Source organism: Novosphingobium sp. TK71 (assembly GCF_055361505.1).
Window position 1 is genome coordinate 1,269,770 of sequence record NZ_JBSZKA010000001.1, and the last position, 114,433, is coordinate 1,384,202.

Consider the following 114,433-nt stretch of genomic DNA (forward strand, 5'->3'; position numbering starts at 1 on the left):
ATCCGTCCGGTTCACTTCCCAAAGGACAGATTCATGGCCCCGCCTCCTTCCCCCCTCGCCTTCATTCCCTTCGTCAGCGTCGAGAACATGATGCGCCTGGTGCATCATTTAGGGATCGAGACCATGCTGCGTGAACTCGCCGACGCGATCGAGGCGGACTATCTGCGCTGGCCCATGTTCGAAAAAACCGCCCGGCTGGCCTCCCATTCGGACGAAGGCGTGATCGAACTGATGCCGACTTCGGATGGAGAGGCTTTCGCCTTCAAGTACGTGAACGGTCACCCGAGCAACATCGCCAGGGGCCTGCAGACGGTTGCCGCGTTCGGCCTGCTGGCGCGCGTCGACACCGGCTACCCATTGCTCCTGGCCGAGATGACCCTGCTGACGGCCCTGCGCACCGCCGCAACTTCGGCGATGGTCGCGCGCAAGCTCGCCCCGGCGGACTCGCGCGTCATGGCAATGATCGGCAACGGCGCGCAGGCGGAATTCCAGGCGCTGGCGATGAAGGCCATCGTCGGCATCGAGGAAGTGCGCCTCTTCGATATCGACCCCGCCGCCACCCGCAAGGTCGCGCTCAATCTGGAAGGGTCCGGTCTCGGCGTAGTCTCCTGCGAAACCTCGCAGGAGGCGATCGAGGGCGCGCAGATCGTGACGACCTGCACCGCCGACAAGGCCTATGCCACGATCCTTTCCGACAACATGGTCGGCGCCGGCATCCACATCAACGCCATCGGCGGAGACTGCCCCGGCAAGACCGAACTGCACAAGGACATCCTGTCGCGCGCCTCGACTTTCGTCGAATTCGAGCCCCAGACCCGCATCGAAGGCGAGATCCAGCAGATGGAAGCGGCCTATCCCGTGACCGAGTTCTGGAAGGTCCTGAACGGCGAGGCGCCGGGACGTGCCGATGCCCGGCAGATCACCCTGTTCGACAGCGTCGGTTTCGCGGTGGAGGACTTTTCGGCGCTGCGCTATGTACTGGGCAAGCTGGAAGGCACGCAATTCTTCCAGCAGTTGGACATCCTTGCCGATCCCGACGATCCCCGTGACCTGTTCGGCATGCTTCAGCGCGCCGCCGCCTGACGGGGAAAGCACGCGCCTGGACCCGCACTTCAATGTGATATTGGACCTTTACGGCTCCAATATCACGGCGAAGAAGCGGCCGCGTTCGATACTGGAGAATGAGAATGGGCGATACGATCCTCGAACGCGTGACCATGGACCGCAGGACGGTTCTGGCAGCGACCCCCGTGGTGCTTGCCGCCGGCACCGCGCCCGCTCTCGCCGGAGCGCGGCCGAACGGCTCGGGTCCGGGCGATATCGTCACGATGACCGCAACCGACCTTTCCGCCGCGATCCATCGGCGCGATCTCTCCAGCCGTGAAGTGATGGCCGCGCATCTGGCCCATATCGACAAGCTGAACCCGCGTTTCAATGCCATCGTCTCGCGCGTGGATGGCGATGTGCTGCTGCGACAGGCGGCAGCGATGGACGAGGATGCCGCCGCCGGCCGCTTCCACGGTCCTCTCCACGGGTTTCCCCATGCCGTGAAGGACACCGCCCCGGTCAAGGGCGTACGCACGACGCAAGGATCGCCGCTCCTGCGCGGCAATATCCCGACCGCCGACAGCCTGGTGGTGGCGCGGATGCGCCAGGCCGGCGCCGTGTTCATCGGCAAGACCAACGTTCCCGAATTCGCCTTGGGCTCGCACAGTTTCAACCCCGTGTTCGGGACCACCCACAATGCCTATGCCTACGGCCGTGCGGCCGGTGGCAGCACCGGCGGCGGCGCGGTCGCGCTGGCACTGCGGATGGTGCCTGTGACCGATGGCAGCGACTTCGGCGGCTCGCTGCGGAACCCGCCCGGCTGGAACAATGTCTTCGGCCTGCGCCCCTCGTTCGGCCGCGTCCCCTCAGTCCCCAACACCGACTTTTTCTGGCAGAACTTCGCGACATCGGGGCCGCTTGGCCGCACGGTGGCGGATCTCTCCATGCTGCTTTCGGTCCAGGCGGGTGGCGACAGGAGCTCACCGTTCTCGCTTGGCGACGATCCCGCCATGTTCGCGCGGCCGCTTGACCGGGACTGGAAGGGCGGCAGGATCGGCTGGCTGGGCGATCTCGACGGCGCCTTGCCGATGGAAGCGGGCATCCTCGACACATGCGCCAGGGCGCTCAAGGCCTTCGAGGCGATCGGCATGAAGGTAGAGGCGGCCAGGCTTGCCGAACCGGCGGCAGATATGTGGCGCACGGCGAAGATACTACGTCAGTGGTCGGTCGGTGCCGATCTCCAGGCGTTCTACGACGATCCGGCCAAGCGCGCACAGATGAAGCCCGAGGCGATCTGGGAAGTAGAGGGCGGCATGAAGCTGACAGGCCCGCAACTGGCCGAGGCATCTGCCGGGCGAACCCGCATCTATCAGGCCTTCGACGCCGCCTTCGAACATTTCGACTTCCTTGTCCTGCCCACCGCGCAAGTCTTCCCTTTCGACGTCAAGGAGCGCTGGCCCACGCAGATCGCGGGGAAGCCAATGGACAGCTACCACCGCTGGATGGAAGTCACCCTGCCCGCGACGATGGCCGGATTGCCTGCACTCGCCGTTCCCGCGGGCTTCGGCGGCGCACTGAAGCTTCCCATCGGCCTCCAGATCATCGGGAAGCGACACGACGACCTGGGCGTTCTTCAGGTGGGTCACGCTTACGAGAAGGCATCCCCCTGGATCGCCTCCACGCCGCCGCCGGCACTGCACGGCAGAGGCTGATAATCCCGGGCCATCATCGAAGTCGTGGACACGTTCGCTGCCAGCGGTGGCAGCAAGCTCAGCGGCGCTGGTGACACGCGGCGCTGATGACTTCCGAGCACCTGCATGATGAGCGGGCGAATGCGGCTTCGAACGCCCTCTCCCGCTCATCATGTTTACGGATGCTTATCTCGCGGATCGCGCAGGTTTGCGGAAACGCGTGCGAAAATCGGTGAGGTCGATCGTGAAATCGTCCGCCTTCATATATTCCTCATCTGTCAACTTGGGCTTTTCCTCGGCCTTGTACCACTTGGCATAGTCAGACGCGTCCACGCTATTGACCTTGTAATGCGTCGAATAGGTTCGCACTTTCACCTGCGGCACCTTCAGGGCGAGGTCGAAAGTCATCAGGCGCAACCAGCCGTCGCCGATTCCCATGCCTGGCTCCAGCTTTGCTCCGGCATCCTTGGCAGTCTGCGCACGGTCCTGATAGTCTGCCAGCACCTGGTAGACCGGATGGCCGAATTTATTGAAGTCCGTGCGGAAGGCCTGCGCGTGTTCGTGTCCGCAGAGCACCATGAATATCTGATCATGCTGACTGAGGAGCTTGTCCCAGATCATCTGGGGGCTGTTATCCTCCGGATCGGCGGCTGCGTTGTCGATGATCGGATTGGCCAGACGTTCGCCGGCGGTGTTCAGGAAGTCATGCATCGAAACGATGGTCGGCAGGCCGGGATATCTGGCGATCACATCCGCCGCCCACTTCAGCGAGGCATTGGGTGCATCGAACTGCAGGCCGATGTGCAGGAAGCGATAGCCGCCGGCCGTGAAAATCTGCGCGCTGTCGGCACCGTCGTCATGGCTGGCGACATACCACGACTGGTCCTTGAAGTACTGCGACTGGTTCGAGAAGACCTTCTTCCAGTTCGACAGGCCACCCGAATGCAGCATGCCTACATCCGCCGCGCTGCGGACCTGCGCGGCCGGCGGATGGTTCCAATCCGTCCACATCGCATCATAGTCGTGATTGCCGGGCACGACCGAGAACGGCACTTTGCCTGCAATCATGTCCCAGCCCTGGCGGACTGTCGGCATTTCGACAGTGTGGACCTTCTCGGTCGGCGCGAAGTGGGCATCCATCATAGGGTTGGGGGCGCGCTTGAAGCCACGGGCCGCGTGGGCCGGATCGATCATGAGCGACTGGTGCTGCCAGTTGTCGCCCAGACCGTCCACGAAAGCGATATCGCCGCCGGCGCTCTTCAGGTTGGCGGCGACAAAGGCCATCTGGTCGAGGAACATCTTGCTGGCGTCGAATGCAAAGCCCTCACCGGTCTGGTGGGTGTAGTCGACATAGTTCTGCGTATCGGGGATTACCGCGATGGTGAAGCTGTCGTCGGCCTTGTCTGCGGCTGTCGCAGGCGCGCAAGCAAGCGCCACACCGGTAAGGCAAGTGCAAAGGGCGAGCAGGCGGGAAAGCGTTTTCATGATTCCATGGCTCCGAGAGATGTCAGGAAAGGTCAGAACGAGAAGCGCAGCGTCGCGCCGTAAGTCGCCGGATCGCCGAAGAAGGCAACGTAAGTGCCCGGCAGGACCGAGCCGTAGTTGAAGTAATTGGTGGCGTACTTCTTATCCGTGACGTTGCGGCCCCAGACCGAAAGATCCCAGTTGTCGTCGATGCGCACGCCCGCACGCAGGTTCAGCAGCCCGTAACCGCCAGTGCGGGTGAGCGCGGAATCGTCCAGCGAACCGAAGTATCTGGAACGATAGGAGAATTCGGCGCTGGCATAGCCGATGAGGCGGGAGGCGATTTCATGCTCGTAGGAGCCGTTGATACCGGCCGTCCACTTCGGAGCACCCGCAATCGCGCGGCCCGAGAGGTCGCAGGTAGCCTGTCCGGTCGTTTCGACAGGGCATGGGCCTTCGGTGTACTCGCGGTACTTGGCGTCATTGTAGGCGACGAAGCCATGGAGCGTGAATCCCCGTATCGGGCGCAACGTCGCTTCGGCTTCCACACCCTGCGTGCGGGCACTGCCGGCGTTCGTCAGAAGCTGCACGACCTGATCGTTCACCTCCATCAGGACGTTGGCCTGATAATTGCGGATATCGGTGCGGAACACATCAAGGTTGACGGTTAGCGCATGGTTGAGGAAGTCGCCCTTGATGCCGGCTTCATAACTGGTCGCCGTTTCCGGCTTCACTTTAAGCGCGTCGGCGCCAAGCCCTGAAGGCGGCAGCGTGGTGTTGAGACCGCCCGCCTTCTGCCCGCGCGAAACCAGCGCATAGACCATCACTTCAGGGTTGAAGCGGTAGTCGGTGCTGAACAGGAACGAAGGCGCCGTATTGGAAATGCGCGCATGGATCGGTCCTGCCGCCTGCGAGGCGAGCGCAGCGACAGGATCGCCGGTCGCGGTGCTGACCGGCACCGGGCGGGTCACGTCTTCCTGCTTGGTTTCGTAAGTGACACGCAGGCCGCCAGTCACGTTCCAGTTCGGCGTCACATGCCAGTTGACCTGACCGAAGCCGGCGATGCTGTTGGTTTCCGGCGCGGCATGCGTATCCCAGCGCGTGCCGTTATAGGCCAGCAGGGTCGCCAGCGCCGCCGAGTAAGGAGCATAGGCCTTGATCGTCGCGGTGGGCAGGCCCGCCAGCCACGCCGCCGCATCCTCGCCATAGGAGACGTACTGCGTCGTATCGACCTTCTGATAGAAGTAATAGATACCCGCCACCGCATCGACGTTGCCCATGCGCGGGAAGGCCAGACGGACTTCCTGCGTAAACTGGTCGTTCTTGATGTGATAACCGCCGTACATGACATCGGCGCTGCTGCCTTCGGTGTCCGAGGCGCTGTCGTATTGCCAATAGCGATAGGCGGTGAGCGAAGTCAGCGTGAAGCCACTGCCGAAGTTCCAGTTGATTTCGGCGGAGCCCGCTCCCTGACGGGTGCCAGTGCTGTACGGGCCGGCGGCAGCGGTGGTAAGACCATCCGGATCAATCGCGAGCGTGGCGCCGGTGGCGTCCAGCTTGGTCTGGATAGCGGATGGGGTAAGACCCCAGCTCGGGATCACAGTGACCGCCCCCGAACTTTGCTGCTCGCGCGCATATTCACCGATCAGCCGGATGCTGAGATCGGCGGAAGGTTTGTAGAGAAGCTGCAAACGCGCACCGCGCCGCCCAAGATCGCTGACCTTGTCGCCGTTGGTGATGTTCTTGACGATACCGTTGCGCGTGGTGTCATAGCCGGTCAGGCGGAAAGCGAGATTGTCGCTGATCGGGCCGGTGACGGTGCCCTGGTACTGCTGGTAGTTGAAGCGCCCGTTCGTCACTGCCCCTCGGCCACCCCAATCGAACTGCGGCAGTTCGGTGGTGATGTTGACAGCGCCTGCGGTCGTATTCTTGCCGAACAGCGTCCCCTGGGGACCGCGCAGCACTTCGACTTGCGCAATGTCGATCAAGTCGCTCGCCGCCATGCCCGGACGGCCCAGGTAGATGCCGTCGATGAAGACACCCGCGCTGTTCTCCAGCCCGTCGCTGCCCGGATTGTTGCCGATGCCGCGGATCGAGATGCTGGTCTGGTGACCGTTGGTGACGACGACATTGGTGCTGGGGACGAGCTGGTTGAGGTCCTCCAACCGGATATGGTCATTGCGGCGCAGGTCCTCCGCGCCAATGGCGGTAATGGCGAGCGGAACGTCCCCGATCTTTTCCTTCACCTTGCGGGCGGTGACGACGATGGCGTCGCCGGACCCATCTTCCGCCGGGAGGGACTGTGCAGGAACCTCCCCGGCATGGGCCTGCCCGGCGCTGAGCGCCAGAACGCTTGAGAACAAGGCGAATTTTCCGATCACGACCCGAATCCCTTATTTACAATTCCGAAATACGATACGGCCGTGTATCGTTATTATGTGACAGATTTGTGAGACTGAATTTGGTAGAAGGGCTGTCGATGAAGGACGAAACGGAAGCGCCGACACGCGGTCGAGGAAGGCCGCGCGATGAAGAAAAGGACGTGGCCATTGCCGAGGCTACCTGGCGGATTCTCGCCGAAAAAGGGTATGAAGGGCTGACCTTTGAAGGCGTGGCGGAACTGGCTGGTTGCAGCCGTTCCACGCTCTATCGGCGCTTTGCCCACAAGGCCGAACTGGTCGAGGCGATACTTGGTCAGACATCGCGCCGGATCGAACCGAAGATCGACGAAACGATGAGCCCGCGCGAAATCCTGCTGGCCCACGCCCGCGCGCTATGCGTTTACATGGCCGGTCCGCGCGGCCCAGCGATGCTGATGATGTCGGTGAGTGCCGAACACCATGCCGACCTCTCCGCCGCCATCGCTCGCCACGGTACAAACGAGCAGGCATTCTACCTGCGCGAGCTGGAACGTGCCCGCCCCGGCACCAGCGAACAGGTGCGCGACTTCGCTTTCAATACGCTGATCGGAAACATCATCTTCCATGTCGCCGTGCTGCGCACCACACTGACCGAACGGCAGATCGTCAGGCTGGTTGACGGCGCGTTGGCACTGCTGGAAATGGAACCGGGCTGATCGATGCCCCCGCCGATAAACGCTGTTCCATCGAACATGGCATACAGCCTAGGGGCACGACCTGCCATCCCTGCCCAAGGAACCGTGTTCGAGACTTGCGAACCGCGTGACGGAAAACCCCACAGGCAGGGTCGTCGTGCAGTTCGCAGTTCCAGATCTTGATCCACCGGCATCGGACCCCACAGCTTATCCGCCGCGCAACCCCCGCAATAGCGTCTGGCGGGCATGCGCCACGCGCGGATTGCGTAGAGCCGTAGGCAGCCAGACCAGCGAGTAGGGATTGGTCAATGGCGTAGAAGTCGGCGCGATCTTCACCAGACGCCCTTCGGCGATATATTCACGGCACATATAGTCGGGCAGAACCGACCAGCCCACGTTGGCCTGCAACATCTGACGTAGCACTCGCAAATCCGGGCTCGTCAAACCCGGCGATGTATCGACATGTCCAAGGCGCTGATGCCGCAGCCACGTGTCGATCAGTGGACGGTCCAGATTATAGGCCACCATAACCTCTCTCCTGAGCCCCGCTTCCAGCGATGATGCCGCCTTTATGCGGGCGGCAACCTGCGGTGCGGCTACGGCATGAACCGGCTCGTCACGGATGATTTCACTGTGCAGACGAGCGTCGACGATGGGATAGGCCGAAACACCCAGATCGAAATGCCCCTCCAACAACATCTGCTGCACCAGATCACGATGCGCCGGTTGCAGCCGCACCCGCATCCCAGCCGCAATCAACGAGGGCAGATGCTGCACGATCTCTTCCGCGATAAAATCGGCATGACCGATGATGCGGATCACCCCGGCCAGATCGGAAGAGCGTGCCCGCGCCTTGCCCATCGCCTCTTCCGCCCGGTCGAGCAGGTCGCCCAGGTCCTGCGCGAGTTCGTCAGCGGCCATGGTAGGCTCCACCCCGCGCGACCGGCGCTCGAACAGGGAGCGGCCGAATGCCACTTCCAATCCGGCGATGTGCTGCGAAACGTTGGATTGGGTGAGAGCCAGGCTGCGCGCCGCGCCGGAAATAGAGCGCAAACGGTAGACTTCGACAAAGGTGCGCAGGCGAACAAGGGACATGGGTAAAGTTCCATCAGATTTCTGATGGCTGCTTGCACTAGCCTTGTGAGTCAATGCCTGCAACTCCGTCTAGAAGGGCGGCAACGGAAACGACCCGGCGCTTCGAAGGAGCCCCCATGCTGACCAAGACACTCTACACCACCGCCGCGACCTCCTCGGGGGGCCGGGATGGCCGCGCCCGCAATGCGGATGGCTCTCTGAATGTCTGGCTCGACATGCCGGTCGAACTGGGCGGGCGCGGCCATGGCAACAACCCCGAACAGCTCTTCGCTGCCGGCTACTCCGCCTGCTTCCTCTCCGCGATGAAGAGCATCGCCGGATCACTCGACATGAAGGTGCCCGCAGAAACCACGGTGACCGCCACTGTCGGCATCGGCCCGCTGGCGACGCAGGGCTTTGGCCTGTCGATCGCGCTGACCGCAGACCTGCCTGGCGTGGAGCGCGCCGCCGCCCAGCGGCTCATCGAGGCTGCCCATGAGGTCTGCCCCTATTCCAACGCCGTGCGCGGCAACATCGACATCGCCCTGACGCTGGCCTGAAATCTGCGAGACACACCATGACCGACCATTTCAACGATCTGAGCAACATCCTGCGGGCCATGAAGAAAGCGCATCTCGCCGCCGGCCCCGCCAGCCCCACCCTGCGCCGCGATCGCCTGCAACGCGCCGCGCGCCTCATCACCGACCACCGCGCCGCTCTGGTCAGCGCCATCAGCGCCGATTTTGGCAACCGCGCCGCCTACCACACGCTGGCCGCCGATATCGCGACCACCGCGGCCGGGCTGCACCACAGCGCCGCCCATGTTGACCAGTGGATGGAACGCGAAAGCGCACAGGTCACCGACCCTGCCGTGGCCGCATGGATCGAACCGCAACCGCTGGGGGTGGTGGGCATTGTCAGCCCATGGAACTTCCCGATCAATCTGGCCTTTGCTCCGCTGGCCGGCGTGTTCGCCGCCGGCAATACGGCTCTGATCAAGCCCTCCGAGTTCACGCCGCACACCTCGGACCTGATTGCGCGTCTGGTTGGCGATGCGTTCGACGCCGATGAGTTAGGCGTGGTGATCGGCGGACCTGATGTGGCGCAGGCCTTCACATCGCTGCCCTTCGACCATCTGGTGTTCACGGGCAGCACGTCGGTCGGTCGCCATGTGATGCGCGCCGCGGCGGAAAATCTGGTGCCGGTGACGCTGGAACTGGGTGGGAAATGCCCGGTGGTGGTGGACGATGGTTTCGACATCGCTACGGCGGCAGAGCGCACCCTGACGGTCAAAACCTTCAATGCCGGGCAGATCTGCCTCTCGCCTGATTATGTGATGATGCCACAGGATGCCGTGGAGGGGTTCGTGGCATCGGCCAAGGCATTCATGACGCGCGCCTTCCCGGCCATTCAGGCCAATGACGAGTACACCTCGATCATCGCCCCGCGTCATTTCGACCGGCTCCTCGACCTTATCGCCGATGCGCAAGCCAAGGGCGCGACCATCGTGCCGCTCAACGCCGTCGGAGAGCCCGTGCATGACGCCGCCACGCGCAAGATAGCCCCCGTGCTGATCCTGAACGCGACCGAAGACATGCGCGTGATGCAGGAGGAGATCTTCGGCCCGCTGCTGCCGGTCGTCGCCGTGGACGTGGACCAGGCCATCGCCCGCATCAACGCCCATGACCGACCGCTGGCCGCCTACCTGTTCAGCGACCGCGAGCCCGTGCAGGAACGCTTCGCCGCCTCGGTCACCTCTGGCGCCCTGGTCATCAACGACATCATGTCGCATGCATCCATCGAAAGCCTGCCCTTTGGCGGCGTGGGAGCCTCAGGCATCGGCGCTTACCACGGGGTGCATGGCTTCCGCCGGTTCAGCCATTTCCGCCCCACCGTGCGGCAGTCTGCCGAAGGGCTGAGCGGACTGCGGTTGCGCGCTCCTTACGCCGACAAAAAGGCTGCGCTGGAAACTATACTGAGCCCGAAGAACTGAAACACATCCCATTCATTCCTTCCGCATCCGGTGCGATGAAGCGCCGGGCGGACAAGAGAGGTGAACACACATGAAAATCCTTATGGTTCTGACCAGCCATGACGCGCTGGGCGATACGGGCAAGAAGACCGGCTTCTGGCTGGAGGAATTCGCTGCCCCCTATTACACCTTCCTCGACGCCGGGGCCGATATCACCGTCGCCTCGCCCGCTGGCGGCCAGCCCCCGCTCGATCCCAAGAGCGATCTGCCCGATTTCCAGACGCCGTTGACCACGCGCTTCAAGGCCGACCCGGCAGCGCAGGCGGTTCTGGCGTCCACCGTGAAGCTGGAAACGGTGAAGGAAGAGGATTTCGACACGGTGTTCTACCCCGGCGGCCATGGGCCCCTGTGGGATCTGGCCGAGAGCGAACTCTCGATCGCCCTGATCCAGAGCTTCGCCAAGGCCGGCAAGCCACTCGGTCTGGTGTGTCATGCGCCGGGCGTCTTGAAGAATGTTAAGGCCGCCAACGGCGAACCCTTCGTGAAGGGCCGCACCGTTACAGGCTTCACCAATGGCGAGGAAGAAGCCGTGGAACTGACCGATGTGGTGCCCTTTCTCATCGAGGACACCTTCATCGCGCAGGGCGCCGATTACCGCAAAGGCCCTGACTGGGCGCCCTTCGTGGTGCAGGACGGCACGCTGGTCACCGGCCAGAACCCGGCCAGCAGCGAGGATGTGGCCAAGGCCCTGATCGCCATGGTCGCCTGACCCGCGCCTGACGCCGCCCACGCAAGTGGCGGCGTCAGGCCCATCTCTCTATGCGATAGAATTCTTCGGCCACAGCAATGTCTCGTGACTGGAGATTCCAGCTGGCGATCAGGAAAAACGCTTCGCGCCGGCGACGCAGAGGATGACGATGACGGTCGACGCGATCATCGTCCATGCAACCGGCTCTCCGAGAACAACACCCGCAAGGAGCAGCCCGAAGAAGGGCTGTAGGAGTTGAAGCTGGCCAACGCCGGCAATGCCGCCGATGGCAAGACCGCGATACCAGAACACGAAACCCAGCATCATCGAGAAGACCGAGACATAAGCAAAGCCGGACCAGGCACGCCAGCCAATGTCGCCCCAACTAATTGGCATGGTAGCGAAAGCTATGATGGCCATGACCGGCAACGAGAGGAGCAAAGCCCAGCTTATGACCTGCCATCCCCCAAGGCGCCGTGAAAGTGACGCACCTTCGGCATAGCCCAGCCCGCACAGCACGATCGATGCTAACATCAGCATGTCTCCGGTCAGCGAACCGCCTGCGCTGTAGTACAGGGCGAAACCGGCCACCGAAGCAGCTCCGATCGTCGAGAAAAACCAGAAGGCGGTTTTTGGGCGTTCGCCACCGCGCAGCACGCCGAAGATGGCCGTGGACAGTGGAAGCAGCCCCACGAAAACCACCGAATGCGCAGCCGTGATGTGCTGGAGGGCAAGACCGGTCAGAAGCGGAAAGCCGAGCACCACGCCGATCGAGACGATGGCGAGGGGCAGCAGGTCGGAGCGCGCAGGCCGCTCCTGCCGGAGTGCCATGAGGAAGACAGCGCCGAGCAGCGCCGCGATGACGGCACGTCCCGATGTCACGAACAGGGGGGTGAAATCCGCGACGGCGAGACGCGTCGCCGGCAGAGACCCGCTGAAGATGATGACGCCCAGGATGCCGCTGCCCCAACCGGCTGTAGTCCGTTCCATGATTCCTCGCTTTCGCGATCGGACTATCCGGAAAGGTCTGGCCAAGGCAGGGACAATTCCATACAAAACTCGGTAACTGTATGTCCAAAAACTACCGTACAATCAAAAGGGCATGATAATGGTCCGGCTGCGTCGCGGAACCCGAACCGAAGCACTCATGGATGCAATCCGTGCGAAGATCGCAAGCCGCGCGATCGGCCCCGGGGATCGGCTGCCCTCTGTCCGCGGGTTTGCCGAGACGATGTCCGCGTCTCCATCCACCGTGGTCGAGGCCTATGACCGATTGGCGGCCGAGGGGGTTATCACCGCGCGTCGAGGCTCAGGCTTTTACGTGACGGGAGGCAGTATCCCACCGATGTCGGTCAGCGAGATGGGGCCACGCCGCGACCGGGCCGTTGACCCATTCTGGATTTCCCGCCAATCGCTCGACGCCGATACTTCCATGGTCAAGCCGGGCTGCGGATGGCTGCCAACGGACTGGATGCCCAATGCAGCACTCCGCAAGGCGTTGCGATCGCTGGCACGCGGCGAGGATGCGAAGCTGACCGAATATGGCAGCGCGCGTGGTTCCCCGGCGCTGCGCCGTCTGCTTCTCGGTCGTTTCGCCGAAGAGGGAATAGAAGCGAGCGCTGACCAGGTTCTGCTGACCGGATCCGGCACGCAGGCCATTGATCTGATCTGCCGCTTTCTGCTGCATCCCGGCGACACAGTGCTGGTCGACGACCCCGGCTATTTCAATTTCCAGGCGCTGCTCCGCGCTCACCGTGTGAAGCTGGTCGGCATTCCATACACGCCCACCGGTCCCGACATAGCGGCATTCGAGGCGGCGCTGATTGCACATACGCCAAGGCTCTATATTACCAACTCCGCGCTCCACAATCCAACCGGGGCCAGTATCTCCCACCAGTCGGCGCACCGACTGCTGAGCGCTGCCGAAGCCCATAACCTCACGATCGTGGAAGACGATATCTTCGCCGATTTCGAACCATCGCCGTCGCCGCGTCTTGCCGTTCTGGACGGGCTCGACCGGGTCATCCGCATAGGAAGCTTCTCCAAGACCCTCTCCGCATCCGTGCGCTGCGGCTATATCGCTGCGCGTCGCGACTGGATCGAGGGGTTGATTGATCTTCAGGTTGCGACGAGCTTCGGCGGGCCCAGTCCGGTGGCAACAGAGTTGATCGCCGATGTGCTGGCGGGTGGAAGCTACCGAAAGCATATGGCCGAACTCCGACAGCGATTGGCACAGGCGCGGGACCGCACCGCTGCACGTTTGGCGAAGCTGGGAATCGTGCCATGGCTCATGCCGCGAGGTGGCTTCTATCTATGGTGCCGGCTGCCTGGAGACCTTGATTCTGCGGATATCGCCCGGCACTGTCTGGAGGCTGGCGTAGTGCTGGCCCCGGGCAACGTATTCAGCGTATCGCAGTCTGCGGCGCCGTTCATGCGTTTCAACGTGGCGCAGTCTGACGACCAACGGGTAGAGGACGCCCTCATTCAGGCATTGGATCAATCCGGCCGACAAGGGTGAAACTGCGGCATACGTCATTCGCAAGCTGAAATTGCCGGGACCGTTCCGAGAGATACAGGGACTGGTTCGAGACCTTCCGGTATTCCAGAATACTTGCCATCCACGCTGACGGGACGCTGGCGCCCGCGCGCGTGGATGCCTCCGAGATTGCAAGGTAATTTTCTGACTTTGCTCGGCAGAGCGCTTCATCGGTCGTGTGTCAGGCCTCCGATGTGGCTTGCTAACGCCAAGGGCCGTTATGCAGTTCGAACGATCCGGGCCACATCGGTTCAGCGAGCTTGGTTTGCTCTGGCACTGTGACTGGTTAGCCGTATCGTGAACATTGAAGTCCTTGCCGCATAGTATCAGTCGATCTCCTTGTCGGGACCGAGGCCCCGAGCGCTATGGCAGTTACGCCATCACGCCAAACGGTAGTCTTCCTCGCGGGTCATCATCGCCCAGATTGTCCGCGCCATTTTGTTTGCCAGTGCTACGGCGAACACCATCCTGGGCCGGCGAGCCATCATGCGGCCCAGCCAGTTGTCGGGGAGAATGCCTTTGCGCGCGATCCATCGTATCCTGCTCATCGCACCGACGACGAGAAGTTTTCGAATGTCGCTTTGACCCATTTTGCTCATGGACCCGAGGCGGGATTTTCCGCCCGTTGATCGCTGCTTCGGCACGAGGCCGAGCCATGCCGCAAAGTTCCTGCCGCTGGCGAACGTCCGCAGATCTGGTGCAAACGCCATGATCGCACCGGCGGTCACCGGGCCAACGCCCGGCACCGTGCAAAGGCGGCGAAGCTCGGCGCTGACCGCCATGGCTTCCCGTAGTCTGCGTGAAAGCTCGTCGATCTTCGCGGACAGGGTGTCGATATGCTCGAGGTAGAGGCCTGCGATCTCCCGGATACTGGAAGGCACGTCGACATCCTCGTCGTCCATGGCTGCGCGGATTTCCTTCAGATGAGGAATCCCTTGGGGGAACACCAGGCCGAACTCGGCCAAGTGTCCTCGTAGCGCGTTGATAGTCTGCGTTCGCTGGCTCACAAAACATTGATGGGTGCGATAGGCCACAGCCCTCGCCTGATGTTCCGCGCTTTTGACCGCAACGAAATGCAGGTTCGGGCGTACAGCGGCTTCGGCAATGGCCGCCGCGTCTGCAGCGTCGTTCTTCTGCCGCTTCACGAAAGGCTTCACGTAGATTGGCGGGATCAGCCGAACCTCATGACCTTCTGGGTGTCAGATACGAAGTCGAGGCTCCAGCGCTGGTTTGGCCCTGTGGCATCGTCATGGATGCTCGCGTGCCTAAGGCCCTCTTGCGGCCACCGCGCCGGCGCACCTGTAGGCGTTCCTCTCGATACAGCCGCCGAAACTTCTTGTGGTTCATTGTCCATCCTTCTCGGCACAGCAGCCAGTGCAAGCGGCTATAGCCAAACCGGCGAGGCAGCCCGGCCAACTCGCGGATGCGTGCCCGTGCCGCAGCATCGTCCGGTCGGCGGCTGTCGTAGCGCACGCTCGTTCGATCTACGCCCAGAGTCTCGCAAGCCCTGCGCCGGCTCACCTCGGAAACCTCCTGGAGATGACCCACCGCCTGACGCTTCGCTCCAGGCGTCAGAACTTTTTCAGGCTGATCTCCTTGAGCATGGCGTTATCCTGCATCGCATCAGACAGAAGACGCTTCAGCCGAGCGTTCTCCTCTTCCAGCGAACGCAGCCGCCGGGCTTCGGAGACATCCAGGCCGCCATTCCGGCCTCCTGCTCCTTCAACACCGCGATGATCTGTTCCTCGCTGAACCTGCTCCGCTTCATAGCCATCCGACTCCAAGGGCAGGACTCTACTCAAATCTGGAGGAAATCCACGGGCTCAGACCAGCTGGAGCTTTGCGCGCCATCGAGTTGACGCCACCCCATTTTTCAACGCTGCCCAGTGTCTGATCCGAGCAAATGAGGTGATGCTTGGGCGCTATGCCGAGATGACGAAATCATGCTTGCCAGATGGGGCTAATGGCGGCTTGATCCGGCGATGACCAATCGCCCTACAAAGTCGGTGCGCCCTGTCGATCAGGTTGCAGCCGGGAAGGCCTATTTTGCCGATCTGGGGCTTGATGTGAGCCACTTCGGCGCGATCTGGCACTTGTTCAAGGTGGGCCAGCTCATGGGGATCGACCTCAACCAGATAAGCGGGCAACATGGCCTGAGCATTGCCGACTTCCACCTGCTCAGCGCCCTGATGATGAACGATCCAGTGCCGATGCGGGCAACCGATCTCGCCAGCGCTCTCAACGTCACGAACGCTGCGCTGTCGGGTCGGGTCGCCAGGCTGGCGGAGCGGGGGCTGCTGACTTGCACGGAAGCGGCCGCCGATCGTCGCACGAAGATGTTGCTGCATACCAGCGAAGGGGCCGAGAAGGTGCGCTGCATCGGCAGCGACCTCGAGCATGCCGGACGGTTCGTGCATCACTATCGGCAGTTGCCGCAGGGCGATCGCGACGCACTGGAGCGGATCATCGCACAGTTGCACACGATGATGGACCGTGATTTTCTGCCGGTCACGCGGGGGGATAGTTAAGGGGTTGAACAATCCGGGATTGATACCGGCCGAGGGCATCGGCCAGGAAGCGGCCATCTTGCCGCAACACTGGATCACGCCCCATGGCCTGCAATGCCGACGTTCTTTTCCGCCCCCTGCGCATCGGGTCGATGACCCTGAAAAACCGCATTGTCATGGCGCCGATGACGCGCGGTTTCGCCATCGATGGAGCTGTCGGCGCTGCGCATGCCAACTATTATCGCAAGCGCGCTGAAGGCGGCGTGGGGCTAGTCGTGACCGAAGGCGTCGTGGTGGACCGGCCGGCCTCTCGGAACGAGCCCAATGTGCCCAGGTTCTACGGCGACGATCTGGAAGGATGGGGTGATGTCGTCGGCGCGGTCCATGGTGCCGGCGGTGCGATAGCGCCGCAGATCTGGCACACTGGCGCGGTCCGGAGCAGCAGTATGGATTGGGAACCTGACTTCACGGTGGAAAGCCCTTCGGGCCTTATCGCACCGGATCAGGCACGCGGCGACACCATGAGCGAGGAAGCCATTGCCGATACCGTCACCGCCTTTGCCCGGGCGGCAGCGGATGCCAAGCGTCTCGGCTTCGATTGCGTGGAAGTCCATGGCGCCCATGGTTACCTGGTCGACCAGTTCTTCTGGGCAGGTACCAATCTGCGCGATGACCGCTATGGCGGCCCCACACTGAAGGAGCGGTCGCGCTTCGCGGCTGAGATCATTGCCACGATCCGCGCCGAGGTCGGGCCCGATTACCCGCTGATCCTGCGCGTCAGCCAGTGGAAGCAGCAGGACTACAGCGCACGCCTGACACAGACCCTCGAAGCGATGGCGGACTGGCTCGTACCGCTGGTCGAAGCCGGTGTGGATGTGCTGCACTGTTCGCAGCGCCGGTTCTGGGAGCCCGAGTTTCCGGAAGCGGACGGCGCGCAGGGCCTCAACTTCGCAGGATGGGCGAAGAAGCTGACCGGTGCACTGACGATAAGCGTCGGATCGGTTGGGCTGGACGGCGATTTCCTTCAGGTATTCAAGGGCCAGCATTCTGAGCCTGCAAGCATCGACAGTCTGGTCGAACGCATGGAGCGTGACGAGTTCGACATGATCGCGATCGGCCGCGCGCTGATCACCAATCCCGACTGGGCCCACAAGGCACAGACCGGCCGGTTTGACGAAATGGTTCCCTTTTCAACGGATGCCCTCGCGCAATTCGTCTGACGCGCAGGCGGGTGATCGAGCTGCCGTTAGACCGCAATCGGAGAGAGATGATGAAATTCGAAACCGCAGACCTGACCCCGCGCATCGGCACGGAGATCAAGGCCAGCAAGCAGGATCTGCTCCAAGGGGGCCTGGGCGAGGATATACGGGAACTGCTGGAACAGCGCGGGGTTCTGCTGTTTCGCGAACTGAACCTGACCGATGACGAGCAACTCGCTTTCGCCCGGACCCTCGGCGAGGTGATCGACCAGGGCATGAAGGGCATCTACAAGATTTCGCTCGATCCCGCGCTGAATGACACCGCCGATTACCTCCATGCCACTGTCCACTGGCATGTCGACGGTGCTCAGGACATGGTGCCAACACGGGCTTCGCTGCTGACCGCGCGCGTATTGTCCAGAATCGGCGGCCAGACCGAATTCGCCAACACTTACGCCGCCTATGACGATCTCCCGGCAGATCGAAAGGCAGAGGCGGACAGCCTGCGCGTGGTCCACTCGCAGGAATACATCCAGCGCGCGATGCATCCCGATCCGAGCGAGGCGCAACTGGCTCGCTGGCGCGAGCACCCTGAACAGGTTCATCCGATGGTCTGGACGCATCGATCGGGGCGCAAGTCCTTGCTGCTGGGCCTCACCGCTGGCCGCATCGACGGGATGAGCGAGGAGGAAGGCCGCAGGATCATCGATGACATGCAGGCATGGGCCACCCAGCCGCAATTCGTCTATCGCCACGAATGGACATCGGGTGACCTGATCATTTGGGACAATACCGGCGTGATGCACCGCGTCGAGGCCTATCCGGCCGACAGTGGCCGCCTGCTCAGCCGGACGACCCTTGTCGGTGAAGAACCCATCGCCTGAACACGGGAGACCCTACCGATGCCTGCCTATATCATTGTCTATCGCGAAAGCCCTGTGCAGGACGAGACTGCGATCGCGGAATACTCCCGGCGCAATCGGGAGAGCGCGGCAGCCTTCCAGCAGCAATTCGGAATCCGTCCTCTGGTGGTCTACGGCACCTCTCAGGCACTGGAAGGCGACAATCCCGACGGCGTCGTCATGCTGCAGTTCCCCTCAATCGAAAAGGCAAGGGCCTGGTACGCAAGCCCTGCCTACCAGGAGGCGCTAGCCTTCCGGAAAAATGCAGCCGAGTGGCGCGTCGTCATCGTCGAAGGCCTTCCGGAATGATGAGCGCCAGCGCACTTCAGAACGGCCAGCGGATATCGAACTTGCCGGAAGAGCAGTGGACGCCGGAAGTCGAGGCGCTATTTCCGCTCATGCTTCCGCCCGGTTCGACCACCACGGGTTCGGACTTCAACTCGATCCTGCTCTTGGCGCACCGGGGCTCGCTGATCCCTGGCTCCGCTTCAACGCCAAGGTCGCGGAAGGCTTCGTACTTTGTGCGTGGTATAGGGAAATCGCGATCTCGCGCGTCGCGTGGCGGCGGGCCTCCGATTACGAATGGATCCATCACACGCTTTCGGCAGCGCGCGCCGGCTTGACCAAGGCGAATCTCGATGCGCTGCAGAACGACGATGCCGATGACCAATGGTCCGGCCTGGAAATCCTGCTGATACGCGCCACCGACGAGATCTACGCGGAGGGTGGCATAGCGCCACAGACGCTCGCCCAACTCGTGGAGCATTTCACAACGCAGCAGGTCATCGAACTGGTCTTCGTCATCGGGGCCTACATTGCGCTCGCCGCCATTCTCAACACGGCTGGCGCCGAAATCGAGCCTCGGATCATGCAGCAAGCAAAGGCTGCCGGCTTCCCACGGCTCGTGCTTATCTGAGGCGTCACCTCGGGAACCGGGCAATGACGCAAGGCGAACAGCGCCATGGCCGCGCAGGCATCTGCTCGCTGGAACGGCGCTCTGGCCCTGATAAACCAAGACGGCAGCAACGCGCCCAAGTCGGTCATACCGCAAGACAGGGCCATCTCCTGAAACCAGTCGTAGCCAGACTTTCGGAAAGCGGGAAAAATACAGTGTCAGTTGAGACTCGCGCAGGGGGCGCATCCAACGCTAGTACGCAACGCCCAACGACGGCGGTCAGACAGCGATTGTCCAAGACGAAACTGACCCTGCTCCTCTCTGAGCTTCCGCGATCCAGCAAAGCAACATCAATCCGTTCTGACTGACATAAGAACTGCCGGGAGGCATGACTTCAATGCCAGCCCGCGCCGGCGCGGGTGCGGCGGTGGATCGGGAGCGTCGATACGGTCATGCAATGGTCCCCGTCAGGTTATGAGGAACTCAACTGGCACGACCAGTTCTATAGCTTCGCCCTTCACATCCTCTGGCGGCTTGGGCAGCGGCTGCGCCCGCTTCGGAAGCGCCAAAGCCTCGTTGTCCAGCGAGCGGACACCTGACGAGCGCTCCAACCTGACCGACAGTACCTTGCCCTGCCGGTCCATGGCGAAGCGGATGTACGGAACGCCCTGCTGCCGTGCGAAATGGGCGTCTCGCGGATAGCGCTTCACCTTGTCGAGGGCGCCGAGGACGAGGCCCTGCCATGTCGGCCTGCCGCTCGAAACTTGCGGGGCGGGCGGCACGGGCTTGCTGGCTGGCGCCGTAGTATCCTTCACCGGAGGGCCGGGATCGGGCGGCACGAGTTTGGCAGGCGGCGTTGCTGCCACGACATTGGCGGTCGGAATGACGATCTTCGGCGCTTCGATCTCGGGTACTTGAGGCTTCGGGACGGGCTTGTCCTTCTTCACCTGCTCCGGCCCTGGCGGCACTTCGCGAACGGGTTCGGGCGGAGCAGCCGGGCGTGCGACATTGAACGCCGTCAGCGTCGCAGGCGGCGGCATGGCCGTATAAGTCTGCCAGGTCAGGAACAGCCCAGCAAGAATGGCCAGGCCGATCGCGCTTGTCCCGCCCAATCCGACCAGACGCGTGGTCAGCGAATCCGTTTGGTCCGCGTAGCGAAAGGTTCTTGAATCGCTCGCAAATCGCCAGCCGACAGTGTCATCTCGCGCAGGGTCACACTCCTCGGGTAGCGCAGGGCTGTCCGAGGAGGGTGACAGTATAATCGGCTTGTTGGATGGCACTTAGAAACGTCCGCGCACCGTTGCCATCACGCTGCGCGGATCGCCGTAGAACAATCCGCCGAAGTTGTTCGAGGTCGGGATCGACTGGTAGTAGGTCTTGTCCAGCAGATTGTTGACGTTGAGACCCAGTTCGACCGCTTCACTGACATCATAGCGCGCGTGCAGTCCAACCAGCGCGTAACCGCCCTGCTTGATCGTATAGCTTGCGGTCTGGGTATACATCTTGCTCTGGACATAAAGGTCGCCGCCCAGCCGCATGCGGTTGAAGCTGCCCGGCAGGCGGTAGTCGGTCGAGAACTTGAACAGCTTGCGCGGAATGCGGGTGTTGTAGTCCGTCCCCTTGTTGACGCCTGCGACATATTCGGGATCGCTATAGGTGAAGCCAAGCGTCGCGTTCCAGTCCGGCAGCGGAGAGCCGGAAACCTCGACTTCAAAGCCGCGGTTGCGTACGCGCCCGCCTTCGACGTAGCAGGTGGACGTACCGGTGACGCCGCACGTCTTGTCCGCCGTCGTGGCCTCGGGCATGTTGAGCAGGCTGGATTGGAACACCGCCAACGATGCATTCAGGCGCCCGTCGAAGTATTCGCCCTTTACCCCGGCTTCGTAGTTCTGTCCCTGGATCGGATCAAGCAGCGTATTGCCCGCGCTGTAGTAGCTCTGCGTCTTGTAGACTTCCGTGTAGCTGACGTAGAGCGAATGGTGGTTGTCGAGATCGTAGACAACCCCGGCGTAGGGCAGGAACCGGGCTTTCGAGCTGTATTCGTCGTTCACGTAAGGGCTCAGGACGGTGTAGCTCGACCAGCTCAGGCGTGCGCCGAGAATGGCATGAAGCCCATCGGCCAGAGCCAGACGGGTCGAACCGTAAAGGCCGCCTTCCTTGCGGTTGTAATTGTAATAAGTGCTGGCGGTGTTGAGCACCGGGGCTGTGATCGACGCATAGTCATAGTCGGTGATGTCGACGGTCGGCGTATTGGATGCGGTGTGGATCGTGAAATCGAACTTGTCGCGCCGCAGGCTGCCGCCAAGGACTAGCTGATGCTCGCCGCCCAGCAGCCGGTAATGGCCGGTGGCATAGACGTCGAGCCCCACCTGCCGGTCCCGGTAATCCACGTCGGAGACCACCAGCCGGTAGATGTCGCCAGAGGAACGTGCCGGATAGGACGAGCGAAAGTCCGCGTCCGACCAGATCGCGCTGGGGGCGACCACGATCTTCCAGTCGCTGCCGATCTGCTGTTGCAGTTCGCCGAAGGCCGAATAGTTGCGGCGCTTGAGATAGGCCCACTTGCCCGCCAGCGAGGCCGAACGCGGCAGATCGTAGAACGCACCGCTGACGTCGGTGTTGAGCCCGCCCCAGTCGTAGCCGTGGTTGTAATCGCGCTGCGCGGTGCCGCCGACGCGCAGCAACGTGCCGGGGGTAAGATCGGCTTCCGCCGTCAGGTACAGCAGGCGATTGTCCCTGCTGGCGCCGTCACGGTAACTGCCCGCGTTGTTGTAGAAAGCCACGGCGCGCGCGCACGTCGCCGCCCTTGGTGATCGGCCCGGAAACGTCCACCTGCCCGCGATAGTTGGACCATGATCCAATGCCTGCCTCGACACCCAGTTGAAAGTCGCGCGTCGCCCGCTTGCGCACGAGATTGATCGCTGCGGAAGGATTGCCGGTGCCTTGCAACAGCCCGTTGGCACCGCGCACCACCTCGACCCGGTCGTAGATCGCCATGTTCGCGGTGGACATCACGTCCATCGAGTAGTTCTCGGAAATGTTGCTCGGAATTCCGTCGAACTGGATATCGGTGATCTCCGATCCGCGCGCGTAATAGGTCGAGCGGTCGGTCCCGAGCTTGGTATAGGTAATCCCCGTCGTGGTGCGGGCAATATCGTCGAGCGACTGAACGTTCTGGTCGTCCATCTTCTGGCGCGTGACGACCGAGACCGACTGGGGCGTCTCCCGCGGGGAGAGAGCCAGCTTGGTGGCGGTCGAGGTGCTGCGTACGGTGTAGGAACGGGTTCCCTCGCTCACGGCAGGATCGCTGGTCCGTCCAGCCAGGCTGCCGCCGTTTCCGCCATCACTGCCCTGAACCTGCACCGGCCCAAGCTGGATGGTGCCATCCGCGGTTCGAGGTGCAGCCTCCAGCGTGAAGGCGCGCGGCCCGGTCTGGCGGAAGGTCACCCCGCTACCGGCAAGAATGCGCGAAAGGCCTTCCGCCGGGGCAAAGCTGCCCTTGAGACCGGGACTTGAAACGCCCGCTGTCAATTCGGCGCGATAGGCCAGTTCGACACCGGCCTGCCGGGCATAGCTGTTGAGAACATCGGCCAGCGCGCCGGCGGGAATATCGTAGCTCCGGGCTTCTTGCGCCAGCGCCGGAGCGGCGATCCCGGCCGAAAGCCCCATCGTCGTACCGGCAAGGAGTACGGCGGCCATCAGCCTGCCGCTCGCGCGCTGCCCGCCGCGCGCCTTTGTCGAAATCTTCACTCTGGATAATCCCCGAACGTCGTTGAACTCGAGGCGTTATTGCTAATGCGAACGCCTTGCATCTATGACGATCATGGTTTGCGAAACGAGAGCTCAGGTTGAAAATTTTTTCGCCTGACCGGAAAATCAGCTGAAAATCAAGATCATGCGGTCAGTGAGCTGGGCCGAACGCAGCCCCAGAGAGCTGCGGAGTTGAGCGATGGCCGCAACCGGATCGTCGATGTGGAACACCCCGCTGACGCGCAAGTCACGCGCCGCACCGACTACCCCCAGATAGCCTCGATGGTAGCGCCCGATCTCGGCGACGACCTCGCTGAGCGGCGCATCCTTGAACACCAGCGCTCCTTCGGTCCACGCCATGGCATCGTCCGGGTTGACCGTGAATGCAGGGCCGATCCCTGCTGCGGGCCCATAGGAAAGGCTCTTGCCTTCGTGCAGGACGGCAGAGGTGCCGTCCTCGGCCGGATAGCGAATGCGCACCTTGTGTTCGGTGACGGTTACACGCGTTTCGGCGCCGTCGCGCCGGACGAGGAAACGGGTGCCGAGCGCCGTCGTCGATCCCGCGCCCGCCTGCACGCGGAACGGGCGCGATGGATCGGGTGCCACGGTGAATGCAGCCTCGCCGGTCAGTAGCCGGACCACGCGGCGGTTGCCTGCAAATTCGAAAGCCACTGCGCTGTGTGTCCCCAACTGCATCGTGGAACCATCGGCAAGTCGCATCGTGCGCCTCTCGCCGGTTCCGGTCATCGCGTCAGCCTGGAGCATCGTCATCCAGCCCTGCGCCGACCAGACCAACGCAAAAATGAGGCTTGCGGCGATCGCGGAAATTGCCCAGCGCCGCCGCACGCGTGCCCCTGGCCGAGCGAGCCTTCGGGTCTTGCGAACGGGCTCTTGCGGCAGGGATGCGCGCAGCGCCGGAGTCTCGGGCACGGCGCCCATCTGCATCCAGAGGTCCTGCATCCGCGCATAGGCGCGCGCGTGTTCTGGATCTCGGGCCAGCCAGGCATCGCGCTCGGCTCGCTTTTTGGCAGGCAGTTCGCCGTCGAAATCGGCGGAAACCCAATAGGCCGCTTCATCGGCAAGCGAATTCGGCAAAGGCGCCTCGGTATCACGCGGCATACAGTCATTTCCCATGCGAAATTGCCGCCAATCTGCATTCCGCTTTCATCCCATGACGTTCGGCGCAAGCAAAACGATAGGGTGTCATCGCAGGATCGCTCATGCTTCGGCCGCGTCCGACAAAGCCCGATGGCACAGCACCAGGGCATGACGGATATGCTTGCGCACCATGTCCTGGCTGATCGACAACCGCTCCGCTGCTTCCGAGACGCTCAATTCGTCGATCTTGACCAGCACGAAGACCTGTCGGCAGCGGAGCGGCATCGTATCGACTACCGCAGCAATCTGGCGAACTTTTTCCTGATCGAGCAGGCGCGTTTCAGCATTGGGATCCGGCGAAGCGACGCCGTGACCATCGGCTTCCTCGACAAACAGGGCTGCCTGTCGCCGCGCGGCGCGTAGATGATCCAGCGCCAGGTTCGAGGCGAGGCGGAACAGGAAGGAGCGCTTGTTGATGATCGGCGGATCGTCTTTCACGCTCTGCACGCGCAAATATAGGTTCTGCGCGACATCCTCTGCTGCCGCGACGCTGCCCACCATCCTCGCCAGCCAGCGCACCAGGGCGGCGCGCTCGGTGGTCAGCAGACGGGATAGCAAGGCGGAGTTGCTCGACATGGCGAAATGCGCCCTATCGATGTTGCGAATGAATCGCAACTGCGTGGGTACAGCGACACTTTTGACAGCGCCAAGAGCATAACATTCAGCAATGTGACCACGCTCAAGCACTAATTTGATAGCGTTATACTCTGAGCGAAGCTTTATCGCACATTCTGCCCTGCCTTTTAGCGACCGGCAGCTATCTCACTTTCACTTCTCCAAACGCGACAGTACTCTGTCGGCCAAAAAAAGTCATTCGAATGCTCTCTGCAACATTTCTAGCGCCGTTCAGATATTATCGGGACGCTGGTACAAATGCATCCAAGGTCCAGTTTGAAGAGCTATATCAGGGATACTTAGGTCTCGCCGCGCACCATAAAATCTACTCCCAATCGGTCGCAAGACAATGCCTGAACTTCGGAATGCAGGTAATCTACACGCCCCGCAATCCAAGCCAGCTCGTCTTCAGAGATCCGATATTGGCGATCGTATCGCGACTTCACGTAGGAGTCGTGCAGCCGCTTGAAGCAGCGTTTTTCCGACTTCGTTTCGCTAGGCCACGCCCTCGCCAACGCAGGCACGATGTCCTCGCTTCGGTCACGAAGCCAGGTAACGTTTTGCGATCGCGGACTGTCTCCCGTCAGCATATACAGTACGGTGTGGTACAGGACCTCCGTCACCTGATAAAATTGGAAGACCGCCCGATTGAGCCACTTGCGGGCGAGCGAAATCTGGGCAAACTCCAGGAATTCGCTCGCGCTGGAGAACCAGTAATCGAAATCCGCGCGACGCTCCTGAAGCACGGCAGCGTGGTCCGGCACCATTGGCAATGACAGGGGATGGCCTGGTAGTTCGTAGAGTACTGTGCCGTCAGCCACCGCCCCACACACAAACGATTTACCGTGCGACAGATCGCGGTGGACCGACTTGATACCGCGGATCGACAGGCTGACCGGTACGGCAAGTTGCCGCGTGATGGCATGTTCACGCATGAGTCGATCTTCTGCATGCAATGGAAAGTCGGATTTTTGCGCAAGCCGGTCATCGCTAACCACCACAAGGATCGAGTACTTTGGCGTACGCCCGCCCGGTAACTCCCGCGTTCCAGTACCGCGTGCATAGGCGCCGAACAGGATGACTTTCAAAATGCGTCCCTGTCGTTTCCATTCCTGCGTGGATAGGACCAGCGAGTTCGCGAGTTCGAAAAAGAGAAATTCTAGTACGAGCTGGAGATCGGGTCGAATTTCCTGTGGGAGATTATCGAGATCAGTCAGCATGTTTCACCAATCGCTATGCGCATCCGCCCGCCATGAGACCATAGCGACGACCTGGACGAAAGGGAGTTAACACTCGTCAATTCGTGCCGAACCGCGCTCTCATCTTTTTCGAGACCGAGAGCGCGTAATCTCGGCCCCTCCAATCGGTCGGGCTGTGATACGCGCCGATTGCCCTCCAATAGTCGCGATTTGCGCTGAGCTCTGCCAGAAATATCCAGCGCGCGATTTGGACATTGAAGCAAGCATCCTGGATGAGCCAGGCCCTGACTGTCTCTGGAGGCTTGTGGATGAGAGCAGAGAGCTTTGGGATCCACCAGGTGTTGATCTGCATCGGCCCAAGGTCATGCGTCCCGTTGGTGTTTGGAACCTCGGCGCCAATCCAGCCAGCTTCCTGATCCCGCAGCCCCCACAAAGTGCGCTCCAGCCATTCTCGCCCAGAGGCAGCCTCGCGAATGCACCGGCCGATCAGGGCTTTCTGCTCCAGGTTCCGAGTGGGACGCGCACCCGCTCCATTTGGAACCAGTGCCGCGACAAGGACGGCAACGCCCAAGCTTAGCATAACGGGTTTACCGATCACGGCCGTCTCCATTGTGAGGTGCCGCACTTTCGCTCGGGCCGGTTGATCGGACCTGTATTTCGGGTGCAACATCGCCCGAACGACCATGGGTGAAGATCGACTGGATCCATGCATCGAGAATTGCCGCTGCGGAACGCCCCCGCTCGGTGAGACTTGCGGCAAGCCCCTCGCGCCCTCCCCACCCGGCTGAACTCCGTTGTGCAGCAAGCCGAAGTTTGCGCTGGTACCGCTCGTTCGCTTGTTCCTCCCTCATGCGCGCCCATCGCTCCGAATGGCGCGGTGACCTGCCCCTCAGGCTGTCGCGCTCGACGCGGCCCAGCCCCTCCAGGGCGGAGGTCTTTTCGCCCGACCTCACGGTCAGGAATTCGGCAAGCTTGTCCCGATCCTGGGTCCATAGCTTTACCCCGAAGCGGGCCCGGGTGATCGCGGTGTAGTAGTTCTTGCCGTTTACCAGCGGCGAACCAAGTGGCGCCAGCACATAGACCCTGTCGTACGTCTTCGACTGAGCCGCGTAGATCGTCTCCGCGTACCCGTGGTCCCAGGTCTTGTGATGATCCAGATCGATTGATTGCCGCCGGCCATCGCGGTCCCATCGAATGGTTGCGCGGCTGCCTTCGAGCGCCTCGACCGTTCCCCGCTCGGCATTCTTGATGTCGAGATCGTGGTTCACCAGGCGCCACTGGATGCGATCGCCACGCGTCAGTTCCCGGTCCTCCACATTGAAGACGTTGACCCGCTGCGGGCGCCCCAGTCGCGGATTCCAGCGGACCGTCCGACCGTGTTCATCGGCAAGCTCGAGCACCTGCCGCTCGGCATCATCCGTAACCATGCGCACGACACGGTATTCACCCTCGCGCACGATCCCGGACCGGTGATCTCCGCGCGAAAAGGTCAAGACCTGCCCACGGCTGTAGAACCTAGCATAGCGCTTCTCGGCATCGGATAGTCCCGCCGGCGTCAGCACCGAGAGACTTGCATCCTCGGCACCAATCGCTTCCTCGGTTCGGAGCGCCTCGCGCACTTTCGTGTTCACGATGAGCCGCGTAGCGTTGTCCAGCACCAGGATGTTGGTTGTGGTTCGGGTTTCGGGTTTGAGCCTCGTCCATTCCCGAACCAGGCTTTGCGCGAGTTCCTCGGGTTTCTCCTGCGTCAGGACCTTGTCGAGATTGGCAAGCGAACCGGCATAGTCTCCGCTACGAGCGAGCGCGACCGCAGCTTTCATCGCCCTGGTTTCCTGACGGACGGACACCATGAGGTCGACCCGCGACAAGCCCAACTGCTGCATCAGCCAGAAAGGTTTCCCCTGCTCGATGGCACCTGTCTGACGGTTGTCGCCAAGCATGATGAGCCGCGCACCCGAGAGCCGGCTCAGCTCCAACAGCCGTATGGCTTGCCGGTTGCCAAGCTGCCCGGCCTCATCGAGGATCAGCACCGAGTTCTCGTCCAGGCCCCGCCCTCCCCGCGCGAGAAGACTGGCGACGGTACGGCTCTCGATGCCGGCCCGCCCACCAAGTTCGGCAGCGGCGGACGAGGTAGGGGCCAGGGCGATCATGGTGAAACGCTCGTCGCTGGCACGGCGGAGAGCTCCCACGAGTGTCGATTTACCGGCGCCGGCGACGCCATGGACACCGACGAGGCGATCCGGGCTTGTTCCCAGATGCCGAAGGCCTCCCTGCTGCGCCGCGGTAAGTCCGTGTTCGGCGCTCGCTTCGACCAGCCGGGCGTCCACCGCAAGCGGGGCGGCATCGTTCAAGGCCAGAGCCAGGTGGTCGGACAAGGCCAGTTCAAGGCGGGCGGTCCTGCGCGTAGTGCGCCCGCGGGTGAGTACCAGATCTCCTGTGGGCTGCTGCGCCTTCAGCAGCTTACGCCGCCCCTCGTGCTCCTCTGCAAGAGGCCGGATATCGGAAAGGCGAACTTCCCCCAGGTGCGAAGCGAGCCCCGCCCGCAAGAGCTGTCCGAGGTTATTGACCGCTTCCCTGCCTTCGGAATGGCGCAGACCGAACAACATGGCGCGCGCCGAGACAGCATGGGATGGCTCAAGCATCCGTGGGCCACGCTCTTCGGCTGTCTCCCTCGCCCCTTCGAGCGCCTCCCGGTGCGGCCCGAGGCGAGCCTTCCATTGGCCTCGAAGATCCTCGAGGGTTGCGCGCGCCTTGGGGCCCCGGGTTTCGTAGAACGATTTGCGCCGTGCAGCCTGGCCTTCGAGCCCATGCTCCTTCGCATGGGCGTCGATCTGTTCGGCGCGCTGCGACATCTCGCTCACCAGATCCTGGGGGAATCCGCGGATCTCGAAGAGACCCCGCCTGGGATCGAAATCGACTTCATAGCCAAGCTCTCGGATCCGGTGAGCGAGCTCATTACGATAGACCTGCCCGGCAACCATCTGCTCGGCGTACATGGCCCGGGTTTCGAGGCTCACGAACTGCTCCCCTTCCCCTCGGTTGGTTACGTTCATGATGACCACGTGAGTATGGAGATGAGGGTCAAGCTCGCGCGAGGCATGCTCCGTAAAGCGGGCGTAGACGAGGCGCCCCGTGGTCTCGTGGACCACTTCGCCGTCGCAACGGCGGCGCAGGGTCGCGTGTTCCTCGAGATAACCCAGAGCTTCGGTTACCGCCGTCTCGTGAGCGGCAACGATCCTCTCGTCCCCCATTACAAGCGCCATGATCGAAACCGACTTCGGCGCATTGACCGCAAAGTCCCAGCCGGGATGATGCTCGATGGTCCCGTCGCCTTTTCGAAGCCCCAGTTGCTGATCGCCGATCTTGCCTGCCAGCAGATCGCGCATCACGGCAGGGTCCACTTTGCCGCAGAGACCAAGCTCATCGGCGATCAGCCCGCCCCACTGCGAATGCTCACCCTCCCCTTTCGTGTAGTAATCCCCGACGGCGTAATAACGCGCGAGGTTCTTCGGCGTACCCTTGAGGCGGCGGGGATGGATCATGCCGGCCTCGACGCATCACGCGCGCCGGTGCGGCGACCGTGCTGATGAAGACGGAAGTCTGCCGGCTTGCCGAGAAGCATGAGGGGCTGCGTCGCGCTCGCCGACGGTGCCGCCTCGACTTCCCGCCTGTCACCTTGGAGGCTCTCCTCGGAACGTGTCACTGCGACCGCATCGAGAGGCAGCATCAGTGAGGAAGCGGCATCGGCGGTCGGAGTCTGACGACGTTTCGCTGAGCCACGCTTCGGAGGGGATGCCACTTCAGCAGCGACAAGGTCGGGAGCCGAAGGCTCCTCATGAACCGCCAGCCGAACCGGCGGATCGAGCTTCTCCTCGAAGGCAAAGGCGACGGACGGAACGTTGTGGAAGCTGTCCTCGAAGCGCACCACCGGAAGATCGCGCCCAAAGCGCAGATAACCCACCAGGTTGGGCAGGTTCGTCACTTCGGTATGCATGACCAATGGGCGGGTTACCTGCATGCGCGACAGGTTCACGCCGTCACGCATATCGTTGACGCCGTAGGACATGCCCTCGTTCGCCTCGACCTGTTCCACCTGTCCAAGGTTCTCGCTGACATGCTTGGCGGTCAGCGTGTCGTTTGCCCTCAGCGCGACCCACGTCGAACAGTATCCGGTAATCGCAGCAGCATCCTGTATCCCGTAGGTAGCCTCCAGCTGCGGGTAGCTCTGGTACCCCAGCACCCCGCAGCCTCCGTACTTCCGCGCGCGCGCCAGGAAGTCAGAAAGCGACGGCAGCTTGTGAAGCGACGGCAGCTCGTCGATGACGCAGTAGAGCCGACGATTACGGTCTGGGGTAAGGCTCATGATCGCGCTGATCGCAATGTCGAGCCAGACCGTGATCAGAGGGCGCAGCGAGGGCAGCTGATCCGCCTTCACGCTGATGAAGAGCCAGCTGTCGTCCTTCTCGTTTGCCACCCAATCGCGGATCGAGAGGCCATCGGCGGTATCGTCGAGGTAGGAGAAACTGCGCAACACCGAGGCCAGCTCGGCCTGGATGCCCGCCGAGGTTCGCTCTCCTTCCATGGAAATGAAGGCCGCGGCATCGGTGCCAGCGGCGAAGGCTGCAAGATCCTTCAGCTTTGAGCGCAGGAGAGTGTCGAGAAGGATCGAAACGAGCGTCCGTTCCTGGCGCGCGAGCTTGCGCATGACCGCAACCAGAGAGCCGCGCGCGGCCTTGGCCCAGAACGGATCACCCGACTTATCAGGGATCGTGGACTCGGCGATCTGGTCGTAGTGGTAGTCCCGCGGGACATCGACCCAAGGCGACCAGCGATCCGAACGAAGGTCTAGCGGGTTCAGCAGGACATCGATCCCAGGCCGATAGAACTTCTCCACGAAGGTCCCAGCAGTGTCGTAGACAATCGCGCGGCGCCCCGCGGAACGGATCCCTGCCAGCATCTTGACGATGATGTTGGTCTTTCCTGTCCCGGGCGCCCCACAGATCAGGATATGCTCCGGCTCGAAGGCATCGGGCACTCGTACTCCGCCGATTTCGAAGCTGCCACGCGCCTGCGCCCAGAGCGCCCGGCGCACTTGCCTGATGGTGCCGAAGCGGGCCCCTCGCAGGAACTGGTTGGACCCTAGTCCCCTCCCCATCCGGGTGAAGTAGAACCATGCCCAGAGCAGCGTGCCGAGGGCAAAGACGCCGGAGATGGCAGCCCCATGGAGGAGATACCCTTCGAACGCCCGCAAGGTGTCCTTGGCGACCTCGGCGTCCATAAGCCGCGCTGGTGTCGTCCAGTAGGGCTCACCGCTTTCGGTGTGGAACAGAATAGGCGTGGCATTACCCGGAACCGTGTCTCCCATCACGAGAGCCTGGCCGACCTTGGCAAGGACGAAGCGCTCGTACGCGCTGGAGCGCTCGAGCGCATACCAGACGATCCCGCCGATCCAGACCACCAGCCCGGCAAGGCAGGTCTGATAAAAGACCTGCGTGGTCATTCGGACATTGTGGACAGTGGCCTGCCCACCACGGGTCCAGGACCCGAGCGTGTCGTGGCGGAAGATGCTCACGTGCGGTCCTGCTCGGGATCGAGCAGCCCCCTGTCACGCAAGAGACGGCGCGCATCGCCCAGCCCTTCCTCGAGGAGGCTTGGTGCGCGGGCACCGACGGACTTCGCCAGGATCGCCAGCGTCTGGATTGCGGTTGCGTGAATTTCGTCGAAACGAGCGTGGTAGCCGGTGGGATCGTTGCCCTCAAAGCGCTCGAGGACATCGCGAACGTAGCCCGATGGAGTAGTGCCGAGAGTGGCCGCCTGATCGAGCAAGCGCTCGAACAGGTCGTCGGAGAGACGGATGGTAATCCTTGCCATGCGCAGGTCCATGCTGCGCCGGCACGTGGTGAAGCCTCACCTTGGTAGCAGAAAACCACGGATTTCTCAAGGTTTTGACGTGTCCGACACGTGCGACGATCGGTGCCAAGCCAGATCAATCACTTGGACCGCATCGGCTACCGCCGTGTCCGACACACCCGACATTCTGTGACCCACCGTCAGACCATAGGCGACGGTGCAAACCCCCGGAAACTTGAGCGATTCGCGCCGCAGCACCCGTGCGTACGGTGCATTACAAACGCCCCTGTGGCGTGCGTCGCTTCTACGCAGCGGCCTGCCCGCTGCGCTGCCACGTGCCGGAAGGCGCGGGGCTCCCCGGGAGGGGATCACTTGTTCTTCGCGGGCGGCAAGCCCGCAGCAAATCCCTCTTGCACGGCGTGCTCCGACGCGAGATGCTCACAGCGGCGGGCAGGCCTCCTCATTCGAGGAGATTACCAATGCCCAAGATGTCGACGCGCGAACGCCTCACCAAGATCGAAAGCGACCAGAAGAAGCTCGCCGAAGAGGCCGAGAATGTGCGCCGCACGCTCCGGCAAAGCTATGGTCTGATCTGCGCTGACCTTCCCGTCGAGCACTTGTCGGAGCGTGAGTTCAGGGATGTCGTGACGCATGCCATCAGGCTGGGCGGTCCGTCTGCGATCGCCGCGCTCAAATCGCAGACCTCTGTCACCGCCAAACTGCAAACTGCGCCGGAACGGCGTCCCGGCGACGAGCACGTCGGAGCCGCGCGCAGGAGGCCGCCGCCGGACCAGGGCGCCGCATCGCCGGGCGACGGACCCGTCTTCTGACGGGTCCCTGAGCCCGGCGATCTTCTCCCTCGCCGCACAAAAAAGGGCAGCCGGCAAAGGCCATGCCCTTGCCGGCTGCCCTGCATTCGAGGTCAGGCGTGATGCCGCGTCCGAACTGGGTCGCAGGCGATGAAGTGTGCGGGCACGCCGCCGCTACGCACCAGCCTTGCCAGATGCGACTGGAGCCCCGAGCCTTCGCAGACCACCGCTTCAACGGGCTTCAAGCGCATCATCGCCTCATTGCGCGCAAAGCCTGCGCGCTTGCCGTGCCGCCGGTCCAGCGTGAACGCCACCAGCTTGACGCCGGAGCGCGCCGCCCATGCCGCGGCTATCGCATCGCAGCCCTTGACCTGCGCGCTGGTGGCCAGAACCATCCCCGGAATGCGCGCCTTGATGCTATCGAGTTCGCGCCAGATCCGGGCGTGGTCCTCCCAGACCTGTCCTCCCGAAAAGAGGACGATCGGTCCACTCGGCGCGTTCACCTCGATGCGCTTTGCGCGCCGGGCGGCGAGGAAGTCGGCAGCGGCTATGACCGACGCCGTACGCTTGCCCGAGGTAAGCGTGGCGCGCGGGGAAGACCACGGATGGCCGGTTTCGGCGCGGAACATCTGCGCGGCGTGGTCCCGCATGCAGGCAAGCGCTTCGCAGGCTTCATCGAGCCCGTTGCAGAGCGCTTGCCCGTCCTCGATCCCCCCTGTCGCGATCTCGCTTCCGTCGTTTTCACGCACCTGCTCCCCGAGCTTGCGCGCCGCATGATCCGCCTCGCGCCCCAGCCCTTCGGCCACCTTGTGAAAACTGTGCACGACGCCCCAAGCGATGCGCTCGGCAAGGGGCTCGAGGCGTGTGTCGCGCAGCACGTCGAAGAGCGTCGTCACCATCATCTCGACGGCCAGTTGCACCTCGCGGGCCTCGGGCATGTCTGCCGTCACCGCGTCCTCGGCCACCGTGAGCCGCACCTCGTATGCCGTCTCAGCAAACGCGGCGGCGAAGGCGTCTGCGGGCTCGCGCCGTTCCTCGGCGAGCAGATCGGCAATCTCGGCAAAGCTGCGGGAAATCCGGTAAGCATCAGTCATCGTGACCTCCTTTTCTTGAAGAGGTCTTTTCATCGGCACGGGCTCCGAGCTGCGGGGTCAAGGATCGCGGGGCGCAGCCCCGTGACCGCGCCAGCGGCGATGGGGGCAACGATTTTGCGAAGCAAAATGGTGGGGCCCCGTCGTCCTTGAGGCCGCAGCGGCCCCGTGCCAGTCTTGGACGACCAGAGAGAGATGGGAGAGCTGGCCCGAAGGGGGTTCAATGCCCCCTGAGGGCCATTTCGGCAGGGCGCGAGTCCCGGACTAGGACAACAATAGGCAGTGCGCCCGCTTCCATTCGGAAACGGGCGCACTAGGTCTCGCGAACGATGCCAGCAGATCAGGCCCCAGGCGGGATATAGGCCTCGAAAGGATTGCCCTCGTGCAGGTGCCCGAAGGGCGTGAAGACGAAACCCTTCTCGTCATGACCTACCGCGCAGATGACATAGCGACGTTCGCCGGTCTGCGCGCAGGTGCATTCAAGGAGTGCGAGATGACCGTCTTGGGCGGCGCGGCGCATGGTTTCGAAATTGCGGCGAAATGTGCGTGGGATTGCCATAGTCGTTACCCTTCAAGCCGCCGCGCGCGGCGATGCGCCGCGCATCACCGGCCGTGCCAGAGGGATCGCCAACTCTGGCTTGCGGAAAGCATGAATCGGGATACCGGCCTCCCTCAGCAGTTGATAGAGGTTGGCTTGAAGCCCTGAACCTTCGCAGAGGACGGCCTCGACGGGTTTCAGGTCTACGAGCTTGCGATTGCGGGTAAAGGCGACCTTGCGACCCGATCCGTAGAGCCCATAAGTGACCAGCGGCACCCCGGTTTCCGGGCGGGATGCCCATGCCGCGGCGATGGCATCGGCACCCTTACGCTGACCCGTCGTTACCAGCGTCATGGTGGGCACGCGGGCATGGATCTGGTCGAGCCGGTCCCAGATCGGCCGCCAATCCGCCCACTGCGCAGGGCCGGAGAAAACCACGATCGGTCCCTGCGGCAAGTGGCGTTCACGCGCGGCAAGCGCACGCTGGCGCAGAAAATCCTGCGCAGCGATTTGACTTGCCGAGGACGCCCGCGAGACCCTGCTGCCGCGCGCGGGGGACCACGGCCAACCCGACAGGGCCCGGTACATCTCGGCGGCATAATCCCGCATGCATTCGAGCGCTTCGCGCTGTTCGGCGGTAGATCGACACAGGAGTTGCTTGTCCTCAAGTCTGCAGGTGAAGACCTCGCTCATGTCGGGAGAACGGGCCATTTCGCCGATCTCGTCGGCCAGTGCGTCCTCGCGCCGTTCAAGTTTCCCGGCAACGAAGTGGAACGAGTTGACGAAGCCCCACGCGAGTTCGGCTGCCAGCGGTTCGAGCCGGGTATCAGTGAAGAGATCGAAGATCGTAGCGACAATCCCCGCGCAGTCGGCCTGCGCTGCGAGCGGATCCGGCATCTCGTGCTCGGCGGCGGCCTCTCCCGGTTCGGAAATCGAGAGCGGCATGGGATCGCCGAAAGCGGCCCTGAATTCGGGCGTGGCTGTCATTTCAGCATAGAGTGTCTTCAGGTCTGCAAAACGGTCAATGGTCGAGGTACGGGACATGATGCGTCTCCCGCATGCGAGTGGAAAAAGCCGGGGGGTGCGCGCTGCGCGCCCCCCGGTGACGGTGTCGGCCTTCAGAAGGCGATCTCGTCATCGAGATCGTCCCCGAGTCCGCCCGGCAGCTCGTTCGTGAGCGAACCGGCCCCATCAGCGGTGCTATCGCCGAAACCGTTCCCGGTTCCGGCGCTCATGCGGTCCGCACCACCGGCTTCATAGTCACTCCGTCCACTGCGCGTTGCGGGACCGAAGTCGTCGCGGCGCTGCGGCCGCCGCCAGGCGACCCGCAGCCCTTCCTCCTCGCTGCCGAACAGCGCGATCGGCAGTGGCTCGGGAAGGCTGGGATCGTCGATCGAGCCCTGGAGGAATGCCTCGCCAGTGGTGTTGCGAGCGACAGCTTCCCACAGCGCACCGATCTGGACCCAGCGATTGCCGACATTGAGCGCGACGATCTCGAAGACCGGGGCGCGATCGTTGCCGCTCTCGACGGGACGCAAACCAAGGTGGGGCAGATCGATGGTGCGGGTGGCAATCGAGCCCATCAGACGGCCGTTGCGCAGCTGGAATTCACCAATGTTCATCTCAATTCTCCTTTGACGTACGCCGCTTCGAGCAATCCGAAACGACACCCTCAAAGGTCCCTCTCTTCTCCCGGCCCGTTCCCCTGCGGAACACTCTCCATCCATGTGCAGAGCGCCCCATTCGCACCCCGCCTGTGTTCATGCCTGCGACGGCTCCCTTTCGTTCGCGAGGTCGTTCAGAGACCGCGTTCAGCCGCCAGCCTATCGTTCGGCGATAAGCCGCTCGATTCTTCCCTGTAAGCATCATCGACAATCCAGCCCCCGCTGTTGGTGACATGAAAGGCGAGCAGTTCCGGCCCGCCGGACGTTTCTCGCCAAACCGGCCCGCCACTGTTCGACTTGAATGTCGCGATGTCGTAGAAGGCGAGGCCGGGTTCGAACCGCGTTACTCTGCCTTGCGCCGAGAGCAACTCCCACCCGCTGGGAAAGCCCGCGAAGCGAACCTTTTCGCCGACTTGACCAGGAAGGGTTGCGAGACGGAAGGGCTGCTGCACTTCGATTGTCTTGTTCAGACGTATAACCCCGAAATCGCGCGAGAAAGGCTTACCCGAGTATCCCGATGCATCGATCGTCTGCCAGGGTTCGATTACTTCGTCGATGCCTGCGGTTCTTGCCTGAGCGTTACCACAACGGACTTCGATGTCTCGAACGCGCGATTGGTCCTGATAGACATCATGCCCTGCCGTAAGCAGATATCGACCGCGGTACAGCACCGCGGATCCCGTGAAACAGGGTTTGAGGATCAATGCGGCCTTTCGGCTGATCCACAAGTGGCACAGGCTAGGGTCAGGACCCATTAATCACGCCTGCGAGGCACCGGAATGGCGAACATATCGGGCCAAAGCGGCTGCCGGGCGGGCTGGTTGCCCATCCAAAGCCGCTTTGGTTCGAGATGGAAGCCATTCCGGTGTCGCGGAGGGATTTGATCAAAATGGCCCAGTGCAGCTTCAGAAATGGCAGCCATGAAGCATTATGCCGGACTGGACCTGTCGATGGAAACCACGCAGATCTGCATCGTTGACGAAAATGGCCAGAGGCTGGTCTCGGAGAAGGTAGAGAGTTCCCCCGAGGCGATCGCCATGATGCTGGAGCGATATGGTCCTATCGAGCGAGCGGTTATCGAAACAGGACGCATGTCTCCGGCGATTTGCCTTGGACTGCGTGAACTGGGCGTCGCGGTCGTGTGTATCGATGCCCGCCAAGCGCACCAGAGCCTAAAGGCAATGAAGGCGAACAAGACCGATCCGCATGATGCCGCTCGCCCAGTTGGCACGTACCGGATTCTACAAGGAGGTGCACGTCAAATCCCCAGCAGCGCATGGTGTGCGCAGCGTCATCACCGCGCGGAGCCATCTGGTGGAAGCCCGCGTCCGGCTCGACAACATGATCCGTAGCCTTTGCGCCACGTTTGGCTATCGCCCGGGCGCCGGGTAAGGAAAGGCATTCCTCGAACGGATCATGCAGGCCGCCCACATTCCTGGTCTGGGAGACGCCATCGCCTCCTTGTTGTCGGTGCGTGCCGAGTTGATGGAGCAGATCAAGGAAATGGATCGGCGGTTGCGCGTTATCGCCAGTCAGTCACAAGCGTGTGAAATCCTCATGACCATTCCAGGCGTCGGAGTGCAGACATCGGCTGCCTTTGCAGCTGCGGTCGACGAGGCGGGCCGCTTCCGACAATCGCGCGATGCCGGCGCCTACTTCGGCCTGGTGCCCAGACGCCATCAATCGGGCGAACTCGACTGGACGGGCCGGATCACCAAACAAGGCGACGGGACCGTGCGCAAGTTGTTGTACGAAGCTGCCAACTCAATCCTGACCCGAAGCCGGGAAACCATCGCACTCAAGACGTGGGCCACGAAGATCGCCAAGCGGCGCGGCCTGAAGAAGGCCCGTGTCGCCCTAGCTCGGCGCCTCGCGGTCATCACGCACGCCATGTTGCGCGATGGCACTTTGTTCCAGGCGTGAGATGCAATAAAAGCGGTTTGCCAGCGGTGAAGCGTCAAAGCTGATCCGAGGACGGTGTCCCGAGAGGGAACGCAGGGACGAACGATCTGCGAAGGTAGTCAGATGGGCTGCAAAGCTCGCATCGAGTCAATGCAACGTTCGCCTCTGTGAGACCCGATACAGCACGACCAGGCCTCGCCTCGGCCAGTGCGGACAGATCCATGAAACCCTCAAGGGATCACACCGCCTAGCTTCTGCAATTACAGATCCTGACCCTAGCTAGGCATGCCTCGAAATGACTTTCGAAGCCGAGAGATGGGATGCAGCCTGCAGCGCAGAGCGACGCTTTCAGCCACGCTCCAAGCGTCGCTCTTCTATTTGACGAACCTCCGAATGGAACAGTTCGATGCGTCCCGCGACGTGATAGAGAACTTCGGTCGCTTGGTGATACTGAAATACTGCGCGATTGAGCCACCCTCGCCCAAGAGCGATCCGCGCAAGCTCGAGAAACTCGCACGCGCTGGCGTACCAGTATTCGGAGTGCTCTTGCCGAACAACTGCCCGATCCCCGGTTCTGGGATATTCCAATGGGTGCCCCGGAAGCTCGTATAGCATGATCCCTTCCAGCAGCGCGTCGCACAGGAAGGATCTGTTGCCCTTGAGATCGGCGTGGACCGCCTTGATCCTCTGCACCGTGAGGCTGACCGGAGCCGCGAGGCGCCCCAGGAGATCATACTCTCGCTGCATGCGCTCGGCGGCGACCGCCCAGTAAGCGGGCTGGTTTGCAAATCGGTCGTCGCTGACGACGACAAGAATCGAGTATTTCGGGCTGCGACCGCCGGGGAGCGGCACCGATCCCTCTACACGGGCATGTGCGCCGAACAATAAGACCTTCAGGATACGGCCATTGCGCTTCCAGTGTTGAGTGGCGAGCGCAATGGCGTCGTCGAATTCGGAAAAGAGAATGGCGAGAACTCGTTCGAGATCTTCACGCGCGCTCGCTGAAACATTTTTCTTCCCATCAGTATTGTCACTGAGATTTGCACACGCCCGGATCGCTAGCAATCACATCGCTCCCCCGAAAGATAGAAGAATACTCCTTCAAGACGCTCTACATGCCGCATCACAGCTGCTTTTCCAAAGCCGCACGTGAGAGGCAATGCATCTGCGACCCCCGCAGAGGCTCTGGTTGAGCAACATCCGGATGATAGCCAAATTCATCCTGACGTTGAGGTAGCTGGCCCGGAGGGATGTCAGCGGCGAGCAACGATACCTTTTCCTGATCGGTCGCCGTCACCAATCGCGTACCGGTAGCGCAAGTCACGGATGCAGATCGCGCTGCGCCGGCGGCCGCGAAAGTACGCTGGTGCAACGTCGATGCGAAGTGTCGGAAACAAGAAAATCCTCGATTATCCGATGTGATATGTTTGCGGTCGACCAACAACCGGCGAAGGTGCCGAGCAGATATCGGAACGGGTATTGGGACAGAAAACGATCGAAGAGCGCCAGAGCCAGGAACGAGCGCACCTGACCGCAAACTATTGGGTAGCGACATTGCTTCGTCGCGAACTATGCAGACAACCTGTCACGCCGCGCCACCCCCGTTCTGTCCAATAGCGCCGTTGGAACCACATATCGACATTGTGCTTTACTCGTTTGCCAATTGGTACAAGAACAGCTCCACTCAAAAGCGCCCAGAAGAGGGGATCCCCATGTCTGATACTGAGCAGTCCGAGCTCGCCCGCCTGACCGTCGAATTGCTCAGCGCATTCGTCGCCAACAACACAATCTCGAGCGAGGCTCTGCCAGGTCTGATCGAAGCCACCCGTTCGGCACTTGCAGGGGAATCGGGCGAAGCACCGATGCCGGCTCCGGAATTCAAGCCGGCGGTGACGATCGAGGAAAGCCTTGCTTCGCGTGACCACATCGTAAGCTTGATCGACGGAAAGCCTTACCGGGCGTTGAAGCGTCATCTTACCAACAATGGCCTGACGCCGGAACAATACCGTGAGCGCTACAATCTTCCAGCGAGTTACCCGATGGTTTCTCCCAGCTATTCCGAACAGCGTCGTGCTTTTGCGAAGGCTGCCGGACTGGGTGGAAGCGCTGGTAAGCCAGTATCGAGCGCCGCGCCGACTGCCAACGTCGCAAAGCCGGCCGCGAAGGCTGAAACCTCGCCGGCGAAAGCAACCCGCAAGACGAGTACAAAATCGGCCACCAAGTCAGCGTCCAAGCCTGTTGTCACCAAGACGGCACCGGCTTCAGCAGCAAGCGCGCCTGAACCGGTAACACCGGCAGCGAAGAACGAAAAGGCTGCTGCGGTCAAGGCTGCTGCGGTCAAGGCTGCAGCTGGAAAGGCCGCTTCCAAGGCGAAGGCAACGCTGGCTATGAAGAAGCCGGTTGCCGCATCGGCGGAGCCTGCGGCAAAGACCGGCGGGAACACTTCAACCAAGACGCCCGCCGCTCCTGAAAGCAAGTCGGAGGCAAAACTCGCATCGCGGCCACGATCGTCTGCCAAGGCCTCAGCCAAGTCCGCCGGAAATTCGGCTCGCAAGATGGCGCGCCCGCCGGCAAGTGCTCCGGCGACGATCCCGGCTGGCGTATCGGGCGTGCCCGCTGTTGCCCAATCCGCTCCAAAATCCGCAGCCAAGAAAGCGGCAGCCGGGAAGCCCAAGACCGCAAAGCCTGCGACCGCCAAAGTCACGAAAGCGAAGACCAGCCCCCCCGTAGCAACCGAGGCAACTGCTGGCGATCTGCGTGCCAAGAGCGTGCCCGCAAAAGCCAAGGCGGCGGGCGCCAAGAAGACCAAGCTGACGCCGAAATACGGCTCGGTCACCGTACCGCAAGCCGCCACCCCTGAGGCTACGGCTCGCGTCCCCGAAACTCAGGGCACGGTGTCCGCGCCGAGTGACGCGCCGGCATAAGTGCAATCTCCTGGGCGGCGCACGATCGTCTGCCTGGATTAAAAAGAGCGGCCATCTTCCTGGGATGGCCGCTCTTTTTTTAGCGATCCAGATTGCCGGAGTAGATGGCAATGTTGGTCAATGGATCTCGGCTAGAAGGATCTCGCCGTCTCGGGGCCACTGACTTGTCACCATCACGGGGTGAAGCGGATTTTCGGTTCTGACGATGTACTGCGCCGCGCCGGTCTGCGCCCGCAGGCGCAACGCAACAACATAGGCATTCTGAAACGACGCCAGCCTGGCGCGTATTGCAGAGGATCGCATGAAGTGAGCTCCTCACAAGCGGGCCCCAACACGAGAAAGCGGCCAGAACGGTCGGTCCCGCAGCTGTACCCGCTATCAGGGGTAATCAGCAAGGTGCCAACGACCCCGGGCAGTGATCGCAGTCGTCCTACGGTACTGGAACGGACAACGGCCGGCGATGATCACCGGCCACGCCCCTCCTGACCCCCAGAATGTGCCCACGCAGTGCATCACAATCGCTACAGGTCGTCTCCGATGGCTCGTGCGCACAAAATCTGATCCGCACCCGACAAGACCCTCTCGTCGTAATAGGGGCTCTGCTCGACCCGCAGCAGGGCCAGGGAGACGGCGGCGTCTGGATCGACGATGGTCATTGCGAATTCTTCAGCCGCGTAACAGGGGCTGCCGCTGTAAAAGTCGATCCGCACGCGCATCAGTTCCGTCCAGGCAACCTGATCGGTCATTTTCGGTACTCCCGGATAGGACGTACGGGGGGATTGCGGCCATCAAGGCCGCAATCCCCCAGCCATCAACTCGCGCGCTCAAGAAGCCTGCGAGCCTTGCCTTCCAATTCAAGCCGGTCGTCCTGATGAACCTTGCTACGGGCCGTGGCAGTAATGCCCTGGACAAAGTCATAGAGCGAGCTTGGGGGATGACCTTCCTCGTCGAGGACAGTCGCTATGATGCGGCCCGTGTCCCCCTTCGAAAAACCGCGACCGCGCAGAAAGGAGATGCGGTCCTCATCGTTTCTGGCAACGATACGCTCGCGCGCGGTGCGTATGCCCTCGATGAAACTGCGAGGCGAAGAGCCCGCGAAGCGTGAAAGCGCAGGGGCTGCATGTTCAGCGAAGCGATTGGCAGCAAACTTCGAGTGCCGGATATTGATTTCCTCGAAGTTCTCTACCCCCCACAGGTTGCGGTTCATGCAAACGGCGCGCAGGAAGAAGGTGGCGATACCGAGGGTTTTCGAACCGACCTCGGAATTCCAGCAATAGAAGCCTTTGAAAAAGAGGTCCGGCTCGCCGCTCGGCAGCTTGCCCGCCTCGATCGGATTGGTGTCATCGACGAGGAACAGGAAGACGTCGCGATCGGATGCATAGAGCGTGGTCGTATCGCTCGTGACATCGACATGGGGGTTGTAGGTCATCGTCGACCAGTCGAGCACACCCGGTACCTTCCAGCGCGTATCACCGGTGCCGTTGCCAGCGATTCTCATCACTGCCGCCACGAGCTCATGGTCCCAGATACGGCCGTAATCGGGACCGGTCACGGCCCGCAGTTCCGTCCGGCCATCGCGGGTTTCCAGCATTTTCACATGCTCACCGCGGTGCGAGAGCAGGCCGTGCTGCAGGTTGATCCCGGCGAGCGTCGCCGGAAGCCCTCTGAGGTAGGCACTGGGAGCGCCGACGAGGCTGCAAAGCTGCCCGAACGACCAGTTGGTCGGCGCAACGGGCTCTGCGCAGCCCGGGGTTAGCAAAGTCAGGCGATCGGCATCGCCGGGTTCTGCGCGGACTTCGATAGCGCGGCTCTCGACTATCCGGGTGGTTGCAGCCTCAGCCCGTGCGAGCATCATTGCGTGAAGGTCGCCGAGCGAAAGGAAGCGTTCGTCGGCCGGGCGGGCAAACCATTCCGAGGACACGCGCGAAACATTCTCGCCCCGGCTGACGTCGACGCGGTACGGTGCCAGAGGCTGCACTTGCGGGAGGCTGGATGAATTGGTCATGTTCGTGATCTCCGTACGAGGTTCCAGGCCGCGGACTGCCAATCATCCGCGCCCCTTTCCCTCCCCCCTTCCCTTTGCGCGACTGGAGAGCGGCAATGGCGGTTAGGGGGCGGTCGCCCCCGTGGAGGAATTGATACGGCTCGACACGTCATCGCCCTTGCCGGCTGCGCCAGGCCATGTTGACAAAAGGGATTGCCACCCCGGTCGAGTTCTTGTTCAAGCCTACCTTTTGGAAGGACAGGCATGGATCGCGGCGACCTGAGCGACGCAGAATGGGAATTGATCGGGCCGCTGCTTCCGCCCGAGCGTGGCAGGCATGCCCGTCCCTGCCGGAGATAATCGGCGCTATTTCAACGGAATGCTTCATGTCCTGCGGGTTGGCTGCCCTTGGCGGGACATGCATGAGCGATACGGGAAGTGGGACTCGGTCTACGTCCGCTTCCGCCGTTGGGCCGAGCAGGGCGTCTGGGATGCCATGCTGCAAACACTGGTCGACCTTGGCCTGACCGACGACTGGCAACACATGATCGACAGCACCACGATCCGGGGGCACGTATCGGCCGCTGGCGCTAAAGGGGGACGTGTAAGGAGGCTCTTGGTCGATCACGCGGCGGTTTTACGTGCAAGATCCACGCCCGCTGCGACAATCAAGGACTTCCTCTCGGCTTCCACCTGACCGGCGGCGAAGCGTCCGATTACAGCAGTGTCGATGACCTTATGGCCATGCCGGTGCCGAAACCCAGGGCCTTGCTTGCGGACAAAGGCGATGACGGCGACCGCTTTCGCGAGAACCTGCCGCTGAGCAATATCCTGCCCGTCATCCCGCCGCGCTCGAACCGCAAGGCACCGGAGCATCCCGACTATCGCCGCTACGCGATCGCAACCGGATCGAGCGCATGTTCGGCTTCCTCAAGCATCAGCGACACATCGCCACGCGCTTCGAAAAAACCCCGCTTTCCTATATCAGCTTCCTCAACCTTGCTGCCACCAGGCTATGGCTCAAGCATTCTATCAACGCGACCTAGCCGTGCCGCTCACATCACCAAGACCGCGCCAACGTGACAGGCAATTTCAATTTTACAATGAAATTAGCCGCGTCCTCGCCCCGCACCTTGGAAATCGGGGCGGTGGCGATCACTGCCGCGCCTTTTTCCGCAACCTGTTAATAAAATTCTGGCCGAACATGCTTCAAACTGGAGGCAATTGATGGTCAATATCTGGATATAGCCGCAAAACCCGATCAATACTGGTTTATTCTCAGTGATATAAGTATGTTTGCTTATTGCGAGATTCTCAGCCTCAGCGAAGTCTTCCCTGACTTTTTGAAATCGTTCAGGGTGTTTGGCGATGCAGGAGCCGAGACGCGATACGGAAGTATTGTTAGACGAAAGCACTCATCATAGTATCGCGGCTCAAGTTTCTGCCCTGGCCGGAGCAATGGCCCTTCAAGCCTGCGGTGGCGACGATTCCGGGCCGTCGCCGGCGGCAACGCCGACGCCTGAGGTTCCCGCCCTTCCCATCGGTCTTCCACAGCAACGGGCAAGTCGGTTCCTCAATCAGGCGACGAACGGCGCAACCAGAACCGAGATCGACGCTGTGGTAAACGGCGGGATCGATGTTTGGCTCGATGATCAGTTCCTTATTGCCCGAGGGCAAAGCCACTGGGACTGGTTGGTATCGCAAGGATATAATGGATCGCAATACAAGAGCAACACATCTGCATGGGACTATAGCGTCTGGAGGCAAATAATTTCATATCCAGATCAGCTCAGGCAAAAGGTTTCCTTGAGCCTGATGGATATATTTGTCGTAAGCTTGGTCGATATACCTGGAAACTGGAAGCCATTCTCTATCGCAAGCTACATGGACACACTTCTCGAAAATGCATTTGGTAATTTTCGTTCGCTACTAAGTGCCATCACGATTTCCCCCGCGATGGGCGAGTTCTTGACCTACATCGGAAGCAAGAAACAGAGTTCATCAGGGAAAATCCCGGACGAGAACTATGCCCGAGAACTGATGCAGCTGTTCACGATAGGACTCTATGAGCTGAACCTAGATGGTTCATATCGCCTTGATAGCGATGGCAACCCGGTCGAGACCTATACGCAAGACGATGTTTCGCAACTCGCGCGCGTTTTCACCGGGTTCTCCTATGCGTCAAGCGACCGGAGCAGTCCTGAGTACCGGCGGATGCATCTCATTATTTCTCCTGGCAGCAATGAAACGGGAAGCGCGACATTCCTGGGCTTCAGAGTGAACGGCGGAGGCATGGCTGCGGTGGAGGCCGCGCTGGACGTCATATTCCAGCATTCCAATGTGGGCCCCTTTTTTGCAAAAGGTCTGATCCAGCGTCTTGTTACGAGCAATCCTACGCCAGGATTCATAAGTAGAGTAGCGACTGTATTCAACAATAACGGAAATGGTGTGCGAGGCGACATGAAGGCTGTCGTCAGGGCGATACTGAAAGACAACGAAGCACGCAGTGACAGCCTTGTCACGAATGATCTGGCCGGCATGCTCAAGCCGCCCGTGCAGCGACTGGCAAACTGGGCGCGGGCCTTTCGGGTCAATTCAGTTTCGGGTGCGTGGAAAGTTGCAAGCACCGCAGATGCCAGAACAGCGATCGGACAATCGCCGGGCCGCAGCCCGTCGGTCTTCAATTTCTTCCAGCCCGACTATTCACCTTCACATACCGAGCTTGAAGCGCATGGTCTGGTCTCGCCGGAGTTTCAGATAGCCGACGATCTGTCGATCATTGGTTACGTCAATTTCATGAGCAAGGCCGTAAACACGGGACTGGTGAAGAACGATGTGGTGGCGGACTACTCCGACCTCACTCCTCTCGCGCCCGATGCCAAGGCGTTGGTGGCTGAAGTGAACTTGCGATTGGCCGCAGGTCAACTCCCGCTCTCGACATGCCTGACCATAGAGCAGGCGGTGAGCACCATTTCCATCAACAAGACGAGTGGCCCGCTGGACAGGGCGAAGGTTGCCGTTCTTCTTGTCATCTCGTCATCCGACTACTTGACGCAAAGGTAAGATGGCAATGTTTATCCATACCGACCAATCTCGCCGTGCGTTCCTTCATCGGATGAGCCAGGCGGCTCTGGCTGGAAGTGCATCCGCGCTCACAGGCAGCCTTAGCTTGATCGGAGAGGCCGCAGCCGCAACCGCTTCGGACTACAAGGCCCTGGTCTGCGTCTTTCTTGTTGGAGGGAACGATCACGCAAACACGCTTCCTCCCTATGATGCTCCGAATTATGCGCTCTATCGTACGCCTCGAGACGAAATCGCGATCGAACGTGAGCTTCTTGCAGCGACAGTGCTTCAGCCCGACAATGACCTCGGCGGGCGACAGTTCGCACTGAATCCGGCGTTGATGCCCTTGCTGCCTGTTTTCAATCAAGGCAGTTTGGCCGTTCTGTTGAATGTGGGCACGCTAATTCGGCCACTGGTGAAATCGCAGTACAATCTCTGGTCAAAGAACGTTCCGCCCAGACTATTCAGTCACCGCGATCAGCAGGAATTTTTCAGGACCTGCAACGTCAATGACCCAACTACAGGATGGGCTGGGCGAATTGGCGACCTTTTGCAATCAAGCAACAGCAACAAGGCAATGACGTGCATAAGTACAAATGGCCGAACGGTTTTTCTGTTCGGGAGCCAAACCGTACCCTACTCTATTGGAACCGCCGGCGCAAATGAGCTGCTTGCAGGGGATGAAGCCCTCTACAAGTCCGAGGCGCTCTACGGTTCCCTTGTGAGGGTGATGACCGAGGCAGGCGGCGGGATGTTTTCGCGGGATCATGCCTCAGCGGCTTCGCGTGCCATCAATCTGAGCGCGCGCTTCAACTCAGCTCTGGACGGCATGCCTGCTTCGAGTTTTCCGCTGTTTCCCGCCGAAAACGACTTGGCATCCCGACTTCAGGCCGTCGCCCGGACAATCGCGGTCTCTTCTGAACTTGGTACGAACAGGCAGGTCTTCTACGTAACAATGGGTGGGTTCGATACTCACAATGGAATTCCCGACAAGCATCCAGTCCTGCTGGCAGCCCTCGCCAACGCGCTTAAGGCATTTTTCGACACGACAGTGCAATTGGGCGTGTCCGACAAGGTTACCACCTTCACGGCTTCCGACTTCGGGCGAACGCTGTCGTCTAATGGCGATGGGTCGGATCATGGTTGGGGCGGCACCCATTTCATCATGGGCGGGGCCGTCAAGGGACGCAGAACCTACGGAACACCGCCAGCTATCGGGATTGGCACGAACGACGATGTCGGAGGAGGTCGTTTGCTGCCGACAACCTCTGTCGATCAGTATGCTGCAACGCTGGCAAGCTGGTTCGGAGTGGCCGCTAACGATTTGCCGCTCGTTCTGCCTAATCTGGTCAACTTCGATCCATCTACTTGGAATATCGGATTTGTATAAGTCCATCGCTCTGTGCGATGAACTGTTTCCACCGGGGTATTCGAATGAGCGGGAGAAAGCAGTGCGTTCCGGCTTGAATAGGTGTCTAAATCTGTCGATCCTTGCGTTCGGTCTTGCACCGGCAATCGCCCATGCACAGGCGGGCACGCGCGCCGATCCGGCCGGTTCCGGCCCGATCGTGGCCGCGCTCGGCTGGCTTCAGGGGACGCTGCTTGGCAATGTCGCCACGGCGGTTGCGGTCATGGCGGTTGCCGCGGTCGGCTTCATGATGCTGACAGGCCGCATGAACTGGCGGTTCGGTGCCACGGTCATCATCGGCTGCTTCGTGCTGTTCGGCGCGGGCGCGATCGTGACCGGCATCCAATCGGCCGCGGGCTGAGGACGGCTGATGAGCCTCGCCCGCTATCCGGTGCACCGCGCGCTTACCCGCCCGCAGATGTTCGGGGGCGTGACGTACAGCTTCTTCATCATCAGCGCTGCGGTGACGACGGAGATATTCCTCATCACCAAGAGCTTCTGGGCGGTGCCGGCGGCGATCGCGATCCATGGCGCGGGATACCTCGCCTGTCTTCGCGAGCCCCGGGTGTTCGACCTGTGGATCGCCAAGGTCAGCAAATGCCCGCGCGTGCCGAACTGGCAGCGCTGGGGCTGCAACAGTTACGCGCCCTGATCCTGGCCCGGGTACGGGTCTGGATGCGGGGAAGCGGGGGAAATGACGATGGCCGGAAACAGGAAATCGGTTCTCAAGGGTTGGGGAGCCAGGGAAACGCTGGTCGGAGACCGGCTGCCTTACCAGGCGCTGGTGGACGAGAATGTCGTGCTGCTGCGCGACGGCTCGGTCATGCTCTCGCTGATGGTGCCGGGGCTCGCGTTCGAGACTGCCGACAGCGATGAGCTCAACGCGCACGTCGCCACGCGCGAAGTGCTGCTGCGTTCCTCGCTGGATGCCCGCTTCGTGCTTTACCACCACGTGATCCGCCGCCGTGTGCAGATCGCGATGGGCGGCCAGTTCGAGGACCCGCTCGCCGCGCATATCGACGCGCGCTGGCGGGCCCGCACCGGATCCGGTGCGCTCTTCGTCAACGACCAGTTCATCACCCTGGTCCGCCGCCCCGCACGCGGCAAGGCGGGTTGGCCGGACAAGCTCTCGCGCATGCTGAGGAACAAGGGGTCCGCGCCGGTCGAGGCCGATCTCGCCGACGTGCGGGCCTTGCGCGCGGCCGCCTCGGCCATGGTCGCCTCGCTGGGTGCCTATGGCGCGCGGCTGCTGGGCGACTACGAAGGGCAGGCCGGTGCGTGCTCCGAAGTGCTCGAACTGCTTTCCGCGCTTTACAACGGCGAGATGCGCCCCGTGCGCCGCCCGGCCGAGGGCACCGACATCGGCCACATGCTGCCCTACCGGCGCATCAATTTCGGCATGGATGCGCTGGAGCTGCGCGGCGCGGCCAGCGCCTCGTTCGCCTCGGTCGTCAGCCTCAAGGATTATCCCGACAGCACTGCGCCCGGGCTCACCGATGCGCTGCTGCGCCTGCCTTGCGAACTGGTCTTGACCGAGAGCTACGCGCCTTCGGACCGCCAGATCGCCCGCGAGCGCATCGACCTTGCCATCCGCCGTCTGCGCTCGGCGGACGAGGAAGCCATGGCCGAGCGCCGCGAGATGTCGGCCGCGCGCGATGCGCTGGGAACCGGCGCGGTCGGTTTCGGCGACCATCACCTTTCGGTGCTCGTGCGTGCGGATACGCTGGACGCGCTTGACGAGGCGACCGCGCTTTGCGCCGCCTCGCTCGCCGATGCCGGCGCGGTGGCGGTGCGCGAGGACGTCAACATGGAGCCCGCATTCTGGGGCCAGCTTCCCGGCAACGAGGCATTCATCGTGCGCCGCGCGCTGATCTCCAGCGCCAACATGGCCTGTTTCGGCTCGCTTCACGGCTTTGCTATGGGGCAGGCGAGCGGCAATCACTGGGGCGATGCGGTGACATTGCTCTCCACCACCAGTTCGACGCCGTTCTTCTTCAATTTCCATCAGGGCGATCTCGGCAACTTCACCGTCATCGGTCCGTCGGGTTCCGGCAAGACGGTGGTCATGAACTTCCTGGCCGCGCAGGCGCAGAAGTTCGGGCCCCGCACGGTGCTGTTCGACAAGGATCGCGGCGCCGAGGTGTTCCTGCGGGGCATCGGCGGCATGTACAGCCGCGTTGCCGCCGGCCATCCGACCGGGTTCAACCCGCTCTCGCTGCCCGACACCGCCGCTAACCGCGCCTTCCTGCGCGACTGGCTGGGCGTGCTGCTCGAAGCGCGCGGCCCCGAGGAACTGGCGACGATCGCGGGCGCGGTGGACGCGGCCTATCACAACGATCCCTCGCTGCGCCGGCTCTCGCACTTCCGCGAACTGCTGGCCGGTGCGCGGCGCCCGCAGCCGGGCGATCTCGCATCGCGCCTAGATGCATGGATAAGCCATGGGCCAAACGGGGGAGGCGAGCACGGCTGGCTGTTCGACAACCAGCATGACCGTCTCGACCTTTCCGCCCGCGTGCTCGGTTTCGACATGACGGCGCTGCTGGAAAGCCCGCGCCTGCGCACGCCGGTCATGATGTACCTGTTCCACCGCATCGACGAGCGTCTCGACGGCGAGCCGACGATGATCCTCATCGACGAGGGCTGGAAGGCGCTTGACGACGAAGTCTTCGCCGCCCGCATCCGCGACTGGCTGAAAACGCTGCGCAAGCGTAACGCGCTGGTGGGCTTCGCCACCCAGTCGGCGCGCGATGCGCTGGACAGCAGGATCGCCACCGCGCTGGTCGAGCAGACCGCGACGATGGTGTTCATGCCCAACGCCCGCGCCCGGCATGAGGATTACTGCGAGGGCTTCGGCCTGTCGCAGCACGAGTTGGACGTCATCAAGACGCTGCCCGCGCAGTCCCGCTGCTTCCTGGTCCGCCAGTCCGATGCCTCGGCGGTGGTCAGGCTCGACCTGTCAGGGATGCCCGAAGTGCTCACCGTGCTTTCCGGCCGCGAGAGCACGGTGCGCAAGCTCGACCAGCTTCGCGAGCGTTATGGCGACGATCCGGCGGCATGGTATCCGCGCCTGACCGGTTTCCCGTGGCCCGGCGAACCCGAAGAGGTCGAGGACGAGGACGCCTGGATCGAGGCGGCGGAGTAACCCGGCCATGAGCACCGCCTGCGAACAGCTCACCGAAGTCGCATCCGCCGGGGTCGCCCCGGCGCTGCGCGCGGTCGATTGCGTGGCCAACGAGATGGCCTCGGCAGCGTTCGGCCGCCTGTTCGGCGCCGAGGGGGCGATGGCCCCGGTGCTGAATTTCGCGACCAACTGGATTGCCTATCAAGGCGTGGTCTGGAAGCATGCGGTAGGAGGACACCGTTGCCTTCAGACAGCCTGAAGACAAAGCCGACGGAAAAAAACTTACAACGTCCTTACAAATCTTTCACAACCACCCCAGTAATAAGCTGCTATCGAGGTTTTCGAAGGATGGAGTGCAAAGGAAGACCGCATTCAGATGGTCGAATTGCCCGACTGTGCCTCATTGTCATCGATACCGGCACTATGCCGGAGGTGATCGATTGCCATGGAAACGTGGGATGCTGCGATGCTTTGGTGCGCGGCATCGAGATTAGCCAGCGCAGCCTCTAGCTCCGTGACCAATTCTCTGACTTTCTCGATCGTAATGGGTGCAGCCATTGCCCTACCTCTCACATGGGGGATAGGGACTAGCACGTATAAACTGCGCTTTCGAGCGGATATGCGTTAGGAAGCGACCCGAAGCTTCAGATATTTTTTTATTAGCGAGCAAAGAATTCCAGGCATTCGGCAACCGCCGCATCGCCCGTGTCAGTCAGTTCGATGAAAAACCGGCGACCGTCCCGTTCGTCGCATTTGCGCTCAATCAGGGCCCGCTCTTCCAGCAAAGCCAGCCAACGAAGTGCAGTTGTTGCAGGAACGCCCGACGCTATACCAGCAGACGTGACGCTGACTTTGCGCCTCAGATGTCGATTGACGAAAAGATCCAGCAGGATGTCCCACGCAGGTTCGCCGAACAGCGCTTGATCCAGAACCGACCCGCGCTGCCTGCGCATCCGATAAAGAGACTGCGCCAGATCGACGAGTGCCTCTTTCGAGCGTGCCGGCGCGGTCGGACGGAAATCCCCTTCCAGCACCGAATCAATGCCGCAAATCAATTCACTTAGAGTAATACGTATCTCATTAAGATCAGGAGATTTTCCTGAAGTCATTCGTCCAAACAATTGCGTCATTTCACACCCCTCAACATGAGAGGGGGAAGCTGAATGAATTTCCGAGCCGCAACAACCAAAGAACAGCAAAAACAGTCCCGGAATTTCATAAATTTAATCAATTAGGCTTTCATTCTCCAAAATTCTCCTCGAACCTAACAAAAATCAGTCATGTCAATTTGTTAACAACCAAATAATCTAAATATGGATAACTCTCTTGTTAAATCACGAGGAGGACTGCGTGAAAAAAGAGAACGATGGATCGCTGCAGACCCGCCGCTTGAATCTTGGGGTCATCCTAGGCGGGAACGGTATACTTTGGCTTGTTTTGGCAGGCTTCATCATGGGCGTATTGTGGTGAATCTCGCAAAACGTCTGTCAGCTACTCAGCCGTCAGGCACTCTACCTAACGGCGCTCACCCAAAGTTTCGGGAGAAACTTGCAGGTCACGTCACAATCTCTAAGCTGTCAACATATCCCTAGGCTCAGGACCCTGTGCCGATACCCTTCCGCAGTCGACGATTGGCGGCGCTGGATAGACGATACACTCAAGGCGGCATTCCAACTCTGCGGCGCTTGCTGCGCGCTGCCGCATGTGGATCGCACGCACAGGCGATCGTTGACGGTATGGGACCGGTTCTCCGCGATTCAGGCGAATTTTGACAGGCCCTCTTGATACCATTCCAGGTGGACTACGGCTGATGGGTGACGAGGGGACTTCGGTTTCAACACGGTTCGATTTAGGACCTATCTGAATGCATCAATCGAGGATGGCAATTGACGCTGCGCGCCTGCTAGCGCAATTCCTTAGGACCCAGAATAAGGGTGGAGGGGACGCAACATGAGTATAATCGTGCAAGCAGCACGAGCTTTGGCAAAGTCCGAAAGTGGATTTGACGATTGGGACGGACTTGGCGCCGACCTGCAAGAGGAACTTCAAGAAAACGTCCGCGCTGTGATCGAGGCAATCCGGGAACCTTCGGCCGAAATGGACAGGGCCGGTGAGGCGATTTTACGCGCTTGCAGGAGCTCCGGCGGAGATAGCGAAGCACGTGAAGCGTGGGGCGTGATGATTGAGACGATGTTAACCGAAATGATCCCGCCAACGCCTTGATCATGAAAGACAATAAGTTGTAGATTTGTCCGTCGCAGAGTGGTCCCCGAAATATCGAGTAGATAGCGAGAGAGGTAGGTTTTTGACCGGAGCTTCGTGATTCTCACTGCGATGGACGAATTTTTCTCGAATGCGCAGAAGTCCGGACACTATCCAGCCATTGGACGCTCGGGCTGTCGGACTGGTTGGTAATAGAAAACTGATGGGGTCGTCTAATCGCCACTCCTATTGCAAGCAGATTTTGAGCTGACCGTATGCCGGGTTCAGGGTCGTCTTCGCGGTCGGCATGGGCCGCCGCACGGTGGGTCTTCGGTGGACGGAACCTTCCTATGTGGACGGCGCACTCGGCAGAAGCCGGTGCATCCCATCAAGCGGAATGGTTCAGCCCACGTCCCGGCAGGGACGGATCCGTTAGCCGACTGCTCGCCGGCGAAGTTGCTAGGCTGGCGCGCCAGCGGTCTTGTCGAATAGCTCCCCTGACTTGAGCATGGCATGCATCACTACCGAGAGCTTCCGCGCCACCGCAACTGCAGCGCGCTTGAAGCCGACGCGTTCTCGGAGCTTGAGGCCCCATTCTCGTAAGGTACTTTCAGCCGAGCTGCGGGTAAGGATGACGCAGGCCGCTTCGTATAGGAGGTTTCGCACCTGGTGATCGCCGCGCCGGGAGATGTGCCCATTGTAGTCCACCTGGCCTGATTGGTATCGTCGTGTGGTCAGGCCGAGCCAGGCGCCGACGGATCGCGAGGTTCGGAAGTTGGCTGGATCTTCCACGGCCGTCGCAAAGGCGGTCGCAGTGACGACGCCAACGCCTGGGATAGACATCAGCAACTGGCAGGCCTCGCTCTGACGCGCATCGCCAATCAGGCGCCGCGTAAGTTCGGCGGCGCGCATACGCACGCTGCGCCAAGCTTCGAGCAGCGGTAAGATGATACCCGCCAGGTCCGAACTCTCGCTCAACTTGGTGCATACGTTTGCGTCGAATGTACTGCCCTTGCCTGCAGGTACGACGAGGCCGAACGTCTTCATCAGGCCGCGGATTTGGTTTGAGATCTCGGTCTTGATCCTGACCAATTTCGTTCGAGCTGCCACCAGCGCTCGGGTCAGCATGCTGTCGCAGCCCTTTACCCGAACCTCTCGATAGAAGCCGACTTCGGCCAGATGCGCTAAGCCGTCTGCGTCGTTGGCATCGGTCTTATTGGCTGCCATGTCCAACGCCGCTTTGGCGTGACGCGCATCGACGCAAATAGCTGGTAACCCCTCAGCCTGGAGAGCGTGGAAAAACCAGACCGACAAAGGACCAGTCTCGAAGATAACTCGCTCTGGTTCTTGGGCATGCTTGCGGACCATTCGGGCAATGGACTCTGGATCTGAGGCGCACTTGCCTCGCCAGACCCGCTTGCCGTCGCGCCGAACCGAGATCGCAGTATCTTTCATCGATACGTCGAGGCCGATATATTCTCCCATGGCTGTTCTCCATCAGATGCTTGGGCCCGGCATCGCGTCGTGAGCCCGTACTTCCATCTTATCGGGGAACAGCCACCCCTTTCCATGTCTAGCTGACCAGGGCCGACTCGCTTCCCGCGATCACCCCATGTGGACGCCCCCCGACAGCCTTTATGGCAAAGTGGAGGTGTTGAAGCACCACTGAGGAGGCGTCCGTGTCACAGGTTACCACAATCGGTCTGGATATCGCCAAGAACGTTTTCCATGCGCATGGTGCTGACGAGCGGGGTGCGATGGTTTTCAGTCGGAGGCTGACGAGAGGCAAACTGCTCGAATTCTTCGCCGGTCAGCCAGCCTGTGTGGTGGCGCTCGAAGCGTGCGGTGGCGCCCATCATTGGGCGCTTCAGCTGCAGACAATGGGGCACGATGTGCGGCTGATCCCGCCATCTTACGTGAAGCCATTCGTGAAGCGGAACAAGAACGATGCGATTGATGCTGAAGCGATTGCCGAGGCTGCGCAGCGCCCAGGCATGCGCTTCGTGGCGGTGAAGAGCGAAGAGCAACAGGCCGCAGGGCTCGTGTTCCGCACACGTGACCTAGCGGTGCGGCAGCGCACTCAGCTGATCAACGCCATCCGCGGGCACCTGGCGGAGTATGGTTGGGTAGCACCGCGCGGCACAGCGCATATGACAATGCTCGCCGACCTGCTCGAGGATGAGGAAATGACTTCAAGTCTGCCTGCAGCGGCACGGTCCATGTTCAAGCTGATGGTCGACATGCTGGCCGATCTCGACAAGCAGGTTGCCGTGCTGGACCGTGAGATCGCACGGTGTGCTAAGGAAGATGAAGCAGCCAGGCGGCTAATGACCATTCCGGGGATCGGTCCTATCGCGGTGACCGCCATCATCGCACTGGCCCCGCCGGTCGAGACGTTCCGTAAGGGCCGCGACTTCGCGGCTTGGCTTGGCCTCGCCCCCCGTCAGCACTCGACCGGCGGCAAACAGCGGCTTGGCAGCATATCGAAGATGGGCGAGCGGACGATCAGACGACTACTGATCATCGGCGGCAGCTCAATGGTACGCCAGGCATGCCGGTTTGGCGCGCATGGTCTGGGCGCTGCTCACCAGAAAGGAAGATTACAGAGCTCCGACAGCTGTCGCGGCGTAAGCCAAGACTGCGGTCAGAGGCGTCGGGGACGTAGGCGGTCGAAGGAGGGTATGGCACAACAGTCAGCGAGACCGGGCTGGAAGAACCAGGGAATGGCAGAGCGCTAGCCAAGCGCGTAAAACTGTAATGGATCCAGTCCGCGAACTCCCATACTGGCCCGCAGCTTATGGCGCTGCTCATCGAGGCCGGACAGATGACAGCATCCGACTACGTGCCAACATACCCCGATTTACTGCTTGCATCCGAAGGGGCGTCCACAGTTGCTGTTTCGACGGGTCGCTGCCCTATCACGAGCGGATCGGGTTAGGCACACACAAAAAGTTATCGATATATCTCGGTACGGTTGACGCTGGTGGGATTGCAGCCCTTCCCTGCTGCAAAGGCGATAAGTTGCTGATGCATGTACGTTGCTTCTGCGGTACCTTCAGGCCCTCGCGCCGCCAGATACGCTCGACGCGCTTGCGGTTCACCGCCCACCCCGCATCGCGCAGCAGCGCCGTCACCCGGCGATAGCCGTAGCGACCATATTGCCGGGCCAAGGCCACGATATCGGCGGTGAGCGCTTCCTCGTCGTCCGCCCCACGCGGTATCTTGCGCTGCGTCGATCTATGCTGGCAAGCACCCGACATATCCTGCGTTCGGACACTGCCATGATGCTGCGCACATGATCGATGCACTGCCGTCGGCGCGCAGGGCTCAGAAGTTTCCCCGAGCTGCCTCCTGCAAGATCAACTTGTCCAGCGTCAGATCTGACACCGCCCGCCGCAACCGAGCGTTTTCCTTCTCAAGCTCTTTCATGCGCCGAGCCTGGTCCATCTTCAGGCCGCCATACTCCTTGCGCCAGCGGTAGTGGCTCTGCTCGGTGACGCTGATCCGGCGACACGCATCCGCCACCGTTCCGCCCTGCGCCAGCACGATCTCCGCTTCACGCAGCTTTCCGATGATCTCTTCCGGCTTGTGCTTCCTCGCCATTCCATTCCTCCCTCGTGGCCAAATCTAAAACAGAATTTGGGCCACTCAGAAGGGGGCAGATCAGTCAAGCTCCTCATGGATAAGGTTGTGAGCACATTTCTCACGAAAGGCTCTCACCACAAGTATCGGAAGGGAAGCCAGACAGTGATCGTTCCGCACCCCAAGAAAGACATTCCCGGCGGGACCTCCCGGAACATAGCGAAGACGGTGGGCTGGCTCTGCCCAGCCCCACCACTCCGGGCTTGAAAGGAATGACCGTGAAATACTTCTACGCAATCATGGAGCAGGACGGCCACAGCGCTTATAGCGTGACGTTCCCGGACCTTCCCGGCTGCTTCTCGGCCGCGGACACCGCCGAAAAGGTTCTGCCGAACGCCTGCGAGGCGCTGGACCTCTGGTTCGACGATCAGGATGAGGTTGAGCCGAGCCGTCTTGACCAGATCAAGGCGGCAGCGGCCGAAGCGCTGGCGGCCGGCGCGACGATCATCGCCGTTCCCCGCATCGTGAACGACCACCGCGTCGCACGCGTGAATCTTTCGCTCGAGCGCGGCATTCTGGACGCGATCGACAAGGCGGCCGCCGAGCGCCGCCTGACGCGCAGCGCATTCGTCGCTCAAGCCGCGCGGAACGAAATCCAGGGCGCTCACCGCTGATCGCACAAATTGGCCGTATTTCCCGGATCATGCCTCCGAATCGGAGCGGTTCGACGTCGTGAACGTGCCTTTTCGGTTTGGCGCTTACCGCAGGGCTCTGATCCGAATTCAGGAGCCTAACCCTTACCTCACCTGAGTGAGCAGTGCTCCACCTTTGCGGAAAGAAAGGGCCACAGCCCCCTCGGCGTCAACTGGGCCGAGATTGATCGGCAAATCCCGATAAGTGCCGCGTCCGAACCGCTCGCGATTGGGCAGCGACTTGTCGTAATAGCAGTTAACTATTCTCAGCCAGTCCGAAAGCCTGAGTGTCCAATGTTCTGGATCATGCCCGGACTTTTTTACGTTCGCGAGCAGTTCTTCCATCGCAGTGAGAATCACGACAGTCTTGTCCAAAACAGCCTCTCTCATTGGCTAATAAGTACCCAATCGATATACTGTTATGAGTGATTGTTCAAACCATAGATTTCAATTTCTTGAGCTCGAGAAGTGCCATTTTCATACAAAATCACAGGATACAGAGGTTCCGCAATAGAATGGAGTTGAAGCAGATTCCTCGCCCGCGCCTATTAAATCGCAGTCATGCGAACGTGACGTCAAAGGAGTGTATTTGAAGCAGCGCTCGAAACGGGAAGCGCTGGTTGCGCGCCAGCTTTCTTGACCCGCGGCTCTGCCGTCCGATCCAAAATCAGCGGCGAGCTATCAACGCGGCAGAGCTCGAATGCCTCCTCCGGCGTGCCTTCTGTCCTGCACCGCCAATCTTTGCTTGCCAGGATCGTAGGCATCCGCTCATACGCGTCGGCCATCTGCTCGCACCCGTCGACCATGACCATGGAATAGGCATCACCTGACCTGCCCCCCCGGCGGTCCCTCGCTCCTCCCAGCCTAGGAAGATTACGGCGAAAAACTCTAAATTCAAGCGATCCAGTTTTCCGGGCTCAGATCAGCCCTGCGCCACGTTCAGTTGGCCCCGCTGCTAGCACTACTTTGGCAGAATTTGGTTAGATGGTTTAAACAGCGCCCCTCCGCAATGAGGGCAATGTCTTGGCGGTGAGCGCGACAAGCGGTCAAGGATGGCTTGGCGAACTGCTGGCAAACTGGGCTGAGGTGGCGGCCCGGAGACTCTTTTTTTTCCGGCCCGCCTGAGCGAGCCTTTGTGTTTGTAGAAACGCGTATGCCATCATTGTCATGAGCGCGTGTCGATGCAGCCCCGTCCATGACCTTCCCTCGAAGTGATCGAGGCCAAGTTCTTCCTTGAGTTGCTGATGAGCCTGTTCGCAAACCCAGCGGGCCTTGATCGCGCCTGCTAGCTCGCGGATCGAGGTTCCTGCGGGCAGATTGGAGAGGTAGTATTTGCGCTCGCCGTTCGAGCGATGCTCGCCCACCAGCCAAACCTCTTCGCCGGGCATATGCTGGGCTCCTGCAGAGCCAATCCGCTGGGGCGCGCCATCGGCGATGCGCACGCGCATGGCGGCAAAGCGGGCGCTCAGCATCCCCTTCGTTCCCCGCCTCCAACTGACCTGTCGCCATTTCGCATCCTCGAGCATGGCATGGGCCGCTCGGGATTTGACATCAGGCACGTGCCGGACACGTGGCCGGCCCCGTGTCGCTACCGGGAAAATCAATTGCACATCGGCTGGATAGACCTTCTGGTGCCGGGGAATACCGACCGCCCAGCATAGATCCCGGGCGGTGAGTGCCTGTCGGAACGACGCCGAGAGCCCATAGCCGGCATCGGCCAAGACGCAGCCGAAGCGAACGCCGGCAGCGATTGCGCGGTCGATTTCCTCCACTGCGATCTCGGGCTTTGTGCGGTAGCTCTGCAAAGGCTCAGGCACGCCAGCTTTGGTCATCCGCGCCGCATCGTCGGTCCAGCTTTCCGGCAGGAACAGGCGCAGGCTCAGCATGATGGGTACTTCGCCTGATGCGAGCGTTACCGAAACCATCGTCTGACAATTCGCATTCTTGCCGAGCACCGTTGCATATTGCGGGGCGACACCGACCGAAGCTTTGCCCTTCTTGGGCAAGGCCGTATCGTCGATGATCAGCCAGGCCTTGTTGCCGCCGACCAATTGATCTGCCTGGCTCCACAAGATCGCTTCCAGCGGGGCGCTGTCCCACAGGCCGGCACCGATGAAATGATGCAGCCGGTCATAAGGGATGGCATCAGTTCGAGCTGCCATGGGCTGAATGCTCTTGCGATCGCCAGGCCCAATCAAGCCGGCAATATAGGCCGGGCACATCCGCCGCCGCGTCTTGTTCGCCAGACTTCCCAGATATGGCTCAAGCCAACGCTCCAGATCTGCTTGCCAGTCCTCGTCCATCGCCAGCCTCCATAAAAGCTGGCTCCTCATGAATCACGCATTCAACGCCAAGGGAATCCTAAAAATCAACGTTCTGCCAAAGTAGTGCTAGGCGGCGTGGACAAATTTGAGCCAGTATCTGGTCGTGGCGATATGAACCATTCCGAGGAAGCTGTTGGCAAGCTGGTCGTATCGGGGAGCGATCGCACGGTTAATCTTGAGATGGCTCGATCCGGTTGCGATCGCGGTAGCGGCGATAGTCGGGATGCTCCGGTGCCTTGCGGTTCGAGCGCGGCGGGATGACGGGCAGGATATTGCTCAGCGGCAGGTTCTCGCGAAAGCGGTCGCCGTCATCGCCTTTGTCCGCAAGCAAGGCCCTGGGTTTCGGCACCGGCATGGCCATAAGGTCATCGACACTGCTGTAATCGGACGCTTCGCCGCCGGTCAGGTGGAAGCCGAGAGGAAGTCCTTGATTGTCGCAGCGGGCGTGGATCTTGCACGTAAAACCGCCGCGTGATCGACCAAGAGCCTCCTTACACGTCCCCCTTTAGCGCCAGCGGCCGATACGTGCCCCCGGATCGTGGTGCTGTCGATCATGTGTTGCCAGTCGTCGGTCAGGCCAAGGTCGACCAGTGTTTGCAGCATGGCATCCCAGACGCCCTGCTCGGCCCAACGGCGGAAGCGGACGTAGACCGAGTCCCACTTCCCGTATCGCTCATGCATGTCCCGCCAAGGGCAGCCAACCCGCAGGACATGAAGCATTCCGTTGAAATAGCGCCGATTATCTCCGGCAGGGACGGGCATGCCTGCCACGCTCGGGCGGAAGCAGCGGCCCGATCAATTCCCATTCTGCGTCGCTCAGGTCGCCGCGATCCATGCCTGTCCTTCCAAAAGGTAGGCTTGAACAAGAACTCGACCGGGGTGGCAATCCCTTTTGTCAACATGGCCTGGTCCTTGCGGAAAGACATACTGCGTATCGACGCGATCTCATATCCGTTTGGGTGTTTGCGACGGCGCCGCACCAATCAGGCTGCGCAGCGATGCCCAGGCGTGGTTCTCGCCGGCGCGGCGACCTTCGTTGTAACCTTCGTCGTAGAGCCGGCATGCGATGGCCGCCATCACAGGCTCCGTATCTGCCGGAATGAGGTCGAGCAGTTCACCATCGCCGCGGCGTAGTTCGAGCGTATCTGGATGTTTGTCGGGATCGGGCAAAGTTACCCGTGCCAATGACCCGAGTTCGGCCAGATCCGCATTGTAGGTTGCCACGAACAGCATGGCAATATCGGTTGGAAGGGGCATGGGATTTCTCCAGGGTCGCAATCAAGGCACCTGCCTCAGCGTACCCCCAATCCTCCCCCTTTCCTCCTGACGCGCAGGCCTGGTCGGCGTCGCCCCACGTCGTTCCCACCGGGACACGACAGAAGCTCGAGCGATTGTCGGGGCTTACGGATTTTTGCTCGGCTCTTCGCCGGACACCGAGATCGAAATCCGCTTTTATGGTGCCAGGGATGCGAGCGATCACAACTGTCTCTACCGCCACGATCGGAAGCGCAAACACGGTCTCAGGACGCAATAAGCGGGCGGTACCCGGAGTTTTGCCGGTTCTCGTCATGGAATACCACCCAGTCGAACTCGTCGAGACTGACCCCGCATTCCATCAGCAGACGCGCTGCCACAGACGGGTTCCTTGCTACAGTCTCGGAAAAATCTTCCAGTTCACCGGGATATCTCAACGCACTGTCCCAATGGTCTTCATTCGAGCGCATGGGATCGCGCTCGATCAGCAGAGCGGATGGATCAAGTTCCAGCATTGCTGCCAGGAGCCGTTCGCAGTGCCCAACATCGAGGGTCTCTCTCGGCCCATGCTGGCCATGGTAGCCTACCGAGAGATTGGTGCATTCCGGAATGATGCCGGCATATTCGTTTGTGTCGGTAAAGATGCCCGTGTTGTCAGGCCTGTATCGAAAGTTTCGGTTGAGGCTATTGAGCGCTGAAGCCAGGCTCGACGCAAAGGCCTCGGAGCAAGTCCTGCCGAAGCTCTGGTGGGTAATGACATCATCCATCCCTGCGCGATCGAATGCGATTGCGGCATCCAGTCCTCCAAGGAATTCGGGATTGCAACGCCTGATCCAACCCGAACCGAGGCAGCCCAATTCCTCACCTCGATGGAAAACATAAAGTCCGGGGCGACGCGCGTCGATCATGGCGAGCATGATCCATATTCCGGCGCCGTCGTCGGCGCCCAGCGACATACCCGGTTTGCCTCGTGCCAAGCGGGCTATACCGTGTTCGTCGATGGTAACTTCCTGCGGCCCGCCGTGTGCCGCCACGGTATCGACATGACAACTCCACATGACGCGGGGCTTCTCGCCGATTGAAAGGAACCTGTTCCCGAAACCATCTGCGGCCATGCCGGGCACTGTATCGAGGAATTCGCGGCAAAAGGCGCGCTCGACACTGCTGTCGTGCGGCCGCGCCCAGGAAAGGATTTCGAGCAGGCCCTGCCTGCCCATCAAAGCATGGGTCATGGATCAGGCTCCCGTCTGTGGGGAATTTGCGGCGGCGGCAGGCGCCTGCCCGGCAATCTCCAGTGGGATCGGCGCGGGAAATCCGGCGCGACAGCCCGCAAGGTCTGATAATCGGGCCGCCGCGAGTGTCGCGGCTACTTCCACGCTTGCCACATCGCGGCCCTGCCCGCCCATGACACGGACAAACCCGTGATAGGCGAGAACGTGGGCGTTCAGGGCATCCGCATCGTCATCGTCGAGTGGCTCGGGCAGATAATCGCAGGACAGCCATTCCCCGTGATATTCGGTAAGGTCTTCGCCATGGAAGATCTCACCGGATGCATCGCACTTGCGGCAGCATGAGGCAGTCCACCATTCCCCGCGATCGTCGATGTAGACGGCTTCGAAATTTTCGGCCTCCTTCTCGAGAATGCTGCAGGATGTGCCATCGCCGAATACCGTGATGAAGGCTTCCTGGTCACTGTACGTGCGCTCGTTGTGAGCGCAAAACTGGGTGCAATTGTGGAAGCAGTCGTAGCACCATTCCTCGCATGAGCCGTCACCGAACCAGACTTCCTCATACGGTCTTGCCGAGTTGTCGCATCGCGGACAGTACCACGGCACTCGACTGATGCCGGTGGTATTCCCGGAAGGAATTGCGCCTCGCCCGATGACAAGGAACTCGCCGTCATCGCCAAGGCCGTCTTCGGTATCGATATATGGGACGACAAAGTATTCGTCATCCTCGATACGCTGGATCCTGGCACCGTCCAACGCCCCTTCTGAATAGCCGTTCGCTTCCAGAAGCAGCTTGAGGCGGGAGACGTCCCCATAGATCGTGGTGTAGATCTTCCGGGCCGGCCAGACCACGCTCCGGGCCCGCGCATCGTCACGCGGCCCGATGTAGGCAATTGCGGTGTCCGGTCCGGCATAGACCCGAACTGGATGGCAGCAGCCCTCGAAGTCCTCCTCGGGGTGAGCCATGCAACTGGCAGGACCGCCTACATAGACGTCCTCGATCTCGTCTGCATCCTGGGTGATCTTCAGCGCATGCTCTGCAAGCAGAACGGAAAGGCGCGCGCACCATGTTTCGATCGCGTTGTTGTCGAGCGTGCCAGAAAAATAGCGATGGAGGTAGCGTCCCGGCGACATCACCAGTTGGCGATCGAGCCGTCCCTTCGCTGCATTCTCGGTGAAGGCGATCTTGCCTGGTTGCTCGGTAGAGAGATGGCAGAAATGTTCTTCGTGACTGGCCTGATACCATGGCTCGTCGTGCCAGGGCGTTTCGGAATAAGTGCCGTCGGTGAAACGCAGCTTTTCGCGGGTCTGCCAGTCGATCTCTCCTACTTCGGGGCTCTCGATGGCGATACGCAGCGAAGCACCCGGATACCGGCCGAGCAGGCGCTTGCGCACTGCCTCGGCTTCTTCGAAGGAAGGCCAGAAAGATTGCTGGTCATCGACGGGGGCGAAGCAGAACTCGGTGGTGATCGCCCGCCACTCGGCTTCTGAGGGCGAAAAGAGGATCTGGAATTGTGCCATGGACGTGACTCCACACGGCAGCAGGACAAGGGCCCCGCGACCGGAAAGTTGGATGGTATCGGGAAGGGGTCAGCGAGAGCCGGGCGCCTGCGGTGGCGGAAGTGCCGGCAGGGCCCCGAGCAAACCAGTCATCACGAGAGCGTGCAGCCCTGCAGGCCCACCAGCGCGCGTTCGCGACCTGGTAGCAAAAGTGGTTGGCCGTGCTTCACTGAATTAGACTGGCCGGGCGCGCACGCAACGGGCGCATCCCGGCCTGGCTCATGCAGCTTGTGACAGGCCCTCGTCTCCGCCTTGATCGACGGCGCCGATTTGCCCGGTGTCGTGATCGCAGACATCGACGGGCGAAGCCGAAATGCCTGCGAACTTCATCGGAGCGGGAAGCCACGACATCGCCCGCTCCTTGATTTCGGCCTCGGTTACGGTTTCGCCGGCAAAGATGCGTTCCGCCGAAACCGCGAGATCGAACTTGCGCGCCGCCGCATGGCGAGCACGCAGTTCCGGCCCACCGATTGCCTCGAAGAGATCGAGGATCTTCGGTTTCGTGAGACGATCGAAGAAGTTGCGGGCGGTCGGACGCCACCAGGTGGAAACATCGATTTCAAGCGCGCGTCCAAGATGATCGAGGAAATCGCTGCCGGCCTGACCGTAAGGCACCGAATGCAACGAGCGTGCGACGGCCCAACCGAGCCAGGCGCTTCGCAGTCCGTCTTCAAGCGCGCAGAAGGCGTCAAAGCGACCCGCCATATCGGTGTGTTCGCACCAGCTGCGGTCGAGCGCATCTTCGCGATCGGCCCATTTTTGTGCCGCCGCAGTTTCGCTGACGAAACCTTGGACGCGCGGAGCCGCAGCGTCAGCACGCAGTTCGCTGGGCATCGCATTCCAACCGCGGCAGGTCGCCCGGTCCGCCGCGATGAAGGTGGCAAGATCGAGTGCGAAGCGCGGGTCGTTTGCGACGTGGACCGCAATCAGCTCGGTCTTCATGGTCGCCAATTCATCGAGCAGACGCATGCTGTAGCTTTCTTCGGGCTCAGCAGCCTCGCCGCCTCCTTCCACCGGCGTCGCGCCGCAGATATCGGCTGCTTGCCCCTCGCCGCAGCCGTCATCGTCGTCCCCGCTATCCTCGTCGATCTCGGGTTCCACCGCGAAACACTCATGGTGGAGGTGTGGTTTGCCTTCAGCATCAATCAGCAGATAGGCGATCGCACCGGCCTTCTGGTCGGGTGTCAGCTGGAGCGAGGCATCGACCAGCGCTTCCATTTCCTCGTTTAGGGCATCCAGCTCGTCGGATTGCTCATCGCTATACTCACCGGCTTCGCTCGCTTCGGTCTCGATTTCCTCGATCCGGGCCACGATTTCATCGTGCCTGGCCTGCGCCTCGGGCACGAAGGGCGTGGAAACTGGTTCGACGCGGGCCATCCGGAAGGTCTCGGAATAGGGAATGGAGCAAGACGTTACGGTTCGGACCTGTGCGAAGCCCTCCCGCTCACGCAGAACACTTGCGGCCGCTGTCATGGCTTCCGCAGCAAGACGTTCGACCATTTCGCCATCGCACCAGATCTCGGTGGCGGAGTCGCTGAACAGATCGGTTTCGACGCGGCCGCCTGCGGCGAGGTAGGCATCGCGGCCGACAAGCAGTGCTTTGGGATCGCCGCCTTTGTAGGATCCGCTCGCCAATTGCCGCCTGATTTCGTTGACGGTGTGCCCATAGTAGCTGGCCTGCATCTGCTCGAAAACCTGGGCTTGCCGATCCGCATCGCCCGTTGCCGCATAGGCCTTTGCCACATCGAGCGTGATCTCGCCGCTGCGCAGGGCTTCGAAGATGGGCTCTGCCAGATTGGCGAGGCGAAGGCGGCCAAGTACGAACCGTTCGGTCTTACCGAACCGCTTCGCCAGCTCTGCGGGCGACTTCTTCTCGCGCTCGATCATGCCCTGGAACGCCCGGCATTCGTCGGCCGGATTCATGGGCAGATTGTAGTAGTTCTCGGCAAAACTCATTTCGATGGCATCGCGCGCGGTCTTGACCACAAGAACCGGCACCATGAAATCCTCGCCGAGCTTTCCATTCGCAATGTTGCGATGGACGCATTCGAGACGGCGGCCGCCACCGACGATTTCGTATTGGCCCTTTTTCCTGGGTACCGACACGCCGATCAGATTCTGCAGGATAATACCGGTTTCGCCGATGTTCGCCTCAAGCTCGGCGTCGGCGATATCGTCGCTGGAAGACCGAACGTTGTACCTGGAAACTGCGCAGTCGAGCGCGCGGACATAGAAAATGTTAGCCTTGTCCATGGGGGACTCCTCGTTGTGGACCGGCCGAGACCCAGCCTGTCATCCTCCTCACCTCCCCCCTCTTCCCTCCCTGCAGCCCTTGTGCTCGAGGACATCGTTCCAATCGTTCAGGCCATCGCCGGGCCATTCGACGACAACTTCGAGACCGGTACGCGCGTAGACCGATTGGGCTCTGGTCGCGGCGAGATGCCCGGCCCGGTCGTTGTCCGCCAGCAAGACCAGCTTGCGGACACTTGAAGGGATATCGATCGCATGGAGCCGGCTGCTACCGAGAGTCGCCCACACGGGGATGCCCAGAAGCGCGGTTGCCGACATTGCCGTTTCGATGCCTTCGGCAAGACCCAGTTCCGGTCCTGCGGGCGAGAGGCGAACGGCGCCGTCGTCCATACGCCCCAGGCTTACTTTCGGCACCTCGAGATCGCGGGAAAGGCGAAAACCATCGGGCTCGACAAAGATGCGCTGCACTGCGCAGATCCCGTCGTGACGCGAGACTGCGGCAATGATCGCAGGGCGAAATCGAACCATTGGTCCTTTCCCGATCGGGCACCGGGGATGGAAACGGAGCGCGGGCGCAGAGACCTTGATCCCCCGGGAATTCAGATAGATTTCGCCAATCGTGCCGGTAAGCGAGCGGGATTCGCGCCAGAGCCGGCGAACGCATTCCAGACGGACAATTTCGCGAGACACCCGACAGTCATCGGCTTGCCAATCGTTCAGCCGCGGTATCACCCAACGCTGCGAACGCAGAGCCGCAAGGACCGCCGCCGTCTCGCATCCCGCAAAACACTTGAACAGCAGCGATCTGGTCCCGACGCGGATGGAAAGACTGGCAACCTTGTCGTCATGGGCGGGACACCGGCAGACACCGCGATCATCGCGCCAGGTTCCGCCGAGCGCCGAGACGATCCGGGCTCCGACAGCTGCGAGGTGTGCGGAAGGTGCCAATGGACGAACTCCTGCAGAATGCACCGCTCTTCCTGCGGCGCATCCCCCTTCCCCCTCCTCTTCCGGGGCTTCACTCTACCAAAGCGTTTTGTGACGATTTTACGACAACATGTTACAAGAATTTATGCTGCAGCGCGGCATTCTCGGGGCTCGCGCAGACGTCAGGGAGCACTTGATGGCAGGCCAGTCTCTTGTTGCGGTAGGCCCGGATGTACCGGGTCAACCAAGCTTTGCGGTTACCAATCTCGTTTTCGGTTGGCAGCCATATCGAATCCACCGTGTCCGGTTCGGGTCGATCGCAGAAGGAAAATCTCGCCCCCCCTTGGGTGGGCGCTCCGCTTCCCAAAGTTCGACGCTGGCTGCAGCGCATCGCCGCGGTGTTTCGCAAATTGGCGTCCAGATAGCCGGCAGGAGGAAACTGCGATGAAGGGTGTCCCGGTGGATCGGCTCGATCCCGCCAATCGACGGCGGATGATAATGGAGATGGGGCGGCGTGGGCATCAAATCGTCATTTCCGAGCTTGGGGTGGATCTGTTTCGCCAGCCTGCACTCGAGATGCTCTGTGAACTATACGGCCTGCCGGCGGGCCATACGCTTTCGCTAACCGGCCTCAGTTCCGTCTCCAGCACGTCGGAACGCAATTCGCAGCGGATCGTGCATCGCATGGAAGAGCGAGGGCTGGTGGAAACCGGACGCGACATCCGGGACGGCAGGAGAACGGTTGTCAAACTCACCGATACAGGCAGGCAATCGATCGACAAACTGTTCGATGAATGGGCATCGAGCGCCGAGTTCGGAGCGATGCTACAAGAAGAGCTGTCAATTATGCGAACATTGTCGAAGGACCCGTTGGCGGACACAAATGTCGAGACTTGAAATAAACCCGGTTAGGAGGCAATCTAGCAGGCGCAGCTCGACGTTGAAAGGCGGGTAACCGGCTGCAGGAAAAGCCTTCCACGCATGAACAGGCGCCTGACCGGAAAGGTCGGGCGCAGGCAATGGAACCAAATGCCCGCCACCGGTGGTGGCTCTGTCGTGCGAGTATCGTTTTGTCTGTCGTCTGAGCGCGCGGTGCGCCTCGGCAATTGTATGGCGTCGTAACAGCGATGCTGCCTGTAAAAGAGGAAGAGCGCCGGGGCGCGTCGGACACGCTGTTCGAAAATCGGAAAGAATTCGACAGCTTCTATCATCGGGAGGCACCCAAATTGCTTCAATTCCTGAAGCGCAGAATCTGGATCGAGGAGGAGCGTGCCGATCTCGTGCAGGAGGCGTTTACGCGGCTCGTTGCTGCCCGTTCTGCAGCGGCGCGTGAAAATCCCGGGTCTTACGTCCAGGGAATTCTGCGCCATCTTCTGGCCGACCGAGCGCGGTCCTGGTCGCGGGCCAAGGCAGCAAGATTGGACGAAGTGGAGATCGTCCAGGCTCCCGAGCAACCGGATGCGGCGCTCGAGGTTGCACAGTTGCAAATGCAGTATCGCGCGGCTGTCGAGATGCTCCCTCCCAGGACCAGAGAGGTTTTCCTGTTGCACCGGGTCGAGGACCTGCCTTATCGCCTGATCGCTGAACGGATGGGGATAAGCATCAGGACGGTGGAATGGCATATGGTACAAGCTGTCGTCCGGATCGGAAGGAGCCTGTCGAGCCATGACTGACCTTCCTCATGCCCCTGAAGCTCGGCTTCCCGACACCTTGCTTGACGAAGGTGCCATTTGGTTTGCCCGGATGCGCGGACCCGATGCCGATGAATTCCGGAACGAATTCGAGCAATGGTGCGCGGGAAGCACGCTCCATCTGGCCGCATACGAGAAGGCCGGCGAAATATTTGCCGCGGGTCGTTTCCTCGCCGCTGAACGCAGTGCTCAGCGCGTTGTTGCAAACGACAATCGTCGTTCGGCTCGACACGGAACGATGAGATGGCTTGCGGCTGCCGCTGTCGTCGGGCTGGGTGTTGCGATGGTGGCAATGGTGCTTCAGCAGAGGTCGATGGGCGTCAATGGCAGCGTCAGTGGACTGGAGGGTACGCTGCGCGCGGAGGCCAGCGACAACCGGCGTTTCGTGGGTGTTCGCGAGCACGCTGAGCCCTTTCGGCTTTCCGACGGCTCTTTGGTGACCCTGAGGCCGGGAAGTGTACTCGCCCTCTCGTTTAGCGCCGACCGCCGGGAATTGCGCCTGGAGAAAGGCGAAGCGCGGTTCGAGGTCGCCCATGAAGTACGCCCGTTCGTTGTGGAAGCTGGCGGCGGCAGCGTCACTGCACGTGGCACGGTTTTCGATGTTCGGATTGCCGGGAACCGTGAGGTGTTCGTCGAACTCGTACGCGGTGCCATCGATGTCGAGCGACCAAGGCAGGTGGATGGCAGCAGGGTTCCTCTCTCGCGCCTGGCAGCCGGTGAGAGCCTTAAATTTGTTACCGCAGAACATCCGCCCTCTCCTGGATCATCGGCGGATCAACTCGTCCTTGCGCCTGGCCCGACAGACTATGCGAGCCCTCGAGAGTTCGATCGAACTCCGCTTGCCTCCGTGCTGGCCGAGACGCGCGCCGCATCCGGAGTAACGATCGTCATCGCTGATCCCGGTCTTGAGCAGATGCGCGTCAGCGGACGGTTTCGCGTGAACGATGGACACCAGGTTGCCGAGCGGCTCGCTGCCCTGTTCGACCTGAAAATCGACGAGACATCTCCGAGCGAGGTGACCCTACGCCCTGCGAATTGAAAATTTATCCGTCCTACCCCGTAGTTCACTGGATCGAAGCGATGCCTCCTGAAAATCCAGTCAAGATGGCTGGATCCCTACAGGGGGGATCGAAGTGAATACGATGGGACGGCGGGCAAAGATCAACTTCCTTGGCGCAACGGCGCTTGCATCCATGTTTTTGTGCTCGCCGGCGGCAGCTCAGGCCGCCGAAAAGCAGCATTACAATCTCGAAGCCGGCGCGCTTGGCGACGCACTCCAAGCCGTCAGCCGTCTTTCGGGTCGCGAAATCATCTTCAGTTCGGAGTCAGTCATCGGCCGGAACGCCCCTCGCCTCGAGGGAACGTACAGCGCGGACGAGGCGGTGCGTCGACTGCTTTCCGGTTCCGGACTGAAGGTACAATTCCGACCCAATGTAATCCTTATCGGGGGGCGACAAGAGGGCACGGCCGGGGAGCCCCAATCCCCGGCATTGAACACGGACATCCTTGTCACGGCCTCTCGGATCAAGGGCGCCCCCAGCCCTTCGCCGATGATCGTCACTTCGCGCGAGCAGATCCAAGAGGCAGGTGTCACGGATCTGGGTTCCTTTGCCCGTACGCTCCCGCAGAATTTCGGCGGCGGCCAAAATCCCGGGGTCGTCGGCAATCCCGGTCAGTCGGAGAACACCAACGGCTCCTCCACCATGAATCTCCGCGGATTGGGGCCCGACGCTACGCTCACCCTGATAAACGGGCACCGGATCGCCTATGATGCTGTCTCGCAAGGAGTGGACATAGCGGCCATCCCGCTGATTGCCGTCGATCGTATCGATGTCGTGACCGACGGTGCATCCGCCCTGTACGGTTCGGACGCCGTAGGCGGCGTGGCCAATGTCATCTTGCGCCGTGATTACGAAGGTCTGCTTACATCGGCCAGGTTCGGCGCTGCGACGGACGGCGGCGACGTCGAAGAACAACTCAGCGCTGTTACGGGAAAACGATGGGGTTCAGGCGGTGTAATGATAGCCGCAGATTTCCTCCATAGTTCCGAGATCCGGGCGAGCCAGCGGAGCTATACCCAGAAAATGGATGGGACCGCGACTCTTCTACCGGCACAGCGGCAGTTTAGTGCTGTTCTATCGGGACATCAGCAGATCGCGTCCGCTCTCGAGCTCGAGATCGATGCTCAATTCAACGCCCGGAAATCGCAAGCATGCAATCCCTTCCTGGCAACGGCGGGCTGTCTGACGAGCGGTAACGCAATCGATCGGCGCGTACGCTCATTTTCCATAAGCCCTTCGCTCCGTCTCAAGCTCTCGGATGCCTGGGAAGCCCGGTTGACCGCCACGCACGGTGAAAGCCGGACCAAGGTGTACACGCGGGCGTTCAGCGCGGGTAATCTTTCGGCTCAGTATTATCCCGATTACGCCAACGACCTCGATGCGGTCGATCTTGGATTTGAGGGTCCTGTCTTCAAAGCTCCCGGCGGCGAAGCCCGCGTTGCGATCGGAGGCGGATTTCGCAAGGTCACGCTTACGGTCGACTCCCGGCAAGTCTCCGGAGGCGTGACTTCTCAGACCTATCTGTTCGAGCAGAAGCGCGACACTTTCTTCGGTTATGGCGAATTCCTGCTGCCGCTGGTTGGTCCATCCAATGCATTTGCAGGCATGCAACGTCTCTCGATAACCGGCGCCGCGCGATATGAGCACAATCAGGGCTTCGGAGATTTAGCAACGCCCAAGGTGGGTGTGACCTATTCGCCGATCGAAGATGTCACATTGAGTGCAACCTGGGGCCGATCCTTCAAGGCGCCCACGCTCTATCAGGTCGGTCAACCGCTTCAGGGCTATCTGGTGCCAGGATCGCTGTTTACTCCCAGCGGGCCGGGGGGTGCGCCGGCGATCATTCTGAACGGCGGCCGCCCGGACCTGAAGCCGGAGAAGGCGCGAACCTGGACCGCAACGCTTGCTGTGAGCCCCCGGACCGTTCCCGGCCTCAAGGCACAAGTCAGTGCCTTCGACATTCTGTACCGTAACCGTGTGGTCACTCCGATCGCAAACCTGTTGAGCGCATTTTCGGCTCAATATGCAAACCTTACCGAACTCTATCCAAGCCAGGCCACAATTGCCGACCTCGTCGCATCTCTACCCGGCGGGCTCATCAATCAGACTGGCGCCCCTTACGACCCCACCTCAGTTACGGCCATCGTAGATGACAGCCTGCGTAACGCAGCACGCCAAAGGGTCCGTGGCTTCGACCTTTCGCTAGCGTACAGCGTAGATCTCGACAGTCGCGACAAACTCGAGTTCGAAGGATCAGGAAGTTACCTCGAAAGCCGGCAAGCTCTTGGCCCTGGAGAGCCGGAAATCGAAAAGGCCGGGCGTATCTTCAATCCGCCACACTGGCGAGGCCGCGGGTCGCTCGCCTGGACCCGAGAAAATGTCAGGATCGGTGCAATCGCAAGCTACATCGGCGGTACTACGGACGATCGGCGTCCGGTTCTGCGAAAGGTCGACAGTTTCACGACGCTGGACATTACCGCTCGCGTCTCATCCAAAGACGAACATGGCGCCTTTGCAAACATCGATCTGACACTGGCAGCTCTCAACGTCCTCAATGAGAAACCGAGCGTAATCCTTGTCAGCAGTGCCGCGTCCTACCCCTACGATTCGACCAACAACTCGGTTCTCGGCAGGACGGTCAGCCTGACGATCAGCAAGCGCTGGTAATTTTCCATGACATTGCGTGCATCATGCGCTGCGCTGGTCGGCGCGGCGGTGTTCGGTATCGTGCCGAATTCCGCCGCGAAGGCTTCGCCGGTTCTGGGCGACTGTTCCAGTATGTTCCGGGACACCATCGTGGCCGGTACTGCCGTCTCAGCGCGCGACCTTGCGGAGCTTCGCGATCTGGGGCCCACTGGTCTCGGGCCCGGAGATGGCCACATCTTTTCGGTTTCGCCCGACGGTAAATTCATTGCACTACAGGTTCGAAAGGCAGATCCGGACAGCAATGAATTCTGCCAGTCACTGATCGTGCTTCCGGCCAGCGGATCCGGTCCCTTTCGCGTGGTCGATGCCGGCGGTAACCTGATCCTTACCAGGAGCAACATGCTTGGTCGGGCAGGTGTGGCCACTGGCCTCGTCCGGCCCATCGAACCGGTCTGGTCGCCGGATGGCCAAAGCATTGCCTTCCTCAAGGACATGGATGGCACTGTCCAGGTGTGGATCGCGAAGGCCGACGGCAGTGGAAGCCATGCGGCGTCAAGCGGAACGCTGAACGTTGAGCGCTTCTCTTTTGGCACAGACGGGCACACGCTGGTCTATTCGGTGAATGCAGCTCTTGCCGCCCAATCCGCAACGATTACGCGCGAAAGCCGGCAAGGCTTCCGGTTCGACGGGCGTATGTCGCCGGCGGCTGGTGCGGTTCCGTTTCCGGCGCCAACGAGCCGGCTCGCCTATTTTAACACTCATAGCACCATGCCCATGCCCGAGACGAGGCCCGAAGAGATTGAGAGGCTTGCGCTCGCCGCACCGGAAAGATCTCCGACAAATGCCAGAGGGCAGAAAATACGGCTCGTGGCAGTTGGTGGAGCACCGCTGAGGCCGGTAATGCGGCTCAATGCGCAAGACGAGCACGGTCTGGAGAAGGCCTGCGCGGCCGTCGCCTGCAATGCACCAAGTCTCGAGGCCTGGTGGGCACCGGGAGATCGGAAAGTCCGCTTTCTCCGGCGCGAAGGCCCTGCAAACAGCGAAACAGCAATCTACGAGTGGCGGCCTGGTACGAACCAGGCAAAAAGATTGCTGTCAACGACCGCCCTCCTCATCGATTGCCAACAGCACGGCGGCAATCTGTTCTGTATGGAGGAGACGTCGCTGCAGCCGCGGCGCCTGGTCCGGTTCGATCGCACACTGCGCCGCAAATCGGTCGTGTTCGATCCGAATTCCCATTTTGGTCAGCTACGATTGAGCCAAGTTCAACGCCTGTTCTGGCGAAACAGCTTCGGCATCGAAACGTTCGGCGATCTTGTTTATCCGCTCGGATACAAGCACGGCGCGCGATACCCGTTGATCGTCGTGCAGTACACCTCGCGCGGATTTCTTCGCGGCGGAACAGGCGACGAGTTCCCCATCCAGGCGTTCGCCGCAAATGACTATTTCGTACTCAGCCTTCAACGCCCAGATGCGCTCGTACTCGCAGATGACGCCAGGACCAGCGAGGAAGCCGATGCGCGGCTGCTGGACGGCTTCCGCGATCGCGAGAGTGTGCTCTCATCAATCGAGGTCATCCTGAACCAGCTGATTACGGAGGGGCTCGTCGATAGGCAACATGTCGGTATCACCGGGCTCAGCGACGGGTCATCGACGGTCCAGTTCGCCGCGGTGAACAGCAGTCTCTTCGCGGCCGGCTCGGCAAGTGGCTGCTGCTGGGAGCGCAGTCAGGATTTCCTGCTGAATGAAGGCATCGCAGATCATTTCGCCCGAAGCGGCTGGCCGCGTGCTACCGAAGCCCAAGGCGATTTCTGGCGCCGAATATCTCTCGCGCAAAATGCCCGCACCGCTCGCTTCCCACTGCTGCTGCAAATGGCAGATGATGAGTATCTGGGTGCCCTGGAAAGCGTTACCGCCTTGCGGCAGGCTGGCCACCCGATCGATATGTATGTCTTTCCGGGCGAACACCACGTCAAATGGCAACCGGCTCACAAGCTTGCCGCCTATGAGCGGAACCTGGCCTGGTTCGATTTCTGGCTGAGAGGCAAGCTACCTGCTGACCGTGTAGCGCGCGAGGCGTGGACAGCCATGCAGAGTATATGGCTCGAGAGACAGCAGGCCGACAAGCGGTCTGCATCGCAAGCATCGGCTACAATCCGTGGCGATGCGGTGAAGACCGAGCATCGGAATTCGCAGGGCATTCAGCTATCGTCGCTGACGCCGGGGTTTTAGAGTTCGGACACATTTCCCTCGTCGTCCAATGCTCAATCCATCCCTCGATATCCAAGAAAAAAAGCAGGGGCACAAAGCTGGAACCACGATCCGCCGCACCTGGCCGCGTCGCCATTTCCACCGCGGCAAGATCGATGATACCGGCTTCAGCAAGTCTTCCGCTAAGCAGTCGCGCCCGGATCTGTGGGATGTGCGCCTCGAGGATTGCTGCGGCAAAGCCGTCGGGGCCGCCTTTCACTCGCCGCTCTGCAATCGCCTCAGGCAAGCGGGCGCTAAAGGCATGACGGGCCACTGCGCGATCGCGCCCACCCGAAGAGCATAACCAGGTGGGCGTGGCCAGGCATTGCTCAAGAATTGGCTGTGAAAGAAGTGGATTGATGACTCGAATGCCGAGAGATGGGTCGAAGCCCTCGACATGATTTTGGATACGCAAGATCATGCCGATGTGCGCAGCCTTTCCAGGCAGAGCGCCGGCGGGGGCGTCGAGCCATGGATGTTTCGCTGGCAAGTCTGCAAACCTCTCGATCGTGGCAGCGGAAAGAAACCGGAGATCAGGTCGCCACGCGTACCGTGCGGGCAATCCCGAAATACGGTATGCCTGCCGAAACGCAGCCCACATGCTGCTCCCGGTCAGCGCGCAAACATCGCGCAGCGATTGCCAGGTCTCACCGACTGACGCGCCTGAACGTCGCCGATCGATCAAACCTCTGGTCGATTGGCTTAGAAAGAAAACGTTATCGCCGCCGTTTCCGGTGAAGAAGGCTGCAGCGCCGCTCTCCCGCATGGCCCGGCCTACGGCCGCGTTGTAGGCCTGCGACTGCGTCCGGCCGGAGGGAAAGGAAAGATGGGGGACGCAAGATTTCAGGGGATCCACGTCGCCCAAGGCGTAGAATTCTTCCAGCAGTCGCACGTCGAGGTGATCACAGAGCGCGCGCGCGTACCCGCGCTCGTCTCCGTCCGGCCCAGGCGCTACCATGGTGAGCCCCGTAACCACTTGGTCTCGTCCGGCAAGGCATGCCGTGACGATCGAGGAATCGAGCCCACCCGAAACGCCGACGAGGATCGAGGGAAAGCAGTTTGCCCACGCGCGAATGCAGCCTTCGGCACATCGAGACAGCGCAAGGGCGTGTTCCTCGAGGTTCCTGGTCGGATCGGCTTTCGCCGCGAACGTCCATGGATTCCAGAACGTGTCGATCCGCAGCGTGCCAGCAGTCGCCTTCAATGCGGTGCCAGGCGACAGCCGCCTTGCGCCGGCAAGGGGCGCATCGGTCATCGGCAGGTCTGCAAGGTAGATGTGGCGCGCCAGGGCCTCATAGTCGATTTTACCGTTGATCGCGCCAACCTTCCTGAGCAATCCGGCTTCGGACGCGACAAGAATTGAGTCGCCCAAAGGGGCATAGTGCGCTGGCGCAGCGCCGGACGGATCTCGTAGCACAGTGACTTCGTCATCGTGCGCGAAAGCGGCCAAGTAACTACCCCAGAAGCGTTCAAGGAGACAAGTGATTGGCGCCGATCCGAGTTCCACATGTTCGCCGACATCAATCGGGCGAGGACTGCCGTAACGATGAAATAGCGTGCCGACGACGAAGCCGCCATCGACCTTGCGGAGCGCCTCTGGCTGGTCGGTCAGAATGATCAACTGCTCATCCCCCGCCCGATACGGCAGGCCGGAAAGACGTGCGATCTCGTCGATCTGGGCCTCGGCCGCCATGCGTCCGGGGGAAGCGACGATAAGATAGCGGTGTCCCGTCATTGCACCAGGATCGGAGTAAAAAGCCGAACGTGATCGATATTGTCGTTGAGGACTGTTCCCCCTGCCTGCACCCAGCAATGGGCCGCGAACGGATGGTTTCTCACGCCGATGACAAACCTGGGTCGGAACCCTTCTGCGTATGCGGCCAGGAGCAGTGCCAACGAACGCGGGAGACAGAGATCGGCGCGGCCGAGAATGAGGCCCGCTTGCTGATGGAAGCCAGCCAGTTCCTCCAAAGAGCACCGAGTTTTCCGAGAGCCCCCTATGCCGATGCTTCTGCTACCCGCGATCTCGGCAAGTATCGCGGCAAACGTCGACCGGGCGGTCATTCGCCTTGCTCGCAGCTGCTCGTAAGCCGCTCTCGCCGTTCCCAACCACGAGAAGGACTTCCCTGCGAAACTCGCAAATCCAAGAGGCGGATCGATGTGAAGCGCGGGAGAGAAAGCCTCGCCCTCCTCGGCAGGCTCCAGCAGACCCCGCGCGACCAACAGTTCGATGTCGACACTGGCGTCCTCGCACCATCCCCCTGCTTCCGCAAGCTGCAAAAGACTGCTGGCACAATGCCCCGCCGCCGCGAAGTATCGCCCGGTGACAGCATCGAGAAAATAGACCCGATCGCCAAGAACGCAGAAATGCAATCCGGCGCGCAGACGATAGTACATGGCACAACCCCAAGCCCGCAAAGGCTGCGCTACCCTATGCAGAGAAGCGCAGCCATTTGGCGATCAGTCGTCGGACAGGCCCATGACGGGCTGCTGCGGACCGTTGGTGTCGTTCAGGAGGATGGAGCCGCCCTTGGTCTCCTCGATGACCGAGCCGAGATCGGTAGGTTCTTCGGCGGGCTGTTCGATGCGATGCATAGTACACTCCTTTCACATTCGTCGCCGTATCACGACCTGGACAGAATACTTTCCACATCCGGCGTTCGCATCGAGATATTCTACGTCAAGTTGACGCAAAATATTCCAACATAGATCGTGATCGCGCAGTTTCCTGCGATGCCCAAGATTACTGCCCGTCACTCATTCGCCCGAAGGACAATAACGGATCATCAAGAACTGCTATCGAACGCCGCAAATGGCAACGCGGCGCTCATGGTAAATCGATATTCTCCTCTTCATCGACTTCTGGAGATCGGAAACGCCGGGGTTAGTCAGCCCACGAAATTCGCGAGTCGCCTCAGCAAGACTCGAGGGTTCCGCAATCCGAAGGTAGAGGAGACGCTCATTCATGGAACGAACCGTATCGACTGCATAGTCATTGCCGGCAGCACTGGCAAAGCGCTCGAAAAGCAGACCTGTCAGAAGCGCTATCTCTACTTTGCTGGTGGGCTTCCCATGACTCGAGAACCCAATCAGCACTTGCTCTATAGAGCCTGCCGAAAGGATCTGGATGAGACTGATCAGTAAATGAGAATTCCAGGCGTAGAGCTGTATTTGCTCATATTCCGTGTAGACTGCCACCATGAAGCCTCCATCCGGATGGCGCTCGAGTAGCCTTTCGCCAAGCAGCCGGGAGGCCGCCTCCCTTAGCGGCGTCTTGCTCGAGTGAAGGCGATCGGCGAGCTCCTGAAGATCAAGTCTTCTGCCCGGCTCAAGCAATCCTGCTCGATACTCGGCCTTGAGCGACATGTAGACGCGTTCGTGCGTATGGGGATCTATCGCTGCCACTACTGACCGTACCTCACGGGATCATGCGCCGGTTGCCACAGCGGCGTCAGCGCGCGTGTAAGGTGATCGAGATTACGCTGCGCAATGATCTCGATGCAGGTGCGTTCAAGCTCGGTGAGATCACCAGTCGCGAGTTGCCGGGGAAACGACATGCGTTGCCCAGCGAAGAGCAACGGAATCAGAATGTGGCCGGTCGAGAGGCCAAGACGATAGGTGCAGATGAGGTGGTCATCGAGGCGGGCCTTCGGATTTCCGCCCTCGATTTCGCGTAGCCACCGCACACCCATTCCAAGTTCGCGGGCCAGTTCGACCTGAGTAATATGTTTTCGCTTCCGTGCCTGTTCTATCTGCCGCCCCGACTGCACTTTCACGTAGTCGAGCGGACTCTCAGCAACGGCAGCCGCATTCGAAAGCGACATATCCGCGTCTCCTTACAGGGGAGAAACTGCCTGCCAAGGCCAATGCAATTGAGGTTAGCTAAGGTGTGCATACCACCGGTGTCAAATAGAACCTCAGACAATTTGTCTACATTGCTGATTTGTTCTCAATATCTCGCCACGACTGCACAACACCTCATCCCCATGCTGCGCACTGAATGCGTTTATATGCATCGAAGACTTTCGTACGAGATGCCGTCTCCAATTGGACGAGCGCGGCAATATAGAGGCTGCCCAGAGTGGGAGCCGGTATTGTAGGGAATTCCAAACGGTATTTGCTGATTATCTCGTTCGCCACGTCCCCCATGCGGTGCGGCGCTCCAAGGTGATGCTCTTCGGATCCGGCGAGCGCTAGGGTGTGCACACGATCGAGACAATTGGCGACAAGGACCAGAGGGCATTCGCCAAAGTGCTCCACGGCGACATGAAGAGTGGTTCCCCACGCCAGGAGAGCGCGCGTTTCCTTTATCAGCAGGCAATGCGACGCTATCAGTACATCGAGGCCCGCCGGTGACAGACGTAATTTGAAAGTCCTTGTTGCTCTGCCCATGACCACCTCTCGAATGAAATGAGCGCATCCTTTTCGCCGATTCGCCTATTCAATGACAAATCGTGAAATCGACAGAAGCGGCACTGAAATGCCGCTTCTGTCGATTTCACGTCCACAACGTTCATTTTTCTGCATGTTGGAACATAAAACGGTCCGCGGTTGCTTTGTTTCACCGCACCGGCTGAACAGTGCCCTCCTGCTTGCGGCTCGTCGGCCGACATGGTGATCTGGCTTCAGACGGACGGCACAGCCCCGGTTTGTGAACGCGGCGCTGCCATCCCCTGATCAACGGTCATCATCAGACAGCGCGCAGATCCGCGCCGTAAGGAGACATGCCGAATGACATTCGCTTTCCTGTGCTCCGCTGCTGCGCTGACGGCGTCCTCGCCTCAGACAGGTACCGCCCCTGCTGCCTTCAGAACTGTCGGTATCGAGGAAAGTCGGACGCTTGATGTCGTCGAACAGAGCGGCACCTTTACGATCCAGCCCTCGAGGGAAGGACGTGCCAAGCCGACCACTCCGTCACTGGGGTTGGGGAAATCGATCCGCCTTGATGCAAGGATGTTCCATTCCCGCAGGGAGGTCGCGCATGCGTCTCAGCGCTAAATGCACGGTCGGCACCGCGCTCCTGGCGTTGTGCTTCAGCGGGAACGCCATCGCGGGTGAAACTGGCAAAAGCCAGACGGCCAATGAACTCGGCGAAGCGGCGAAGGAGGCCGAAGTGCTGCTGCACCAGACCTTCACCAATCTGACATTCGAACAGTTCGGGCCTGCCCCGGTCCACGGACCGCTCTACCAGGCACTCGCCGGCGGCAAAGTCATCTATTTCGCGCCCGAGACCGAGCACCTCATCTTCGGCGCCATCTACGACCGAACTGGTGCGAACCTGACTGCATTGGCCCAGGACGCAGCCGCGAGGGCGCGGATGGGCGCGCTCGACCCGGCCGACGCGCTGCTGGTCGGCATCGACGGTGCTCCCAAGGTCATCGAGTTCACCGACCCCGATTGCCCGTACTGCCAAGCGCTCGAACGCTTCTGGATAGCCAAGATCGCCGAGGGCCAACCCGTGCAGCGCCAGGTCTATTTCGTGACCGGCATCCATCCGGACGCTGCCGCCAAGGCCGAGCACATCCTGTGCTCGCCCGATCCGGAGAGGGAGTTCAAGGCGATTTACGCCGGTGCCCGCCCTGCTCCGCTGCGAAAATGCAAGGCCGGCGCCGAGCGTGTTGCGCGCGAGGCAGAGGCGATCCGCAAGATGGGAATCTCCGGCACGCCGACACTGATCGTGGACGGCAAGCTTGTCTCTGGCTTCCAGCAAGGTGAGCTCCAGGCGTTCCTGGACGCGGCATATGCCAAGCCGGCGAAGGATCCCTGAGCCTTCCTTTCATATCTGGCGGACCCTCCGGCACAGCACCCGCAGAGCCGAGGGACCGGGAATGCCGGTGGCTGCGTCTCTCATGGAGCTGTCCAGCATAGCCGCCGGCCGGACACGACACCCATCGCTGCCGGCAAGGCATCACAATGCGGATGGCTCCGACCATAGGAGACCTGAGATGAAGAAACTTGTCCTGGGAAAGGGCCACCGCGCCGTAGGCGCTGCAGCACTTGTCCTCTTTGCCGCCATTGTCGGCGCGGGCGCAGCCCATGCTTTCTCGGCGCCCGCCGCCGGCGACCTCGGCTACGATATCTACGACATCGTCGTGAACCAGGGGGTCAAGGGCCCGCTCGGCTTTGTTGGCGGTGTCGCTGCGTTCCTGTTCGGCGTTTCGCGCCTGTTCTCGAACATCATGATCGGCATCCCGACAATCGTCGCGGCCGTCTGCCTCATCAAGGCGGATTCCATCCTCCAGACCTTCGGGATGGTCATCTGAGAAGCACGCCGACCGGCACGAAAGGCCGGTCGGCGCTGCCCCTTCCCGCGAAAATCATTTCCGGAACGTGAGGCAACCCCGCCTCGCGGAAACCACGCCGGCAATAGCGTGGTGAAGCAAGGGAGAAGAGCGTTGGACGAACGTCTGCCCCAGTACCTGCACCGTCCGGTCCAGATCCTCTGGTTCGACAGTCAGGAGTTCATCGTCGTCATGGCCACGATCTTCGTGGCGGTTATTGTCGGCGGGATCATCGGGTGGCTGCTCGTCGGCGCTCTTCTCTTCTTCCTCCCCTGGAAGCGGTCGAAGCCGCGTGGCTTCATTTCGCACCTTGCCTGGCGCTGGGGGCTGGCGCGGCTGCGCCGTTATCCCGGCCCGACCCAGACCCGCTTCTTCGAGTAGGGCGCCATGATCTTTCCTTTCAGCCGCCAAACCGATCCGGAAATGATCGGCGACACACGCCCGAGCTGGCACCTGCACCGTTACCTGCAGGGCTCCGCCAACCTCTTCGAGGAGAACCGGCTGCTCAAGGTTTGCGTGCTTGGCCTGTTTGGGATCACCTCTGTGCTGGGCGGCGTGATCTACACGACGAGCCAGAACCAGCGCACGGTAGTCGTGCCCTTCGGCGCCGGCGGCGACCTCTATGTGACCGGCAACAGGCCTTCGGCCGCATACCTCAAGACCATGACCTTCAACATCGTGGCGCTGGCCGGAACCTATTCCGCCTACTCCGCCGACCGGCAGTTCCAGGAACTGCTGAGCCTCGTTCATCCCAGCACCTACAACGCCGTGCGCGACAGCCTGAGCAAGCTCCTGGGCGAACTCTCGACCAACCCGACGCTTTCGATCGCCACCTACATCCGCTCGGACCAACCCGTCAGCTGGAGCGCCAGCGAGATCGTGGTGCCGGTCGAGAAGGTCCGCGTCATCGGCGGCGTCATCCGCAAGTTCCGCGGAAATCTGCGCATTCGCTACGCAATCGAAAACGGCCGCTTCTGGCTCGTCGCCCTTCAGGAGGAGAACTTCGATGCCGATGTCCGATAGGGCGGCACGCCTCGCCGCGCTGCTTGCCGTCACGGTCCCAACCATCCCGGCAGCCGCGCAGACCATTTCGGCCTTGCCGGAGCAGACCAGCCATATTCGGCTCTCGAACCACGATGTGAACCATCTGGTCTGCGCCGGCGGCGAGATCGAGGACGTGCGCTATTCGGCCGAAAAAGGTCTCGCGGTTGAACGAGGAGGCAGCGACGCCTGGATCAAGTTCCTCGTCCTCGAAAGCGAGGACATGGGCCTCAAGACCCGCACGTACGTGACGGCGCCATCCGAGTTCTTCGTCACCTGCAACGGCGCAGTCTATCCGCTTTACGCCGAACCCTCCGACATTCCTGCCCAGACAGTGAACCTGCTTCCGGGTCAGGCGCAGCGCGCGCGCGACAACGATGCCCTGCTCGCGCCGCTGGTCGTGGAGGAGCGGGCAGTGGGTGTCACCCTTGCGGTTCTCCAGGACCGGGTTCCCGCCTCGTTTTCAGAAACAGCACCGTCACGCGAGGTGATCACGCTGCCCGACAGGCCCGATATTTCCATCAGCGAAAGAAGGCGCTTCGAAGTCGAAGGCGCCGGCCTCTCTATCAGCGAGTACCGCGTAACCCCGAGCCTCACCCAGCGAGCCGTCACCGAGCCTTCTGCCCCCATCCTTCTCGATGAACGGGCGTTTCTCAGCACGCAGCTCGGCGCCGACATCTTCGCCGTCACGCTCGACCGCATGAGCCTCGGCGCGGGCGATGCGGCACGCCTGGTGGTCGTTCGCCGGAGCCAGCAGCCATGATCCCGGGCTCAGAAGACGCCAAACCCGTGAGCCAGCGCCGCGACCCGCGTCGCACGAGCGAGGCAGCGCATCCGGCCGGGCATGACGTGGGCGCGCTCGATCGCCTGGTGGCGCAAAGCAGGAACCGCTGGAACAGGCTCACATCCGATCAGCGCCTGCGCGTCAAACAAGTGAGTGTCCTTTCCGGCATCGCGCTCATCGGTGCCGGGCTCTATGCCGCGAGCGCCGGCAGCGACACCGCTCCGCAGAAAGCGCCCGAGGCCTCCAAGCTCGACATGGGCGCCGGCCTTCGCGGCGACAGTCTCGAAGTCAAACTTCGCGGCGATCTCCAGAAGATCCTCGACGGCCAGACGCTGCTAGGCGACAGGGTCTCGGCGATCGAGGAGGGCAAGGTCGTTCCCGGTTCGCTTGCCACCGGCAGGACCGGGAGCGGCAATGCCGCAGGCGGCCACGTGGACGGTAGCGCCGATGAGCTTCCGCCAGCTATACCGGTCGACATACCCGATTACCCGCCTGCCCCGCCGGAGGCGCAGGCGGAAATGGGCAAGATCCCGCCACCGCCGGCTATCCCTGGCGAAGCTGCAAGTGCGCCGCCGGCCCCGCCAAGCGAAAGGCAGATCGGCGGGATCGGGACTGCCACGACGGCACTTGTCCCGGAAGGAGGCGCAGCCGGCGCGGCGCGCTCAAAAAAGCCGAACCGGACGATCTATTTGCCGCCTGGTTTCATGAAAGCCCGGCTGCTGACCGGGATCGATGCCCTGGCGAGCCGGGATGCGACCACCAACCCTGAGCCGATCATCGCCCGCGTCCAGGCTCCCGCCGTGCTTCCCAACGAGGTCAAAGCCAATCTCGCGGGCTGCTTCGTCATCGGCAATGCGACCGGAAGCCTCGCCAAGGAACGCGTCGAAGTTCAGCTCGTATCGCTCTCCTGCGTCGATTTCGACGAGCATGCCGTCGTCGACCAGCCCATCAAGGGTTTCTTCGTCGATGCCGACGGCAAGAAAGGGCTTTCAGGCCGGGTGGTGACGCGCGCGGGCGCCACGCTTGCCCGTTCCTTCATCGCCGGGACCATCGCCGGCATTTCACAATCGGTCGAAAGTTCGTTCGGCAATCTCTCTACTTCGGCGCTCGGCAGTGTGCGCACGCTCGATGCCGGCGATGCAGTCAAGACGGGCATTGCCGGCGGCCTCTCGAAGTCTTCGGACAAGCTCACCGATTTCTATCTGGACCTCGCCCGGCAGGCGGGCCCTGTCGTCGAGGTCGGCGCCGCCAAGGATGTCGTCGTGGTCATCCAGGAAGGCCTCGCGCTCGAGATCAAACCTTCGACCGGGCCCAAACTGTGATGCGGCCTGCGCCTTTCCCCTTCCTCTCGCATACAGGAGCCAATGCCATGGTCCTTGTTACCACCCGGACCTTTCGGCGCACGCCGCGCCTGCTCGCCGTAACGCTCACCGCCGCCACACTGCCCGGCTGCGCGGCGATGGGCTCGATGATGTCGCCCTACCCCGAGAAATTCTCCTGCAAGAACGACGATCACGGGCAGTGCATCCACCCGCAGCAGGCATACGAGGATGCGGTCGCCGGCGCAGCCTCGAAGTCCCACTCCGCCGTCAGCAACAACCCAACTGCCAAGGCGCCCGCCACAACGACGACGAGATCGCGCGGCAATCAACCTGCAGCCTACGAGGGCTACCGCGACAGCGTCTACCGGGAGCTCAAGGGCCTCATCGACGAGCCCATAACGCCCATGCTGAAGCCGGCACGGACCGTCCGGACGCTGATCCTGCCCTATGCCGACCGGACCCGTCCGGACCGCCTCTATATGCCGCGCTACGTCTATTCGATCCTCGATCGCCCGTCCTGGGTCGTCGGCGGCACACTGGTGCGCAGCCCCGGCAATGCCGAGCGTGCGCCCGTGTTGGAGCAGGCCAAGGACCAAGCGAACGAGGAGCTCCGCCGATGAGCGCCTCGGCATCTTCAGCCCTCACGTACTCCCGGCTGCGCAGCTGCGTGACGCGCGACAGCTTTTCGCAGTTCCTGCCGCTGCTCGCCTGGGACGAGGAAAGCGAAGCATTCCTGTGCATCGATGACACCTGGGGGCACGCCTGGGAGATCGAGCCCGCTGCCTACATGTTCGCCCACGTTCAGGCCGCTTTGCAGGGGCTGTTCAACATACACTTTCCCGATGGGACAGTGCTCCAGCTTCATACCTTCGCCGATCCCTTGATCGACGACGCACTTGACGCCTTTCTCGACCTCAAGCTGAGGGACGATCCGCTGATCCAGGCTTCGGCCATGCGCACGCACGCCTATCTCAGCGCGGGACGGCATGGCCTCAAAGCCCTGCATGGCATTCCGGTACGCAACTTCCGCACGCTGCTCTCGATCAAGACCCGGCGGCCGCTCGGCGAAGACCTGCGCCGCCAGGTCGAGGAGCAGCTCTCAAAACTCGGCATTCGCCGGCTGGCGCCGGAAGAGACGGTGTCGTTCTACCGGCGCATCTTCAACGGCGTTGCCGCGGCAGCTCCGGGCGTATTCGCCGATGGCAGCGAAGTCGGCGCACCGCCGATCGCGCGCCAGATCATCGATGCCGGTCCCGATCTTGTGTTCGAGGGGCCCGAGGTGTTCCTCGGCAATCAGGTCGCCCGGTGCCTGACGCCCAAGGCCCCTGCCCGGCGCATCACGGCGGAGCGTGCCAACCGGCTGATGGGGGGAATGCGCGGCGCGTCGGAAGACAGCGACCAGATCGGCGGGCCGTTCCTCTATACGCTCAATATCCTGTTCGATCACTCGCAGTTCGAGATCCACAAGCGCGCGCAGATCCTCTCGGCCCAGAAGGCGGCGGGCAGCTTCGCGATCGAGGTCGGCAAGCAGATCGAGGAAATCGGCTGGATCCTCGACGAGGCCAGCAATTCGCGTTTCGTGCGCGTCATCCCGACGCTCTGGGTGTTCGGCCGCGACCGGGCCCAGGCCCGAGAGCTGGCAGCGCGCGCCAAGCGCCTCTGGGAAAGCGAGCCGCTCCCCTTCTCAATGCAGGAGGAAAGCTACCTCAACCCGGCGATGCTGGTGATGAGCCTGCCCTTCGGGCTCTATCCCGACCGTACGACCCTGCGCCTGCTCGAACGCGATTTTCGCATGCCGGCAAAGGCTGCCGTGCTGATGGCGCCTGTCCAGACCGACTTTCGTGGCGGCGGCCGGCCCGCGCTCCTCTACACCGGCCGCAAGGGTCAGCTTGTCACGCTCGATCTCTTCGACCCAAGGATCAACAACTACAACTTCGTGGTCTCCGCCGAGAGCGGCGCGGGCAAGAGCTTCCTCCTCAATAACCTCTGCCAGCAATACTACGCCTGCGGCGCGCTGATACGGATCATCGATATCGGCGGGAGCTACCGCAAGCTCTGCACGCTGTGCTCGGGCCGCTACATCGACATCGGCGAAGAGCGGCTGGTCCTCAATCCGTTCGACATGGGGCTCGCACTCGACGGCGACGACAAACAGTCGGCGATCACGATGGCCGTCGCGATCGTTGCCGAAATGGCCAATGCCTCTACCCGCAAGGGCGTCACGACATCCGAGTGGAACCTGCTCAAGTCCGCGGTGCAGTGGGCGATCGACACCGGGCGAGCCGAGCGCGGGATCGATGCGGTACGTGATTGGCTCGGCACCTATCCAGAGCTTGTACACAGCGATCTCGACAGGGTTTCCCACCTGTTACCCACAGCCCGCGAACTGGCCTTCAACTTGCGCGATTTCGGGTCGGGCGGTGCCTACGGCCACTACTTCAACGGCCCCTCGACGCTCGACATCCGTTCCGACGAGTTCGTCGTGCTCGAGCTCGAACGGCTGAAAGCCATGCCCGACCTTTTCAATGTCATCGTCATGGTGGTGGTGAATGCGCTGACGCAGGAACTCTATCTTTCCGCGCGAGATCGGCCCCGCTTCGTCCTGTGTGACGAGGCCGCCCAGTTCATGACCCGCACCGACGGGCAGGATCTCTCGCGCCTCGCCGAAGCGTTCGGACAGGGCTACCGCCGCGCTCGCAAGTACCGCGGCTCGTTCGGCATCGTTCTCCAGTCGATGAACGATCTCATGCTGTTCGGCGGGACCGGTCAGGTCATCCTCGAGAACGCGGCAACGCGCTTCCTGCTCCAGGGTTCAACCTATGACCGGGCCGTCGAGAACAAGATCCTCGACTATTCCGGCTTCGTTCTCGAGCTTCTGAAATCGGTCCGCAATTCCAAGCCCAACTACTCGGAAGTCTTCATCGACTCCCCGCTGGGCCTCGGCATCGCCCGCCTCGTGGTCGATCCGTTCTCATACTGGATCAACACGTCGGCGCCCGAGGACGTAGCCGCATTCGATGCCCTGATCCGGCAAGGCCATACCCCGCTCGATGCGGTGTGCCTGCTGGCCGGCGTCGACCCGGCCGAAGTGCTCGGGGGAGCAAGGCCATGACCCGGGGCACCGGTACGCCCGCGAATGACGACGTGCTGCAGCTGAGCGACGATGCGATGATCGAGAAGATCGTCGAAGAGCGGATGGCGCAGCGCTTCGAGGCGCAAGCCTTTCACTGGCGGCTGCGCCTGGTTGCTGTCGAGACCTGCATGATGGGCATGCTGGTGATCGTCGCCGGCCTTATCCTGAAGCAGCCGGCAATGCTCGTGCTGCGCGCCGGGCTTCTGGTGGCTGGCTCTTGCTTCGCCACCGGTATCCTCTTGGCCAGCCTCTCGGCCGCCACAGGCAAGATGCTCACCAGGATCAGGAAGGCTCTTCGCAGATGAGCGGCCTTCTCTCACCTGCGCCTTCAGCGCCCGCAATCCGGCTCGTCGTCGGCGGATACCTGCTCATGCTCATCCAGAGCGCGCTCCTGCTGCTCACAGCCAGCCTCGATGCCCATGCCCGCATGCTGGTCTGGACCCTGGCTCCGGTGGGTTTCGTCTGCCTCTTCGCATCGCTGATCGGCTGGCCCGCTCGCCGAAGCCGGAAAGGGACACGCCATGTCCGCTGACCAGCAGAAGCGAGCAGGAACCCGCAACGCGATACTCGCCCATACGCTTGCGCGTATCGCCGTGCTCGCCTGCTGCATCGCCCCGCAGGCGATGACAGAGGCAGCGTCACCAACGGGGACTGCGTCACAATCGAGCACGATCGGGCGAACCTGGCCGATCGCCGAGCCCGATGCGCTGGCCGAGATCGAAGCAAAGGCGGCTACGCTTCCTGCCGACATGGGCAAGGCCTTCGGCCCCCGTCAAAACTGGAGCGCGCTCAAAGCCGCAGAGTTACCGGCTGCAACCACCAACCGAGTGCGCAGCGTAATACCCTTCTACACGCTCGATTTCGACATCACGCTTCCGGACGGCAAGACGCTCTATCCCACGGGCTTCACATTCAACCCGCTCACGTATGTGAACCTGCCGCAGCGCCTCGTGGTCGTCCATCCCGGCGAGCTTGGCTGGGCCCTTCGAACCGCGCGGCCGACCGACTTCATCCTGCTGGCCGCCGCGGCCGGACAGAACGGCGATGCCATCGGCCTCTCGGAGAAGTCAGGCAGGGCGATCTTCATTCTGGAAGAGCGGGTGAAGGAGCGTCTCGGGCTCACATCGGCGCCGGTCATCGTCGCACAGGCCGGCACCCGCCTCGTGCTCACCGAATACGGCCCGGAAAGCCTGAATGCATCGAAGGAGACACGTCCGTGAAGCCTTCCCACCTCCATCTGCCAGCACTGTTTGCTGCCACCGCTCTCGCACTACTGAGCGCGGCGATACTTCCCGGCACGGCGAAAGCCTCCAAGTGCGAAGCCGGCACAGTCTTCAACCCCATCACCAAAGTGCGATGGACCTGCATTTTCCCGATCACCATCGGCGGCGTGCGGGTGGGCAGTTACGACAAGCTCGACAAGGCGCTCGATGCCCAGTCGACCTCCAAGCCGCTTTGCGCCTGCCGCAAGGGCCTCGAGGTCACGCTCGGGATCAAGGTCTCGTACTGGTCGCCAAGCCGGATGGTCGATGTCGTGACCGAGCCTGGCTGCATGATGGCCCTCGGTGCCGACATTATGCCGACCGGCGGCAAGCTCCAGGGCAGCCAGACCTCGATCGCCGACGGCACGCAGACCCGCAAGATGTTCGCGCAGATGCACTATTACATCTCGCCGGTCTGGGCGATGCTCGACATGTTCACCGACCTTCCCTGCATCGAGAACGACGGTTTCGACGTCGCGCTGATGACCGAAGTACTGCCCACCTGGCAGTCGGCAACGCTCGGGGCGATCATCCAGCCCGAGGCGGTGCTTTTCGGCAATCCAGCGGCGGGCCTTGCCTGCATGGCCGACAGCGCGGCGGCGGCGGCCGGCAAGGTCATCGATCCGCTGTTCTGGTGCATGGGCTCCTGGGGCGCGACCTATCCGATTGCCGGCGACATCCATTTCGACGACAGCGTCGAGGCCTGGGCGGGGCTTGCTGCGCGCGGCACTTTCATGATGGGCCGGCTTAGCGCGCTTACGGTCAGCTCTGCCGACGGCTGCTCGTTCATCCCGCAGCCGATCTGGACCAAGTCGCGCTACAAGCTCCAGATCATGGAGCCCGTGAAGGGCGGCAAGTGCGTCAATATCGGCAGGCCCGGCGCGCTGTGGAGCTCTGCCAAGCATGCGCCGGGCAAGGACAACGCCCAGTTCATGCTCTTCGAAAAGGTGATCTGCTGCGCCGGGATCTCGGCGCCATGAGCAGCTTGCCTCATCCACGTCCCGCACAGACCGGCTGCATGTTCCGGAGGTCTGTCCGCCAAGGCCCTTACGGCCCGCGGCCCCTGTGCGTGACCGGAGCCGTGCCGCTACGCCCCCTGGGCGGCACGGCTCCAACCTTGGCCAGTGCGGTCATCTCCCTCCATGGACGATGTGGGCGCGCCCTCTCCGCCCCGCATATCGCCATGGCCGCACTGGCCACTTTGCCGCTTATGATATTCCCGGCCCAAAGGGCAGACGGACAATCGGTTAGTAACTCGGCGTCTGAAAAGCAGGCGGTCGAAGACCGCGCTCGCGCCGCCGCGGCCGCCTCGCGGGCCAAGTCGAGCGACAGCGATGCAATCACATCGAATTACCTGACACCAGGCCTTGCCGGGCAAACGATTACCACGGTCGATGGTAGTCGCTCGTTCACGCCAAGCCTCGCCTGCCAGAAGACCGCCAGCCTGCTCGAAGTCATCGTGCAGCCCGGCAGCGGCGGCGACCTCACCTCCGTGAGCATAGCCCGTGATACCGATCTCGACGGCACCATCGATACCCGCAGCACGCTGCCCGTACCGGTTTCGGGAATTTGCGCAAACGGGATCATCAGTTGCGAGGCCGGAACCTGGAACGGCTGCAGGAGCTACCGCTGGAATGCTGCAGCCGGCGGTTCGCTGTCACTTGCCCCGGCAGATCTGCCGGAGCTTGCCGGTTGCTACTGCATCAACGCAAGCTGCGGCGCCAATTTGGCCTGGTCGAACATGAGCGGAGTCCTAAGGGATCTCGGCGGCGGCATGGTCGGCGCCCTGACGAGCGCGGACCCGCGCTACGGCGTTGCGGAAGCACTGATCGATGGGCCATCGATACGCTATGTCGGTGCACAGTCGACTGCCTGCACCGCAAATCAGGCCCTGCCGCAATCGGCCTACAAGGCCAATCCCGCGGCGATGGCATCTGACGCTTATACCGCATCGAGCGGCAGCGCCGTTTTTCAGGCGCTCGCTGGCTCTGAAATCGGAACCGGCACGTCCCTCCAATACCGGCACTGCGCCATCGAGCGGACGCTCACAGTGCTTTCGCCAAAGCCCGGCGAGATCATCAGTCGGACCGCCGGCGGCTATGCGACGAACGAAGCGGGCAGCTCGCTCGATTTCTTGATGGGTTCGCCGTCCGACAACAGCCTCGCCGGCGGCAGTTGCACCCTCGTCGATTTTCGCATGACGTTACATGTCAGTGACCCCGCCCGCATCGTCGATGCGCGCCTCACCCGCTGGTTCGCCGATGACTGGGGACAGGTTCGTATCGACGGGCAGGTCGTCGCCTCGGGTCCCCAATCCTGGACGAGTTCCGGTTTGCCGCCCGCGAAATGCGAGCAGAAGAAGACTTACACGCAAACCCCGAACGTCGACATCAAACCTTTCCTGACGGCTGGCGATCACGAGATCCGGCTGCGCCTGGCGGTTGCAGACGAAGGCGAAGGTTTTGCGCAGATCCATGTCGACGTCGACAGCAGCTGCAAGACCGTCGAGCAGCTCGTCGACGGCTGCTCCAACATCGCCAGCGACACGGCCTGCCACATCGACAGCGAAATGGTGGACGGTGTGCAGACCTTCCTCAATGGCACTGCGACCGGCCTGAAGCCCCTCATTCAAACGCGGCAGATGGGAGGAAGCGCCTGCCCGATCGAGTTTACTCGCGACTTCTTCCTGAAGGATCGAACCTACCGCTGCAGCGGGACAGAGCTCGCGCAGCCCGATACGAGCCGCGGCGCCTATATTCTCGATCGCTCGGCTGAAACACTTCTCGCCGACAGAACGCGACAAGCGGACGACAGCTATTTGGAGACCACCCGGCCCTTTGCCCTGCCCGATCGCGGCTCGGTCGCGGCCTGCGAGCCCATCTGCAAGACGCGCAAGGCTGCCGCCAACGACGCGGTGGCAGCGGGCGGCACCGTTGCCGCCAAGCAAAATGTGCCGGTTGGCACCGAGACCTTCTTTCACTCCTGCAACAGCAATAGCCAATGTCCGGCAGGCCCCGGCGAAGAGATCGTTTCGGCCTGCGGCTGTCTCGACGATTTTCCCGAGGCGGTCGTCATGATGCAGAGCGTCCGTCTTGCCGGCGCCGACCTCGTCTGCACACAGGTGCGGCCATGAGATCGGCCACCTGCGCCGGGCGAAAACTTGCAGGCAAGCGCTTCCCGCTCGCCGCAATCCTCCTCGTGGCTGCTGCAGCTATGCACAGCCCCGCGATGGCCCAGCAGATCTGCGCTGCCGACCTCAACGGCAATGGCGACGCTGCCGATGAAGGCGAACAGGCAAGCTGCGCCCTGACCGCAGACGGCCAGCAGCTATGCCCCATCGAAGCGGTCGATTGCATCGCCGATCAGGCCGGCACCTACAGTTGCCCGGCTGGTCCCCAGTTTGCCTGTCATGCCCGGACCTCGGCAAGCACTCCTGCCTGCTCGCCGCATGCCTGCATCGACCTTTCCGCCAATCCGATCGTCGAGGAACCCGCGATCGATGATCCGGGAACCGAGGCCAATGGCGAGATCGATGCCGACGGCAACTGCATGGGTGAAGTCCAGATCTTCTCAGGCCGCGGCATGCGGTGCCGGCCGCCCGGGCTGTCGACGACATTCGCCAATTGCTGCAAGGACAAGGGCAAGATCGTCAAGGACGGCATGGGCTCATCGATAACGTCGATCGGCACCAAGGTCGCGGTTGCCAAGGGCGTCCTCACCGGCATGAAAGCCGCCTATACCGCTTTCAAGGCGGGCGCGACGGCCAGCCAGGCGGCCAGTGCCGGCGCCAACGCGCTCATTGTCGGCATCGACCCGACCTCGATCGCGATCAGCCTCGCCATCAACTTCATGATGGAATTCCTGCTCTCCGGCTGCGACGAGCAGGACATGGAGACCGCCATGCTGCGGGCATCCGGTATGTGCCACGAGATCGGCACCTACTGCACCTCGAGCGTGCTCGGCGTATGCCTCCAGAACGCTCGCGGAAGCTGCTGCTTCAACACCAAGCTTGGCCGCATTATCCAGGAACAGGGCCGCCCGCAGCTCAAGGCCTTCAACGATAATCCGTGGGGCACGGCCAGGAAACCGATGTGCCGCGGCTTCACGCCCGAAGAGTTTCAAGCGCTCGATTTCAGCAAGATGGACCTCTCCGAATACTATTCGGACATCGAGGCCCGCGCCCAATCCGAGATCCAGATCGATATGGAGGAACGCGTCGATGCCTATCTCAAGGCCGTTGGCCAGTAAGGCCCTATTCGCAGGACTTCTCGGCCTGGTGCCGGGCAGCGCAATTGCACAGTCTGCACGGCAGACGATCGGCGAACAGGGCAGCGAGGCAATGGACCGCCTCAGGAATGCCCTGCAGGACGCAAAGAACGAGGCGAATGCCGCTCCCGTCCCCTTACCGCCGCCCGCGCCAGCACCCGCCGAGAAACGCCGTGCCTTCGAGGGTTTGAAGCGCCGCAGCGCCGATCCGGCAATGGAGGCCCGTGCCCGCGCGGCCAATGAGGTGGCACAGAAGGAACTTGCGGCAGAGCGCGAGCGCCAGGCAAGATTGCTGCGCCAGACGCTCGGGCTTGAACCCTCCGAGGAGCATGCAATCGCCAAGGCCGGTGCTGAACTGACCACGCCGAAAAGCTGGACGCCCCTGCTGTTCGCCTCTTCCTCCATGCCGATGCCGGTTCTGCGCAGCTATGCCGCACAGCTCGAACGCGCCCACGGCGCGATCGCCTTCCGCGGTCTGCCCGGCGGCATGAAGAAGATCGCACCCTTCGCCAAGCTCAGCGCCGAGGTACTCCGCATCGATCCAGGTTGCGCAGGACCGGCCTGCGCAATGCGCGACGTCCAGATCGTGGTCGACCCCATCGTGTATCGCCAATACGCCGTCTCGCGCGTGCCGGCGCTTGCCATGGTACCGGGCGATCCGACCCAACCCTATTGCGAACGCGGCGACGAGACAGATGCAGCCCCGCGCCAAAGTGCCCGTCTGGTCTACGGCGACAGCGCGCTTGCAGGACTGCTCGATGAATATGCCCGCCTCGGCGGCAAGGAGGAGGTGCGCGATGCGCAGTCCCTGCTCGGCATCCACTGAAACGCTCGGGCTCCATTTGGCGCGTTTGCGAAACATCCTCGTCGCTCTGCCACGCGCCGCCGCGGGAGCACTCGCAGACGACGACAACGACAAACCAGACCGCCGCCGGTTGTGCCTCGCGCTGCTGGTCGCCTGCCCGACTGCGCTCGCCGCCGGCATCGTCATGCCTCGCCTCGCGATCGTCATGTCTCCTTCGATCGAGGCATGGGTGGTTACCGAAAGCCCCGGCAGGATCGCTCGCGGGGATTATGTCCGTTTCACGCTCAAGCATCCCATCGCCGGCCCCGCGCCCGTGCAAGTGACCAAGCATGCGCTTTGCCTGCCCGGCGACCGGCTTGAGACGCGGGAGCACCCTTCGGTGCTTTCGCGCACCGAGCTTGACGGCTGGTACTTCTGCAATGGCGAGCTTCTCGGCGTCAGCATGTCCAAAGCCCATAACGGCATGCGCCTCGATCACTTGCGCTGGAGCGGCGTCATCCCGCCGGGCATGGTCTATGTGGGATCTCGCCACCCGCGCGGGTTCGACAGCCGCTACTTCGGCCTCGTACCGATCGCCAAGCTCACGCGGATGGAGCGGGTGCTATGAGGCAGGCCGCATCACTCGCAGCGGCAGTCAGCTTCATCGCAACCGCCGGCAGCGCGTCCGAGGCGCAAGTGGCCGAGCAGACGGCCGACTTGCGCCAAGGCTACTGGTGGTACCAGGCTCCGCAAGCGGAAGCCAAGGACGAGCCGGGCGAACTTGCAAAGCCGAACATTCCGCCGATGGCCGAGCTTGCCACCTGGACACCGCCGAAGATCCGCAAGCTGATCGAAGACCAGCGCGATTATGCCGCCACTGTCCTCACGGTCGAGGCGGTGACCGATTTCTGGCGGCTCGAGGACTTCGCCCGCCGCAAGGCGCGCGCCTTTGCCGGGATCACGCAGATTGCGATGCTGCAGAACCCAGAGCTGAACTCAAAATCGGCAAACCCGATGGTCGGCGATGCCAGGGCTCAGCTTTCCGCGGAAAAGGACACCATACGGACCCGCTATCTGCGCGCCCACGCCAATGAATTTGCGCTCGTGATGTTTTCGCGTGCCGCCTGCGGCTACTGCCGCGTTCAATGGCCGATCGTTCAGCGCTTTCAGGACGAGACGGGATGGCAGGTGACGCGGATCGACCTTGATCAGCGGCCCGAGACAGGCGCGCGGTTCGGGGTAGAGGTCACCCCGACCACGATGCTGATCCGGCGCGGCAGTGCCCAGCGCATGATCGTTGCAACCGGCGTCGAGGCTTATCCGAACCTTGCCCAGATGACCTATCAGGCGGTGCGCCTGCTGCGCGGCGATATCCGGCCCGAGCAATTCATGACCGGGCCCGGCGAAGATGCCGGCTTCTTCGATGCGCTCGCCAACGGTCCCGTCGCGGTTGGCGATCCAGGCACAGATAGCGCTCCACTGGCGGCAGCGATCAGCGTTGGTGACCGGCCATGAACCGGAGATCGGTTAGCGTAGTGGCCACCTTTGCCGCCGGATTCTTGGCTTATGCCGGCGCCAACGCAGCGCCAACCGCGATCGACGCCCGCAGCGCCGCAATCCATCCCGTCGCGGATCAAGAAGCGATGCTGGCCTGGCTTGCGCGCGTGCCGCTCACGAGAGACTTCCCGGCAGATTTCAGCCAGACGCTTGTCGGTCATGGCCCAGCATTCGTCGTCGAAATGTCCACTTCAGCCGGCTGCATCCCCTGCGGCGACCTCTGGTCCAAACTCACGATCCTCGGCCGCCGCTATGGTTGGCAAGTGCGTACCATCGGACCCGACGAGGCTGCCCTCATGTCCGGCAGGATGGGACTGCCCTGGGTCGGATATCCTGTTGCCTGGGTTCGCCCGCGCAGCGACCCGAACCGCATCGTTCCCATCGCGATCGGCACAGACCATTCGGTCAACATGGCGCGCAATCTCTATTTATCCGCCAAGATGCTGACCGGTGTCAGACCTGCGGTGGCGGTGCGTGCGATGGCAAAGTTTACCGGCATCGTGGGCACTCCCCCCGGCCCCGGCGACCTGAACCGATGACCGCGCAGATTACGCCTCCCCGATCATGCCTGCGCGGCGAGCAATCGCGCTGCGCCCCACAATGGCAGGACTTCGATATCATGGGCTGTCGGGTAAGCCTCCGAGCCCGGATAGACGATGATCTTGCGCGCCGGCGCAAGGTCTTGCGCCGCATGATGGAAACCGCGCTCGACCTTGGGGGCGAGACTGCGCTTGAATTCGATCGCCCAGAGATCGCCTCCCGGAAGCGTGAGCAGAAGATCGATCTCTGCCCCGGCAGCACTGCGATAGAAGTTTGCAGCAGTCCCTTCCGGAGCTGCCATGATCAGGCTCTCCAGAGCAAAGCCTTCCCAACTTGCGCCCGCTATCGGATGTCCCAGCAGTTCTTCGGATGTCGCGATACCGAGAAGGGCATGCACAAGACCGCTGTCGCGAACATAGATGCGGGGCGACTTGACCAGTCGCTTCGAAGCATTGCTGTGCCAGGGCTCAAGCCGCCGAACCAGCAGCAGATCGACGAGAAGATCGAGATAGCTGGCGACCGTCTTGGAATCGACGCCGAGACTTCTGGCAAATTCCGAAGCATTGAGCAGGCTCGACTGGTGGTGCGCGAGCATCGTCCAGAATCTGCGCAGCGTTTCGGCCGGAATTCGCGGGCCGAACAGCGGAACATCGCGCTCCAGGTAAGTGCGAATGAAATCGCGGCGCCAGCGCATGCTGAGGCGGTCATTGGCGCTGAGAAAGCTGTCCGGAAAGCCACCGCGCAGCCACAACCTGTCGGCATCCTGCTGCAATACCTCACAAATGCCGAGTGGGCTCATTTCAAGATAGCTGATGCGCCCGGCAAGCGTTTCGCCCGATTGCGCGAGAAGATCGATGGACGCAGAGCCGAGGAGCAGGAACCTGCCGGTTCTCAGGCCCTTGCGCCGTCCCTCGTCGATGATGCCGCGCAGCGGCTGGAATATCTGCGGAAGCCGGTGCACTTCGTCGAGGATCACGAGCTTGTCCTCGTGCTGCGCAAGATAAAGTTCGGGCTCGGCAAGCTTTGCCCGGTCGGTCTCGGATTCGAGATCGAGGTAGAGCGCTCCGCGGTCATCGCCGATGCTCCGGGCGAGCGTGGTCTTACCGACCTGGCGTGGCCCAAGCAGGGCCACCGCGGGCGCGGAATCCAATCTCTCGATCAGTTCGGACGCAATCTGGCGCTCAATCATCCTCGTATTTTCGGAACTCAATTCCGAATTTGCAAGGATAAATTGCATCACCGCACATCCCTTCGCCGCTTCGCCCATTATCCCGCACGAGGTCCGCAATGCCAATGCAGCGCCTGATCATGATTGGCTTGATCCTGATGACGTGCTTGTCCCTGCCCTCTCCGGCTAGAGCGCAAGGCTGGGCCGAGAGCTGGTTCGACAATGTGACCTACTCCTCGCCGGGCAGCTTCGAGGACCAGACACGGGGGTACCTGACCGCGGGCGGCATGTCGGGGCGGGTGGATGTCCACAACGACTATCTCATGTCGATGAGCCTGCCCAAGGTCCGGGCAGGCTGCGGCGGCATCGACATGTTCCTGGGCGGCATGTCGTTCCTCGATCCCGAATACCTCGTGCAGAAACTGGAGAGCATCCTGCAGGCCGCGCCGGCGGTCGCTTTCCAGTACCTCCTCGAAACGCTCGACGAGAAGATGGGCAACATCATCAGCAAGATGGAGGCGGCAACAAACTACCTGAACTCGATCCAGGTCAACGACTGCCGTCTCGCCAACCGCATGGTGCAGATCGCCAAGGGCGACGACAACATGTCCGGAATCATCGAGGAGATGACCGGGTATCGCTCGGTCAAGCAGGGCTTTGCCAAGAGCTACCAGCAAAGCCGGGAAAAGATCGAGGCCAATGCCAACAATCCCACCGAGGATCTGAAAGACGCGCTGGCCAATTGCCCGGCCGAAGTGACCGAGATCTTCCGCACCGGATCGCTGCTCAACCATGCGGCATCGCGTATCGGTGCCGGAGATTGGGCAAACGTCATGCGCGCACGGGTGGGCGACGTCTACATGCGCTGGGATCCGGGCGACAAGGTACCGCTTTTCACCGCGATCCCGCAGTGCCCGAGGCAGGATACCGACAGCCCCCAGGACTTTCTCACCGGCACCGTCCAGAAGCGCGCGCTCAATATCCCCCCGACCGCGGCCGACTGCTCGCAGGACGGCAGCGGGCGCGGCGCGCTGTCGCTCGCCCGCGACCGCATGGACGCGGTCGCGGCCAAGATCCGCACGCGCTCGGCCCTTACATCCGACGAGCGGCAGTTCGTCGCCAATGTCCGGACACTGCCGGTCTATCGCATGCTCGAATGGGGCGTGCGCCAGGGGGTGGTCGATTCCGTGATTGCCGACACCGACGAACTGGTTGCGCTGTCCCTCGCCTACCAGATGCTCAATGATCTCACCCGCACGATCGACTTTGCCGTGAGCAATGCGGAACGAGGAGCAACTGCCGCAGGCGCGGCGGACAGCGCAAGCGCCAATGTCTGCCAGACCCGCATCCTCTCGCAAGGCATCGAGCAGCTCAGAGACCTGCGCGAGGAGGCGCTGCGCCAGCGTGCGCAGATGCGCCAGAGCTACATGGCAGCGCTTTCCGCCGCCAACCTTTCGGCCAACTATGCGGGCCTGCTGCGTGAACGCGACCGCGACGCGCGCGACGCGGCGGGCGCTGCGGCTCGGCGGGAGTAGCAACAATGGCAGCTATCTCGCGCCGCTCACTCGCCTCCCTATCCCTTGCCGCTCAATCTCTGATCCCGGCGCCGGCCATGGCCATCGACGCGAGCTTCCACACTTATGATGGCTTCGCAGAAACCGTCGATGCCTTCCGCCTCGTTTCGATGATCTTCGGGGACCCTCGCTACGAAACGCTCGTTCTCATCGTTGCGACGGTCGGGATCGCGCTTGGAGCGGTGATCGCCAGCATTCGCGGCTCGGGGATGGGCCTTGTAGCGTTCGGATTCCAGATCCTGTTTGGGGTCGGGGTCTTCGTCGGCCTTATCGCCTCGACCGGCACGGTTCATGTCTACGACCGTGTCCGCAACGCCTACCAGGCGGTGGGCGGCGTTCCCAATCTGCTCGTACTCGTCGCAGGGGCCAGCAACATGATGGAGCGCGCGCTTGTCGAAACGATCGATGACAATACGCTCGATCCGGGTGCCAAGCTGGAATTTGGCGCCGGCGGCCACAGCTTCGACCTCTTCCTCAACGCTGTCAGCCCTCGCGGCCCGATGACCGACACATTCCTGGATGCAACGATCAAGGACTATGTGCGGCAATGCTATCCGGTAGCACGGGTGTCCGCCGCCTACGGTGTCGATGACGATCAGTTGCTGCGCACCAGCACCGACCTGCCCGCCTCCTTCGCGGCCATGGCCGGCCCTGCTACCTTCTCGACGGTCTATACCGAGAGCGACAAGGGCGGCAGCACGGTCAGTTGCACCGAAGCCTGGGATCATATTGCGAACCGCCTCTCCGATCCGGCGCTCTTCGAGCCTTACAGCAAGCAGGTCTGTGCCCAGACCGGCTACGACACCCAGGATGCACAGCAGTTGGCGCGCTGCAGGGAGCAACTCGGCGATCTCGGGCAGATGATGCTGGACAGGCCGCTGACCGCCCAGGCTCTCTTTACGCACACGCTTCTGGCCACGAGCGTCGGGGACGTCCTGTTCGAGGATTCGCCTGCCGGCGCCGGCAGAGCCCTGGCGAACCGCGCGGTTACCTCGAACGGCCTTGCCGCCATGTCGGTCGCGAACGAATGGATGCCGACAATCCGCGCGGCGGTCTTCGGGATCATGCTTTTCATGATCCCGATCGCCCTGCTCTTCGTCCTGACCCCGATCAATCTCAGAGTCGCCAGCTTTTCCCTCGGCATGTTCGTTTTCGTGGCGCTGTGGGGGGTGATTGATGCAGGAATCTATCAGCTCACGCTTGGCCGGGCGATGGCGACCCTTGCCGAACTCCGATCCAACAACCTCGCAGCCAACGCCTGGCTGCTCGCACCGTCGGCCGCGATGAAAGCGCTGGCCGTGTTCGGGACGTTCCGCACGGCCGCGGCCGGTCTTGCCGGTGCCTTCGTCTTCACCGTCTTCCGCTTCAGCGGGAACGTGTTCTCTGCCTTCACCTCGGGATCGCTTGGCATTGCCGGACAAGGGACCGCTGCCGCGGCACCTATGGCGACAGCAGAAGGCCAGGCCTCGGCGCTCGAAGCACAAGCCTCTGCAGTCGGCACCGGCTCCCGCCGCGCAGCCTCCTCCAGCTTCGGCGACTTCGGCGAGCGCGCTTCCTTCCAGACCAATCGGGCGTTCGGCGAAGCAGGCCATGTCCTTGGCGAAAGCCCGGGCGCACGCGGGTCAACCGCGCTCGCGCTCGGCGGGATTGAAGGCGCCAGACAGCTGGGCAGCTTGGCCCCTGCCCTGACCGGCAAGGACCTGTCCGATCCGGCCGTCGCACGCGCTGTCGAGGCCAGCGCCGCCACCGGCGCCATCCATCGGTTCGCAGAAAAGGATGCGCTGCGTGCGATCGGAACCGGCTACTTCGGCGAAGGGCACGCCGGCGAAAAGACATTTGCCGCCTTCTCGCAAAATCTGGTGCAATGGCGCGCATTCGGCGACCAGCGCGCCTACGGCATGATGATGCAGGCCGCGACCCGCCACTTCGAAAGGGCAGGATATCCGCAGCGCGATGCGCAGCTCAAAGCGACAGGCGTCATTGCCGAAGCGCAGGCCGATCCGACGTTCGCCAAGCTCATTGCCAATGCCTACGATCAACAGCAGCTCCTGGCGAACGACCTCACCGGGGCGCAGATCCAGGTCGGTGCCATGCAGGGGCGCCGCGACCATGCCGGAGGCCATGTCGCCCAAACTGAGCGCGGCAATGTTGCAACCGAACAGGCCTGGCGTACGGGCTCGAACCACGGACAGAGACAAGCGGCAAGCATGCTCGGTCTCGGCGTCTCCGAAACGGCGCGCCGGGTAGGCTTCATCAACGCCCTGTCCGGCGAGGCCCGCAGCACGGCGATTACTCAGCTCGCCCACTCGACGGGGCGGAACGAGGCGCAAGTGCTGCGGGCGCTCGAAAGCTACAACGCGGCCGTTCAGGTCGGAACGGCAGACGGTGCCAACGCCGAGGCCGCGCGCGAAGGAACCAACGTCTATGGCCGAACCCGGGAAACCGCTGCCTATGATTTTGCCGAACGCGCGGGCAAGCTCGATGCCCAGCGCGAAGTGGGTCTCGACGGCATCCGCAGCTCGGCGCGGATCGGTGAGCAGCGCCGCGAAGCCGACAACGAAGGCTTCGCTCAGGGCGCCTATGCCGCCGGCGCATCGGTGCGGGAAGCCGCTCGCCTCGACAGCTTCATCACTTCGCTTAGCCAAACCGTCGGCAACCGCGAGGACATGGACGAAGGCGGGGCAGCGGGAGTTGGCGATCGCGCCCGCAACCGGCGACTGACATCGATCGTGGGCAACGAGCGCCTGTCCCGCATGCAGGGCCTGCTGGCAGCGAACGGCATCCGGCTGACCAAGCGCCAGATCGCGATGGGAGAGAACGGCGATTTCAGCATGAACCTGACACCCGAGACGGCAGCTGCCTTCTGGAAGGCGGGCCTCATCAATGAGAGCCAGCTCGGCGCCATCGCCAATGGCGGCACCGCCCGCCTCAGCCTTGCCGACAACGACATGCTGGTATCCAGCACGACCAGCTTCACGCAATCCGCGCGATCGGACACCAGCACCCGCTTCGAGGCGGGCAAGCAGGCTGGGCCCGACACCATCGAACATTTCATGGGCGGCGGCCCGGAAGGCAAGCAGATGCTCGCCAACTTGCTCAAAGGCGGCTTCGAGATGGACCGCAAGGGCGAATGGCGGCTCAAGCCTCAAGTCGCTGACACACTCCAGCGCGACCTTCAGGCCGTGATGGTGCAGAGCGGATGGCAACGAACTCTGATACGCAGCGCCGACAAATCTACGACGATCAGCAACTCGTGGGGGTTGGCCATCGGGGGAAGCGCATCGAGCCACGAAGCAGTTGGCACCAGTGAAGGGCGTGATGGGAAAGGCAGAACGCAGAGCCAGTCGTCGACCGGGCGTTCAGGTTTGCAACTGGGTCTCGATGGCCGGGAAAGCAATGGGACTGGGATCGTCGCCTCAGGATCCATCGATATCGTGAACTATGATGTTCGCTCGGCGATCGCCAGCGCCGAACAAGCCGCCGCCCGCCGAAAAGACCCGGAAAGAGTGTTTAGCGAAGCCCTCTCGGACGGCATACTGGGCCGAGGTGGTCTCCGGAACAAATACCTTGGCGAAGCCGCGGCCGGCCACTCTGTCTACGATCCGACATCGCTCTTCGGAACGCTCGAGCAGCACTCCGTTCTACAAACGGGGCGGCTTTCGACGGATATGAACCACGGATTGGGTGATGACGATCCGCAATACCGACGGCGACAGGATTAATGAGGCATGCGATCGGCGTGGTCCTTAATAATCCGCGCCCGACGACGATTTCCAACCCATAGGGGGCCGGAGGCTGGATCCGTTTCATCCATGTACCGGGGCACTCGGCCATTCCGCCAGTTCTGGAGGTCAAACTCATCGTCTGCCTCAATCTCATCGTCATGTGAAACGTTGCCCGACCCTCTTGGAAACATGGCGGATAGTGCCCAGTATAGGACGGTAGCTCCAGCCACCATGCTACCAAACATGATGACCATAAAGACGCGTGAGATGCTTTCATAAAACTCGTCCGGGCGCCATGGGCTTCCCATGAGCAAAAGCACAACCAAGAAAGTGCCCCACCAAATCCGGGCGATTGGAGGTCTGGGCGCCGATCCATTTTCGAGATCGCCGTCAGCCCGATCATTCCTCAAGCTCTCGTCAACTGGCGTGCTCTGCAGCTCAAATTGAAACTCCGCTTGGGCGCCGTCGGTCGCCACTGCGCCTGACCGCTGCTTTTCCGTACTACGGCCCGCTTGGTCCATCGAGGAAATACCGTTGCCAGAGTGTGAGTGATCGGCATCAAAGCATTCCAACTCGGCGCAAACCACCCCCGGGACCTGGTACCCGAACCGGTACAGGTCAAATCCATATTGTGCGGCAACCGACTGAAGCTCGTGCTCCAACCTGTTGACGCGATGGTCATATGCTTCTGGCGTGGAACCATCAAATCCGCTCGCCTTTGCATAGGCTTGCGCTGCGCCGACAAGTTTGGCGCACTGGCTTCTTGTCCAATTCCCCAAGTTGCCAGGCTCGAGCCATCTGATATTCCAAGAGGGGAAACGCGCTTTCGCCTCGTCAAAGAGTGGCTGAACATCGTCAGGAAAATCCACCACCCCCTCCTTCACATCCAGGATGACTTCGTCGTGGAGGGTGACGAAAGCACGGGGAACAGTAAGCCCGTATTCCAGCACGAGGCGCAATGCGTCGTGCAAGGATGCTACGAACATCCCGGGGTGATAAGTCCCATCCGGCAGTTCGAAGAACACCCGGGCGACGATCGGTCGCATGAGATCATCGGCCCAGACACCACCGCGTCGGATCTGTCCTTCCATGAGCGTACCTCGCTTCATAGATCATTCGCAAGTCGCGAAATTCTATCCTAATTGCGCCAACCAACAACCCACTTCCCTCCCTATGTTCGCAAATTGTTCTTCATTTTACATCAAGCCGATGTTATAATGAGAATATATGCAGGAACCCTGTCCTCCATTGTACGTCGGCGCCGGACGCCTTGAGCCGCCATCAAGCCTTGCACAAGCGAGCGCAGGCCGCCATTCCTGCATTTTCTGACCCTCGAGATATTTGCATAGCCGATGAGAACTAGCCTCGATCACCTGCCGGCCAGAAAGCAACGCGAACTGGATCGGCTCGTTCAGATTATCTTTGAAGAATTTAATGACGCCCACGGTCAGCCCACGGGGCAGCGCAAGATGGGGCGAATTCTAAAGATCGTGCTGTACGGTTCGTTCGCGCGTGGCAACTGGGTCAACGAGCCGACCACCGGCAAGGGCTATCAGTCCGATTTCGACATCCTGATTATCGTCAATCAGCCGGAGTTGACCGACTGGTTTGACTACTGGGAAAAGGCCGAAGAGCGCCTGAACCGAGAGCGGGAGATTTCCGGCTATCTCAACACCCCGGTCCAGCTCATCGTACACACCTTGCAGGAGGTGAATGACGGCCTTGCGCATGGCCGCTATTTCTTCCTGGATATCGCTGACGATGGCATTGCTATCTACCAAGCCGACGATAGCGAACTGGCCAGCCCTCATCCGAAAACCCCTGCCGCTGCCCTGAAAATGGCCGAGGATTATTTCGATGAACTTTTTCCTTACGCAATGAGCCGATTCCAAATCGCACGATATGGCATGCAGTGCGGCTTCCTTAAGGATGCAGCGTACGATCTTCACCAGACGGTAGAGCGGCTCTATCAATGCGTCTTGCTAGTCTGCACCTTCTATACCCCGCGTGCCCATAACCTCAATTTCCTCCGTAATCAGGCCGAAAAGGTTTCTGGTTTGTTGGTCAACGCGTGGCCTCGTGAAACCAAGCGTGATCGGAGCAGGTTCGAAAAGCTGAAGGACGCGTACGTCAAAGGACGTTACTCCAAGCATTTCAGCATCACCATGGAAGAGCTTGAATGGCTGGTCGCTCGAATCGAAGAGTTAGGCCAAGCGGTTCACAGAGTGTGTGAAGAAAAGATGGCGGATCTTCGCTCCAAGCCATAAAATATACTTCTTATATCCATAAATCATCAGGAGATTGAAACAATGAACAATGCCGAAATCGCCGAAAAGCTTGCCACTGAAACCGGAGTAACCAAGGCCGATGCCAAGAAAGCCGTAGACTTGGTGTTCGCCACAATCGCCGATGCTGCTGCAGCTGGCGAAGAAATCTCTCTGAACGGGTTTGGTAAGTTCAAGGTGAAGGACACTCCCGCACGGGAAGGCCGCAACCCATCGACGGGCGCAACAATCCAGATTGCTGCATCGAAGAAGCTGACGTTCGCACCGGCGAAGGCCATCAAAGACAAGCTCAACGGCTAACGTTCTCCCGGCACGGCGTCCATGACGTCGTGCCTCATTAACACCAGAGACGATTTCCGCCGACATAGTGGTCGCTGAGGAGCTGAAGCCCCCACTCCTCGAGACCGCCCTACATTAATGCAAGCGTCGGCTGCTGGTGCTCGATTGCCATCCAGCAGCCGATTTTCATTCTTCAAATCCAGATGGGCCGTTTCCCGGTCTTCCGCCAATCTTTGGGCAGATTGCGGCTCCGCTAGCTTGAGAATCAATGGTTCGTTGACCACCCTTTTCACGATGTGGTCGGAGTTCCATCAATGTCCTGCGATCGCCATTCCTCCTGTACGGCTTCCTGCGGGAAATCCGTGCGCACGCGCGGACCATGCCAGCGTGAAACCAATGGATATCAACGCGAGCATCGCCCAAGGGAATGCTGCCACGCCCCATGCCTCAAGCATGAATCCGCCAGCAAGGCCTCCCGCAGCGATCGCACCGTTCCAGGCCACGACGTTCATCGACAGGGCCGTGTCCGCATTGTCGCCCGCGGTATCCGCGAGCGCGGTCTGGAGCAGGGTTGCGGCGCCACCAAAGCTCAGGCCCCAGATTGCAGTGCATGCGTAAATGACGATGCCCGAGCGGGCATCCAGCGCGAATATCACTGTGATGAATCCAAACGACGCAAGACTGGCCAGCACAGCCAACCGCAGGAAATGGTCTACCAGCTTCCCGGTCACCCATATTCCGGCCAGAGCAGCCATGCCGAATACGAGCAGGACAAGATCCACATGGCCTGCAAGGCCAGCAGGCGTCACGAACGAGGCCACATAAGTATAGAGAATGTTGTGCGCGAGCATCCAACTGATGACGACGCCAAGGACGGGGCGAACCCCCGGTGTTGCGAGAGTGCGGTGAAGTGGCAGGCGCGCACTCCGAAGCTGGCCGGGGTAATCAGGAACCTTGGCCAAGACCCACAGGATCAGCGCGATCGTCAACAGGGACATCATGCCAAAGGCAGAACGCCAGCCAACGGCTGCACCCAACCATGTGCCGAAGGGAACACCGAATGACAGGGCTACAGGCGTTCCCACCATTGCGATTGCCATCGCCCTGCCCTGTTTCTCGGGTGCAACCATCCGGCGCGCATATCCCGCGAGCAGGCTCCAGGCCAATCCCGCCGCCATGCCGGCCATGAAGCGGGCCACCATTGTGAGCACAAAGTCGTGTGAGAGTGCGGTGATCGAATTGAAGACCAGGAAACCAACAATCGTCAGCAACAAGACGCTGCGTCGCCGCCACCCTTGGGTCGCGATGCTCAGGGGGATGGCGGCGACCAATGAGCCGACGGCATAAGCGGTAACGGTTTGTCCCGCGAGCGCTGATGAAATGCCCATACCCGACGATATTTGCATCAAGAGTCCTGCCGGCAGGGTTTCTGTGGCGATGCAGATAAAGCCGGTCATCGCGAGCGCAAGAAGCGCGGAAACCGGCATGGGATCGTTCGATCCGTTGAGCTCTTCGTTCGGCATGAGGGCCTTCACATTTATGGATTGATCGATCCTTAATTACGCAGGTGACATCCGAATGGCAATGACTTATAGAATGACCGATCCGTAAATGAGGATGGCCATGCCCCGGACAGGACGACCGCGAACCTTCGATCGAGATGCTGCGATTGATGCTGCCATGACGCTGTTCTGGGGTCAGGGCTATGAGCCGACGTCTCTGTCGCAGCTACGGGACAGCATGGGCGGCCTATCGTCAGCCAGCTTCTATGCGGCCTTCACTTCCAAAGAGGCATTGTTTCGCGATGTTGTGGACCGCTATATCGGATCCTATGGTCAGGTTACCGCGAGCCTGAAAGACGACACTCTCGTTCCGCGCGATGCGATCGAGACCGCATTGCGCAAATCCGCTGCGATGCAAACCACCAAATCGCATCCCCTCGGCTGCCTCATAATATTGGGAGCTAGCAATTGCTCGCCCGAAAACCAGCAAGTTGAGGCGCTTCTGGCGCAGGAGCGTCAACGCAATCGCGAGGGCATAGAGCGCCATGTAGAGCGAGCCAAGGCGAACGGAGAGCTTTCGCCAAGCGTGGACACGACGGCAATGGCGAGGATGTTCAGCATCTTTCTGAGCGGCATGTCATTTGAGGCAAGAGATGGCGTACCATTGTCGCAAATCGACGCAACGATTACGTCGTTGATGAATCTTTGGGATGAGGCAGCAATCTAACTTCGGAAATATGTGTGACCGGCGGAATGCTGTTCGCCGGGAGGCGCCGCGAGTACTGCCGATGCTATCCATATCTGTCTTCGCCGACAACCCGGCCGCAGACGAGGTCAAACGCCTTCCCTGAAACCGGCCTTTCATTAATACGTCAGATTATGGTCGAGCCTGGGCAAAGAGCCGCTGGCAGGTTCGGCGCAGACAATCCAACAACCTGCCGTCAAGCGGCCAATCCGACGGCCGGATATTCAATAATTGACGCAATCTTGCAGTTCACCCTGTCGGCAGAATGCGAGCCATCTGCCGACAGGGTGAAAGTCAAGGCCCTTAAAATCGATAATCCCACCCGAGCGTCAGCGTGCGGCCACGCCCCGCGAAGAAGCGGATATTATCAGTCGGATAGCCGGTGTCTGAACTGTAAGTGATGTACTGCTTGTCGAACACATTCTGGACGGTGAAGTAAATTCCGCCAAAGTCCGTCTCATAGCGGGTCGCAGCATCGACCAGAGTGTACCCGCCAAAGCTGTTGCGAACATCGCTTCCTTCGAACCGGCGTGCAAGATAGAGCTGCCCTTGAAGGCGCGCGCTGAACCGTCCCTGTTTGTAATTGGCGGCAAGGTTGAGACGATCGGGCGAGATATTGGCCCCATCGAGATCGATGTCCACCACATCATCGCCATCGCTGTCGCTACGGCCGGACAGATGGGCATAGCCAACGCTTACGTCCAGCCCCCGCAGCGGGGTGCGGACGGTGGCGTTGAGTTCTAGCCCCTCGATCTCGACCCGCTGGCGCTCCACCTCGTAGAGCTGGATGCCGCTGACCGGCACAAGCAGCTGACCTAGCTTGCTGGATGACCAGAAATAGGTGGCACTGGCATTCAGCGGGCCGCGTTTGATCTCCACCCCGACTTCCCGGTTGTTGGACACGACGGGCTTCAGATCGAGATAGTCGTCCACGTCCACGCCGTCGATCCGGATCGAGCGCAGGATACGGCCGACGTCGGGAACCGTGTATCCTTCGGCATAGCTCGCGTAGAGGCGGATGCCGGCAACCGGTTCCACAACAACGCCGCCATTGAACAGAGCATCATGAAACGAGGGCGTGCCGCCGTTCACGCTGCGGGAGCCGTAGGAAGCCAGCGTGACGAAATCATCGACTTTCAGCCGGACATCTTCGTAGCGGACACCGCCGGCCAGCCGGACGACATTGTCGAACAGGGCAAGGTTAGCCTGCGCGAACGGCGCAATGCTGCGGAAATCCGTTGGCGGCACCCATACCCGTCCGGTCTGGATCAGTGACTGTTCGGTCCGGTCGGCCAGTACATCAAGGCCGACGGTGCTGCTAAGGCCGGGAATGCCGGGAATGGCGCGTTCGTAACTGACCCGGGCCCCAATCTTGCGGGATCGGTTGGCGGACTGGTCGAACACGGTTCCCGCCGGCCCCAGATTCAAATCCTGATAGGTGGAGGAGCGATCGCCGCCAAAAATCTCGCGCGACCGGTTGACGTAGAGCTGGGCGATCAGGTTGCCGCCGGCCAGATCGGTATCCGTTAGCGACAGGGATAGCGTTTCATAGCGGTTCGAGGTCGTTTCGCCCTCGATCTCGCCCCGGATGCTGCTGGTGGGTATGCCGGTGGTTCGATTACCGGCGAGCACGACGAAATTGCCGTTGCCCTTCAGTTCGTATCGGTTGGCGATCAAATCGAGCCGGGTCGTTTCACCCAGCTGCACGCCGAAGCGGCCGAACAGCGACCAACTGTTCGAATCCTGGATTTCGCCTTGGGTGTTATCGACGCCGATCCGGCGGCCCTTGCCATCCCGAAACGCACCGCGCTTTTCGAAGGCACCGCCGACAGTCGCATCGAAGATGCCCGCGCGGTAGCTCACCAAACCGGCAAGCTTGGTGCCAAGGCTGTCTCCCGTAAAACCGTCATCCGCAGTGCCCTGCACGAGTACCCGGCCGCTCACGCCATCCTGCTTGGGGGCCTCCACCACGACTTGGTTCACGATGCCACCGGTCGCGCCGATACCCTGCAAGGCGTTCGATCCGTAGATCAGTTCCACGCGATCAATGAAGAATGGATCAATGTTATAGCCGTCGCGGGATCCGTCGCGGATCGGCGAGGTCTGCGGAATGCCGTTGATAGCATAGAGCGGCGAGCGTCCGCGTAGGGTTTCGCCATTGCCGGTCAGCTTCTGACGGGTGGGTGAGAAGGACGGAACGAGCGCTGAGACAGCATCCACGGTAGAGCCGCTGATCGCGACCTGAGTGGAAAGATCCTCACTGCCGATGATGTCGACGGTGAGCGGCAGGGCATTGGCGGGCAGAATGGTGCGCGCAGCCGTGACGACGATATCGTCGGCAACCGGCTGAGACTGTTCGGGGCCGGCGCGGCGGCGGGAGGCCCGTTGCTCGGCCTGCCGAGGGGCGGAGGACGCCGAAACTGCCGCTGAGGGCACCTGCTCGATGATGAAGCCGCCCCGGCTGTCGGACCGCGCCCTGAGGTCCGTTCCCTCAAGGATGATCGCAATCGCCTGATCGGGACGGCGGACGCCGCGCACGCCCTTGCTGTGCCGCCCGCGCGTGAGATCGGCATTGACGGACAGGCCGATATGGCTGGCACGCGCAAACCGGTTGAGCACCGCCCCGAGCGAGCCTCCCGCGATATCGTAGTTCTGTTCGGCGGTAACCTGCGCCATTGCAGGTACGCTCGTCATCGAAACGGGTGTCAGGGCAAGCAGGGCTATCGCGGTTCGCCGAAGCGACCGTTCTTTGGAAACGGGCATTCTTCCTCCTGTTGGATGCATCTTCACCCTCCCGGACGGAGCAACAGGAAAAAGGGACAGCGGATTGTGCGAAAAAATCAGCGCGCGCGCCGCACGACCGGATGCTCGGGATCGGCGCGGTCGATCAGTACGGGCATGGAGTTAGCGATGGTGGCCAGCGCCTCATCGCTGTCTCGCAGCGGGAAAACGCCGGTAATACGCAGGTCCGCGATCGCCTCCGGTGCAAACCGGATCGACGTCCGGCGATAGCGGTTCAGTTCTCCCAGCACTTCGGCAAGCGGGGCGTCCTCCACCGTGAGCAAGCCTTCGGCCCGGGCGCGCAGACTGTCGGGATCGACGGGTGCCAGCCGCTCGATCCCGGTTGGCGACAGACGCGCCTGCTGGCCCGGGTGCAGTATGAGGCACTGGTGCCTTTCCGGCGTGCAGGCTTCGACTTGCGACTGTTCCACGGCCACAACGGTGCCGTCCCGTTCCTTGCGGACCGAATAGGCCGTGCCCAGTGCGCGTGCCGAACCGTCGCGGGTGCGAACCTCGAAAGGACGGCCCGGCACATGCGCCACTTCAACGAAGACTGCGCCCTGCAACAACTCAACATTGCGCGGTGTTCCGGCGATGTCGACATTGGCTGCGGTGTCGGTGTCTAGTTGCAGTTGGCTACCGTCTGCCAGCTTTACCGAGCGCTGTTCACCCGTTGCGGTGCGATAGTCGGCCATCCAGATGCGTACCGGGGTTTGTCGCAGAGTCAGGGGCCCGACGCCCAGAAGAAGTGCAACGGTCAGCACACCGCCCACCAGGCGCGAACGATGCGTCTTCGCAAGCGAGCGGATCGCCTGCCGATGGATATCCGAGCGCCCCTCGATGCGATCAGCCAGAACGGACATGCGCTCGAAAGTCAGCCGGTGTTCGGGGGATGCGTCGATCCACGCCGCGAAGGCTTCCCGCTCGTGCTCGGGCAGTTCGTCGTCGGCGAGTTGGGTCTGCCACCAGGCGGCCTGCTCGATGACGGTTCCGGAAGCTTGCTCGCTCAAGTCGCAAGCCATGCGGCTGCATAGCAATGCGCATGAGCCCTTGAGACATATTGTTTGACCATGCTGGTCGAGACCCCCATTTCGGCGGCGATCTCCCGATATTTAAGGCCATCCAGACGATGAAGCAGAAACGCGCGTCGCGGTTTGGCTGGCAGTTCGTCCAGCAATCGCGCTATCGCCGCGAGCTCCTCGATCGCCTCGGCCATTTCCGCCGCTGAGGGTTCGTAGTGCTGCCCCACCAGGAGACTCCACGCCTCAAGGAAAGAACGCTCCGCGCGTTCCCGACGTGTTTCGTCGATGACCAGGCGGCGCGCTACCGTGGCGAGATATCGACGCGGGTGCTGTTCCAGTCGGAGTTCCCGTTGCGAGAGAATGCGGCAGAAAGCATCCTGCGCGAGGTCCGCAGCGCGATGGGATATGCCGATATGGCGCCGCAACCAGCTGCGCAGCCAGTCGCCGTGCTCCACATAAAGAAGCCGAACATCAATGGTGTCGGACGCGGACATTCGAATGAACTAGCGATATTGCGACTTATTCGCAACACCTCCTGTGCGTGTAAATGCGCAGGCCAATCATCCGCTCTATACCTTTCGCCGACATAGCGTCGTTCAACAACTCGCTTTCACACCCTGATAGCCGCCCCACATTCACAGAACCGTTAACGACGATGGATGGCCAGCATTGAGATATTCGCGACGGACAGCTCCGCCGCGTCACAGTGTCGATTTCAGACGCTACGCAGTAACAAACGCGCCGTCCGTTGGCGCTGCCACGTCGGTCGTCTAGTGCCCATTTTGAAGATCCCGAAAGCCGATCCGCAAGATTGGCTGGCCGAAACAGCTACCAAGCTGGCCACCGGGTCCTCAGCCCCGGTCGGCCGCCCAACTTCCGCCACCGATCTCGAATATCGTGTTCTGCAGCTTACTTGCCCAGGAGCTCCTTTCGGACGATTGCCGCGCCTGCGCCCAAGGCATTCAGCTTCCCTCTTGCCAAGCGGCGAGACAGGGGAGCCATTCCGCAGTTGGTGGAAGGATAGAGCTTTTCGGCATCCACAAACTGGAGGGCTCGCCGAAGGGTTTCTGCGACTTCCTCCGGAGTCTCAATCGTGTCGGACGCGACGTCGATGGCCCCGACCATCACCTTCTTGCCGCGAATGAGCTCGATCAGGTCCATCGGAACGTGGGAATGGTGGCATTCCAGCGAGATGATATCGATCGTGGACTTCTGCAGATTGGGGAAGGTCTGCTCGTACTGCCTCCACTCGGATCCCAGCGTCTTCTTCCAGTCCGTGTTGGCCTTGATGCCATAGCCATAGCAGATGTGCACAGCCGTTTCGCACTTTAGCCCTTCGGCGGCCTTCTCCAAGGTAGCGATGCCCCAGTCATTGGCCTCATCGAAGAACACGTTGAACGCCGGCTCATCGAACTGAATGATGTCGACGCCGGCGGCCTCCAGTTCCTTCGCTTCCTGATTGAGGATCTTTGCAAATTCTGAGGCCAGCCTTTCGCGGCTTTTGTAGTGGGCATCGTAAAGCGTATCGATCATCGTCATGGGGCCCGGAAGTGTCCACTTGATCGGCTGATCGGTCTGCGTGCGCAGATATTTGGCATCTTCGACGAATACCGGCTTTGGGCGGGCTACCGCGCCCACAACCGTCGGCACGCTCGCATCATAGCGATTGCGAATCCGCATGGTTTCGCGCTTTTCGAAATCGACACCGCTAAGATGCTCGATGAAGGTCGTGACGAAATGCTGGCGCGTCTGTTCACCATCGCCGACGATATCAATGCCCGCCTGCCGTTGATCGTCCACCGCCAGTCGCAAGGCATCCTGCTTGCCGGCGATCAGTTCCTCGCCCTCCAGCTTCCATGGCGACCAAAGCGTCTCGGGCTGCGCGAGCCAGGATGGCTTGGGCAAGCTACCGGCGGTCGATGTGGGTAACAGTCTCTTCATATCGGATAACCTTGTGATTTCTTGACTGATCAAAGGACGCAATTGGCCGACCATTGCTGGAGAATGGCTTGGTGTGGTTTGATGAATTGTTCTTCGGCGAACTTACCCTGCTCAATAGCAAGGCGGCTCCGCTCCTCCCGGTCATAGACAATCTGGGTGAGCGAATAGTCCTGATGCTTCAGGCTCGGCTGATAGACCTTACCCGCAGCAGAATTGGCGTTGTAAATCTCGGGCCGGTAGATCTTCTGGAACGTTTCCATTGTGCTGATGGTGCTGATAAGCTCAAGGTTGGTATAGTCGCCGAGCAAGTCGCCGACGAAGTAGAACGCCATCGGCGCGGCGCTATCTCGGGGCATGAAATAGCGAACCTTCAGGCCCATTTTGGCGAAGTACCGATCGGTCGAAGAGAACTCGTCTTGCTGGTATTCGGCGCCCAGGATGGGGTGCTCGTTCTCGGTGCGACGATAGGTCTTGCTGCTTGAGACGCTCAGGCAAATCACCGGCGGCTTTTTGAAGTGCCCCTTGTAGGCATCCGAACGCAGAAAGCTCTTGAAGATCTTGCCGTGCAAGTCGCCGAAGTCATCCGGAATGCCGAATGCCGATTTCCCCTTGTTGTGCTCTGGTAGCAGAACACTGAAATCGTAATCGCGCACGTATGAGGAGAAGTTATTCCCGACGACGCCCTCGCTGCGTTCGCCGGTTTTCTTATCGACAATGCTTGTTTTGAGGATTTCGATCATCGGGAATGCGTTACCGCTACCGGCGGCGTCGACCTTCATTTCAACGGAGATGATATCCAGGGCGACGGCATAACGATCGCCTTCTGGATTATCCCAATGCGCCAAGGCGTTGAAGCGATTGTCGATCATGGCCAGGGCTTTGCGCAGGTTTTCCTGACGGCTTTCCCCTCTGGCCAGATTGGCAAAGTTGGTGGTGACGCGCGTATTATCTGCAGGACGATAATCCTCGTCGAAGCAGATGCTCTTGATACTGAATAGGAAGTCTGGGTTGTTCATGGCTCTGTGTCCTGAATGGCGCGGCGGCCCGCTCGGATTGGGTCTGCAGTTTTCAGTTCGCGGCCAGTGCCAACGCGGCAAAGGACCGCATCTGGCGCCCGCTGCAGGCGCGCAAAATCTCCTTCGGGCCGGCGTGGTGGCCGGTCCGTCATGGTCATTCGCAATGGAAAATCTGATTGGCGCGCGCGCCGCGTCAGGCGGGGATCAGCCCCGCAGACACGGCGCGCCAACGCATTCGTCGGTGCGGGACGGAGCAGAACAGAATTGGAAACATCGACCGATCACCTGCATTTGCCGGGCGAAAGGTCCGAATGAAGAGCGCGCAGGAGGTGCACAGACCCGCATGGCGCCTATGCCACGAAGCCCGCTTCAAGCGCGATCCACCGGAGGAACCCCCGTCCGAGGAAAGTTATGGCGCCGAAGGCAGGTCTCCTGGCTCACGGGTCATCGCTTCAGTCCCGGCCTTCCCGGCTCTATTGCGAAGAGCCAGTGACACGAATTGGGACTTCCGCTCGCCGCTTACAGTTGCGGGGGCAGCGCCGGATTCCGTCCTTTCGAACACCACCGGCTTCCCGTCTTAGCCCCGCCGTCATGCCTGAAGCGGGGAACCTCGACATCGTTGGTTAGAGCACCAGAAGCGGCGAATGTCAAGACTGATATAAAGATATCTTTATATGATTTTCCGAATTTGAGCTCACGTCGCCGGAACCGCAAGGTTCGCAAAATTTGCAGATTTGCAGCGCCCAGTCCGCAAAACTTCGCCTTTTCAGCCATTTTCGCGGGCCGCGAACCATGCGGATAAGGGCGGCATGAACACCGTCTTCCGCAAACCCCTGCCCGGTACAAAGCTCGATTACTTCGACACCCGAGCCGCGATCGACGCCATTCACCCCGGCGCGTACGACACGCTGCCTTATGTCTCGCGCGTGCTTGCCGAACAGCTTGTAAGGCGCTGCGACACGGCACTGCTGAACGATGCGCTGATCCAGATCGTCGGACGCAAGCGGGATCTCGACTTCCCATGGTATCCCGCGCGTGTCGTCTGCCATGACATCCTCGGTCAGACCGCGCTTGTTGATCTTGCAGGCCTGCGCGATGCCATTGCCGATCAGGGCGGCGATCCGGCCAAGGTCAATCCTGTGGTGCCAACCCAGCTCATCGTCGATCACTCGCTCGCGGTCGAATTCGGCGGCTTCGACGCCCAGGCCTTCGACAAGAACCGCGCCATTGAGGATCGCCGCAACGAGGACCGCTTCCACTTCATCGAATGGACCAAGAGCGCCTTCGAGAACGTCGATGTGATCCCTGCCGGCAACGGCATCATGCACCAGATCAACCTTGAGAAGATGTCGCCGGTCATCCAGGTGCGGGGCGGCGTCGCTTTCCCTGACACGTGCGTCGGCACCGACAGCCACACCCCGCATGTCGATGCGCTCGGCGTGATTGCCATCGGCGTCGGCGGGCTGGAGGCAGAGACGGTCATGCTCGGCCGCGCCTCGATGATGCGGCTGCCGGACATTATCGGCGTGAAGCTTATCGGCCGCCGCAAGCCGGGCATCACCGCCACCGACATTGTCCTCGCGATCACCGA

The 114,433-nt window shown here is 61.5% G+C and carries 98 protein-coding genes, 7 pseudogenes and 1 riboswitch (1 of these 106 only partly in view); of the genes and pseudogenes, 55 read left to right on the forward strand and 50 right to left on the reverse strand.

The genetic code is table 11. The features are described from left to right. Positions 1-33 precede the first annotated feature (33 nt). Entirely contained in the window at positions 34-1,083 is a 1,050-nt protein-coding gene (gene ocd / locus ACXJ16_RS21595; RefSeq protein WP_454798386.1) for an ornithine cyclodeaminase, read from the forward strand. A gap of 104 nt (positions 1,084-1,187) precedes the next feature. Beyond that, the gene (locus ACXJ16_RS21600; RefSeq protein ID WP_463921889.1) at positions 1,188-2,759 is read left to right on the forward strand and encodes an amidase; all 1,572 of its coding nucleotides are present in this window, start codon (positions 1,188-1,190) and stop codon (positions 2,757-2,759) included. Between the two features lie 165 nt (positions 2,760-2,924). On the opposite strand, the gene ACXJ16_RS21605 is transcribed toward ACXJ16_RS21600, so the two are convergent. Beyond that, positions 2,925-4,223, reverse strand: a complete 1,299-nt coding sequence (locus ACXJ16_RS21605) for a metallophosphoesterase (RefSeq protein ID WP_463921890.1) — start codon at positions 4,221-4,223, stop codon at positions 2,925-2,927. Between the two features lie 32 nt (positions 4,224-4,255). After that, a complete protein-coding gene (locus ACXJ16_RS21610; protein WP_463921891.1) occupies positions 4,256-6,583 on the reverse strand; it encodes a TonB-dependent receptor in 2,328 nt (775 codons plus the stop codon). A gap of 98 nt (positions 6,584-6,681) precedes the next feature. On the opposite strand from ACXJ16_RS21610, the gene ACXJ16_RS21615 reads away from it, so the two are divergent. Continuing rightward, on the forward strand, positions 6,682-7,278 hold the full coding sequence (locus ACXJ16_RS21615) for a TetR/AcrR family transcriptional regulator (protein ID WP_132469182.1): 597 nt from the start codon (positions 6,682-6,684) through the stop codon (positions 7,276-7,278). Positions 7,279-7,464: 186 nt separating this feature from the next. Here ACXJ16_RS21615 and ACXJ16_RS21620 read toward each other — a convergent pair whose 3' ends face one another. Continuing rightward, positions 7,465-8,352, reverse strand: a complete 888-nt coding sequence (locus tag ACXJ16_RS21620) for a LysR family transcriptional regulator (protein WP_463921893.1) — start codon at positions 8,350-8,352, stop codon at positions 7,465-7,467. Positions 8,353-8,468: 116 nt separating this feature from the next. Here ACXJ16_RS21620 and ACXJ16_RS21625 point away from each other — a divergent pair, with 116 nt between their 5' ends. The 3 genes from ACXJ16_RS21625 (at position 8,469) to ACXJ16_RS21635 (ending at position 11,072) form a co-directional block, all read left to right on the forward strand. Next, positions 8,469-8,891 (forward strand): organic hydroperoxide resistance protein, encoded by a 423-nt coding sequence (locus tag ACXJ16_RS21625; RefSeq protein ID WP_463921894.1) that lies wholly within the window; start codon positions 8,469-8,471, stop codon positions 8,889-8,891. Positions 8,892-8,908: 17 nt separating this feature from the next. After that, on the forward strand, positions 8,909-10,324 hold the full coding sequence (locus ACXJ16_RS21630) for a coniferyl aldehyde dehydrogenase (protein WP_463921895.1): 1,416 nt from the start codon (positions 8,909-8,911) through the stop codon (positions 10,322-10,324). 70 nt (positions 10,325-10,394) lie between these two features. Then, positions 10,395-11,072: a type 1 glutamine amidotransferase domain-containing protein gene (locus ACXJ16_RS21635; protein ID WP_463921897.1), complete on the forward strand. Its 678-nt coding sequence runs from the start codon at positions 10,395-10,397 to the stop codon at positions 11,070-11,072. Between the two features lie 108 nt (positions 11,073-11,180). On the opposite strand, the gene ACXJ16_RS21640 is transcribed toward ACXJ16_RS21635, so the two are convergent. Further along, complete coding sequence (locus tag ACXJ16_RS21640) at positions 11,181-12,041, reverse strand: DMT family transporter (protein WP_463921899.1); 861 nt, start codon at positions 12,039-12,041, stop codon at positions 11,181-11,183. Positions 12,042-12,159: 118 nt separating this feature from the next. Between ACXJ16_RS21640 and ACXJ16_RS21645 the strand changes: the two genes are divergently transcribed. Continuing rightward, a complete protein-coding gene (locus ACXJ16_RS21645; protein ID WP_463921900.1) occupies positions 12,160-13,569 on the forward strand; it encodes an aminotransferase-like domain-containing protein in 1,410 nt (469 codons plus the stop codon). 398 nt (positions 13,570-13,967) lie between these two features. Here ACXJ16_RS21645 and ACXJ16_RS21650 read toward each other — a convergent pair. Beyond that, a pseudogene (locus ACXJ16_RS21650) lies at positions 13,968-14,777 on the reverse strand (IS110 family RNA-guided transposase); the annotation flags it as partial. Between the two features lie 8 nt (positions 14,778-14,785). Continuing rightward, positions 14,786-15,355: pseudogene (locus ACXJ16_RS21655) on the reverse strand (transposase family protein); the annotation flags it as partial. A 214-nt stretch (positions 15,356-15,569) separates the two neighbouring features. Here ACXJ16_RS21655 and ACXJ16_RS21660 point away from each other — a divergent pair. The 5 genes from ACXJ16_RS21660 to ACXJ16_RS21680 all read left to right on the forward strand — a co-directional run bounded on the left by ACXJ16_RS21660 (position 15,570) and on the right by ACXJ16_RS21680 (position 19,111). Beyond that, complete coding sequence (locus ACXJ16_RS21660) at positions 15,570-16,115, forward strand: MarR family winged helix-turn-helix transcriptional regulator (protein WP_463921902.1); 546 nt, start codon at positions 15,570-15,572, stop codon at positions 16,113-16,115. Positions 16,116-16,198: 83 nt separating this feature from the next. Continuing rightward, positions 16,199-17,314, forward strand: a complete 1,116-nt coding sequence (locus tag ACXJ16_RS21665; RefSeq protein WP_185999947.1) for an NADH:flavin oxidoreductase — start codon at positions 16,199-16,201, stop codon at positions 17,312-17,314. 50 nt (positions 17,315-17,364) lie between these two features. Further along, positions 17,365-18,177 (forward strand): TauD/TfdA dioxygenase family protein, encoded by an 813-nt coding sequence (locus ACXJ16_RS21670; protein WP_463921904.1) that lies wholly within the window; start codon positions 17,365-17,367, stop codon positions 18,175-18,177. An 18-nt stretch (positions 18,178-18,195) separates the two neighbouring features. Continuing rightward, on the forward strand, positions 18,196-18,504 hold the full coding sequence (locus ACXJ16_RS21675) for a DUF1330 domain-containing protein (protein WP_463921905.1): 309 nt from the start codon (positions 18,196-18,198) through the stop codon (positions 18,502-18,504). Positions 18,505-18,559: 55 nt separating this feature from the next. Next, positions 18,560-19,111 carry a carboxymuconolactone decarboxylase family protein gene (locus tag ACXJ16_RS21680; RefSeq protein ID WP_054434586.1) on the forward strand — a complete coding sequence of 184 codons (552 nt, stop codon included), beginning with the start codon at positions 18,560-18,562 and terminating at the stop codon, positions 19,109-19,111. Positions 19,112-19,557: 446 nt separating this feature from the next. Here the strand turns inward: ACXJ16_RS21680 and ACXJ16_RS21685 are convergent, their stop codons facing one another. The 10 genes from ACXJ16_RS21685 to ACXJ16_RS21730 all read right to left on the reverse strand — a co-directional run bounded on the left by ACXJ16_RS21685 (position 19,558) and on the right by ACXJ16_RS21730 (position 31,683). Further along, a complete protein-coding gene (locus ACXJ16_RS21685; protein ID WP_243692795.1) occupies positions 19,558-20,130 on the reverse strand; it encodes an energy transducer TonB in 573 nt (190 codons plus the stop codon). A gap of 240 nt (positions 20,131-20,370) precedes the next feature. Beyond that, positions 20,371-21,873, reverse strand: a complete 1,503-nt coding sequence (locus tag ACXJ16_RS21690) for a TonB-dependent siderophore receptor (RefSeq protein ID WP_463921907.1) — start codon at positions 21,871-21,873, stop codon at positions 20,371-20,373. Beyond that, a complete protein-coding gene (locus tag ACXJ16_RS21695) occupies positions 21,839-22,840 on the reverse strand; it encodes a TonB-dependent siderophore receptor (RefSeq protein WP_463921908.1) in 1,002 nt (333 codons plus the stop codon). Before ACXJ16_RS21695 ends, ACXJ16_RS21690 begins: the two co-directional genes overlap by 35 nt. Positions 22,841-22,966: 126 nt before the next feature. Then, complete coding sequence (locus tag ACXJ16_RS21700; protein WP_054434584.1) at positions 22,967-23,959, reverse strand: FecR family protein; 993 nt, start codon at positions 23,957-23,959, stop codon at positions 22,967-22,969. A 99-nt stretch (positions 23,960-24,058) separates the two neighbouring features. Next, positions 24,059-24,685 carry an RNA polymerase sigma factor gene (locus ACXJ16_RS21705; protein WP_463921910.1) on the reverse strand — a complete coding sequence of 209 codons (627 nt, stop codon included), beginning with the start codon at positions 24,683-24,685 and terminating at the stop codon, positions 24,059-24,061. Between the two features lie 227 nt (positions 24,686-24,912). After that, positions 24,913-25,833, reverse strand: a complete 921-nt coding sequence (locus ACXJ16_RS21710; RefSeq protein ID WP_463921911.1) for a HEPN domain-containing protein — start codon at positions 25,831-25,833, stop codon at positions 24,913-24,915. Between the two features lie 76 nt (positions 25,834-25,909). Next, positions 25,910-26,410, reverse strand: coding sequence for a lytic transglycosylase domain-containing protein (locus ACXJ16_RS21715; protein ID WP_231635441.1), 501 nt, complete (start codon positions 26,408-26,410; stop codon positions 25,910-25,912). Continuing rightward, positions 26,400-29,354 carry a MobF family relaxase gene (gene mobF / locus ACXJ16_RS21720; protein WP_463921912.1) on the reverse strand — a complete coding sequence of 985 codons (2,955 nt, stop codon included), beginning with the start codon at positions 29,352-29,354 and terminating at the stop codon, positions 26,400-26,402. The genes ACXJ16_RS21715 and mobF overlap by 11 nt, the downstream gene beginning before the upstream one ends. After that, positions 29,351-31,384: a type IV secretion system DNA-binding domain-containing protein gene (locus ACXJ16_RS21725; RefSeq protein WP_463921914.1), complete on the reverse strand. Its 2,034-nt coding sequence runs from the start codon at positions 31,382-31,384 to the stop codon at positions 29,351-29,353. Before ACXJ16_RS21725 ends, mobF begins: the two co-directional genes overlap by 4 nt. Then, positions 31,381-31,683 carry a hypothetical protein gene (locus tag ACXJ16_RS21730; RefSeq protein ID WP_443478315.1) on the reverse strand — a complete coding sequence of 101 codons (303 nt, stop codon included), beginning with the start codon at positions 31,681-31,683 and terminating at the stop codon, positions 31,381-31,383. Before ACXJ16_RS21730 ends, ACXJ16_RS21725 begins: the two co-directional genes overlap by 4 nt. 458 nt (positions 31,684-32,141) lie before the next feature. Here ACXJ16_RS21730 and ACXJ16_RS21735 point away from each other — a divergent pair, with 458 nt between their 5' ends. Beyond that, positions 32,142-32,492 carry a hypothetical protein gene (locus ACXJ16_RS21735; protein ID WP_463921915.1) on the forward strand — a complete coding sequence of 117 codons (351 nt, stop codon included), beginning with the start codon at positions 32,142-32,144 and terminating at the stop codon, positions 32,490-32,492. A gap of 92 nt (positions 32,493-32,584) precedes the next feature. Here the strand turns inward: ACXJ16_RS21735 and ACXJ16_RS21740 are convergent, their stop codons facing one another. The 5 genes from ACXJ16_RS21740 to ACXJ16_RS21760 all read right to left on the reverse strand — a co-directional run bounded on the left by ACXJ16_RS21740 (position 32,585) and on the right by ACXJ16_RS21760 (position 36,468). Further along, positions 32,585-33,565, reverse strand: coding sequence for a DUF2493 domain-containing protein (locus ACXJ16_RS21740; RefSeq protein ID WP_443478317.1), 981 nt, complete (start codon positions 33,563-33,565; stop codon positions 32,585-32,587). A gap of 337 nt (positions 33,566-33,902) precedes the next feature. Next, positions 33,903-34,121 carry a DUF6117 family protein gene (locus ACXJ16_RS21745; protein ID WP_463921917.1) on the reverse strand — a complete coding sequence of 73 codons (219 nt, stop codon included), beginning with the start codon at positions 34,119-34,121 and terminating at the stop codon, positions 33,903-33,905. A 12-nt stretch (positions 34,122-34,133) separates the two neighbouring features. Continuing rightward, on the reverse strand, positions 34,134-35,144 hold the full coding sequence (locus tag ACXJ16_RS21750) for a DUF2493 domain-containing protein (protein ID WP_443478319.1): 1,011 nt from the start codon (positions 35,142-35,144) through the stop codon (positions 34,134-34,136). Positions 35,145-35,218: 74 nt separating this feature from the next. After that, positions 35,219-35,722, reverse strand: a complete 504-nt coding sequence (locus ACXJ16_RS21755) for a DUF736 domain-containing protein (RefSeq protein WP_463921920.1) — start codon at positions 35,720-35,722, stop codon at positions 35,219-35,221. 176 nt (positions 35,723-35,898) lie between these two features. Next, a complete protein-coding gene (locus ACXJ16_RS21760; protein WP_463921922.1) occupies positions 35,899-36,468 on the reverse strand; it encodes a trypsin-like serine peptidase in 570 nt (189 codons plus the stop codon). Positions 36,469-36,684: 216 nt separating this feature from the next. Here ACXJ16_RS21760 and ACXJ16_RS21765 point away from each other — a divergent pair. After that, positions 36,685-37,687: pseudogene (locus ACXJ16_RS21765) on the forward strand (IS110 family RNA-guided transposase). A 327-nt stretch (positions 37,688-38,014) separates the two neighbouring features. Here the strand turns inward: ACXJ16_RS21765 and ACXJ16_RS21770 are convergent. Then, complete coding sequence (locus ACXJ16_RS21770) at positions 38,015-38,731, reverse strand: hypothetical protein (protein ID WP_463921924.1); 717 nt, start codon at positions 38,729-38,731, stop codon at positions 38,015-38,017. Positions 38,732-39,288: 557 nt separating this feature from the next. On the opposite strand from ACXJ16_RS21770, the gene ACXJ16_RS21775 reads away from it, so the two are divergent. Continuing rightward, positions 39,289-40,590: a Ros/MucR family transcriptional regulator gene (locus tag ACXJ16_RS21775; protein ID WP_463921926.1), complete on the forward strand. Its 1,302-nt coding sequence runs from the start codon at positions 39,289-39,291 to the stop codon at positions 40,588-40,590. A 117-nt stretch (positions 40,591-40,707) separates the two neighbouring features. On the opposite strand, the gene ACXJ16_RS21780 is transcribed toward ACXJ16_RS21775, so the two are convergent. From ACXJ16_RS21780 to ACXJ16_RS21790, 3 genes are all read right to left on the reverse strand, one after another. After that, positions 40,708-40,893 carry a hypothetical protein gene (locus ACXJ16_RS21780; protein WP_443486857.1) on the reverse strand — a complete coding sequence of 62 codons (186 nt, stop codon included), beginning with the start codon at positions 40,891-40,893 and terminating at the stop codon, positions 40,708-40,710. Positions 40,894-41,111: 218 nt separating this feature from the next. Next, positions 41,112-41,336 carry a hypothetical protein gene (locus ACXJ16_RS21785; protein ID WP_463921928.1) on the reverse strand — a complete coding sequence of 75 codons (225 nt, stop codon included), beginning with the start codon at positions 41,334-41,336 and terminating at the stop codon, positions 41,112-41,114. Positions 41,337-41,401: 65 nt separating this feature from the next. Continuing rightward, positions 41,402-42,595, reverse strand: coding sequence for a DUF932 domain-containing protein (locus ACXJ16_RS21790; RefSeq protein ID WP_454798408.1), 1,194 nt, complete (start codon positions 42,593-42,595; stop codon positions 41,402-41,404). A 243-nt stretch (positions 42,596-42,838) separates the two neighbouring features. On the opposite strand from ACXJ16_RS21790, the pseudogene ACXJ16_RS21795 reads away from it, so the two are divergent. The 7 genes and pseudogenes from ACXJ16_RS21795 (at position 42,839) to ACXJ16_RS21825 (ending at position 50,425) form a co-directional block, all read left to right on the forward strand. Then, positions 42,839-43,620, forward strand: a pseudogene (locus ACXJ16_RS21795) (IS5 family transposase). A 322-nt stretch (positions 43,621-43,942) separates the two neighbouring features. Further along, positions 43,943-45,637: a DUF1800 domain-containing protein gene (locus ACXJ16_RS21800; RefSeq protein ID WP_463921930.1), complete on the forward strand. Its 1,695-nt coding sequence runs from the start codon at positions 43,943-43,945 to the stop codon at positions 45,635-45,637. A 1-nt stretch (position 45,638) separates the two neighbouring features. Continuing rightward, complete coding sequence (locus ACXJ16_RS21805) at positions 45,639-47,027, forward strand: DUF1501 domain-containing protein (protein WP_463921932.1); 1,389 nt, start codon at positions 45,639-45,641, stop codon at positions 47,025-47,027. Positions 47,028-47,124: 97 nt separating this feature from the next. Beyond that, positions 47,125-47,406: a TrbC/VirB2 family protein gene (locus ACXJ16_RS21810; RefSeq protein ID WP_454798751.1), complete on the forward strand. Its 282-nt coding sequence runs from the start codon at positions 47,125-47,127 to the stop codon at positions 47,404-47,406. Positions 47,407-47,415: 9 nt separating this feature from the next. Continuing rightward, positions 47,416-47,697: a VirB3 family type IV secretion system protein gene (locus ACXJ16_RS21815; protein WP_463921934.1), complete on the forward strand. Its 282-nt coding sequence runs from the start codon at positions 47,416-47,418 to the stop codon at positions 47,695-47,697. Positions 47,698-47,745: 48 nt separating this feature from the next. Next, positions 47,746-50,187, forward strand: a complete 2,442-nt coding sequence (locus ACXJ16_RS21820; protein ID WP_185997858.1) for a VirB4 family type IV secretion/conjugal transfer ATPase — start codon at positions 47,746-47,748, stop codon at positions 50,185-50,187. 7 nt (positions 50,188-50,194) lie between these two features. Continuing rightward, on the forward strand, positions 50,195-50,425 hold the full coding sequence (locus tag ACXJ16_RS21825; RefSeq protein WP_463921936.1) for a hypothetical protein: 231 nt from the start codon (positions 50,195-50,197) through the stop codon (positions 50,423-50,425). Between the two features lie 113 nt (positions 50,426-50,538). On the opposite strand, the gene ACXJ16_RS21830 is transcribed toward ACXJ16_RS21825, so the two are convergent. Together ACXJ16_RS21830 and ACXJ16_RS21835 are read right to left on the reverse strand one after the other, a co-directional pair. Continuing rightward, positions 50,539-50,724: a hypothetical protein gene (locus ACXJ16_RS21830; RefSeq protein WP_454798416.1), complete on the reverse strand. Its 186-nt coding sequence runs from the start codon at positions 50,722-50,724 to the stop codon at positions 50,539-50,541. Positions 50,725-50,825: 101 nt separating this feature from the next. Next, a complete protein-coding gene (locus ACXJ16_RS21835; RefSeq protein WP_454798417.1) occupies positions 50,826-51,296 on the reverse strand; it encodes a hypothetical protein in 471 nt (156 codons plus the stop codon). 820 nt (positions 51,297-52,116) lie between these two features. Here ACXJ16_RS21835 and ACXJ16_RS21840 point away from each other — a divergent pair. After that, positions 52,117-52,389: a hypothetical protein gene (locus ACXJ16_RS21840; RefSeq protein ID WP_463921938.1), complete on the forward strand. Its 273-nt coding sequence runs from the start codon at positions 52,117-52,119 to the stop codon at positions 52,387-52,389. Positions 52,390-52,827: 438 nt separating this feature from the next. Here the strand turns inward: ACXJ16_RS21840 and ACXJ16_RS21845 are convergent, their stop codons facing one another. Next, on the reverse strand, positions 52,828-53,853 hold the full coding sequence (locus ACXJ16_RS21845; RefSeq protein ID WP_463921940.1) for an IS110 family RNA-guided transposase: 1,026 nt from the start codon (positions 53,851-53,853) through the stop codon (positions 52,828-52,830). Positions 53,854-54,047: 194 nt separating this feature from the next. Between ACXJ16_RS21845 and ACXJ16_RS21850 the strand changes: the two are divergent. Beyond that, positions 54,048-54,999, forward strand: a pseudogene (locus tag ACXJ16_RS21850) (IS110 family RNA-guided transposase). A 407-nt stretch (positions 55,000-55,406) separates the two neighbouring features. On the opposite strand, the pseudogene ACXJ16_RS21855 reads toward ACXJ16_RS21850, so the two are convergent. Further along, a pseudogene (locus ACXJ16_RS21855) lies at positions 55,407-55,971 on the reverse strand (IS3 family transposase); the annotation flags it as partial. A gap of 75 nt (positions 55,972-56,046) precedes the next feature. On the opposite strand from ACXJ16_RS21855, the gene ACXJ16_RS21860 reads away from it, so the two are divergent. Both ACXJ16_RS21860 and ACXJ16_RS21865 read left to right on the forward strand, forming a co-directional pair. Continuing rightward, positions 56,047-56,217, forward strand: a complete 171-nt coding sequence (locus ACXJ16_RS21860; protein ID WP_463921942.1) for a type II toxin-antitoxin system HicA family toxin — start codon at positions 56,047-56,049, stop codon at positions 56,215-56,217. Between the two features lie 11 nt (positions 56,218-56,228). Beyond that, positions 56,229-56,624: a type II toxin-antitoxin system HicB family antitoxin gene (locus ACXJ16_RS21865; RefSeq protein ID WP_463921945.1), complete on the forward strand. Its 396-nt coding sequence runs from the start codon at positions 56,229-56,231 to the stop codon at positions 56,622-56,624. A gap of 123 nt (positions 56,625-56,747) precedes the next feature. Here the strand turns inward: ACXJ16_RS21865 and ACXJ16_RS21870 are convergent, their stop codons facing one another. From ACXJ16_RS21870 to ACXJ16_RS21905, 8 genes and pseudogenes are all read right to left on the reverse strand, one after another. After that, positions 56,748-56,987 (reverse strand): hypothetical protein, encoded by a 240-nt coding sequence (locus ACXJ16_RS21870; RefSeq protein ID WP_463921947.1) that lies wholly within the window; start codon positions 56,985-56,987, stop codon positions 56,748-56,750. 701 nt (positions 56,988-57,688) lie between these two features. After that, positions 57,689-58,945, reverse strand: coding sequence for an IS701 family transposase (locus ACXJ16_RS21875; protein WP_185997635.1), 1,257 nt, complete (start codon positions 58,943-58,945; stop codon positions 57,689-57,691). Positions 58,946-59,032: 87 nt separating this feature from the next. Further along, positions 59,033-59,801 (reverse strand): annotated as a pseudogene (locus tag ACXJ16_RS21880) (IS5 family transposase). Between the two features lie 110 nt (positions 59,802-59,911). After that, positions 59,912-60,223, reverse strand: coding sequence for a hypothetical protein (locus ACXJ16_RS21885; protein WP_463921949.1), 312 nt, complete (start codon positions 60,221-60,223; stop codon positions 59,912-59,914). 263 nt (positions 60,224-60,486) lie between these two features. Continuing rightward, positions 60,487-61,452, reverse strand: coding sequence for a hypothetical protein (locus ACXJ16_RS21890; protein WP_463921951.1), 966 nt, complete (start codon positions 61,450-61,452; stop codon positions 60,487-60,489). A 3-nt stretch (positions 61,453-61,455) separates the two neighbouring features. Further along, positions 61,456-62,970, reverse strand: coding sequence for a hypothetical protein (locus ACXJ16_RS21895; RefSeq protein WP_463921953.1), 1,515 nt, complete (start codon positions 62,968-62,970; stop codon positions 61,456-61,458). A gap of 258 nt (positions 62,971-63,228) precedes the next feature. After that, positions 63,229-65,262 (reverse strand): ParB/RepB/Spo0J family partition protein, encoded by a 2,034-nt coding sequence (locus ACXJ16_RS21900; protein WP_463921955.1) that lies wholly within the window; start codon positions 65,260-65,262, stop codon positions 63,229-63,231. A 48-nt stretch (positions 65,263-65,310) separates the two neighbouring features. Then, on the reverse strand, positions 65,311-66,231 hold the full coding sequence (locus tag ACXJ16_RS21905) for a DUF7146 domain-containing protein (RefSeq protein WP_454798422.1): 921 nt from the start codon (positions 66,229-66,231) through the stop codon (positions 65,311-65,313). Positions 66,232-66,630: 399 nt separating this feature from the next. Here ACXJ16_RS21905 and ACXJ16_RS21910 point away from each other — a divergent pair, with 399 nt between their 5' ends. From ACXJ16_RS21910 to ACXJ16_RS21930, 5 genes are all read left to right on the forward strand, one after another. Further along, a complete protein-coding gene (locus ACXJ16_RS21910; RefSeq protein ID WP_454798423.1) occupies positions 66,631-67,083 on the forward strand; it encodes a winged helix DNA-binding protein in 453 nt (150 codons plus the stop codon). Between the two features lie 230 nt (positions 67,084-67,313). Further along, positions 67,314-67,859, forward strand: coding sequence for an RNA polymerase sigma factor (locus ACXJ16_RS21915; protein ID WP_463921956.1), 546 nt, complete (start codon positions 67,314-67,316; stop codon positions 67,857-67,859). Beyond that, the gene (locus tag ACXJ16_RS21920; protein WP_463921957.1) at positions 67,852-68,916 is read left to right on the forward strand and encodes a FecR family protein; all 1,065 of its coding nucleotides are present in this window, start codon (positions 67,852-67,854) and stop codon (positions 68,914-68,916) included. The genes ACXJ16_RS21915 and ACXJ16_RS21920 overlap by 8 nt, the downstream gene beginning before the upstream one ends. Before the next feature lie 103 nt (positions 68,917-69,019). Then, entirely contained in the window at positions 69,020-71,605 is a 2,586-nt protein-coding gene (locus ACXJ16_RS21925; RefSeq protein ID WP_454798752.1) for a TonB-dependent receptor domain-containing protein, read from the forward strand. Between the two features lie 6 nt (positions 71,606-71,611). Continuing rightward, entirely contained in the window at positions 71,612-73,816 is a 2,205-nt protein-coding gene (locus ACXJ16_RS21930) for an Atxe2 family lasso peptide isopeptidase (protein ID WP_463921958.1), read from the forward strand. Here the strand turns inward: ACXJ16_RS21930 and ACXJ16_RS21935 are convergent. From ACXJ16_RS21935 to ACXJ16_RS21955, 5 genes are all read right to left on the reverse strand, one after another. Then, the gene (locus ACXJ16_RS21935) at positions 73,734-75,527 is read right to left on the reverse strand and encodes an asparagine synthase-related protein (RefSeq protein ID WP_463921960.1); all 1,794 of its coding nucleotides are present in this window, start codon (positions 75,525-75,527) and stop codon (positions 73,734-73,736) included. The two genes, ACXJ16_RS21930 and ACXJ16_RS21935, sit on opposite strands and share 83 nt — an antisense overlap. A 38-nt stretch (positions 75,528-75,565) precedes the next feature. Beyond that, positions 75,566-76,231, reverse strand: a complete 666-nt coding sequence (locus ACXJ16_RS21940; protein ID WP_463921962.1) for a lasso peptide biosynthesis B2 protein — start codon at positions 76,229-76,231, stop codon at positions 75,566-75,568. A gap of 63 nt (positions 76,232-76,294) precedes the next feature. Further along, positions 76,295-76,429 (reverse strand): benenodin family lasso peptide, encoded by a 135-nt coding sequence (locus tag ACXJ16_RS21945; protein WP_463921963.1) that lies wholly within the window; start codon positions 76,427-76,429, stop codon positions 76,295-76,297. Positions 76,430-76,630: 201 nt separating this feature from the next. Further along, positions 76,631-77,239 (reverse strand): GntR family transcriptional regulator, encoded by a 609-nt coding sequence (locus ACXJ16_RS21950; protein WP_463921965.1) that lies wholly within the window; start codon positions 77,237-77,239, stop codon positions 76,631-76,633. Beyond that, a complete protein-coding gene (locus ACXJ16_RS21955; RefSeq protein ID WP_454798431.1) occupies positions 77,239-77,658 on the reverse strand; it encodes a helix-turn-helix domain-containing protein in 420 nt (139 codons plus the stop codon). Before ACXJ16_RS21955 ends, ACXJ16_RS21950 begins: the two co-directional genes overlap by 1 nt. Positions 77,659-78,779: 1,121 nt before the next feature. Here ACXJ16_RS21955 and ACXJ16_RS21960 point away from each other — a divergent pair. The 18 genes from ACXJ16_RS21960 to ACXJ16_RS22045 all read left to right on the forward strand — a co-directional run bounded on the left by ACXJ16_RS21960 (position 78,780) and on the right by ACXJ16_RS22045 (position 94,803). Beyond that, positions 78,780-79,601, forward strand: a complete 822-nt coding sequence (locus ACXJ16_RS21960) for a DsbC family protein (RefSeq protein ID WP_463923308.1) — start codon at positions 78,780-78,782, stop codon at positions 79,599-79,601. 178 nt (positions 79,602-79,779) lie between these two features. After that, entirely contained in the window at positions 79,780-80,097 is a 318-nt protein-coding gene (locus tag ACXJ16_RS21965; RefSeq protein ID WP_454798433.1) for a hypothetical protein, read from the forward strand. 132 nt (positions 80,098-80,229) lie between these two features. Next, positions 80,230-80,496, forward strand: coding sequence for a type IV conjugative transfer system protein TraL (locus ACXJ16_RS21970; RefSeq protein ID WP_463921966.1), 267 nt, complete (start codon positions 80,230-80,232; stop codon positions 80,494-80,496). Between the two features lie 42 nt (positions 80,497-80,538). Beyond that, positions 80,539-81,138 carry a TraE/TraK family type IV conjugative transfer system protein gene (locus ACXJ16_RS21975; protein ID WP_463921968.1) on the forward strand — a complete coding sequence of 200 codons (600 nt, stop codon included), beginning with the start codon at positions 80,539-80,541 and terminating at the stop codon, positions 81,136-81,138. Beyond that, positions 81,122-81,919, forward strand: coding sequence for a type-F conjugative transfer system secretin TraK (locus ACXJ16_RS21980; RefSeq protein WP_463921970.1), 798 nt, complete (start codon positions 81,122-81,124; stop codon positions 81,917-81,919). Before ACXJ16_RS21975 ends, ACXJ16_RS21980 begins: the two co-directional genes overlap by 17 nt. Further along, a complete protein-coding gene (locus ACXJ16_RS21985) occupies positions 81,916-83,262 on the forward strand; it encodes a TraB/VirB10 family protein (RefSeq protein ID WP_454798438.1) in 1,347 nt (448 codons plus the stop codon). Before ACXJ16_RS21980 ends, ACXJ16_RS21985 begins: the two co-directional genes overlap by 4 nt. A gap of 47 nt (positions 83,263-83,309) precedes the next feature. Next, positions 83,310-83,882 carry a TraV family lipoprotein gene (locus ACXJ16_RS21990; protein ID WP_463921971.1) on the forward strand — a complete coding sequence of 191 codons (573 nt, stop codon included), beginning with the start codon at positions 83,310-83,312 and terminating at the stop codon, positions 83,880-83,882. Next, complete coding sequence (locus tag ACXJ16_RS21995) at positions 83,879-86,374, forward strand: TraC family protein (protein ID WP_454798440.1); 2,496 nt, start codon at positions 83,879-83,881, stop codon at positions 86,372-86,374. Before ACXJ16_RS21990 ends, ACXJ16_RS21995 begins: the two co-directional genes overlap by 4 nt. Continuing rightward, positions 86,371-86,700, forward strand: a complete 330-nt coding sequence (locus tag ACXJ16_RS22000; RefSeq protein ID WP_454798441.1) for a hypothetical protein — start codon at positions 86,371-86,373, stop codon at positions 86,698-86,700. The genes ACXJ16_RS21995 and ACXJ16_RS22000 overlap by 4 nt, the downstream gene beginning before the upstream one ends. Further along, complete coding sequence (locus tag ACXJ16_RS22005) at positions 86,697-86,927, forward strand: hypothetical protein (protein ID WP_454798442.1); 231 nt, start codon at positions 86,697-86,699, stop codon at positions 86,925-86,927. Before ACXJ16_RS22000 ends, ACXJ16_RS22005 begins: the two co-directional genes overlap by 4 nt. A 91-nt stretch (positions 86,928-87,018) precedes the next feature. Next, positions 87,019-87,615: a conjugal transfer protein TraW gene (locus tag ACXJ16_RS22010; protein WP_454798754.1), complete on the forward strand. Its 597-nt coding sequence runs from the start codon at positions 87,019-87,021 to the stop codon at positions 87,613-87,615. Between the two features lie 26 nt (positions 87,616-87,641). Beyond that, positions 87,642-88,637 carry a TraU family protein gene (locus ACXJ16_RS22015; protein WP_454798755.1) on the forward strand — a complete coding sequence of 332 codons (996 nt, stop codon included), beginning with the start codon at positions 87,642-87,644 and terminating at the stop codon, positions 88,635-88,637. 203 nt (positions 88,638-88,840) lie between these two features. Then, positions 88,841-90,790 (forward strand): hypothetical protein, encoded by a 1,950-nt coding sequence (locus ACXJ16_RS22020; protein ID WP_463921973.1) that lies wholly within the window; start codon positions 88,841-88,843, stop codon positions 90,788-90,790. After that, positions 90,787-91,905: a conjugal transfer protein TraN gene (gene traN, locus ACXJ16_RS22025; RefSeq protein WP_454798443.1), complete on the forward strand. Its 1,119-nt coding sequence runs from the start codon at positions 90,787-90,789 to the stop codon at positions 91,903-91,905. The genes ACXJ16_RS22020 and traN overlap by 4 nt, the downstream gene beginning before the upstream one ends. Then, a complete protein-coding gene (locus ACXJ16_RS22030; RefSeq protein WP_463921974.1) occupies positions 91,895-92,749 on the forward strand; it encodes a type-F conjugative transfer system pilin assembly protein TrbC in 855 nt (284 codons plus the stop codon). Before traN ends, ACXJ16_RS22030 begins: the two co-directional genes overlap by 11 nt. Then, positions 92,721-93,335 carry a S26 family signal peptidase gene (locus ACXJ16_RS22035; RefSeq protein ID WP_454798445.1) on the forward strand — a complete coding sequence of 205 codons (615 nt, stop codon included), beginning with the start codon at positions 92,721-92,723 and terminating at the stop codon, positions 93,333-93,335. The genes ACXJ16_RS22030 and ACXJ16_RS22035 overlap by 29 nt, the downstream gene beginning before the upstream one ends. Next, positions 93,332-94,222 (forward strand): conjugal transfer protein TraF, encoded by an 891-nt coding sequence (locus ACXJ16_RS22040; protein WP_454798446.1) that lies wholly within the window; start codon positions 93,332-93,334, stop codon positions 94,220-94,222. The genes ACXJ16_RS22035 and ACXJ16_RS22040 overlap by 4 nt, the downstream gene beginning before the upstream one ends. A 128-nt stretch (positions 94,223-94,350) precedes the next feature. Next, complete coding sequence (locus ACXJ16_RS22045; protein WP_463923309.1) at positions 94,351-94,803, forward strand: hypothetical protein; 453 nt, start codon at positions 94,351-94,353, stop codon at positions 94,801-94,803. A 23-nt stretch (positions 94,804-94,826) separates the two neighbouring features. On the opposite strand, the gene ACXJ16_RS22050 is transcribed toward ACXJ16_RS22045, so the two are convergent. After that, positions 94,827-95,993: an ATP-binding protein gene (locus tag ACXJ16_RS22050; RefSeq protein ID WP_454798448.1), complete on the reverse strand. Its 1,167-nt coding sequence runs from the start codon at positions 95,991-95,993 to the stop codon at positions 94,827-94,829. A gap of 119 nt (positions 95,994-96,112) precedes the next feature. Here ACXJ16_RS22050 and ACXJ16_RS22055 point away from each other — a divergent pair, with 119 nt between their 5' ends. Next, positions 96,113-97,507, forward strand: a complete 1,395-nt coding sequence (locus ACXJ16_RS22055) for a conjugal transfer protein TraH (RefSeq protein WP_454798449.1) — start codon at positions 96,113-96,115, stop codon at positions 97,505-97,507. Positions 97,508-97,584: 77 nt separating this feature from the next. Then, the gene (locus ACXJ16_RS22060; RefSeq protein ID WP_463921975.1) at positions 97,585-101,268 is read left to right on the forward strand and encodes a conjugal transfer protein TraG N-terminal domain-containing protein; all 3,684 of its coding nucleotides are present in this window, start codon (positions 97,585-97,587) and stop codon (positions 101,266-101,268) included. Here ACXJ16_RS22060 and ACXJ16_RS22065 read toward each other — a convergent pair. Next, the gene (locus ACXJ16_RS22065; RefSeq protein WP_463921976.1) at positions 101,265-102,362 is read right to left on the reverse strand and encodes a hypothetical protein; all 1,098 of its coding nucleotides are present in this window, start codon (positions 102,360-102,362) and stop codon (positions 101,265-101,267) included. The two genes, ACXJ16_RS22060 and ACXJ16_RS22065, sit on opposite strands and share 4 nt — an antisense overlap. 261 nt (positions 102,363-102,623) lie before the next feature. Here ACXJ16_RS22065 and ACXJ16_RS22070 point away from each other — a divergent pair, with 261 nt between their 5' ends. Further along, positions 102,624-103,538: a HEPN domain-containing protein gene (locus tag ACXJ16_RS22070; protein WP_463921977.1), complete on the forward strand. Its 915-nt coding sequence runs from the start codon at positions 102,624-102,626 to the stop codon at positions 103,536-103,538. A gap of 42 nt (positions 103,539-103,580) precedes the next feature. Beyond that, on the forward strand, positions 103,581-103,856 hold the full coding sequence (locus ACXJ16_RS22075; protein ID WP_463921980.1) for an HU family DNA-binding protein: 276 nt from the start codon (positions 103,581-103,583) through the stop codon (positions 103,854-103,856). A 290-nt stretch (positions 103,857-104,146) separates the two neighbouring features. Here the strand turns inward: ACXJ16_RS22075 and ACXJ16_RS22080 are convergent, their stop codons facing one another. Next, complete coding sequence (locus ACXJ16_RS22080) at positions 104,147-105,358, reverse strand: MFS transporter (RefSeq protein ID WP_463921982.1); 1,212 nt, start codon at positions 105,356-105,358, stop codon at positions 104,147-104,149. Positions 105,359-105,458: 100 nt separating this feature from the next. On the opposite strand from ACXJ16_RS22080, the gene ACXJ16_RS22085 reads away from it, so the two are divergent. After that, positions 105,459-106,064: a TetR/AcrR family transcriptional regulator gene (locus tag ACXJ16_RS22085; protein WP_463923310.1), complete on the forward strand. Its 606-nt coding sequence runs from the start codon at positions 105,459-105,461 to the stop codon at positions 106,062-106,064. Between the two features lie 321 nt (positions 106,065-106,385). On the opposite strand, the gene ACXJ16_RS22090 is transcribed toward ACXJ16_RS22085, so the two are convergent. The 5 genes from ACXJ16_RS22090 to ACXJ16_RS22110 all read right to left on the reverse strand — a co-directional run bounded on the left by ACXJ16_RS22090 (position 106,386) and on the right by ACXJ16_RS22110 (position 112,842). Continuing rightward, positions 106,386-108,845: a TonB-dependent receptor gene (locus ACXJ16_RS22090; RefSeq protein WP_463921985.1), complete on the reverse strand. Its 2,460-nt coding sequence runs from the start codon at positions 108,843-108,845 to the stop codon at positions 106,386-106,388. A 77-nt stretch (positions 108,846-108,922) separates the two neighbouring features. Then, positions 108,923-109,873 carry a FecR family protein gene (locus ACXJ16_RS22095; RefSeq protein WP_463921986.1) on the reverse strand — a complete coding sequence of 317 codons (951 nt, stop codon included), beginning with the start codon at positions 109,871-109,873 and terminating at the stop codon, positions 108,923-108,925. Further along, a complete protein-coding gene (locus ACXJ16_RS22100; RefSeq protein WP_463921988.1) occupies positions 109,870-110,379 on the reverse strand; it encodes a sigma-70 family RNA polymerase sigma factor in 510 nt (169 codons plus the stop codon). The genes ACXJ16_RS22095 and ACXJ16_RS22100 overlap by 4 nt, the downstream gene beginning before the upstream one ends. Before the next feature lie 415 nt (positions 110,380-110,794). Next, positions 110,795-111,826 carry a methionine synthase gene (locus ACXJ16_RS22105; RefSeq protein ID WP_463921989.1) on the reverse strand — a complete coding sequence of 344 codons (1,032 nt, stop codon included), beginning with the start codon at positions 111,824-111,826 and terminating at the stop codon, positions 110,795-110,797. Between the two features lie 29 nt (positions 111,827-111,855). Continuing rightward, entirely contained in the window at positions 111,856-112,842 is a 987-nt protein-coding gene (locus ACXJ16_RS22110) for a DUF1852 domain-containing protein (protein ID WP_463921991.1), read from the reverse strand. A gap of 404 nt (positions 112,843-113,246) precedes the next feature. Beyond that, positions 113,247-113,470, reverse strand: a riboswitch (cobalamin riboswitch). A 181-nt stretch (positions 113,471-113,651) separates the two neighbouring features. Between ACXJ16_RS22110 and acnD the strand changes: the two genes are divergently transcribed. Then, positions 113,652-114,433, forward strand: the start of a protein-coding gene (acnD, locus tag ACXJ16_RS22115) for a Fe/S-dependent 2-methylisocitrate dehydratase AcnD (protein ID WP_463921992.1). It continues 1,837 nt past the right edge of the window; the window shows 782 of its 2,619 coding nt (coding positions 1-782); the start codon lies at positions 113,652-113,654; the stop codon falls past the right edge of the window.

Excerpts from the sequence above, each read along its gene's own strand:
- ACXJ16_RS21620 (WP_463921893.1), bottom strand. The coding sequence starts at position 8,352 with ATGTCCCTTGTTCGCCTGCGCACCTTTGTCGAAGTCTACCGTTTGCGC.
- ACXJ16_RS21735 (WP_463921915.1), top strand. The coding sequence starts at position 32,142 with ATGCCCAAGATGTCGACGCGCGAACGCCTCACCAAGATCGAAAGCGAC.
- ACXJ16_RS22060 (WP_463921975.1), top strand. The coding sequence starts at position 97,585 with ATGGCCATCGACGCGAGCTTCCACACTTATGATGGCTTCGCAGAAACC.
- ACXJ16_RS21940 (WP_463921962.1), bottom strand. The coding sequence starts at position 76,231 with ATGTACTATCGTCTGCGCGCCGGATTGCATTTCTGCGTTCTTGGCGAT.
- ACXJ16_RS21750 (WP_443478319.1), bottom strand. The coding sequence starts at position 35,144 with ATGTCCCGTACCTCGACCATTGACCGTTTTGCAGACCTGAAGACACTC.
- ACXJ16_RS21870 (WP_463921947.1), bottom strand. The coding sequence starts at position 56,987 with ATGGAAGAACTGCTCGCGAACGTAAAAAAGTCCGGGCATGATCCAGAA.
- ACXJ16_RS21930 (WP_463921958.1), top strand. The coding sequence starts at position 71,612 with ATGACATTGCGTGCATCATGCGCTGCGCTGGTCGGCGCGGCGGTGTTC.
- ACXJ16_RS21645 (WP_463921900.1), top strand. The coding sequence starts at position 12,160 with ATGGTCCGGCTGCGTCGCGGAACCCGAACCGAAGCACTCATGGATGCA.
- ACXJ16_RS21915 (WP_463921956.1), top strand. The coding sequence starts at position 67,314 with ATGCTGCCTGTAAAAGAGGAAGAGCGCCGGGGCGCGTCGGACACGCTG.
- ACXJ16_RS21710 (WP_463921911.1), bottom strand. The coding sequence starts at position 25,833 with ATGCTGACTGATCTCGATAATCTCCCACAGGAAATTCGACCCGATCTC.
- ACXJ16_RS21630 (WP_463921895.1), top strand. The coding sequence starts at position 8,909 with ATGACCGACCATTTCAACGATCTGAGCAACATCCTGCGGGCCATGAAG.
- ACXJ16_RS21835 (WP_454798417.1), bottom strand. The coding sequence starts at position 51,296 with ATGACGCAATTGTTTGGACGAATGACTTCAGGAAAATCTCCTGATCTT.
- ACXJ16_RS22075 (WP_463921980.1), top strand. The coding sequence starts at position 103,581 with ATGAACAATGCCGAAATCGCCGAAAAGCTTGCCACTGAAACCGGAGTA.
- ACXJ16_RS21985 (WP_454798438.1), top strand. The coding sequence starts at position 81,916 with ATGATCCCGGGCTCAGAAGACGCCAAACCCGTGAGCCAGCGCCGCGAC.
- ACXJ16_RS21935 (WP_463921960.1), bottom strand. The coding sequence starts at position 75,527 with ATGGCGGCCGAGGCCCAGATCGACGAGATCGCACGTCTTTCCGGCCTG.
- ACXJ16_RS21925 (WP_454798752.1), top strand. The coding sequence starts at position 69,020 with ATGGGACGGCGGGCAAAGATCAACTTCCTTGGCGCAACGGCGCTTGCA.
- ACXJ16_RS21635 (WP_463921897.1), top strand. The coding sequence starts at position 10,395 with ATGAAAATCCTTATGGTTCTGACCAGCCATGACGCGCTGGGCGATACG.
- ACXJ16_RS21990 (WP_463921971.1), top strand. The coding sequence starts at position 83,310 with ATGGTCCTTGTTACCACCCGGACCTTTCGGCGCACGCCGCGCCTGCTC.
- ACXJ16_RS21840 (WP_463921938.1), top strand. The coding sequence starts at position 52,117 with ATGAGTATAATCGTGCAAGCAGCACGAGCTTTGGCAAAGTCCGAAAGT.
- ACXJ16_RS21825 (WP_463921936.1), top strand. The coding sequence starts at position 50,195 with ATGAGCACCGCCTGCGAACAGCTCACCGAAGTCGCATCCGCCGGGGTC.
- ocd (WP_454798386.1), top strand. The coding sequence starts at position 34 with ATGGCCCCGCCTCCTTCCCCCCTCGCCTTCATTCCCTTCGTCAGCGTC.
- ACXJ16_RS22035 (WP_454798445.1), top strand. The coding sequence starts at position 92,721 with ATGCGCAGTCCCTGCTCGGCATCCACTGAAACGCTCGGGCTCCATTTG.
- ACXJ16_RS21955 (WP_454798431.1), bottom strand. The coding sequence starts at position 77,658 with ATGTCGCTTTCGAATGCGGCTGCCGTTGCTGAGAGTCCGCTCGACTAC.
- ACXJ16_RS21670 (WP_463921904.1), top strand. The coding sequence starts at position 17,365 with ATGAAATTCGAAACCGCAGACCTGACCCCGCGCATCGGCACGGAGATC.
- ACXJ16_RS21790 (WP_454798408.1), bottom strand. The coding sequence starts at position 42,595 with ATGACCAATTCATCCAGCCTCCCGCAAGTGCAGCCTCTGGCACCGTAC.
- ACXJ16_RS21890 (WP_463921951.1), bottom strand. The coding sequence starts at position 61,452 with ATGACCCATGCTTTGATGGGCAGGCAGGGCCTGCTCGAAATCCTTTCC.
- ACXJ16_RS21945 (WP_463921963.1), bottom strand. The coding sequence starts at position 76,429 with ATGCATCGCATCGAACAGCCCGCCGAAGAACCTACCGATCTCGGCTCG.
- ACXJ16_RS22100 (WP_463921988.1), bottom strand. The coding sequence starts at position 110,379 with ATGTCCGCGTCCGACACCATTGATGTTCGGCTTCTTTATGTGGAGCAC.
- ACXJ16_RS21685 (WP_243692795.1), bottom strand. The coding sequence starts at position 20,130 with ATGCCGCCGCCTGCGACGCTGACGGCGTTCAATGTCGCACGCCCGGCT.
- ACXJ16_RS21885 (WP_463921949.1), bottom strand. The coding sequence starts at position 60,223 with ATGCCCCTTCCAACCGATATTGCCATGCTGTTCGTGGCAACCTACAAT.
- ACXJ16_RS21665 (WP_185999947.1), top strand. The coding sequence starts at position 16,199 with ATGGCCTGCAATGCCGACGTTCTTTTCCGCCCCCTGCGCATCGGGTCG.
- ACXJ16_RS21700 (WP_054434584.1), bottom strand. The coding sequence starts at position 23,959 with ATGCCGCGTGATACCGAGGCGCCTTTGCCGAATTCGCTTGCCGATGAA.
- ACXJ16_RS22065 (WP_463921976.1), bottom strand. The coding sequence starts at position 102,362 with ATGGAAGGACAGATCCGACGCGGTGGTGTCTGGGCCGATGATCTCATG.
- ACXJ16_RS21910 (WP_454798423.1), top strand. The coding sequence starts at position 66,631 with ATGAAGGGTGTCCCGGTGGATCGGCTCGATCCCGCCAATCGACGGCGG.
- ACXJ16_RS21995 (WP_454798440.1), top strand. The coding sequence starts at position 83,879 with ATGAGCGCCTCGGCATCTTCAGCCCTCACGTACTCCCGGCTGCGCAGC.
- mobF (WP_463921912.1), bottom strand. The coding sequence starts at position 29,354 with ATGATCCATCCCCGCCGCCTCAAGGGTACGCCGAAGAACCTCGCGCGT.
- ACXJ16_RS22045 (WP_463923309.1), top strand. The coding sequence starts at position 94,351 with ATGCTGGCCTGGCTTGCGCGCGTGCCGCTCACGAGAGACTTCCCGGCA.
- ACXJ16_RS22050 (WP_454798448.1), bottom strand. The coding sequence starts at position 95,993 with ATGATTGAGCGCCAGATTGCGTCCGAACTGATCGAGAGATTGGATTCC.
- ACXJ16_RS21780 (WP_443486857.1), bottom strand. The coding sequence starts at position 40,893 with ATGCGATCCTCTGCAATACGCGCCAGGCTGGCGTCGTTTCAGAATGCC.
- ACXJ16_RS21900 (WP_463921955.1), bottom strand. The coding sequence starts at position 65,262 with ATGGACAAGGCTAACATTTTCTATGTCCGCGCGCTCGACTGCGCAGTT.
- ACXJ16_RS22000 (WP_454798441.1), top strand. The coding sequence starts at position 86,371 with ATGACCCGGGGCACCGGTACGCCCGCGAATGACGACGTGCTGCAGCTG.
- ACXJ16_RS21800 (WP_463921930.1), top strand. The coding sequence starts at position 43,943 with ATGCAGGAGCCGAGACGCGATACGGAAGTATTGTTAGACGAAAGCACT.
- ACXJ16_RS21600 (WP_463921889.1), top strand. The coding sequence starts at position 1,188 with ATGGGCGATACGATCCTCGAACGCGTGACCATGGACCGCAGGACGGTT.
- ACXJ16_RS21740 (WP_443478317.1), bottom strand. The coding sequence starts at position 33,565 with ATGACTGATGCTTACCGGATTTCCCGCAGCTTTGCCGAGATTGCCGAT.
- ACXJ16_RS21815 (WP_463921934.1), top strand. The coding sequence starts at position 47,416 with ATGAGCCTCGCCCGCTATCCGGTGCACCGCGCGCTTACCCGCCCGCAG.
- ACXJ16_RS21820 (WP_185997858.1), top strand. The coding sequence starts at position 47,746 with ATGGCCGGAAACAGGAAATCGGTTCTCAAGGGTTGGGGAGCCAGGGAA.
- ACXJ16_RS21975 (WP_463921968.1), top strand. The coding sequence starts at position 80,539 with ATGATCGGCGACACACGCCCGAGCTGGCACCTGCACCGTTACCTGCAG.
- ACXJ16_RS21730 (WP_443478315.1), bottom strand. The coding sequence starts at position 31,683 with ATGGCAAGGATTACCATCCGTCTCTCCGACGACCTGTTCGAGCGCTTG.
- ACXJ16_RS22040 (WP_454798446.1), top strand. The coding sequence starts at position 93,332 with ATGAGGCAGGCCGCATCACTCGCAGCGGCAGTCAGCTTCATCGCAACC.
- ACXJ16_RS22090 (WP_463921985.1), bottom strand. The coding sequence starts at position 108,845 with ATGCCCGTTTCCAAAGAACGGTCGCTTCGGCGAACCGCGATAGCCCTG.
- ACXJ16_RS21755 (WP_463921920.1), bottom strand. The coding sequence starts at position 35,722 with ATGAACATTGGTGAATTCCAGCTGCGCAACGGCCGTCTGATGGGCTCG.
- ACXJ16_RS21615 (WP_132469182.1), top strand. The coding sequence starts at position 6,682 with ATGAAGGACGAAACGGAAGCGCCGACACGCGGTCGAGGAAGGCCGCGC.
- ACXJ16_RS21805 (WP_463921932.1), top strand. The coding sequence starts at position 45,639 with ATGGCAATGTTTATCCATACCGACCAATCTCGCCGTGCGTTCCTTCAT.
- ACXJ16_RS21980 (WP_463921970.1), top strand. The coding sequence starts at position 81,122 with ATGCCGATGTCCGATAGGGCGGCACGCCTCGCCGCGCTGCTTGCCGTC.
- ACXJ16_RS22010 (WP_454798754.1), top strand. The coding sequence starts at position 87,019 with ATGACAGAGGCAGCGTCACCAACGGGGACTGCGTCACAATCGAGCACG.
- ACXJ16_RS21860 (WP_463921942.1), top strand. The coding sequence starts at position 56,047 with ATGGATAAGGTTGTGAGCACATTTCTCACGAAAGGCTCTCACCACAAG.
- ACXJ16_RS22005 (WP_454798442.1), top strand. The coding sequence starts at position 86,697 with ATGAGCGGCCTTCTCTCACCTGCGCCTTCAGCGCCCGCAATCCGGCTC.
- ACXJ16_RS21965 (WP_454798433.1), top strand. The coding sequence starts at position 79,780 with ATGAAGAAACTTGTCCTGGGAAAGGGCCACCGCGCCGTAGGCGCTGCA.
- ACXJ16_RS21675 (WP_463921905.1), top strand. The coding sequence starts at position 18,196 with ATGCCTGCCTATATCATTGTCTATCGCGAAAGCCCTGTGCAGGACGAG.
- ACXJ16_RS21960 (WP_463923308.1), top strand. The coding sequence starts at position 78,780 with ATGCAAGGATGTTCCATTCCCGCAGGGAGGTCGCGCATGCGTCTCAGC.
- ACXJ16_RS22020 (WP_463921973.1), top strand. The coding sequence starts at position 88,841 with ATGGCCGCACTGGCCACTTTGCCGCTTATGATATTCCCGGCCCAAAGG.
- ACXJ16_RS22055 (WP_454798449.1), top strand. The coding sequence starts at position 96,113 with ATGATTGGCTTGATCCTGATGACGTGCTTGTCCCTGCCCTCTCCGGCT.
- ACXJ16_RS21845 (WP_463921940.1), bottom strand. The coding sequence starts at position 53,853 with ATGGGAGAATATATCGGCCTCGACGTATCGATGAAAGATACTGCGATC.
- ACXJ16_RS22080 (WP_463921982.1), bottom strand. The coding sequence starts at position 105,358 with ATGCCGAACGAAGAGCTCAACGGATCGAACGATCCCATGCCGGTTTCC.
- ACXJ16_RS22070 (WP_463921977.1), top strand. The coding sequence starts at position 102,624 with ATGAGAACTAGCCTCGATCACCTGCCGGCCAGAAAGCAACGCGAACTG.
- ACXJ16_RS21830 (WP_454798416.1), bottom strand. The coding sequence starts at position 50,724 with ATGGCTGCACCCATTACGATCGAGAAAGTCAGAGAATTGGTCACGGAG.
- ACXJ16_RS22110 (WP_463921991.1), bottom strand. The coding sequence starts at position 112,842 with ATGAACAACCCAGACTTCCTATTCAGTATCAAGAGCATCTGCTTCGAC.
- ACXJ16_RS22085 (WP_463923310.1), top strand. The coding sequence starts at position 105,459 with ATGCCCCGGACAGGACGACCGCGAACCTTCGATCGAGATGCTGCGATT.
- traN (WP_454798443.1), top strand. The coding sequence starts at position 90,787 with ATGAGATCGGCCACCTGCGCCGGGCGAAAACTTGCAGGCAAGCGCTTC.
- ACXJ16_RS21875 (WP_185997635.1), bottom strand. The coding sequence starts at position 58,945 with ATGGACGAGGACTGGCAAGCAGATCTGGAGCGTTGGCTTGAGCCATAT.
- ACXJ16_RS21745 (WP_463921917.1), bottom strand. The coding sequence starts at position 34,121 with ATGGCAATCCCACGCACATTTCGCCGCAATTTCGAAACCATGCGCCGC.
- ACXJ16_RS22105 (WP_463921989.1), bottom strand. The coding sequence starts at position 111,826 with ATGAAGAGACTGTTACCCACATCGACCGCCGGTAGCTTGCCCAAGCCA.
- ACXJ16_RS21920 (WP_463921957.1), top strand. The coding sequence starts at position 67,852 with ATGACTGACCTTCCTCATGCCCCTGAAGCTCGGCTTCCCGACACCTTG.
- ACXJ16_RS21785 (WP_463921928.1), bottom strand. The coding sequence starts at position 41,336 with ATGACCGATCAGGTTGCCTGGACGGAACTGATGCGCGTGCGGATCGAC.
- ACXJ16_RS21605 (WP_463921890.1), bottom strand. The coding sequence starts at position 4,223 with ATGAAAACGCTTTCCCGCCTGCTCGCCCTTTGCACTTGCCTTACCGGT.
- ACXJ16_RS21895 (WP_463921953.1), bottom strand. The coding sequence starts at position 62,970 with ATGGCACAATTCCAGATCCTCTTTTCGCCCTCAGAAGCCGAGTGGCGG.
- ACXJ16_RS21640 (WP_463921899.1), bottom strand. The coding sequence starts at position 12,041 with ATGGAACGGACTACAGCCGGTTGGGGCAGCGGCATCCTGGGCGTCATC.
- ACXJ16_RS21625 (WP_463921894.1), top strand. The coding sequence starts at position 8,469 with ATGCTGACCAAGACACTCTACACCACCGCCGCGACCTCCTCGGGGGGC.
- ACXJ16_RS21660 (WP_463921902.1), top strand. The coding sequence starts at position 15,570 with ATGACCAATCGCCCTACAAAGTCGGTGCGCCCTGTCGATCAGGTTGCA.